This is a genomic window from Micromonospora zhanjiangensis (genome assembly GCF_042650605.1).
GTDB classification, from domain to species: domain Bacteria; phylum Actinomycetota; class Actinomycetes; order Mycobacteriales; family Micromonosporaceae; genus Micromonospora_J; species Micromonospora_J zhanjiangensis.
Genome location: NZ_JBHSBN010000013.1, coordinates 56890 through 172232, shown reverse-complemented (window position 1 = coordinate 172232; position 115343 = coordinate 56890). Strand labels below are relative to the sequence as shown.

At 73.5% G+C, this 115343-nt stretch carries 102 protein-coding genes, 1 pseudogene and 1 CRISPR repeat array (2 of these 104 only partly in view); of the genes and pseudogenes, 29 read left to right on the top strand and 74 right to left on the bottom strand.

The annotated features are described in order from the left end of the window. On the top strand, positions 1-447 hold the 3' portion of the coding sequence (locus ACFOX0_RS19800) for a winged helix-turn-helix domain-containing protein (protein ID WP_377548011.1). The gene continues 21 nt to the left of window position 1, outside the view; only the last 447 of its 468 coding nucleotides appear in the window; the start codon falls outside the window, past its left edge; the stop codon is at positions 445-447. Beyond that, entirely contained in the window at positions 411-1031 is a 621-nt protein-coding gene (locus tag ACFOX0_RS19795; RefSeq protein WP_377548009.1) for a transposase, read from the top strand. The genes ACFOX0_RS19800 and ACFOX0_RS19795 overlap by 37 nt, the downstream gene beginning before the upstream one ends. A 102-nt stretch (positions 1032-1133) precedes the next feature. Here the strand turns inward: ACFOX0_RS19795 and cas2 are convergent, their stop codons facing one another. From cas2 to ACFOX0_RS19755, 8 genes are all read right to left on the bottom strand, one after another. Further along, a complete protein-coding gene (gene cas2, locus ACFOX0_RS19790) occupies positions 1134-1424 on the bottom strand; it encodes a CRISPR-associated endonuclease Cas2 (RefSeq protein WP_377548007.1) in 291 nt (96 codons plus the stop codon). 1 nt (position 1425) lies between these two features. After that, the gene (cas1c, locus tag ACFOX0_RS19785; protein ID WP_377548005.1) at positions 1426-2454 is read right to left on the bottom strand and encodes a type I-C CRISPR-associated endonuclease Cas1c; all 1029 of its coding nucleotides are present in this window, start codon (positions 2452-2454) and stop codon (positions 1426-1428) included. Further along, complete coding sequence (cas4, locus tag ACFOX0_RS19780; protein ID WP_377548003.1) at positions 2447-3088, bottom strand: CRISPR-associated protein Cas4; 642 nt, start codon at positions 3086-3088, stop codon at positions 2447-2449. The genes cas1c and cas4 overlap by 8 nt, the downstream gene beginning before the upstream one ends. After that, positions 3085-3948 carry a type I-C CRISPR-associated protein Cas7/Csd2 gene (gene cas7c / locus ACFOX0_RS19775; RefSeq protein WP_377548001.1) on the bottom strand — a complete coding sequence of 288 codons (864 nt, stop codon included), beginning with the start codon at positions 3946-3948 and terminating at the stop codon, positions 3085-3087. Before cas7c ends, cas4 begins: the two co-directional genes overlap by 4 nt. Further along, entirely contained in the window at positions 3945-5765 is a 1821-nt protein-coding gene (gene cas8c / locus ACFOX0_RS19770) for a type I-C CRISPR-associated protein Cas8c/Csd1 (RefSeq protein WP_377547999.1), read from the bottom strand. Before cas8c ends, cas7c begins: the two co-directional genes overlap by 4 nt. Beyond that, positions 5765-6463, bottom strand: a complete 699-nt coding sequence (gene cas5c, locus ACFOX0_RS19765) for a type I-C CRISPR-associated protein Cas5c (protein WP_377547997.1) — start codon at positions 6461-6463, stop codon at positions 5765-5767. The genes cas8c and cas5c overlap by 1 nt, the downstream gene beginning before the upstream one ends. Continuing rightward, entirely contained in the window at positions 6460-8730 is a 2271-nt protein-coding gene (gene cas3, locus ACFOX0_RS19760) for a CRISPR-associated helicase Cas3' (RefSeq protein WP_377547995.1), read from the bottom strand. The genes cas5c and cas3 overlap by 4 nt, the downstream gene beginning before the upstream one ends. Positions 8731-8915: 185 nt before the next feature. Next, a CRISPR array of direct repeats spans positions 8916-11462; the repeat unit is 37 nt; unit sequence GTTGCGATCCTCGCCCGGTCCGGGGACCGGGCGCAGC. Positions 11463-11662: 200 nt separating this feature from the next. Then, on the bottom strand, positions 11663-11881 hold the full coding sequence (locus ACFOX0_RS19755) for a winged helix-turn-helix domain-containing protein (RefSeq protein WP_377547993.1): 219 nt from the start codon (positions 11879-11881) through the stop codon (positions 11663-11665). A gap of 368 nt (positions 11882-12249) precedes the next feature. Between ACFOX0_RS19755 and ACFOX0_RS19750 the strand changes: the two genes are divergently transcribed. The 4 genes from ACFOX0_RS19750 to ACFOX0_RS19735 are packed head-to-tail and all read left to right on the top strand — an operon-like array spanning position 12250 to position 14618. Next, positions 12250-12456 carry a hypothetical protein gene (locus ACFOX0_RS19750; protein WP_377547991.1) on the top strand — a complete coding sequence of 69 codons (207 nt, stop codon included), beginning with the start codon at positions 12250-12252 and terminating at the stop codon, positions 12454-12456. Continuing rightward, positions 12453-13313 (top strand): hypothetical protein, encoded by an 861-nt coding sequence (locus ACFOX0_RS19745; RefSeq protein WP_377547989.1) that lies wholly within the window; start codon positions 12453-12455, stop codon positions 13311-13313. Before ACFOX0_RS19750 ends, ACFOX0_RS19745 begins: the two co-directional genes overlap by 4 nt. Then, positions 13310-13837 (top strand): hypothetical protein, encoded by a 528-nt coding sequence (locus ACFOX0_RS19740; RefSeq protein ID WP_377547986.1) that lies wholly within the window; start codon positions 13310-13312, stop codon positions 13835-13837. Before ACFOX0_RS19745 ends, ACFOX0_RS19740 begins: the two co-directional genes overlap by 4 nt. A 10-nt stretch (positions 13838-13847) precedes the next feature. After that, a complete protein-coding gene (locus ACFOX0_RS19735; protein WP_377547983.1) occupies positions 13848-14618 on the top strand; it encodes an aminoglycoside phosphotransferase family protein in 771 nt (256 codons plus the stop codon). A 156-nt stretch (positions 14619-14774) separates the two neighbouring features. Here the strand turns inward: ACFOX0_RS19735 and ACFOX0_RS19730 are convergent, their stop codons facing one another. Further along, complete coding sequence (locus ACFOX0_RS19730; protein ID WP_377547981.1) at positions 14775-15443, bottom strand: hypothetical protein; 669 nt, start codon at positions 15441-15443, stop codon at positions 14775-14777. 157 nt (positions 15444-15600) lie between these two features. Here ACFOX0_RS19730 and ACFOX0_RS19725 point away from each other — a divergent pair, with 157 nt between their 5' ends. After that, positions 15601-16815 carry a low temperature requirement protein A gene (locus ACFOX0_RS19725; protein WP_377547978.1) on the top strand — a complete coding sequence of 405 codons (1215 nt, stop codon included), beginning with the start codon at positions 15601-15603 and terminating at the stop codon, positions 16813-16815. A gap of 53 nt (positions 16816-16868) precedes the next feature. Here the strand turns inward: ACFOX0_RS19725 and ACFOX0_RS19720 are convergent, their stop codons facing one another. The 3 genes from ACFOX0_RS19720 to ACFOX0_RS19710 all read right to left on the bottom strand — a co-directional run bounded on the left by ACFOX0_RS19720 (position 16869) and on the right by ACFOX0_RS19710 (position 21297). Next, complete coding sequence (locus tag ACFOX0_RS19720; RefSeq protein WP_377547975.1) at positions 16869-17765, bottom strand: hypothetical protein; 897 nt, start codon at positions 17763-17765, stop codon at positions 16869-16871. A gap of 4 nt (positions 17766-17769) precedes the next feature. Beyond that, the gene (locus ACFOX0_RS19715; RefSeq protein WP_377547973.1) at positions 17770-20352 is read right to left on the bottom strand and encodes an FtsK/SpoIIIE domain-containing protein; all 2583 of its coding nucleotides are present in this window, start codon (positions 20350-20352) and stop codon (positions 17770-17772) included. A 192-nt stretch (positions 20353-20544) separates the two neighbouring features. Next, positions 20545-21297, bottom strand: coding sequence for an AraC family transcriptional regulator (locus ACFOX0_RS19710; RefSeq protein ID WP_377548065.1), 753 nt, complete (start codon positions 21295-21297; stop codon positions 20545-20547). Positions 21298-21422: 125 nt separating this feature from the next. Here ACFOX0_RS19710 and ACFOX0_RS19705 point away from each other — a divergent pair, with 125 nt between their 5' ends. After that, entirely contained in the window at positions 21423-21923 is a 501-nt protein-coding gene (locus ACFOX0_RS19705) for a VOC family protein (RefSeq protein ID WP_377547970.1), read from the top strand. A gap of 543 nt (positions 21924-22466) precedes the next feature. Here ACFOX0_RS19705 and ACFOX0_RS19700 read toward each other — a convergent pair. Then, positions 22467-23339 carry an LLM class F420-dependent oxidoreductase gene (locus ACFOX0_RS19700; protein WP_377547968.1) on the bottom strand — a complete coding sequence of 291 codons (873 nt, stop codon included), beginning with the start codon at positions 23337-23339 and terminating at the stop codon, positions 22467-22469. A 129-nt stretch (positions 23340-23468) separates the two neighbouring features. Here ACFOX0_RS19700 and ACFOX0_RS19695 point away from each other — a divergent pair, with 129 nt between their 5' ends. Then, the gene (locus ACFOX0_RS19695) at positions 23469-23996 is read left to right on the top strand and encodes a DUF3592 domain-containing protein (protein ID WP_377547965.1); all 528 of its coding nucleotides are present in this window, start codon (positions 23469-23471) and stop codon (positions 23994-23996) included. A 402-nt stretch (positions 23997-24398) separates the two neighbouring features. Beyond that, positions 24399-25472, top strand: coding sequence for a nitronate monooxygenase (locus ACFOX0_RS19690; protein WP_377547963.1), 1074 nt, complete (start codon positions 24399-24401; stop codon positions 25470-25472). A 58-nt stretch (positions 25473-25530) separates the two neighbouring features. On the opposite strand, the gene ACFOX0_RS19685 is transcribed toward ACFOX0_RS19690, so the two are convergent. Next, positions 25531-27036, bottom strand: a complete 1506-nt coding sequence (locus ACFOX0_RS19685; protein WP_377547960.1) for a glutamate synthase subunit beta — start codon at positions 27034-27036, stop codon at positions 25531-25533. Next, entirely contained in the window at positions 27029-31960 is a 4932-nt protein-coding gene (locus tag ACFOX0_RS19680; protein WP_377547958.1) for a glutamate synthase-related protein, read from the bottom strand. Before ACFOX0_RS19680 ends, ACFOX0_RS19685 begins: the two co-directional genes overlap by 8 nt. Before the next feature lie 149 nt (positions 31961-32109). Here ACFOX0_RS19680 and ACFOX0_RS19675 point away from each other — a divergent pair, with 149 nt between their 5' ends. Then, positions 32110-32955 carry a GNAT family N-acetyltransferase gene (locus ACFOX0_RS19675; RefSeq protein WP_377547956.1) on the top strand — a complete coding sequence of 282 codons (846 nt, stop codon included), beginning with the start codon at positions 32110-32112 and terminating at the stop codon, positions 32953-32955. A gap of 138 nt (positions 32956-33093) precedes the next feature. Here ACFOX0_RS19675 and ACFOX0_RS19670 read toward each other — a convergent pair whose 3' ends face one another. The 6 genes from ACFOX0_RS19670 to trpC form a co-directional block, all read right to left on the bottom strand. After that, positions 33094-36282 carry an AfsR/SARP family transcriptional regulator gene (locus ACFOX0_RS19670; RefSeq protein WP_377548064.1) on the bottom strand — a complete coding sequence of 1063 codons (3189 nt, stop codon included), beginning with the start codon at positions 36280-36282 and terminating at the stop codon, positions 33094-33096. Positions 36283-36502: 220 nt separating this feature from the next. Then, complete coding sequence (locus ACFOX0_RS19665; protein WP_377547954.1) at positions 36503-37702, bottom strand: FAD-dependent monooxygenase; 1200 nt, start codon at positions 37700-37702, stop codon at positions 36503-36505. Between the two features lie 17 nt (positions 37703-37719). After that, positions 37720-38907 carry a prolipoprotein diacylglyceryl transferase gene (gene lgt / locus ACFOX0_RS19660; RefSeq protein ID WP_377547951.1) on the bottom strand — a complete coding sequence of 396 codons (1188 nt, stop codon included), beginning with the start codon at positions 38905-38907 and terminating at the stop codon, positions 37720-37722. 246 nt (positions 38908-39153) lie between these two features. Beyond that, positions 39154-39954: a tryptophan synthase subunit alpha gene (trpA, locus tag ACFOX0_RS19655; protein ID WP_377547949.1), complete on the bottom strand. Its 801-nt coding sequence runs from the start codon at positions 39952-39954 to the stop codon at positions 39154-39156. After that, positions 39951-41195 carry a tryptophan synthase subunit beta gene (gene trpB / locus ACFOX0_RS19650; RefSeq protein ID WP_377547946.1) on the bottom strand — a complete coding sequence of 415 codons (1245 nt, stop codon included), beginning with the start codon at positions 41193-41195 and terminating at the stop codon, positions 39951-39953. The genes trpA and trpB overlap by 4 nt, the downstream gene beginning before the upstream one ends. Positions 41196-41240: 45 nt before the next feature. After that, positions 41241-42104, bottom strand: coding sequence for an indole-3-glycerol phosphate synthase TrpC (gene trpC, locus ACFOX0_RS19645; protein WP_377547943.1), 864 nt, complete (start codon positions 42102-42104; stop codon positions 41241-41243). Between the two features lie 426 nt (positions 42105-42530). On the opposite strand from trpC, the gene ACFOX0_RS19640 reads away from it, so the two are divergent. Beyond that, positions 42531-42713 (top strand): hypothetical protein, encoded by a 183-nt coding sequence (locus ACFOX0_RS19640; RefSeq protein ID WP_377547940.1) that lies wholly within the window; start codon positions 42531-42533, stop codon positions 42711-42713. Between the two features lie 116 nt (positions 42714-42829). On the opposite strand, the gene ACFOX0_RS19635 is transcribed toward ACFOX0_RS19640, so the two are convergent. The 5 genes from ACFOX0_RS19635 to ACFOX0_RS19615 form a co-directional block, all read right to left on the bottom strand. Further along, on the bottom strand, positions 42830-43450 hold the full coding sequence (locus ACFOX0_RS19635) for a Trp biosynthesis-associated membrane protein (RefSeq protein ID WP_377548062.1): 621 nt from the start codon (positions 43448-43450) through the stop codon (positions 42830-42832). Positions 43451-43530: 80 nt separating this feature from the next. Next, the gene (locus ACFOX0_RS19630) at positions 43531-45081 is read right to left on the bottom strand and encodes an anthranilate synthase component I (RefSeq protein ID WP_377547937.1); all 1551 of its coding nucleotides are present in this window, start codon (positions 45079-45081) and stop codon (positions 43531-43533) included. Next, positions 45078-45524 (bottom strand): phosphoribosyl-AMP cyclohydrolase, encoded by a 447-nt coding sequence (hisI, locus tag ACFOX0_RS19625; RefSeq protein WP_377547935.1) that lies wholly within the window; start codon positions 45522-45524, stop codon positions 45078-45080. The genes ACFOX0_RS19630 and hisI overlap by 4 nt, the downstream gene beginning before the upstream one ends. Before the next feature lie 49 nt (positions 45525-45573). Continuing rightward, entirely contained in the window at positions 45574-46425 is an 852-nt protein-coding gene (locus tag ACFOX0_RS19620; RefSeq protein ID WP_377547933.1) for a nucleotidyltransferase domain-containing protein, read from the bottom strand. 63 nt (positions 46426-46488) lie between these two features. After that, positions 46489-46920 carry a MerR family transcriptional regulator gene (locus tag ACFOX0_RS19615; RefSeq protein ID WP_377547931.1) on the bottom strand — a complete coding sequence of 144 codons (432 nt, stop codon included), beginning with the start codon at positions 46918-46920 and terminating at the stop codon, positions 46489-46491. 111 nt (positions 46921-47031) lie between these two features. Between ACFOX0_RS19615 and ACFOX0_RS19610 the strand changes: the two genes are divergently transcribed. The 3 genes from ACFOX0_RS19610 to ACFOX0_RS19600 are packed head-to-tail and all read left to right on the top strand — an operon-like array spanning position 47032 to position 49202. After that, entirely contained in the window at positions 47032-47766 is a 735-nt protein-coding gene (locus ACFOX0_RS19610; RefSeq protein WP_377547929.1) for an ABC transporter ATP-binding protein, read from the top strand. Next, entirely contained in the window at positions 47763-48518 is a 756-nt protein-coding gene (locus tag ACFOX0_RS19605) for an ABC transporter permease (RefSeq protein WP_377547926.1), read from the top strand. The genes ACFOX0_RS19610 and ACFOX0_RS19605 overlap by 4 nt, the downstream gene beginning before the upstream one ends. Before the next feature lie 21 nt (positions 48519-48539). Further along, positions 48540-49202: a TetR/AcrR family transcriptional regulator gene (locus ACFOX0_RS19600; RefSeq protein ID WP_377547924.1), complete on the top strand. Its 663-nt coding sequence runs from the start codon at positions 48540-48542 to the stop codon at positions 49200-49202. Between the two features lie 178 nt (positions 49203-49380). On the opposite strand, the gene ACFOX0_RS19595 is transcribed toward ACFOX0_RS19600, so the two are convergent. The 3 genes from ACFOX0_RS19595 to ACFOX0_RS19585 form a co-directional block, all read right to left on the bottom strand. Beyond that, positions 49381-49962 carry an NAD(P)H-dependent oxidoreductase gene (locus ACFOX0_RS19595; RefSeq protein WP_377548060.1) on the bottom strand — a complete coding sequence of 194 codons (582 nt, stop codon included), beginning with the start codon at positions 49960-49962 and terminating at the stop codon, positions 49381-49383. A gap of 52 nt (positions 49963-50014) precedes the next feature. Next, positions 50015-51793: an ABC transporter ATP-binding protein gene (locus tag ACFOX0_RS19590; protein WP_377548058.1), complete on the bottom strand. Its 1779-nt coding sequence runs from the start codon at positions 51791-51793 to the stop codon at positions 50015-50017. Positions 51794-51905: 112 nt separating this feature from the next. Beyond that, the gene (locus ACFOX0_RS19585; RefSeq protein ID WP_377547922.1) at positions 51906-53783 is read right to left on the bottom strand and encodes an ABC transporter ATP-binding protein; all 1878 of its coding nucleotides are present in this window, start codon (positions 53781-53783) and stop codon (positions 51906-51908) included. Positions 53784-53974: 191 nt separating this feature from the next. Here ACFOX0_RS19585 and ACFOX0_RS19580 point away from each other — a divergent pair, with 191 nt between their 5' ends. Together ACFOX0_RS19580 and ACFOX0_RS19575 are read left to right on the top strand one after the other, a co-directional pair. Next, a complete protein-coding gene (locus tag ACFOX0_RS19580) occupies positions 53975-54604 on the top strand; it encodes a TIGR03085 family metal-binding protein (protein WP_377547919.1) in 630 nt (209 codons plus the stop codon). 200 nt (positions 54605-54804) lie between these two features. After that, the gene (locus ACFOX0_RS19575; protein WP_377547917.1) at positions 54805-55755 is read left to right on the top strand and encodes a terpene synthase family protein; all 951 of its coding nucleotides are present in this window, start codon (positions 54805-54807) and stop codon (positions 55753-55755) included. A 6-nt stretch (positions 55756-55761) separates the two neighbouring features. On the opposite strand, the gene ACFOX0_RS19570 is transcribed toward ACFOX0_RS19575, so the two are convergent. Continuing rightward, positions 55762-56235, bottom strand: a complete 474-nt coding sequence (locus ACFOX0_RS19570) for a septum formation initiator (RefSeq protein ID WP_377547915.1) — start codon at positions 56233-56235, stop codon at positions 55762-55764. Positions 56236-56337: 102 nt separating this feature from the next. On the opposite strand from ACFOX0_RS19570, the gene ACFOX0_RS19565 reads away from it, so the two are divergent. From ACFOX0_RS19565 to ACFOX0_RS19555, 3 genes are all read left to right on the top strand, one after another. Further along, on the top strand, positions 56338-57021 hold the full coding sequence (locus tag ACFOX0_RS19565) for a response regulator transcription factor (protein ID WP_377547912.1): 684 nt from the start codon (positions 56338-56340) through the stop codon (positions 57019-57021). Further along, complete coding sequence (locus ACFOX0_RS19560) at positions 57018-58307, top strand: sensor histidine kinase (protein ID WP_377547910.1); 1290 nt, start codon at positions 57018-57020, stop codon at positions 58305-58307. The genes ACFOX0_RS19565 and ACFOX0_RS19560 overlap by 4 nt, the downstream gene beginning before the upstream one ends. A 70-nt stretch (positions 58308-58377) precedes the next feature. Beyond that, positions 58378-58851, top strand: coding sequence for a PepSY domain-containing protein (locus tag ACFOX0_RS19555; protein WP_377547908.1), 474 nt, complete (start codon positions 58378-58380; stop codon positions 58849-58851). A gap of 103 nt (positions 58852-58954) precedes the next feature. Here ACFOX0_RS19555 and ACFOX0_RS19550 read toward each other — a convergent pair. Further along, positions 58955-60175: pseudogene (locus ACFOX0_RS19550) on the bottom strand (S8 family peptidase); the annotation flags it as partial. A gap of 238 nt (positions 60176-60413) precedes the next feature. On the opposite strand from ACFOX0_RS19550, the gene ACFOX0_RS19545 reads away from it, so the two are divergent. Together ACFOX0_RS19545 and ACFOX0_RS19540 are read left to right on the top strand one after the other, a co-directional pair. After that, positions 60414-62240: an AMP-dependent synthetase/ligase gene (locus ACFOX0_RS19545; RefSeq protein WP_377547906.1), complete on the top strand. Its 1827-nt coding sequence runs from the start codon at positions 60414-60416 to the stop codon at positions 62238-62240. 265 nt (positions 62241-62505) lie between these two features. Beyond that, complete coding sequence (locus ACFOX0_RS19540; protein WP_377547903.1) at positions 62506-63375, top strand: ATP-binding protein; 870 nt, start codon at positions 62506-62508, stop codon at positions 63373-63375. A gap of 46 nt (positions 63376-63421) precedes the next feature. Here ACFOX0_RS19540 and yczR read toward each other — a convergent pair whose 3' ends face one another. Then, positions 63422-64876, bottom strand: a complete 1455-nt coding sequence (gene yczR, locus ACFOX0_RS19535; RefSeq protein ID WP_377547900.1) for a MocR-like transcription factor YczR — start codon at positions 64874-64876, stop codon at positions 63422-63424. A gap of 59 nt (positions 64877-64935) precedes the next feature. Between yczR and yczE the strand changes: the two genes are divergently transcribed. Together yczE and ACFOX0_RS19525 are read left to right on the top strand one after the other, a co-directional pair. Then, positions 64936-65589 (top strand): membrane protein YczE, encoded by a 654-nt coding sequence (gene yczE / locus ACFOX0_RS19530; RefSeq protein ID WP_377547898.1) that lies wholly within the window; start codon positions 64936-64938, stop codon positions 65587-65589. A gap of 127 nt (positions 65590-65716) precedes the next feature. Beyond that, positions 65717-66178, top strand: coding sequence for a hypothetical protein (locus tag ACFOX0_RS19525; RefSeq protein ID WP_377547896.1), 462 nt, complete (start codon positions 65717-65719; stop codon positions 66176-66178). A gap of 44 nt (positions 66179-66222) precedes the next feature. On the opposite strand, the gene hisF is transcribed toward ACFOX0_RS19525, so the two are convergent. The 11 genes from hisF to hisD form a co-directional block, all read right to left on the bottom strand. Then, positions 66223-66990 (bottom strand): imidazole glycerol phosphate synthase subunit HisF, encoded by a 768-nt coding sequence (gene hisF, locus ACFOX0_RS19520; RefSeq protein ID WP_377547894.1) that lies wholly within the window; start codon positions 66988-66990, stop codon positions 66223-66225. An 82-nt stretch (positions 66991-67072) separates the two neighbouring features. Then, complete coding sequence (locus ACFOX0_RS19515; RefSeq protein WP_377547892.1) at positions 67073-68074, bottom strand: NADP-dependent oxidoreductase; 1002 nt, start codon at positions 68072-68074, stop codon at positions 67073-67075. Positions 68075-68155: 81 nt separating this feature from the next. Next, positions 68156-68581, bottom strand: a complete 426-nt coding sequence (locus ACFOX0_RS19510; RefSeq protein ID WP_377548055.1) for an organic hydroperoxide resistance protein — start codon at positions 68579-68581, stop codon at positions 68156-68158. A 5-nt stretch (positions 68582-68586) separates the two neighbouring features. Then, entirely contained in the window at positions 68587-69057 is a 471-nt protein-coding gene (locus tag ACFOX0_RS19505) for a MarR family winged helix-turn-helix transcriptional regulator (protein WP_377547889.1), read from the bottom strand. A 67-nt stretch (positions 69058-69124) separates the two neighbouring features. Then, a complete protein-coding gene (priA, locus tag ACFOX0_RS19500) occupies positions 69125-69850 on the bottom strand; it encodes a bifunctional 1-(5-phosphoribosyl)-5-((5-phosphoribosylamino)methylideneamino)imidazole-4-carboxamide isomerase/phosphoribosylanthranilate isomerase PriA (RefSeq protein ID WP_377547887.1) in 726 nt (241 codons plus the stop codon). Positions 69851-69953: 103 nt separating this feature from the next. Beyond that, the gene (locus ACFOX0_RS19495) at positions 69954-70277 is read right to left on the bottom strand and encodes a hypothetical protein (RefSeq protein ID WP_377548053.1); all 324 of its coding nucleotides are present in this window, start codon (positions 70275-70277) and stop codon (positions 69954-69956) included. Positions 70278-70383: 106 nt separating this feature from the next. Then, complete coding sequence (hisH, locus tag ACFOX0_RS19490; RefSeq protein ID WP_377547885.1) at positions 70384-71040, bottom strand: imidazole glycerol phosphate synthase subunit HisH; 657 nt, start codon at positions 71038-71040, stop codon at positions 70384-70386. After that, on the bottom strand, positions 71040-71210 hold the full coding sequence (locus ACFOX0_RS19485) for a hypothetical protein (protein WP_377547882.1): 171 nt from the start codon (positions 71208-71210) through the stop codon (positions 71040-71042). The genes hisH and ACFOX0_RS19485 overlap by 1 nt, the downstream gene beginning before the upstream one ends. Continuing rightward, on the bottom strand, positions 71210-71824 hold the full coding sequence (hisB, locus tag ACFOX0_RS19480) for an imidazoleglycerol-phosphate dehydratase HisB (RefSeq protein ID WP_449288862.1): 615 nt from the start codon (positions 71822-71824) through the stop codon (positions 71210-71212). Before hisB ends, ACFOX0_RS19485 begins: the two co-directional genes overlap by 1 nt. Before the next feature lie 101 nt (positions 71825-71925). Beyond that, positions 71926-72996 carry a histidinol-phosphate transaminase gene (locus ACFOX0_RS19475; protein WP_377548049.1) on the bottom strand — a complete coding sequence of 357 codons (1071 nt, stop codon included), beginning with the start codon at positions 72994-72996 and terminating at the stop codon, positions 71926-71928. A 110-nt stretch (positions 72997-73106) separates the two neighbouring features. Further along, positions 73107-74468: a histidinol dehydrogenase gene (gene hisD, locus ACFOX0_RS19470; protein ID WP_377547880.1), complete on the bottom strand. Its 1362-nt coding sequence runs from the start codon at positions 74466-74468 to the stop codon at positions 73107-73109. 101 nt (positions 74469-74569) lie between these two features. Between hisD and ACFOX0_RS19465 the strand changes: the two genes are divergently transcribed. Next, positions 74570-75328, top strand: a complete 759-nt coding sequence (locus ACFOX0_RS19465; protein ID WP_377547877.1) for an LON peptidase substrate-binding domain-containing protein — start codon at positions 74570-74572, stop codon at positions 75326-75328. A gap of 16 nt (positions 75329-75344) precedes the next feature. Here the strand turns inward: ACFOX0_RS19465 and ACFOX0_RS19460 are convergent, their stop codons facing one another. Further along, entirely contained in the window at positions 75345-76175 is an 831-nt protein-coding gene (locus tag ACFOX0_RS19460) for a DUF2567 domain-containing protein (protein WP_377547874.1), read from the bottom strand. 171 nt (positions 76176-76346) lie between these two features. Here ACFOX0_RS19460 and ACFOX0_RS19455 point away from each other — a divergent pair, with 171 nt between their 5' ends. Then, positions 76347-78116, top strand: a complete 1770-nt coding sequence (locus tag ACFOX0_RS19455; protein ID WP_377547872.1) for a hypothetical protein — start codon at positions 76347-76349, stop codon at positions 78114-78116. On the opposite strand, the gene ACFOX0_RS19450 is transcribed toward ACFOX0_RS19455, so the two are convergent. From ACFOX0_RS19450 to mraZ, 24 genes are all read right to left on the bottom strand, one after another. Further along, the gene (locus ACFOX0_RS19450; RefSeq protein ID WP_377547870.1) at positions 78094-79845 is read right to left on the bottom strand and encodes an ATPase; all 1752 of its coding nucleotides are present in this window, start codon (positions 79843-79845) and stop codon (positions 78094-78096) included. The two genes, ACFOX0_RS19455 and ACFOX0_RS19450, sit on opposite strands and share 23 nt — an antisense overlap. 132 nt (positions 79846-79977) lie before the next feature. Then, positions 79978-81114 (bottom strand): hypothetical protein, encoded by a 1137-nt coding sequence (locus tag ACFOX0_RS19445; RefSeq protein WP_377547867.1) that lies wholly within the window; start codon positions 81112-81114, stop codon positions 79978-79980. Positions 81115-81160: 46 nt separating this feature from the next. Beyond that, positions 81161-82120 (bottom strand): RluA family pseudouridine synthase, encoded by a 960-nt coding sequence (locus ACFOX0_RS19440; RefSeq protein ID WP_377547865.1) that lies wholly within the window; start codon positions 82118-82120, stop codon positions 81161-81163. Continuing rightward, positions 82117-82794 (bottom strand): signal peptidase II, encoded by a 678-nt coding sequence (lspA, locus tag ACFOX0_RS19435; protein WP_377547862.1) that lies wholly within the window; start codon positions 82792-82794, stop codon positions 82117-82119. Before lspA ends, ACFOX0_RS19440 begins: the two co-directional genes overlap by 4 nt. Before the next feature lie 17 nt (positions 82795-82811). Then, positions 82812-83231, bottom strand: coding sequence for a TraR/DksA family transcriptional regulator (locus ACFOX0_RS19430; protein ID WP_377547860.1), 420 nt, complete (start codon positions 83229-83231; stop codon positions 82812-82814). Positions 83232-83606: 375 nt separating this feature from the next. Beyond that, entirely contained in the window at positions 83607-85106 is a 1500-nt protein-coding gene (locus ACFOX0_RS19425) for a potassium/proton antiporter (RefSeq protein WP_377547858.1), read from the bottom strand. A gap of 22 nt (positions 85107-85128) precedes the next feature. Beyond that, entirely contained in the window at positions 85129-85410 is a 282-nt protein-coding gene (locus ACFOX0_RS19420; RefSeq protein ID WP_377548047.1) for a DUF167 domain-containing protein, read from the bottom strand. Between the two features lie 149 nt (positions 85411-85559). After that, the gene (locus ACFOX0_RS19415; protein WP_377547855.1) at positions 85560-86198 is read right to left on the bottom strand and encodes a hypothetical protein; all 639 of its coding nucleotides are present in this window, start codon (positions 86196-86198) and stop codon (positions 85560-85562) included. A 60-nt stretch (positions 86199-86258) separates the two neighbouring features. Then, positions 86259-87062 carry a DivIVA domain-containing protein gene (locus ACFOX0_RS19410; RefSeq protein ID WP_377547852.1) on the bottom strand — a complete coding sequence of 268 codons (804 nt, stop codon included), beginning with the start codon at positions 87060-87062 and terminating at the stop codon, positions 86259-86261. A gap of 52 nt (positions 87063-87114) precedes the next feature. Beyond that, positions 87115-87414, bottom strand: coding sequence for a YggT family protein (locus tag ACFOX0_RS19405; protein WP_377547850.1), 300 nt, complete (start codon positions 87412-87414; stop codon positions 87115-87117). A 24-nt stretch (positions 87415-87438) separates the two neighbouring features. Continuing rightward, positions 87439-88158: a cell division protein SepF gene (locus ACFOX0_RS19400; RefSeq protein ID WP_377547848.1), complete on the bottom strand. Its 720-nt coding sequence runs from the start codon at positions 88156-88158 to the stop codon at positions 87439-87441. Between the two features lie 188 nt (positions 88159-88346). Beyond that, positions 88347-89090, bottom strand: coding sequence for a YggS family pyridoxal phosphate-dependent enzyme (locus ACFOX0_RS19395; RefSeq protein ID WP_377547846.1), 744 nt, complete (start codon positions 89088-89090; stop codon positions 88347-88349). 8 nt (positions 89091-89098) lie between these two features. After that, a complete protein-coding gene (ftsZ, locus tag ACFOX0_RS19390; protein WP_377547844.1) occupies positions 89099-90214 on the bottom strand; it encodes a cell division protein FtsZ in 1116 nt (371 codons plus the stop codon). Between the two features lie 234 nt (positions 90215-90448). Next, positions 90449-91408: a cell division protein FtsQ/DivIB gene (locus ACFOX0_RS19385; protein ID WP_377547842.1), complete on the bottom strand. Its 960-nt coding sequence runs from the start codon at positions 91406-91408 to the stop codon at positions 90449-90451. Then, complete coding sequence (gene murC / locus ACFOX0_RS19380) at positions 91405-92940, bottom strand: UDP-N-acetylmuramate--L-alanine ligase (RefSeq protein ID WP_377547840.1); 1536 nt, start codon at positions 92938-92940, stop codon at positions 91405-91407. Before murC ends, ACFOX0_RS19385 begins: the two co-directional genes overlap by 4 nt. A 31-nt stretch (positions 92941-92971) precedes the next feature. After that, positions 92972-94078: an undecaprenyldiphospho-muramoylpentapeptide beta-N-acetylglucosaminyltransferase gene (gene murG / locus ACFOX0_RS19375; RefSeq protein ID WP_377547838.1), complete on the bottom strand. Its 1107-nt coding sequence runs from the start codon at positions 94076-94078 to the stop codon at positions 92972-92974. Then, positions 94078-95514 (bottom strand): FtsW/RodA/SpoVE family cell cycle protein, encoded by a 1437-nt coding sequence (locus ACFOX0_RS19370; RefSeq protein ID WP_377548045.1) that lies wholly within the window; start codon positions 95512-95514, stop codon positions 94078-94080. The genes murG and ACFOX0_RS19370 overlap by 1 nt, the downstream gene beginning before the upstream one ends. 237 nt (positions 95515-95751) lie before the next feature. Continuing rightward, the gene (mraY, locus tag ACFOX0_RS19365) at positions 95752-96855 is read right to left on the bottom strand and encodes a phospho-N-acetylmuramoyl-pentapeptide-transferase (RefSeq protein ID WP_377547836.1); all 1104 of its coding nucleotides are present in this window, start codon (positions 96853-96855) and stop codon (positions 95752-95754) included. Further along, positions 96852-98294 carry a UDP-N-acetylmuramoyl-tripeptide--D-alanyl-D-alanine ligase gene (locus tag ACFOX0_RS19360; RefSeq protein ID WP_377547834.1) on the bottom strand — a complete coding sequence of 481 codons (1443 nt, stop codon included), beginning with the start codon at positions 98292-98294 and terminating at the stop codon, positions 96852-96854. Before ACFOX0_RS19360 ends, mraY begins: the two co-directional genes overlap by 4 nt. Next, positions 98291-99820 carry a UDP-N-acetylmuramoyl-L-alanyl-D-glutamate--2,6-diaminopimelate ligase gene (locus tag ACFOX0_RS19355; RefSeq protein ID WP_449288861.1) on the bottom strand — a complete coding sequence of 510 codons (1530 nt, stop codon included), beginning with the start codon at positions 99818-99820 and terminating at the stop codon, positions 98291-98293. The genes ACFOX0_RS19360 and ACFOX0_RS19355 overlap by 4 nt, the downstream gene beginning before the upstream one ends. Before the next feature lie 119 nt (positions 99821-99939). Continuing rightward, positions 99940-102174, bottom strand: coding sequence for a peptidoglycan D,D-transpeptidase FtsI family protein (locus tag ACFOX0_RS19350; RefSeq protein ID WP_377547832.1), 2235 nt, complete (start codon positions 102172-102174; stop codon positions 99940-99942). Between the two features lie 3 nt (positions 102175-102177). Continuing rightward, complete coding sequence (locus ACFOX0_RS19345) at positions 102178-102921, bottom strand: hypothetical protein (RefSeq protein ID WP_377547831.1); 744 nt, start codon at positions 102919-102921, stop codon at positions 102178-102180. Further along, positions 102918-104054 (bottom strand): 16S rRNA (cytosine(1402)-N(4))-methyltransferase RsmH, encoded by a 1137-nt coding sequence (gene rsmH, locus ACFOX0_RS19340; RefSeq protein ID WP_377547829.1) that lies wholly within the window; start codon positions 104052-104054, stop codon positions 102918-102920. Before rsmH ends, ACFOX0_RS19345 begins: the two co-directional genes overlap by 4 nt. Positions 104055-104254: 200 nt before the next feature. Then, complete coding sequence (mraZ, locus tag ACFOX0_RS19335) at positions 104255-104686, bottom strand: division/cell wall cluster transcriptional repressor MraZ (protein WP_377547827.1); 432 nt, start codon at positions 104684-104686, stop codon at positions 104255-104257. A gap of 494 nt (positions 104687-105180) precedes the next feature. On the opposite strand from mraZ, the gene ACFOX0_RS19330 reads away from it, so the two are divergent. The 3 genes from ACFOX0_RS19330 (at position 105181) to ACFOX0_RS19320 (ending at position 108153) form a co-directional block, all read left to right on the top strand. After that, the gene (locus ACFOX0_RS19330; protein WP_377548040.1) at positions 105181-106428 is read left to right on the top strand and encodes a MurT ligase domain-containing protein; all 1248 of its coding nucleotides are present in this window, start codon (positions 105181-105183) and stop codon (positions 106426-106428) included. A 205-nt stretch (positions 106429-106633) separates the two neighbouring features. Beyond that, a complete protein-coding gene (locus tag ACFOX0_RS19325) occupies positions 106634-107332 on the top strand; it encodes a type 1 glutamine amidotransferase (RefSeq protein WP_377548038.1) in 699 nt (232 codons plus the stop codon). 146 nt (positions 107333-107478) lie between these two features. Next, positions 107479-108153, top strand: coding sequence for a TVP38/TMEM64 family protein (locus ACFOX0_RS19320; RefSeq protein WP_377548036.1), 675 nt, complete (start codon positions 107479-107481; stop codon positions 108151-108153). Here the strand turns inward: ACFOX0_RS19320 and ACFOX0_RS19315 are convergent. The 6 genes from ACFOX0_RS19315 to leuS all read right to left on the bottom strand — a co-directional run. After that, entirely contained in the window at positions 108148-108684 is a 537-nt protein-coding gene (locus ACFOX0_RS19315) for an orotate phosphoribosyltransferase (RefSeq protein ID WP_377547825.1), read from the bottom strand. The genes ACFOX0_RS19320 and ACFOX0_RS19315 overlap by 6 nt on opposite strands. A 14-nt stretch (positions 108685-108698) precedes the next feature. Then, on the bottom strand, positions 108699-109244 hold the full coding sequence (locus ACFOX0_RS19310; protein WP_377547822.1) for a GNAT family N-acetyltransferase: 546 nt from the start codon (positions 109242-109244) through the stop codon (positions 108699-108701). Positions 109245-109374: 130 nt separating this feature from the next. Further along, positions 109375-110511, bottom strand: coding sequence for a winged helix DNA-binding domain-containing protein (locus tag ACFOX0_RS19305; protein ID WP_377548033.1), 1137 nt, complete (start codon positions 110509-110511; stop codon positions 109375-109377). A gap of 147 nt (positions 110512-110658) precedes the next feature. After that, positions 110659-111186 carry a VOC family protein gene (locus ACFOX0_RS19300; RefSeq protein WP_377547820.1) on the bottom strand — a complete coding sequence of 176 codons (528 nt, stop codon included), beginning with the start codon at positions 111184-111186 and terminating at the stop codon, positions 110659-110661. Between the two features lie 30 nt (positions 111187-111216). Next, complete coding sequence (locus ACFOX0_RS19295) at positions 111217-111933, bottom strand: helix-turn-helix domain-containing protein (protein ID WP_377547818.1); 717 nt, start codon at positions 111931-111933, stop codon at positions 111217-111219. A gap of 590 nt (positions 111934-112523) precedes the next feature. Then, on the bottom strand, positions 112524-115343 hold the 3' portion of the coding sequence (gene leuS, locus ACFOX0_RS19290; protein ID WP_377547816.1) for a leucine--tRNA ligase. 90 nt of this gene lie beyond the right edge of the window; the window shows 2820 of its 2910 coding nt (coding positions 91-2910); the start codon falls outside the window, past its right edge; its stop codon occupies positions 112524-112526.

The following is a 115343-nucleotide window of genomic DNA, read 5'->3' as shown; positions in this document are numbered from 1 at the left end:
AAGCGTGAGGCGGTACGACGGCAGGCGGCCGGGTGGTTCGCCGAGGATGTGTCGGTGCCGGAGATCGCGCGCAGGCTGCGGGTGTCGCAGACTGCGGTGTACGGGTGGCGCAAGCGGTGGCGGGCCGGTGGTGAGCAGGCCCTGGCGTCGAAGGGGCCGGGTGGGTCTCGGTGCCGGCTGGATGAGGGCCGTTTGCGGCGGCTGGCTGACGCCTTGGAGCAGGGGCCGGCGGCGCACGGCTTCGGTAATGATCAGCGGTGGACCCTGGCCCGGGTGTCAGACTTGATCGCTCGGATGTTCCGCACCCGGTACACGCTGCGCGGTACGGCGAACATCATGTACCGGTTGGGCTGGTCGGTGCAGGTACCGAGGCATCGGGCGGTCGAGCGGGACGAGGCCGCGATTGTCACGTGGCGGCGGGAGACGTGGCCGGCGGGAAAACGGTAGCGGCGCAGCGGCAGGCGTGGCTGGTCTTCGAGGACGAGGCCGGTCAGACGCTGCGCCCACCGAAGGTACGCACCTGGGGCCGACGCGGACACACCCCTGTGGTTCCGGTTTCCGGTAAGGGATCCGGCCGGGTGTCGATCGCCGGTCTGACCTGCTACCGGCCCGGACAGCGCCCCCGTCTGATCTACCGCACGATCGTGCACCGCAACCGCAAGAACGAGCGGCGCAGCTTCAGCGAACGCGACTACATCGCCCTGCTCGACGCCGCCCACCAGCAACTCGGCGGACCGATCGTGCTGATCTGGGACAACCTGAACACCCACATCAGCGCCGCGATGCGCACCATGATCGACGCCCGGGACTGGCTGACCGTGATCCGGCTACCGGCCTACGCACCCGACCTGAACCCGACCGAAGCGGTGTGGTCACACCTCAAACGCAGCATCGGCAACCTCGCCGTCACCGGCGTCGACCACCTCCTCGCGATCATCAAGAACCGCCTCAAGAGCATCCAGTACCGCACCGACCTACTCGACGGCTTCCTCGCTCACACCGGACTGACCCTCGAACCCGACACAACCTGACCATTCAAGATCTGTAGCTGCTGGCGCCCGAGCTAAAATATTCCGATTAGCGACCATTTCGAGGTTAGGAACCTGCGGCGTTTTCCGGGTCACCGGGGGTTCCTAGATCACGAACGGGCCACGTGGGTCGACCTGCCGCGGCTTACCCAGATGCTCGACGTCATCGAGCGACGTGGCCGGGAGGCGGTAGATCCGTACACTGTCGATGGCCGGCTGGATGGTCGCCTGCAGAGCCGCCACGAGCCGTACCTTACCCGCCTCGGTGCAGACGATCTCGAAGACGGACTTCTGTACGCGGTGGCCGTGGGCTTCGCAGATCTTGGCGACCTTCCGCAGACGCTGTTGCCCCTCGGGCGTCGTGGTGTCCACGTCGTAGGTGACGAGCAGGTCCATCTCAGTTGACCGTCCACGGCTGGTACGCGGGCAGGTCGCCGCGCAGGTGCCGAGCCAACAGTCTGGCCTGGGCGAGTGGCAGCAGAGCGCCGGCGATCTCCCGGCCGAGTTGGACGTGCGGCCACTCCCGCTGCCGACTTTGCTGCCAGGCGTTGAGTACGGTCCTGCGTCCAGCCTCGGTGAGCCGGTAGGCGTCGTTGGGCATCTTCTCGAAGTCGTCGAGGCTCAGTTCCCGCCGGTTGAGCAGGGTGAAGGCGAGCCGGTCGGCCAGCAGCGGACGAAACTCCTCCATCAGATCGAGGGCGAGAGCCGGCTTGCCGGGGCGTACGCCGTGCAGGAACCCGATGTACGGATCGAGTCCGACCTGTTCGAGCGCGCCGTGCACGGCGACTCGCAGCATCCCGTACAAGAAGGAGAGCAGGCAGTTGACGGGGTCGGTGGGTGGCCGTTTGCTCCGTCCGGATGCGCCCCACTGTTTGCTGTTCGTCACGAGGTAGGGCACTGCGGCGAAGTAGTCGCGGGCGGCGATCCCCTCGACGCCGAGCACTTCGTCGATGCGGGTGGCGGCGGCGAGCAGGGTAAGGCGTTGGGCTTCGAGTTCCGCTGTTGCCCGTAGGGCGGTCTGCCGATGGCCTGAGGTGTCCCGCGCGGTGCGCAGCAGCACTTGTCGCGCGTTGTGGATCTTCCCGGCGATCATGGCGATAGCCAGTCGGAGGCGGTGCTCGCCCGACTCGGCTGCGCGGTGCTGGGCTTGGCGCAGCACGGGGTTACCGGAGGTGGGTCCGGCAACTCGGGCGCGGAACCGGCCCATGTTGGTGAGCCAGCTAACCGATCGGCCATCGTCGGCGCAACGCAGCAGCAGGTCGTCGGTGATGGTGGTGCCGCCGAAGAGCACCAGGTGGTCGATGCGCACCAGCGGCAGGATCCGACGCCCGACCTGTTCGGGGTGGTAGACCCGTACGGTGTCACCGTCGAGGTGCAGGCTGGTGCCGGGGGTCTGGACGAACAGTGTGTTGAGTAATTCAGTCACGCCATGTCCCCAGCGGTCGAGGGCTGAACAAATCCGGCACGCGCGCGTCTCCGTGGGTGACCTCGGGCAGGCAGTCGTCTCGGAGCGAGCACTTGCGGCAGCGGGAGTCGTTACGCGCCAGGGGCAACGTCCGCGTTTCCAGGATTCGTCGTACGGCCCGGGTCGCGGCCACGACCCGGGCGAGCAGGCCCGCGTCGATGGCGACCGGGTGTCGACGGCGCTCAGCGACGGAGTAGATGTAGCCGTCTGCTACGTCGAAGCCGGCTTCGATGAGACAGAGAGCTTGTCCCCCGAGTTGCAGCTGTGCCGGCCCGTCCGGCTGGTACCGGCCAACCTTGTATTCGACCGGTGTCGCTGTGTTCCCGCTGAACTCGACGACGTCGCAGATGCCGCGTAGGCCGTACTCGTGGCTCCAGACCGGTAGTGACCGGACGACCGTGACGCCGGCGCGGCGACGGATGCCGGGCAGGTCGACGGCGGCATGGCTCAGGTCCCCGCGTACGGTGTCGCCGCTCTCGGCCCAGATGCCTTCGACGTGGATCAGCGCGGTTTGCCGGTGGCAGTAGGCGTAGTGCTCCAGGGCGGACAGCGGAACCTCAATGCCTCCGCTGTCCGCCTGACCGTCGTCGGTCACGGCCAGAGGTCGACCAGCTTCGTCAGCTCGACCCCGTCAGGCAGCCCTTCGGTGTTCAGCTCCCGCCGATAGTCGGTATGGGCGCGGGCGGCCTTGTCGCCGTTGGCGCGCTCAAGCCGTACCCGTTGGGTCAGGCTGGCGGCCGGCGCGACGCCGAGCGCATCGGCGTGGCTGAAGATGTAGAGGCCGCACAGCTTCATCTCGCCGCGGGTCGCGGACCGGTCGTGGTCGAACATGACCGAGATGGCCTGCCAGAGCGCGGCGAGGTCGTCGCTGGTCACGCCGGTCTTGGCCGCGCGCGGTGCGGAGTAAAAGAGGTGGGCCTTGTAGAGGCCGTACGGGACGGTCCACTTGGAACCCATCTCGGTGCTCTCGCCCTTGTCGATGTCCTCCTGCCGAGTCTGGGTGACCCGGGTGATGGCGTGATCGGTGGGCAGGATCGGGTCGATGCTGCGGGCGAAGGTCAGCTGCACCGGCCCGCGAACCTGGCCGGCGCCGCCGCCCTTGCCGGTGCTGAGTACCGCGCCGAACATGCGGATGTCGAAGTAGTGCTCGCAGAGCCACCGCTGCGCGTCGTCAGCCTTGCCGGGGTTAGCCGTCAAGCCCGCCTCGATGCGGGTGTTGAGGGCGTGTCCGGCCTCGACGAAGATGCCGTAACGCGAGTCGTCGCCGCGCATCAATGAAACCGTGTCGCGGATCTTGCGCTTGATCGCGACATCGGTGACGAGTCCCTGGCCGGTCTCGTCGTCGGTACGCGGCTGGTTGCCGGCGTCCGGGTCGCCGTTCGGGTTACCGTCCGCGACATCGAAGACCAGCACGACGTCGTGCCGGCGGGCCGGGTCGAGGTGGGCGGCGGTCATACGGCTGCTCCTTCGGTTTCGGGTGCCACCTCGTCGAGGGTGGGCGGCAGGTCGGTGCTCTTCTTCGCGGCGGCTGCGGCGGTCCGCTCGGCCTGCATCGCGGCGCGCTGCTGGTGGTAGCCGAGAATGAAGTTGGCTTTCTCGGCGAGGACGGCTCCGCTGGGGATCTGCGGCAGTTGCGCGTACAGGTCGTCGAGCCGGCGCTGGTAGGCGTTGGCCCAGGTCGGCCGCTTCAGCGGGCCGCGCAGCCGGCGCAGCCAAGCCACCGCGGTACGTTCGCCGGCCACCAGCACGGCTTGCGGGTTGGTGATGGCCCGGCCGAAGTACTTCTCGGCGAAGGTGGTGTTCAGGGGCTGCTTGGCCGCGTGGGACACAGTCCGCTGCAACTCGTCGAGCACGGCGAAGATCCGGCCGGACAGATAGGCAGGGGTGGGATTGTCGAGGTTCAAGGTGGGCGTCAGCCTCTCTCGCTCAGCTTTCGTCAGGGACGGGTGACGGCGTAGGGCGAGGCGGATGAGCCCGACCCGGGCCGGATCCAGACGTCCGTCCTGGCGGATGCGGTTGATGACGTGGGTGAGCAGCTTCGGTGGAAGCGGCTGGCGCAGCAGGGCCGAGCGCAACAGCGCGTTGTAGATTCCGGCCGGCCGGTCCTCACCGGAGGAGCCGAACTGCGCCCACGAGCCCGCACCACCGCCTCTGCCCCGCTGCCAGCGACCGGCGGCGCGAGCGAGTTGGACAAGCCGGATCCTGGTCACCTCGCCGGTCCACTGGTCGACGATCTCGTGGTCGTCGAACCACTGCCGGATGTTCTCCTTGATCCGTGGGACCGGGAGTTCCACCCAGTCGCGCACCATCACCCGGGCGACGTTGCCGCCCACGGTCACCGAGCAGTAGGTCGAGTTCTCGTCGAGGTCGCCTCGCTCACCCGTGGCGGGCCCGGCAAGCAGGTCCTGAATGTCGGTTTCGTTTGGCTGGTCGAGCGGTCCCATCGGGTCGAAGATCGACCCGCCCACCACCCACCAGGCCAGCCGCGCGTTCTGCCCGGACAGGGTGGTGCTGTGCCGCTCGCTGGACAACAGGGTGGTGAACGCGGACATGAACTTCAGGCCGCAGTCGAGGCAGATCGGCGTGTTGCCGAGAAACTTCTGCAGCTCGTATCCGTGGACCGAGGCGTTGATGCTGACCAATGACGCGCCCTGGGTGGCGCCCGGCAACCACCGCTGCGGTACCTGCAAAGGAATCGTCTTCAGCAGCGGCTTGTCCTGGCCGCACACCAGGCAGAGCCCCGACTGCCCCGACCCTTTTCGTCCCCCGGCCACGGTCGCCCAGTACCTGATCGCGGACTCTGCCGCGCACGCGAGCTCCCCGTCAACCCGGAACGCGACCAGGTCGCTTCGCTTCCAGCCTTCGGGTGGTTCGAAGGTCTGATCGTGGCCGTCCCGGTAGAAGGCGTCGACGGCCGCCGCAGGGCCGTCCGGTTCGGCGGCGGCCCAGTCCTTGGTCAGCTCGCGGAAGGCGGCGCGCTGCTTCGCGACCCGGTCCGGCTTCGCCGCCTCGTCCACCCAGCCGAAGACGTATTCGACGGTGTCGACCGCCAGCGCCGGGGCAACCCCCACGGTACGGGTGACCGCCGGGACCGCTCGGGGCACTCCGAACTTCCGCCCGGGTTCTTTCGGCTGGGCGGTGTCCGTGAGGGCACCTGCCGGGGACCCGTCTCCCGTGATGTCGAGCAGCCAGCGGACCGGCTTGCGGGCGTAGAACGGAGGGTCGACGTCGTCGCTGCTGTCGGCGTACTGCACCAGGCGTTGCAGCAACATCAGGCGACTCCACCGTCCGGCAATTCCAGCTCAATTCCGCTTTCGGGCACCGACAGCACGCCTTCGACGATCCGGGCGGCGAACCAGTTCATCCGAGGACGGCCCGTCGTGTCCCGTCGGATCGAGTGCAACATGATTCCGATGTCCTGGTCGAGGTTGCGTTGGCGTGGCGTCTCATCCGGCCAGCGAAACTCTGCCGTGAATTCGCGGGTGCCCAGGTAGGGTTGCTGGAAGCATGCCCCCCGACGAACCCGCCGACGCAACTGGTCCCGATAGGCGGCGACCGGCTTGTCGGCGTGCGCCGCGGTTTCGATGTGGGCGTGGATGCGGTAACCGACGTCGCGGAGGCAGACGGCGTTGCGTTGGTCCCGGTTCGCCACCGTGTTCACCCGACGGGTCCCCCGGATCGCCTCCGCGAGCGGCGCCACGTCGGAGGTTTCGTTCCGGCGGATGGTGAACTGCTTGATCGGGTTGAGCACTTCGATGGCGACGATCCGATATTGGATCTCGGGTTTCCAGAAGATCGCCTCCAGGACCCCCACCGCCGCGGACGGGGGCATCACCGGGTAGCTGACCCGTTCGACCTTCAACTCCGGTCGGGAGAACAACGCCGTTTCACCATGGACCTGCACGACTACGGGCAGGTCCCCGTCCTTGCTGCGTGGTAACTGGATCCCGTCCACCACGTCGGTTGTCACAGAACGAAACCCTCCACATCGGGATCGATGGCGATGCCGGTATGCGCGTCGTAGTCACCGAGCCATTCGACCAGGGACCCGACCTTTACCTCCGCGCCGCCGAGGATCGGCCTCATCAGGGCTCTGACGCCCGGACGCCGGAGCACACTGGGGTGCAGGTTGGTGGTGTAGGGCTGCAGTCGCCGGAGGACTCGAAGATCAGGCACTGGCGCGTTCCGGGTGTCGGAGATCAGCGCCTCGACGCTTGCGCGCTCCGCCACGTTTTCGGCGCCCTGCGGCGTGACCACCGAAATGCCTTCGTCGCTGATTAGCCGGAACGCTTGCTTTCGGTCTCGCGCCAAGCCCGTCGAACTGATCAGCGGCCCCTCCGCCACCGTCTGGAACTCCCACCGCTGCCGGGACTGTTGGATGCGCTGGCCCAGGTGTTCGCGGTCCGCCAGGTTGAGCGTCTGGTAGACCGTCCGGTAGTACGACTGCAGCGCTTCGACGTTGTCCGGATCTGCCTTGTCTGGGCCGAAGAACCGCGCGGCGTCGCCGACCAACGTCTTGTACGCCGGAGGCTGTCCACCGTCGGCGGGCGCGAACACGACCACCCGTCCCGGCTGGGGCAGCTTGCCGTCCCGATTGGCCCGCCCGGCAGCCTGGAGCAGCGAATCCGCCGGCGCCACCGCCCGGAACACCACAGGGAAGTCGACGTCCACGCCGGCTTCGATGAGCTGGGTGGACACCAGCAGCACCGGCCGCCCGGACAGAAGCCGTCTGCGTACCTCGGCCAGGGTCCGCTGCCGGTGCACGGGACACATCCGCGTCGACAGATGCCAGGCCACCCCTTCGGGTACGACATCACGCCAGGCATCGAACACGGCCTGAGCATCGGCGGTGGTGTTGACCACCACCATCGCGCTGTTCTCGTCGACGGCCCGTTCGGCAATCTGCGCGAGGGTCGGTGCCGGTTCGAGCAACCACTCGTACCTGACCCGCCGCAACTGGTCGACCAAACCGGCGCTGTCGGTGACCAGGTCCACCGGTTCGAGTTCCGCGAACTCCTTCAGCGCGCCGAAGGCTGGCTGGGTCGCCGACGACAACACCACCGTCGTACCGAAATGCCGCACCAGCAGGCGCAGTCCATCGAGGATCGGGGCCAACATGTTGTGCGGCAGAGCCTGCACCTCGTCCAGCACGATCACCGCACCCGCGAGGCGGTGCACCCGGCGCATGGCCGCAGGCTTGCGAGCGAAGAGCGACTCGAACAACCGCACGAAAGTGGTGACCACGAACGGCGCGTCCCAGTTCTCAGCCGCCAACCTGCCCCAGCGACCCGCCGCACCGTCGTCGAAGTTGGCTTGGCTGTGGTGCTCCAGAACGGTCGGATCGCCACTGTCCTCATCGAGCAACTGTCGATAGACGGCAGCGTTCTGCTCGGTGATCGTGAGGAACGGCACCGCGACGATCACGCGACGATGCCCGTGCAACTGTGCATGCCGCAACGCGAACCCGGCCCCGGCCAGTGTCTTGCCCGAACCCGTAGGAGCTGGCAGTCGGAACACCCCCGGCGGCTGTTCCGCCGCAGCGATGCACTCGGCGTATACGCGCTCGCGGATCGCATCCACGAGTGCGGCGGCCCGAAGCCCGAGGGCCTCAGACCGGCGCTGCTCGAAGATCTTGTAGATGCGGTCGAAATCGGCGTCGTCGCGAATTCGCGGTGCGCCCAGGTCGCGGAAGTGTGCCTCCGTGTCCAACCAGTCAGCGTCGACCAGTGCGCTGTAGCACAAGCGCAACGCCATCTCGCCCACCAGCGGATCACTCCGCCAGTGCTCCGGAACGGCATCTCGGAGATCAGCAGGCAGGTCCGGCAGCAGGTCGGCGAGCGCGGCTTCCGCCGAGGCGATGTTGCCCGGCGATTTGGCAATGCGCTTCTTCAACACGTTGCCGAAGGTCGGTCCGTCGATCAAGCCCCCGTGGTGCCCGTAGATCCCGAGCGCGAAGCCGGCGAGTCCGTGCTCGAAGGCGATCCGGCTACCCAACGCCTTGTGGTCGATCCCGACCGGTCCGCCGGCCTGCGCAGCGGTCTTCAACCCTTCCTGCCAGGCGCAGGATGCCTTCCCGACGTCGTGAAGCGCGCCCAACCAGTACGCCAGCTCACCACCGCCAAAGGGGGCAGCGAACCGCCGAGCCAACTCCGCGGTCCCCCGCAGATGGTCCTCAAGCGCGTGCCATTGGCCGCCATCACTCGGGCTGTGCGCCCAAAGCGACCCGTCGTCCGACACGAGGCGTCCTAACTTGATCACAGGAAGTAGATGGACTATCCAGCCAGGGACAGGAGGAAATTTCAAGCCCAGCGACCCGAACTGTCGGATAGCCGCCAGGAAATCGGTGAGTTGACCATGAGCACCCGATCGGCAGGCCAGGCGCAGCCACGACCAACGACAGCAGCGCGCCCAAGTCGGCGGTGTTTGCGATCCTCGCCTGGTCCGAGGACCGGGCGCAGCTCATCCGCTCCGACACCCCCGCGACGATGAGTCCGGCGTTGCGATCCTCACCCGGTCCGAAGACCGGGCGCAGCCGGCGTCCCGAGGGTCCCAGTAGTTGATCACCACCATGTTGCGATCCTCACCCGGTCCGAGGACCGGGCGCAGCCATGGGCAGTCCGGCATCGCATGATCCGCACTGCTGGATGTTGCGATCCTCGCCCGGTCCGGGGACCGGGCGCAGCCTCCGGTACACCACGGACGGCACCATAGCCGGACCGGCGTTGCGATCCTCGCCCGGTCCGGGAACCGGGCGCAGCCGCGCGCCACCACGTCCACATAGGCATCCGCGACCTTGTTGCGATCCTCGCCCGGTCCGGGACCCGGGCGCAGCGCGCCGCCTGTCTGTGGGTGGCCAGTCACGGCACCGTTGCGATCCTCGCCCGGTCCGGGGACCGGGCGCAGCCCGCCCCACGCCCGCCGCATGTCGTCGTGGGAGTAGTTGCGATCCTCGCCCGGTCCGGGGACCGGGCGCAGCGAGGGTGGAGATCACGCTCCGGACCGGGTTCGCGACGTTGCGATCCTCGCCCGGTCCGGAGACCGGGCGCAGCGCCAGCTCGTACCCGAAGTGGCTGAACGACGCCAGCGTTGCGATCCTCGCCCGGTCCGGAGACCGGGCACAGCGTCGTCGCCGGCGCCTTCCTGCTGTTGACGGGACGGTTGCGATCCTCGCCCGGTCCGGAGACCGGGCGCAGCAGTTGGCCGAGCAGGTGCACATGACGCGGCTGGCGATGTTGCGATCCTCGCCCGGTCCGGAGACCGGGCGCAGCGCGACACCTACGGTCCAGACCATTTCATCGGGCCGGTGTTGCGATCCTCGCCCGGTCCGGAGACCGGGCGCAGCATTGCGGACTCTGCTCAGTCGGCCCGTGGTGTCGGTTGTTGCGATCCTCGCCCGGTCCGGAGACCGGGCGCAGCCAGAGGCGCCGATGGCGGAGAGGTCCGGGGTTTGCATGTTGCGATCCTCGCCCGGTCCGGAGACCGGGCGCAGCAAGCCGATCCCGCCGAAAAGTGTGGGGGATCCGGTGGTTGCGATCCTCGCCCGGTCCGGAGACCGGGCGCAGCAAGGAACAGCGCGACCTTATCCGACAGGCAGTCGTCGCGTTGCGATCCTCGCCCGGTCCGGAGACCGGGCGCAGCGCTCGCCCGGGCAACGCAGGCACGGGTGCGTGCACGAGGTTGCGATCCTCGCCCGGTCCGGAGACCGGGCGCAGCTGAGGCGTGGCGGGCGTGGCAGCTCGAATCGTGCGTGGTTGCGATCCTCGCCCGGTCCGGAGACCGGGCGCAGCCTGGGCGGCGCGGCGGGACAGCCCGTACGGCGTCGCTGGTTGCGATCCTCGCCCGGTCCGGAGACCGGGCGCAGCGCCGCGGCGGTCGACGCCCAGGGCGACGCGGACCGGTTGCGATCCTCGCCCGGTCCGGAGACCGGGCGCAGCCGTTCGACTGTTCCGGCCTGATGCAATGGGCGTTTGGGTTGCGATCCTCGCCCGGTCCGGAGACCGGGCGCAGCACCGGCTGGCTGGAGGCCGACCAGGTCGACGCGCTGGTTGCGATCCTCGCCCGGTCCGGAGACCGGGCGCAGCGGCCCGCACCACCCACAGCAGCCGATCGGAGCCCGATGGTTGCGATCCTCGCCCGGTCCGGAGACCGGGCGCAGCGCTCGGCCAACCGCAAGCTGGTGTCGCCCTTGCCGTCGTTGCGATCCTCGCCCGGTCCGGAGACCGGGCGCAGCTGGTGGGAGGCGGGGCGCTTCGCGCTGTCCGGGGTCAGTTGCGATCCTCGCCCGGTCCGGAGACCGGGCGCAGCGACCGGACGACGCTGACGATCCGCTGACCAGCCGATGGGTTGCGATCCTCGCCCGGTCCGGAGACCGGGCGCAGCAGATAGGACAGATCCTTGGTGTCCAACCCGAGGGCTTGGTTGCGATCCTCGCCCGGTCCGGAGACCGGGCGCAGCGACCGCGATGGGCCGGTGACCAGGTGACCACGAACGCTTGCGATCCTCGCCCGGTCCGGAGACCGGGCGCAGCCACCGGCGAGTACGGCCGCCCGCAGCCGATCGGCCCACTTGCGATCCTCGCCCGGTCCGGAGACCGGGCGCAGCGTGGGATCGGCACCGGAGAGGACGACGACATGAGCGCGCTTGCGATCCTCGCCCGGTCCGGAGACCGGGCGCAGCGCACTGAGCAGTGGAGGGCGCGATGCCCGCTCTGCCCTTGCGATCCTCGCCCGGTCCGGAGACCGGGCGCAGCAACGGCACCATCGCCTGCAAACGCTCCAGCGACATGCTTGCGATCCTCGCCCGGTCCGGAGACCGGGCGCAGCGACGTCATCGCCCCCGACGACCGCCCCCGGGTCTGGCCTTGCGATCCTCGCCCGGTCCGGAGACCGGGCGCAGCCACGACCACGGAGCCGTCCGGGGCCGAATACATCGCCTTGCGATCCTCGCCCGGTCCGGAGACCGGGCGCAGCGGCGCACGAACAGCAGAAATAGCCAAATGTTGATATCACCCGGTCGAGTAGAGTCAGCTTGTGTCCCAGATTGTCCCGCTTCTTTGCCTCGGAACCTAAGGGGCAAGTGCAACCCACTTAAGGTTCCTAGATCAACTAGGGAGCCTTCGACGCGAGCGGGGGCTACCAGCCCGCAACACCCAAACAACTCAATGATCCAACTACCGCTCCGCTACATACACGCCAACGCCGGGTACGCCGACCACGAGCCCCTCGGCCTTCAAGGTCAGCATCGCGTTACGCACCACGATCGCCGAGACGCCGTGGATCTGACATAGCTGCGACGTGGACGGCAGCTTATCGCCGGGCGACAGCTCCCCGGAGTCGATCTGGCTGCGGATATGGGCCGCAAGTTCGGCCCACTTCGGGCTTGGTGGCATGGCGGTACTCCCTGGTCAGCACCGCCATTTGATCACTTCTCGGCCTAGTATCGCAAGCGATACCTTGACTGCGATAGCTTGTTATCGTAGGCTCCGATCGATCGACTCCCTGGTCAGCAACCTGGAGGCGATCAGCACCGCACAGAGCCCGGCTGACCGGTCTCCCCCTGGTCAGCCGGGTGTGCCGGCCCGCCCGCACGCGAGCCGGCACCCCGTCCCACCGTCCGATGCCCAATCCCATGATCGCGGAGAGTTCTGCCGGTCAGAGCGAGCAAAACTCTCCGCGATCAAGCAAACCCAGGCCCGACCAGCCAGAGCGCAACGCGCTGGCGAACCCAGCCCACCAACCAACAGGAGGTGACAACCCGGTGAGCCCCACTCCCCTCGCCGACGACCCGGACCAGCCCGACTCCGACCAACCCGACCCCACCCCCTCCCAGCAGGACCTCGACGACGCGGACTTCGTCCTCTTCGCCCACCCACCCAAGGCAATCGCCAAGCTCGTCTGCGCCTGCGGCGACGACTACCCCTGCGACGAGGTCCGCTTCGCCCAACTCGTCAAGGAGGGCCTGTGACGGCGCTGGACCGCACCGCCATGGCCGACTACGCCGACCGCCGACACGCCGAGGCCCGCCAAACCCTCGACACCCACGTCACGTCCGCGTACACGGGCCTCTGCCTGGCCTGCGGCCGGCCCGGTCCGTGCGAGGCCCGCCAGGCTGCCGAGCGCACCGCCGCCCACTACACCCGACGAGACCTGCCGCTACAACGCCCCGCCACGCCGGCCGCGCAGGCAACCACCGCGGCCACCGGCGCGATGGACGAGCTGCGCGACGCCGCCCTGGCCGCCACCGCCGCCGCCGACCGGGCGGCCGCCCACCTCGACGGCGTCCACCATCTCAACCGCCGCCTCGCCCACTGGCAGCAGGCGATCACCGACGCCTGGCAGGCCCTCGGCCTCGTCCACGCCGGCCTCGCCGCCGCCCGCCGGCTGCCCGGCACGCCGGGTGGTGGCGCCGCCGACGTTCTCGCCGGCCTGCGGGCCGCCCGCGCCGACGCGGACCGGGCCGCCGCGATGGCCGCCGCCGTGCGGCTGCGCCTGATGGTGGCCGAGGACCAGCTCCGCCGTACCGGAAGACCTGCTGGCGTGGTCGCGGCCCGGCGGTGGGCGGCGGCGATCGCCCGGCTCGACCTGGTCGCCGCGCGGCTGGCCGTCGGTGGGGTGGCCCTCGACGGGTACGCGGCGGTGCTCGCCGGGGTCGGCCCGGCGCCCGGTCCGCCGCCGCGCCGGCCGTCGGTGGCCGGCGGCCGGGCCGACCTCGCCGCGGGGGCGGCCGTCGCGGGCCGGCTGGTCGCCCGGGTGCGCCGCCGCGACCATCCCAGCGTCTGGACCCGGGTACGACACGAGCTGCGCAAGGAGACACGACGATGAACGACCCGAAGGCCGCCCTGCGGGACCTGCTCGACGGGCGGGTACGCGGCTACGACCGGCGGCTGCGGCACTTCTCCGAGCGGGACTGGCGGCGCTACGGCGACCTGCTGTCCGGGGCGCTCCTGCTGGCGGTGCGGCGACGGTTCCGGGCGGGTCAGGACCGGGCGCCGGTCATCCGGTTCGTGGCGACGGTCCGGGAGCGGTACGACCACACCGGCCATGATCTGGATCCGGTGGTGGCCGAGCGGTTGGTCTGGGCGGCGCTGGGCGAGGGCGAGCCGGTGCCGGTGGTGGGGCCGGCGGTGGCGGCGCAGACGCTGCTGGTGCTGGGCCTGTTGGAGGACGAGGGCATGCCCCGCGCCGACCTGGACGACTTCCTCGCCGCCGCCGACACCCTGACCCACCCCACCACCACCGAGCCCTCCCCCACGCCGCCGCCCATCGACCCGATGGATCCCACCGCCCCGGCGGGACCCGCCAGCCTCCGACCGGGTGCGCCCCACTCGACCGGTTCGGCGCGGTAGCTTGCCTGGCGTGCCGGATGACGAGGTGTTGCAGGACGAGCCGCACCGGGAGATCGTCCGGGTGGGCGACAGCGTCCGTCGGCCGGTGCAGCCGTGGTCCGCGACCGTCCACGCCCTGCTGCGGCATCTCGAGGCGGTCGGCTTCCCGTACGCGCCGCGGGTGCTGGGCATCGACGGCGAGGGTCGGGAGGTCCTCACTTACCTCGACGGTGAGTCCGGCCCGGCCGGCTGGGCGAAGGTCGTCGACGACGACGGTCTGGTGGCCATGGCCCGCCTGTTGCGCGACTACCACGAGGCGGTCGCCGGGTTCCGGCCCTCCGCCGGGGCGTTCTGGGCGGGCCGCACCGAGCCGCCCGGTGCGGGCGAGGTGGTCTGCCACGGTGACTTCGGGCCGTGGAACCTGGTCTGGCGAGGCACCCGGCCGGTCGGCATCCTGGACTGGGACTACGCCTGGCCCGCCCGGCCGGTCCACGACGTGGCCTACGCGCTGGAGTACGTCGCGCCGTTCCGGGCCGACGACGAGTGCGTGCGGTGGTTGCGGTATCCGGCCCCGCCGGACCGGCGCCGCCGCCTGGAGCGCTTCGCCGAGGCGTACGGGTTGACGTCGACCGCCGGCCTGGTCGACGAGGTCATCGACCAGCAGCAACTGGTGCTGGAACGGACCCGGCAACTCGCCGCCGAGGGATGCGAACCCCAGGTCTCCTGGCAGGCGAGCGGTGCCCTGGACCGGATCGCGGAGCGGGTCCGCTGGAGCCGCGCCCACCGGCACCTCTTCAGCTAGCGAGGCTTGCCGCACGACGGTGACCGGCACACATGATCGCGGAGAGTTTGGCCGGTCAGAGCGAGCAGAACTCTCCGCGATCGTAAAAGGCGCACCCGACGGCCGCCGTGACGGGCCGGGCGGGCGGCCCGCAAAGGGTCGTCGCCGGGAATACGCCTACGGCGCGACGAACGGTGCCACGCGGGGCGGCTCGGGTGGCGGGCCGGTGAGCACGGCGACGAGGTACGCGGCCAGGGCCGTGGCGGACACCCGGACCTTGTCCGAGCTGCTGGGGCTGGCCTGGTACATGATGGTGATGTTGGCCGCCCCGGTCAGCACACCGAGGTTGACGGCGTATCCCTTGTTCTCGGTGCTGTAGCGGCGGACCACGATGAACGCGTCGTCGCCGACGTCGGGCAGCCGGCGGACGTTGTTGCCGTAGAACTCCAGGTCGTTCTTGAAGTGTCGCACCGCGGTCTCGACCGCCTGCTCCCGACCGTACGTGCTCCGCTGGCGCTCGATGCGCACCCGCAGGCCCCCGTCGCGGCGGTCCTTGGCGCGGTCCGAGTCGGTCCAGATCTCGCATTCGAGTTCCTGCGGGAATTTCTCGTTGTTCTTCTCCTCCGAGGTCTTCACCCGGGCGGCCGGCACGAGTTGGTCGCGCAGCGCGTCGGGCAGGACGGCGCAGGCCTCCTCGGGCAGCGCCGGCAGGGTGAGCGGGTCGGGGGTGGGCGACGCGCTCGCGGTCGGTGCCGCAGGACGCTGCTTCCCCGGCGGCAGCCCGCAGCCGCCCAGCAGAACGGTCACCAGGCCGGCCCCGATCAGGGCGGCGGTACGCCGTGACATCCGAAAACCTCCCCGTGGTCACCCGCCAGCCTAGAAGGTCGCCCTGCCCGGTTCGCGGCGGCGGGTGGGCACCGGGAATCGTCCGGTCTGGCTCTGGGTGGCGGGTTCGCGTGGTACGACTGGCTACGGGTGCCGACCGACGGGGGCGGGTGGACGGATGCCGGTGGACAAGTCGGTCGGCATGCTGCGCCGCCCCGAGCATCCGCAGCAGGCCACGTTCCTGGAACTCTTCTTCGACCTGGTCTTCATCTTCACGCTCAACACCGTGGTCACGTTGCTCGTCCAGGACCTCCACCGTCCCGAGATCGCCGACCGGCGGGTCGTGCTGAACAACATCGGCGAGACGCTGCTGTCGTTCCTGCCGTTGGTCTGGATCTGGGTGATGACCGCCTGGACCACCAGCCGGTTCAACCCGTTGTGCCCGCCGGTGCAGGCGGTCGTGGTGTTCACCATGGTCGGTGCGTTGATCATGTCGGCCACCATGCCCAGCGCGTTCGGCCAGGACAGTCTGATCTTCGCCTCCGTGTACGTGCTGATCCAGTGGGGGCGGTCGGCGTTCTTCACCGTGGTCATGCGCGGGCACGTGCTGGGTCAGGTGCACCTGCGGGAGTTGATCTGGTTCTCCGTGTCGGCGGTGCCGTGGATCGCCGGCGGGTTGATCAACGGACCGCCCCGGGACATGTTGTGGCTGTCGGCGATCGCGATCGACTACGCGGTGTCGCTGCTGGGGTGGCCGGTGCCCGGGGTGGGCCGGTCCCGGACCACGGCCTGGGCGACGGCGACCGAGCACCTGGCCGAGCGGTACCGGCAGTTCCTGATCATCACCCTGGGCGAGTCGATCCTGGTCATCGGCCGGGCATACGCCCGACCGGCGCTGTTCAACCCGTCCCGGACGGCGGCGGTGGGAATCTCGTTCGCCATCACCGTGCTGCTCTGGCGGATCTACTTCTACCGGGCCGGGCAGATCCTGGCCCAGGCGATCACCTGGTCGGCCGACCGGGTCCGGCTCGGCCGGGTGGCCGGTTGGGCGAACCTGGCCATGGTGTTCGGGGTGCTGCTCACCTCGACCGGCTACGAGTTGGTGATCAAGGACCCGCTGGGGGAGGTCCGGCCCGGATGGTTGCTGGTCGTCTTCGGCGGTCCGGCGCTGTACCTGGCCGGCCGGGCCGCCTTCGAGCACATCGTCTTCGGCCGAATCTCCCCGCCGCGGCTCATCGGGATCGCGGTGCTGGGGGTGGTCGGCGCGTTCATGATCGGCCTGCCGCCGGTGGTGGTGCTCCTCGCCTCGGCGCTGGTGCTCTGCGGGATCGCCGTGGCGGACGCGGTCCGGGCGCACGGCAAGCCGTTGGAGGAGCCGTCCCCACCGCACTGACGCCGATCAGGTCGGGCGCGGGCGGCCAATCCGGCGGGCCGGTCGGGGACGGGTCAGGAGGAGACGAGGGTGCGGGTGACGGTGGCCCAGCCGCAGTAGACCAGCGGCATCATGGCGAAGCAGATGGCGAACCCGATCCGCGCGTACGCCTCCGCCCTCCCGAGCACGATCTTGGGTTTGCCCCAGGTGGCGAGCACGAAGTAGGCGGCGAAGAACGCCATCGCCGGCAGCCCCGCGCAGACCCAGGCGAACAGGGTGAAGGTGCCGCCCGGGGTGTCGTCGGTGGCCAGCAGCGGGACGATCTGGATCAGCCCGGCCACCGCCGAGAAGGCCAGGTAGACGGTGACGGCGCGAGCCAGCGGCGACAGCTTCGGCAGCAGTTGCGGCTGCTGGGCGACCGTCTCGGCCTCGGTGGCGGCCTCGTCCGCCTCGTCGGCCCGCTGCCGGGCCAGGTCCAGCTCGCGTACCGGGTCGGGGGCCGCCGGTGGCGCGCCGGGTTCGCCGGCCCGGGGCCCCGGCACCGCCGGCAACATCCGGGTGTCCGGGCCGCCGTGGTCCGTCCGTCCCGGGTACGCCCCGGAGCCCGACCCGGCCGACGCCGGGAGTGCGCCCTGCGCGGATCCGGGCAGCGCCGGGCCGGGCGGCGCGGGCGCCAGGGGTGGGGCGGAGACAGCTGGAGCGGCGGAGACGGGTGGTGGGGCGGCGGGGGCGGGTGGGGTCGGCCAGGCGACGCCGGTCTGGTGCGGGGTGGGCGGGGGCGGCTGGTGGCCGGTGGCCTGGGCGAGTTGGGCCAGCCGCTGCTGCTGGCCGGCGAGTCGCTGGTCGAGTTGGTCCAGCGCGGCGGTCAGCGCGGTGCGCTGCTGGGTGGTCCGGGCGGCGTGGTCCTCGCCGGCCCGCTGCTGTTCGTGCAGCCGGCGGACCAGTGCCGCGTAGTCGGCGTACGACGCCATCGCCTCAGAGCCCCTCGTCGAATTCGCGGCCGGGCAGCACGTACGGGACGATCAGCCGGGTGCGGTGATCGTGCCGGTCCACCAGCAGCGCCCGGTTGGCCCGGGGCGTGTAGGCGAGGTCGTGCACGCCGAGGTGCAGGCCGAGTTCGCCGCCGGGGACGTTCAGCGCGATGAGGCAGGCGACGTCGTCGCGGTTCTGGGTGCCGCCGAGGTCGTCGGAGAGCCGGCGCAGGCCGCGCCACCAGCCGAGCAGATGTACGCCGTAGCCGGGGCCCTGGCGCAGCAGGGTGCGCAGGTCGTCCAGGCCGGAGCGGAAGGTGGCCGGGTCACTCAGGCCGAGCGTGGCGCCGGCCGCGTCGACCCCGAACACCACCAGGTAGGTGCGGCCGGTCGGCGGTGTGTCGGTGGGTGGGGTGGCGAGGTCGCCGATGTGTCGGCGCAGGGCCGGCGCGTCGAGGTGGTCGACCGGGTGACCGGCGGCGCGCAGCGCGGTGACGGTGGCGTCGGCGACGTCGTCGGCGGTGGCCACCAGCGGCGCGATCAGGAACCGGGCGGTGCCGGGTGCGTGCTGGGCGGCGAGGCTGAGGGTGGCGGCGTGCAGCACGTCGGCGCCGGTGGCGGCGGTGCCGACCACGGCCAGGTGCCGGCCCGGGGTGGCGTCCAGTGGGAAGTAGGCGGTGGACAGGTCCACGTCGACGACCCGGCCGACCAGGGCGAGCGGGCGCCGTCCGCCGGGCGTCAACGACCGGTACGTGGGGTCGTCGGCGAGGTGCGTCGACTCGTACCCCTTGAAGACCGCGGGTGGGTGCGAGCCGGGACCGCGTCGTTGCCAGAGTTCGTGGCGCAGCGCCGCGACCCGGTCGCCGTCGGCGTGCGCGTCGGGGAAGCGGACGACGGTGTTGGCGCCGGCGATGCCGGCGGCGGGGTTGACGATGGCCGAGCCGACCGGCAGGGCGCCGGCCGCGTCGTTGAGTTTGTCCAGTACGCCGGAGCCGCCGGGTAGGGCGACGCGCAGCGGGAACTGGCCGAAGATGGAGTCGGCGCGGCCGTAGAGGGCCTCGATGCCGGACATGCTCTGGCTGGCCAGCACCAGGTGGATGCCGTAGGAGCGGCCCTTGCGGGCGAGTTCCTCCAGCAGGTCGGCGGCCTCGCGGGCGAGCCGGTCGTTGCCGGCGAACAGCACGTGGAACTCGTCGACGACGGCGACGACCCGGGGCAGCGGGGTGTCGTGGCCGGCGCGGCGCAGGTCGGCGAGCTTGGTGACGCCGTGTCGTTTGAGGACGGTGGCCCGGCGGTTGAGTTCGCGGCGCAGTTCGCGCAGCACGGCGACGCCGTACTCGCGGTCGGACTCGATGCCGACGGCGCGGGCGTGCGGGATCCAGGACGGGTCGTGACCGGACGGGGTGAACTCGGTGAAGCTGACGCCCTCCTTGAAGTCCAGCAGGTAGAGCGCCAGCTCGGCCGGGTCGTAGCGGGTGGCCAGGCCGTAGAGGACGTCGAGCAGGAAGACGGTCTTGCCGGCGCCGGTGCGGCCGCCGACCAGCCAGTGCGGGGTGGCGTCGTCGAAGGCGAGGGTGGCGGGTTCGCGGCCGGTCCGGCCGACGACGGTACGCAGGCCGTCCACCGAGGACTCGGTCCAGAGTTGGTCGGGCAGCAGGTCGGCGAAGGTGAGGGCGCCGGCCCGGCGGGCGGTCTCGCCGAGGGCGTTGGCGAGCTGGACGATGACGTCGTCGGGTGGGTCGCCGTCGAGGCGTACCGGGGCGGGCAGGCCGGTGCCGTCGGCGCTGTAGCGTTCGCCGGCCGGTTCGCCGATGTGGGCGTACCCGCCGTCGAAGCGGACCGGCGTGGTGGCGCCGAGGGCGGGCGGTCGTACGCCGGGCCCGGGCGGCGGGTAGCCGGCCAGGACGACGCAGACCCGGGCGGTGGGACCGGCGTGGGTGAGGGCGGCGAGCCGGGCCAGGTCGCGGCCGGTGGGGGCGGACGCGGCGACCAGCACCAGCAGTTCCCGGCCGGCGGTGGTGCGGTCGTCCTGGGCGGCGCGGACGTGCTCCTCGGCCTCGTCGAGCAGGGCGGCGACGGCGTCGTCGGAGGTGGCCGGTTCGGCCAGCACGCCGGCGGCGACCAGCGGCCGCAGCGGCAGGAAGGTGCCGCCCAGGGCGGCGGTGTCGGCGGTGAGCACCCGGACGGTGCCGGCCGGCGCGGCGGCCAGCAGGCGGACCACGAGGCGGCGCAGCAGGGCGGCGACCCGCAGGTCCCGGGCGTCGGACTCGAACGCCAGGTGCGCTCCCCCGCCGATCGGGGCGAGCGCGGGGAAGAAGCCGTCCACAGTGCTCGCGATGCCCAGCCGGACGGCCGTGCGGCCGGTCAGCGGTTCGGTGCCGAACGGGGCGTTCTCGCCGCCGAGCCAGCCGCTGGTGAGCTGGTCGCCGAGGCGGCGCAGGTCGGCGACGGTGTCGGCGGTGCCGGCGGGCTCGCCGGGTGCCGGGGTGGCCGGGCCGTCGAGCAGGCGGCGGGCGGTGGCGACGTGGTGCAGGGCGGCCCGGTGGGCCGCGACCGCCCGACCGAAGCTGGCTGCGAGCCTGCCCACCGCACCCCCACCCGCCTCGGCTTCGCGTAGTCAGGGGAACACTAACCGACGCGCACCACCGCGGAAAGCCGGCCCGGTCCGGTGCGGGTGTCGCCGGCCGCCGCGACGGTCCGGTGTGGCGTCGCGGGCCCGGGGCGGTCGGCGTCGCGGGCCCGGGGCGGTCGGCGTCGCGGGCCCGGGGCGGGTGTGGGCTCAGCCGGGGTCGGTGTCGTCCCGGTGCACCTGGCGCCGGTAGCCGCTGGGGGTGTAGCCGAGGACCGAGCGGAACTCGTTCGCCAGGTGGGAGTGGTCGGTGTAGCCGAGTTCGGCGGCGAGCGCGGCCAGGTTCGTCGCGGGTTCGGCGCGCAGGCGTTCGGCCGCCTCCTGGAGGCGCCGGCGGCGGATCATCGTCGAGGGTGGCAGCCCGACGTGCCGGCCGGCGAGTCGTTGCAGGGTGCGGACCGACACGTGCAGGCGCTCGGCCGCGTCCTCGACGGTCAGCACGGTGGGGTCGGTGCCGACGAGGTCGGCCATGACGTTGGCCAGCAGGGCCTCCTCGGTCGGGGCGGGGACCGTGGCGGTCAGCCAGTCGGTGAACGCCTCGACGGCGCGGTGGCGGTGCGCGTCGGTGCGCTCCCCCGGCGCGGTCATCGCCGCCGACACCGCGGCGTGCAGGTCGGGCTCGGGTACCGAACGGTAGGAGTCACGCAGGGTGGCGGGTTCGTCGGTGAACGCCCGCACCGCCGCCGGCCGCAGCAGCGCGCCGACGGCCCAGCCGGTCCCGCGCAGGTCCCGGTACGAGGCGCGGGTGGTGGGCCCGGCGAACCCGACGGTGTCCGACTCGACGACCAGGTTGCAGCCGGGGAAGGAGATCGTGTGCTGGCGGGAGGCGCGGCCCGGGGCGATCCGCCACTCCGGGATCCAGAACCAGTGCACCAGCGCGGCGACCCGGTCGGGCGCCGGGATCCGGTGGAACGTCGGCAGCCGCGCCGGGTACAGGATTCCCCGCTGGGCCAGGCTCACGGGCCACACGCTACGTGATGGCGCGTTTTTCCAAGCCGGCGCCGGTGAACGTCCGTACGGTTTCCGTCATGAGTACTTCGATCAAGGCCGCGACCGGCCAGTACACCACCGACGGCATCCCGCACGGTGCCACCAGCCTGACCCCGTTCCTGGCGATTCCCGACGCGCGGGGCGCGATCGACTTCTACCGGGACGTGTTCGGTGCCCGGGTGGTCGACGTGACGGAGATGGGTGGGGTGATCGCGCACGCCGTGCTCGACTTCGGCACGGGGTTGCTGCAGTTGGGCGAGCCGATGCCCGACTACGGCCTGGTCGCCGCGCCGGAGGGGGACAACGACTGCTACTCCATCGGGTTGTACTGCTCGGACGCGGACGCCGTGGTCGCCCGGGCCGAGGCCGCCGGCGCCACCGTCCGGGAGCCGCTGACCACCTTCGTGTCCGGTGACCGGTTCGCCAGCGTCCGGGACCCGTTCGGGGTGCGTTGGTCGATCATGACGCGGGTCGAGGACCTGTCCGAGGAGGAGAGCGCCCGCCGGGTCGCCGAATGGGCGGCGAAGCAGCAGTCCTGACCGACGGTTCGGCGTCGACGTCGGATGGTTCGTGAACGATGGGTGTCGTTCCGACAGCACCGGACGCGCACGAACCGGCCTCGGGCCCGGACCAGCTGGTCCGGGCCCGGGCGACGGTCAGCGCAGGAAGCGCCTCGGCCAGTCCGGGTCGCCGTGGGTCCGGAAGCGGGCGTCGCGTACGTCGAAGTTCATCTCCCACCTCCACGGCACCAAGAACCGTGACGGAAATAGTCCGCCACTGTGTCCGACTGAGCTATTCACCCCGGTGGGTGGGACGGCATTCGGACCCGTGGCCCGCGGATCCGAAGTGACCGTCTTTTTTCACACCGGGAAGTGCTGAGAAAGACGATAGTGGAATTCATCCCGGCGGGAAACCGAGTAATTGCCGGCAGAATCCGGCCCGTGACCGATGGATGAGAGGTTCCCTTTTCCCGCGCAGAGAAAAGGGTCAGGAACAAGCGTAGCCGGACGGTCATCCGCTCGAAAGCGGATTACCGTCCGGCCGTCGGGTCCTCATGGGCCGGTCACGGCCCACGTTGTTGGTCAGCCGCCGAGATCGGCGAGGCGGGGCAGGATCCGGTCGGCGAGGCCGTGGGTGAACTCGACCGGGTGCCGGTCGGGCATGGTCTGCACCTCGGTCACGCCGAGGTCGGCGTAGCCGGCCACGTCGGTCAGGAACGCGTCCGGGTCGACCAGCGGCGGGCGCATCATCAGGACGGTCTTCTCGATCCGGTCGTAGGGGCGGCCCTCGGTGTCGCAGTGCCGGCGCAGCACGTCGAGCTTGTGCGCGACATCGGCCGGGCTGGTGCCGAACAGGTTGCAGGCGTCGGCGTACCGGGCCACCAGGCGCAGCGTCTTCTGCTCCCCGCCGCCGCCGATCATGACGGGCGGGTGCGGCCGGGTCAGCGGCTGCGGCGAGTTGAGCGTCTCGGCGAGCTGGTAGTGCTTGCCGTCGAAGGTGCCGTTGTCGTCGCTCCACATCTGACGGCAGATCCGCAGCGTCTCCTCCAGCCGCTCGAACCGTTCGGCCACCGGCACCACGGGGACGCCGAGGCCGCGCTGCTCCCGCTCGTACCAGGAGGCGCCGATGCCGAGGCGGGCCCGGCCGCCGGACAGCACGTCCAGCGTGGTGACAATCTTGGCGAGCAGCCCCGGGTGGCGGTACATGACGCCGGTGACCAGCAGGCCGAGGGTCATCCGTTCGGTCTTCGCGGCGAGGTAGCCGAGGGTGGTGTAGCCCTCCAGCATCGGCTCCTCGGCCGGTGCCTGGGCCTCCATCTGGAAGTAGTGGTCCATCACCGTGAACGCGGAGACGCCGGCCTGCTCGGCGAGCGTGGCAGTCTCGGCTAGGGTCGGCGCGATGGCCGCCGGGTCGGCCGGCGTCGAGTAGGTCCAGTAGTGCAGTCCGAGCTTCATCTGGCACACCTCCGAGAGGCAGCCTAGTCCGGTTCGTCCGCACCGGCCGGGATACCGGACGCGGCCCGGCGGTCAGCCCCGCCCCGCCGGGGTCCGCGGCGGCTTGTGTCGGTACGCCACGATGCTCGTGTGATCACGCCGCTCCGCTCGCCGGTCTGGGTGACCCTCGGTTGTGTGGCGCTGGTGGTGGCCGGGGGCGCCCTGTTGTGGCTGCCGTTCCACACCCAGTCCGCGCTGGACGACTGGGGCACCGAACTGCGGGCCACCGGCATGCCGGCCCGCGCGGTCGTCTATGACCGGGTGACGAAGCGAAAGACCACCATGCATCTTCGGTACGAGCTGGCCGGCCGGACGTACGAGCAGGAGGTCGGCTGTGTCCAGGTCTGTCTTTCGGCTGGAGACGAGGTGTCCATCTGGGCCAATCCGGCCGATCCGGGTGACTTCGTGACCGACTTCGAGCAGCTCAGCGGGCACCGGGGGCGGGTACAGGGTGGGCTGGGTGCGGTCGGCTTCGTGATCCTGATCTTCGCCGTACCGCTGCTGCTGTCCCGCGTCCCGTTCGGCCGCTGGTTTCCGCGTCGATCCCCCGCCGCCCCGGTGCCGCGCACCGGCCCGTACCGGATCCGGTCCAAGTACAAGCGGAGCGGGCCGCGCTGAGCACCGGGGCCCTCGGCGTCCGGTGGAACGCCGAGGGCCGCTCGGCGCTGAAGACCAGGTTGACCGCGAAGCCCCAGCCGAGGCCGATCAGGCCGGTGCCCTCGTAGTCGCTGAGGTAGCTGATCAGCGCCAGCCCGCCCAGAAGACGATCATGTTGGACGAGAAGAAGGCCAGGAACGGAATCACGTCGCCACCGGCTTCGGCACGTTGCCGTTCTGCGCCATGTCGTAGCCGAGCCGGGAGGTGATTGGTGCGTCCTTTCGCCGGCGGTCAGCGCCCACCCGGGGCGGTCGGGTGGGCGTCGGGGCGCAGGTGGTCCGCGTCACGCTCCTGCGATCGCCTGCGCTGCTACCGCGCCGGCCCCGAACTCAATCGCCCGACCTCGCGGGGCAGACTGGGCGGATGTCAGGGAACGTCCTCACCGGGTTGGGCCTCCGGACGCCCGTCGTCGCGGCGCCGATGGCCGGCGGCCCGAGCACGCCCGAGTTGGTCACGGCGGTCACCGAGGCCGGTGGGCTCGGATTTCTCGCCGCCGGCTACCGCTCGGCCGCGGACCTGGCCGGTGAGCTGGCCCGGGTCCGGTCACTCACCGGTGGCGCGTTCGGTGTCAACGTCTTCGTGCCCGGGCCCGACCGGGGGACGGTGGACGACATCGCCGGGTACGCCCACGTCCTGACCCCGCTGGCGACCCGGCTGGGCGTCGCCCTCGGCACGCCGCACCCGGACGACGACGACTATCCGGCCAAGCTCGATCTGCTGGCGTCGGACCCGGTGCCCCTGGTCAGTTTCACCTTCGGCTGCCCCTCGGCGGCGGACGTCCGTCGGCTGCGGGACCGCGGCACGGTGGTGGCGCTGACCGTCACGACGGTCGCCGAGGCCACGGCCGGTCAGGCCGCCGGCGTGGACCTCCTGGTGGTGCAGGGCGACGCGGCGGGCGGGCACCGGGCCAGCTTCGTCGACGATCCCGCCGCCGCACCGGGTGCCGGCGCCCAGCCGCTGGCCGAGCTGTTGTCCCGGATCCGGGCCGCGGGCCCGCTGCCGTTGATCGGCACGGGCGGCCTGATGGACGGCTCGGACGTGGCGTCGGTGCTGGCCGTCGGTGCGATCGGCGCCCAACTGGGCACCGCCTTCCTGGACTGCCCGGAATCGGGCACGAACGCCACCCACCGCCGGGCGTTGCGGGACGACCGGTACGCCGCGACGGCGTTCACCCGGGCCTTCACCGGGCGCACCGCCCGGGGGCTGGTGAACGAGTTCATGGTCGGGTACGCCGCGGCGGCCCCCGCCGGCTACCCGTCCGTGCACCAGCTCACCCGGCCGCTGCGCGCCGCCGCCGCCCGGCACGGCGACGCCGACGCGCTGCACCTGTGGGCCGGGACCGGCTGGCGCCGGCTGCGCCCGATGGCCGCCGGCGACCTGGTCCGGCTGATCGAGGCCGAACGCACGGCCGGCCCGCGTGGCGCCGTGGCGAGCTGACCACCCGCGGCGCCGCGGTGGCCGGCCACGGGACGGTGGCCGGCCCCGGCCGGAACGGTCAGAGCAGGGCGCCGAGCGGTTGGGTGGCCGGTGCGACGGGTGCCGGCAGGTCACCGGTGCCGCTGAGGTACCGGTGCGCGGCCGCGGCGGCGGCCCGGCCCTCGGCGATGGCCCAGACCACCAGGGACGCGCCGCGGTGCATGTCGCCGGCCACGAAGACCCCGTCGGCGGCCTGCCAGTCGGCGTCGGTGTCCACCGCGCCCCGGGCGTTGCGGGCCACGCCGAACTGCTCCAGCAGCGGCTGCCGCTCGGTGCCCTCGAACCCGATCGCCAGCAGCACCAGGTCGGCCGGCAGTTCCCGTTCGGTGCCCGGAACCACCGTCATGATCCGCTCGCCGTTCCGCTTCTCGACCGTGACCTCGGCGATCCGGACCGCCCGGACCGCGCCGGTGCCGTCGTCGACGAACTCCTGGACGGCGACCGCGAACACCCGCTCGCCGCCCTCCTCGTGGGCCGGGTAGCTGCGCAGGATCCACGGCCAGGTGGGCCACGGGTCCCGGGCCGCGTCCCGGGCCGACGGTGGCTGCGGGTAGAGGTCCAGCTGGTGCACGCCGGCCGCGCCCTGCCGGTGCGCCACGCCCAGGCAGTCGGCCGCGGTGTCCCCGCCGCCGATGATGACCACGTGCTTGCCCGCCGCGTCCACCGCGGCGGCCGGTTCCCGGCCGGCGACCACCCGGTTCGCCGCGACCAGGTGCTCCATCGCCTGGTGCACGCCGCGCAGGCCACGCCCGGGAGTGGCCGGCGTGTCCCGGCCGGCGAGCGCGCCGCAGGCCAGCACCACCGCGTCGTACGCCGAGCGGAGCTGGTCGGCGGTGACGTCCACACCGACGGCCACCCCGGTACGGAACTCGACCCCCTCGGCGGCGAGCTGGGCCAGCCGCCGGTCGATGTGTTCCTTCTCCAGCTTGAAGTCCGGGATGCCGTAGCGCAGCAGGCCGCCGATCGCGTCGTCGCGTTCGTACACGGTGACCGCGTGCCCGGCGCGGACCAGTTGCTGGGCGGCGGCCAGGCCGGCCGGGCCGGATCCGACCACCGCGACCCGGCGCCCGGTGGACACCGGCCGGGCCTGCGGGGTGACCAGGTCGGCGTCGAAGGCCCGGTTGATGATCTCGACCTCGACCTGCTTGATGGTCACCGCTCCCGGCCCGTCGGCGGTGGGGGTGCCGGCCCGCCCGGGTACGCCGAGCACGCAGGCGGCCTCGCAGGGCGCCGGACAGAGCCGGCCGGTGAACTCCGGGAAGTTGTTGGTGGCGTGCAGCGACCCGATCGCGGACGCCCAGTCGCCGGTGCGGACCAGGTCGTTCCAGTCCGGGATCCGGTTGCCCAGCGGGCACCCGTCGTGGCAGAACGGGATGCCGCAGTCCATGCAGCGGCCGGCCTGCTCGCGGATCAGCTCGTCCGACGCGGTCGGGTAGACCTCCCGCCAGTCGCTGATCCGCACCGGCACCGGGCGGCGGGCCGGCAACCGCCGGTCGGCGCGCAGGAAACCGCTCGGGTCAGGCACGGGACACCTCCGGGTTGTCGTGGGTCGCGTCGGCGGCGGCGGAGTCGGCGGTGCCCGCGCCGACGGCGGTGGGTGGGGTGCCGACCGGGGCGCCGACCGCGCCGCCGGGATCGGTACGCGGGGCGGACAGCGCCGACATCACGGCCTCGTCGACGTCCAGGCCGGCCGCCTCGGCCTCCCGCATGATCTGCCGGACCCGCTTGTAGTCGCGGGGCACCACGGCGGTGAACTCCTCCACCGCCTCGGGCCAGCGCTTGAGCAGCTCCTCGGCGATGGCCGAGTCGGTCTCGGCGAAGTGCCGCTGGACCAGGTTGTGCAGGGTGCCCCGCTCGTCGTCGCTGGGCGGGGCCAGGTCGACCAGTTCGGTGTTGACCCGCCGCGGGTCCAGCCGCCAGACGTACGCGGTGCCGCCGGACATGCCGGCGGCGAAGTTGCGGCCGGTCGGGCCGAGCACCACCACCGTGCCGCCGGTCATGTACTCGCAGCCGTGGTCGCCGACGCCTTCGACGACAGCCACCGCGCCGGAGTTGCGGACCGCGAACCGTTCGCCGACCCGGCCGCGCAGCAGCAGTTCGCCGGCGGTGGCGCCGTACAGGATGGTGTTGCCCGCGATGATCTGGTCCTCGGCCCGGGAGCCGACGGCCGGCCGGCCCGCCTCCGGTCCGTCGACCGGCCGGGCCACGAACGGCGCGGTCGGGTCGGGGCGGACCACGAGCCGGCCGCCGGACAGGCCCTTGCCGACGTAGTCGTTGGCGTCGCCGAACAGCCGCAGCGTGACGCCGGGCGGCAGGAACGCGCCGAAGGACTGGCCGGCGGTGCCGGTCAGGGTGAACTCGATCGTGTCGGCCGGCAGGCCGGCACCGCCGAACCGGCGGGTCACCTCGCCGCCGAGCATCGCACCGACGCTGCGGTGCTCGTTGCGCACCGCGACCCGGGCCCGCACCGGCGTGACCGACGCCGTCGCCCGTGCCTGCTGGCCGGGCGCCGACGTCCACGAGACCGGCTCGCCCAGGGCCGGGGCGGCCAGGGCCAGCAGTTCGTTGTCCAGGGCCCGCTCCAGGCCGTGGTCCTGGGCCCGTACGCCGCGTCGGGCGGCGCCGGAGGGCACGATCGGCGCGGCGAGCACCGGGGTCAGGTCCAGGCCCTTGCCCTTCCAGTGCTCCACCGCCGGGACGAAGTCGAGCAGTTCGGAGGCGCCGATCGCCTCGTCGAGGGTGCGGAAGCCCAGCTCGGCGAGGTAGCCGCGGACCTCCTCGGCGAGGAAGAGGAAGAAGTTCTCCACGAACTCGGGCCGGCCGGTGTACCGCTCGCGCAGCACCGGGTTCTGGGTGGCGATGCCGACCGGGCAGGTGTCCAGGTGGCAGACCCGCATCATCACGCAGCCGGAGACGATCAGCGGGGCGGTGGCGAAGCCGTACTCCTCGGCGCCGAGCAGCGCCGCGATCAGCACGTCCCGGCCGGTCTTGAGCTGGCCGTCGACCTGCACGGTGACCCGGTCGCGCAGCCCGTTGAGCAGCAGCGTCTGCTGCGCCTCGGCCAGGCCCAGCTCCCACGGGGTGCCGGCGTGCTTGAGCGAGTTGAGCGGGGACGCGCCGGTGCCGCCGTCGTGGCCGGCGATCAGGATGACGTCGGCCTTGAGCTTGGCCACGCCCGCGGCGACGGTGCCGACGCCGACCTCGCTGACCAGCTTGACGTGCACCCGGGCGGTCGGGTTGACGCACTTCAGGTCGTGCACGAGCTGGGCCAGGTCCTCGATGGAGTAGATGTCGTGGTGCGGCGGCGGGGAGATCAGCCCGACGCCGGGGGTGGCGTGCCGGGTCCGGGCGATCCACGGCCAGACCTTGTTGCCGGGCAACTGCCCGCCCTCGCCGGGCTTGGCGCCCTGCGCCATCTTGATCTGCAGGTCGTCGGCGTTGACCAGGTACTCGCTGGTGACGCCGAACCGGCCGCTGGCGATCTGCTTGACCGCCGAGCGGCGCAGCGGGTCGTGCAGCCGGTCGACGTCCTCGCCGCCCTCACCGGTGTTGGACCGGCCACCGAGCCGGTTCATCGCCACCGCCAGGGTCTCGTGCGCCTCGGCCGAGATGGACCCGTACGACATGGCGCCGGTGGCGAACCGCTTGACGATCTCGCTGGCCGGCTCGACCTGGTCCGGCGGCACGGGTTCCCGGACGCCCTCGCGGATCCGGAACAGGCCGCGCAGCGAACCGCCCCGGGCGGCCAGGTCGTCGACGGTGGCGGTGTAGCGGCGGAAGACGTCGTACTGCCGGCTGCGGGTGGCGTGCTGCAGCAGGAAGACCGTCTCCGGGTTGAACAGGTGCAGCTCGCCGTCGCGGCGCCACTGGTACTCGCCGCCCACGGTGAGCCGGCGCGGCGCGGGCCGCCCGTCGGCCGCCGACCCGCCGTCGGTGGCGGGGCGACGGTCGGCGGCGCGGTGGTCGGTGCCGGCCGGTCCGTCGTCGGTCGGTCCGGCGCCCGGCGGCCAGGCCACCGCGTGCCGGGCGGCGATCTCGGCGTGCAGCTCGGTCAGCCCGATCCCGCCGATGGTGGACGGGGTTCCCCGGAAGTAGCGCTCGACCAGCCGGGCGTCCAGGCCGACGGCCTCGAAGACCTGGGCACCGCAGTACGACGAGACGGTGGAGATGCCCATCTTGGACATGATCTTCAGGACGCCCTTGCCGAGCGCCTTGACGTAGTTGCGGATCGCCTGCCGGGGTTCCAGGCCGGGCAGCGCGCCGGTGGCGATCAGGTCCTCCACCGACTCGAAGGCCAGGTACGGGTTGACCGCGGCGGCGCCGTACCCGATCAGCACCGCCGCGTGGTGCACCTCGCGGCAGTCGCCGGACTCGACGATCAGGGCGATCTGGGTGCGGGTCTGCTCCCGGACCAGGTGCTGGTGCACGGCCGCGGTGAGCAGCAGCGACGGGATGGGCACCAGGTCGGCGGTGGAGTCCCGGTCGGAGAGCACCAGGATCCGTACGCCGTCCTCGATGGCCTCGGAGACGTGCCGGCAGATCTCGGTCAGCCGGGCCTTGAGGCCGGCGGCACCGTCGCGCAGCCGATAGAGCCCGGAGACCCGGACCGCCTTGAAGCCGGGCAGGTCGCCGTCCTCGTCGATGGACAGCAGCTTGGCCAGCTCGTCGTTGTCGATGATCGGGTACGGCAGGGCCACCTGCCGGCAGCTCGCCGGGCCCGGGTCGAGCAGGTTGCCCTCCGGCCCGATGGTCTGCTGCAGGCTGGTCACCAGTTCCTCGCGGATGGCGTCCAGCGGCGGGTTGGTCACCTGGGCGAAGAGCTGGTGGAAGTAGTCGTAGAGCAGCCGCGGCTTGGTGGACAGCGGCGAGACCGGGGTGTCGGTGCCCATCGAGCCGAGCGGCTCGGCCCCGGTGCGGGCCATCGGGCCGAGCAGGATCTTCAGCTCCTCCTCGGTGTAGCCGAAGGTCTGCTGCCGGCGCCGGACCGAGTCGTGGGTGTAGACGATGTGCTCGCGTGGCGGCAGGTCGGCCAGGTCGATCAGGCCGGCATGCAGCCAGTCGTCGTACGGGTGCTCGGCGGCGAGTTCGGCCTTGATCTCGTCGTCGGTGACGATCCGGCCGGCCGCGGTGTCGACCAGGAACATCCGGCCCGGCTGCAACCGGCCCTTGGCCACCACGCTGGCCGGGTCGAGGTCCAGCACGCCGGCCTCGCTGCCCAGCACGACGAGCCCGTCGACGGTGCGCCACCAGCGGCCCGGCCGCAGGCCGTTGCGGTCGAGTACGGCGCCGACCAGCGTGCCGTCGGTGAAGGCGACCGAGGCCGGCCCGTCCCAGGGCTCCATCAGGCTGGCGTGGAAGCGGTAAAAGGCCCGCTTCGCGGGCGTCATGTCCGGGTCGTTCTCCCACGCCTCGGGGATCATCATCAGCACCGCGTGCGGCAGGCTGCGACCGGCCAGGTGCAGCAGTTCGAGCACCTCGTCGAAGGTGGCCGAGTCGGAGCCGCCGGGGGTGCAGACCGGGAACAGCCGCTTGATGTTGCCGGGGATGTGGTGGGCGGCTCCGCCGCCCTTGTCGGAACTGTCGCTCGCGAGCGCCGCTTCCCTGGCCTGCATCCAGTTCTTGTTGCCGCGGATGGTGTTGATCTCGCCGTTGTGGGCGATCAACCGGTACGGGTGCGCCAACGGCCAGGACGGGAAGGTGTTGGTGGAGAACCGGGAGTGCACCAGGGCGATGGCGCTGGTCACCCGCGGGTCGGTCAGGTCCGGGTAGAAGGCCGGCAACTGGTCCGGGGTGAGCATGCCCTTGTAGACCATGGTCCGGGCCGACAGCGACGGGAAGTAGGCCGGCACGCCGCGCTGGGCGGTCTCCCGCTCGGCCTGCTTGCGGACGCAGAAGGCGACCCGGTCCAGTTCCAGCCCGGCCAGCGGTTCGCCGGCCGGGCCGGCCGGCGAGCCGGTCAGCCGGTGGGCGGCGAGGAACACCTGCCGGATCCGGGGCCGGGCGGCGTCCGCCGTCTCGCCCAGGCCGTCCGGCCGCACCGGTACGTCCCGCCAGCCGATGATCTCAGCGCCCTCGACCAGCGCGTACTTCTCCACCACCCGGCGGGCGCGCAGTTCCTCGTCCGGGTCGGCGGGCAGGAAGACCAGACCGGTGGCGTACTGCCCGGCCGGGGGGAGGGAGAGATCGACGGCCTCCCGGAGGAAGCCGTCGGGGACCTGGATCATGATCCCGGCGCCGTCGCCGGTGTTCGGTTCGGCCCCTCGGGCGCCGCGATGGTCGAGCCGGCACAGCGCGGACAACCCGCCCGCCACTACCTCGTGCGAGCGCCGGCCGTGCAGGTCGGCGACGAACGCCACACCACAGGCGTCGTGTTCGTACGCCGGGTCGTACAGCCCGGTCCGGTCGCCGGCCGGGCGGTTTTGCGGCGGGAGAGGGTACGAGAAAGCCACCGGGCCTCCTGTCGTCGTTCACGTGCTGTCACGGTCGGGACGACGTCGGCCCTGGGTGGGGATTATTGAGTGTACGTTAGGGGCAACCCCGATCCACCAGTAGTAAATGATCACACCTTCCACGTACTGGGACAGGTACGCTCGCGCGCGTGACTGACGAGCGCGGTGAGCTGTTCGACCGGCTGGAACGCTTCTACGACGCGGTGCCCCGGGATACCGCCCGTGCGGAGGACTTCGGGCCTCTGGTGCTTTTTGTTCGGGAGGACGCTGGTTTCCCGTACTATGCCCGGCCGCGCATCGACGGCCCCGGACCGCCCTCGGCGGCCGACCTCGCCGCCGTCCGCGAGCGGCAGCGCGAGCTGGGCCTGCCCGAGGCGTTCGAGTGGGTGCACGAGCGGGTCCCCGACCTGCTGCCGGTGGCCCGCTCGGCCGGGCTGTCGGTGCTGGAGGCCCCGCTGATGGTGCTGGACCCGGCCGCGCTGCCGGCCGCCGGGGAGCTGCCGGACGTACCGGTGCGGATCCTCGACCCGGCGGCGGAGAGCTTCCCGGCGGACGTGGCAGCGCGCCGCGCGGTGGCCCAGGTCGGCTTCGGCGCGCCGGGCACCGGACGGGGTGATGCCGGACCGGCCGCCCGGGACGCCGCGCTGGTCCGGCCGGCGCCCGCCGACATCGAGGCCGAACGGGCCCGGGCGACCGCCGGCACCCGGCTGTCGGCGCTGGTCGAGTTGCCCGGCGACGGCGCGCTGGCCAGCGGCATGGCGATGCGGGTCGACGACGTCGCGGAACTGGCCGGGGTGGCCACCGTGCCGGCGGCCCGGCGGCGCGGCCTCGGCCTGGCGCTCACCGCCGCGCTGGCCCGGCGCCTGTTGGCCGACGGCGTGGACCTGGTCTTCCTCTCCGCCGGCAGCGAGGACATCGCCCGGGTCTACCTACGGGCCGGCTTCCGCCGGATCGGCACCGCCTGCATCGCCGAACCGGCCGCGGTCCTCGGCTGACTCGGTGACCGCGGCCTCGGTCGCGGTCCTCGGTCGCGGTCCTCGGTCGCGGTCCTCGGTCGCGGTCCTCGGTCGCGGTCCTCGGCCGGCGTCGCCGGAACGCGGCTGGCTTCCCGGCCGGCGTCGCCGGAACGCGGCTCAGCCGGCGACCGGGCGGGTGGGCGCGGGCGGCGCGGCGCCGGTGAGGCTGTCCAGCGGGGCCGACCGGCCCTGCTGGTGCGCGCGCCGGAACGCGTCCCCGCCCAACTCGGCCCGCAGGCCGCTCTCGGTCGCCTCGACCTCGGGCCGCTCGCAGCCCGGCACCGGCGCGCCGATCTCGGCCCGGATCCGCGCCGCCGCGCCGAGCAGCCGGGCGCCCCGGTCGGCGGCGCCGTCCAACCGGGCCAGTTCGGCCAGCGCCTCCAGGACGCTGGCGGTCCGCCACCGGTCGCCGACCTGCCGGTGCGCGGCGAGGCTGGCGGTCAGGTGCGCCGCCGCCCGGTCGGTCCGCCGAGCCCGCAGCTCGACCACGCCGCGCAGGTTGTGCGCCCAGCCGATCCCCTCGGGGAACCGGATCGCGGCGAAGCGTTGCAGGGCCGCGTCGAGCAGCGCCGCGGCCCGGTCCGGGTCGCCCCGGTAGAGCGCCACGGCACCGAGGTTCACCAGCGCCGACGCCTCCGCCTCCAGGTCACCCAGCCGTTCGTACCGGCGCAGGCTGGCCCGCAGCACCGGCTCCGCCCGGCCCAGGTCGCCGGAGAGCCAGCAGGTGCAGCCCCGCAGCAGGGCCGCCTGCGCCGCCCCCCACTCGTCGCCGCACTCGGCGAACAACGCGGCCGCGGCGGCCAGGTGGGCCGCCGAGTCGGCGTACCGGGCCTCCTCCCGGGCCACCGAGCCGAGGGTCAGCTCCACCCGGGCCTCGCCCTGCCGGTCGCCGGCCGCCCGGCACGCCGACCGGGCCACCTCCGCGTGCTCGATCGCGCTCGGGTAGTCGCAGTACAGCATCGCCAGCATGGCGGCGCCGATACCGGCCCGGGCCCGCAGTCCCGGCGGAGCGTCGGGGCGCCGGGCCAGGGCCGCCGCCAGCCAGTCCAGTCCCTCCCGGTACCGCCCCTCCAGCCGGCAGTACGTGGCCAGGGTCGCGGCCAACCGCAGGTCCCCGTACCGGTCGCCCGGACGGTCGGCGAACCAGGCCATGGCGTCCCGCAGGTTGGCCGCCTCGGCCCGCAACCGGCGCAGCCAGCGTTCCTGGTCGGCGCCGCGCAACCGGGCCTCGGACCGTTCGGCGAGGTCCAGGACGTACCGGGCGTGTCGGTCGCGGATGGCCGGCTCGTCGCCGGCGGCGGTCAGCCGGGCCAGCGCGTGCCGGCGGATCGGCACCAACATCCGGTACCGGGTGACGGTGCCGACGCCGGACTCCGGCACCACCAGGGACGCCTCCACCAGGTCGGTCAGGGCCGCCCGGGCGTCGGGGCCGCCCAACGCCTCGGCGGCGTCCCGGGTGAAGCCGGCCGAGAAGACCGCCAACCGGTCGAACAGCGCCCGGGCCGGCCCGTCGAGCTGGGCCACGCTGGACTCCACCGCGGCGGTCAGGGTGCGGTGCCGATCCGGCGCGGTCGGATCGGGACTGCGCAGCAGCCGCAGGTCGGCCCGGGTCCGGCGGACGATCTCCGCGACGCTCAGCAGTGAGGTACGGGCGGCGGCCAGCTCGATCGCCAGCGGCAGCCCGTCCAATTCGGCGCAGAGCCGAGCCACGTCGTCGGCGCTGTCCTCCGGCACCGGCCGGCCGGCCCGGCCCCGGGCCCGCTCCAAAAACAACCGGGTGGCCGGGTGCGCCGACAGGCCGGCGATGGTGTGTCCGGTCCCCGGCGTCGGCGAGGCCAACGGCGGGACCGGCACGGCCGTCTCGGCGGGTGACCGGAGCGCGACCCGGCTGGTCGCCAGGATCCGCAGCTGCGGGCACCCGGCCAGCAGCCGACGGACCAGGTCCCGGCAGCCGGGCAGCAGGTGTTCGCAGTTGTCCAGGACCAGCATCGCCGGGGCGGGACCGAACGCCTCGGCCGGGTCGGCCCGGGTGTCCGGCGCCGCCCCGACCGGGTCGGGGCGGCTGCCGAGCGCAGTGGCGACCGCCTCGGCCACCCCGGCCGGCCGGTCCACGGCGCTGAGGTCGACGAACCAGGCCGCCGGGGCGTACCGGTGCGCGACGGCCACGGCCAGCCTGGTCTTCCCCGCCCCGCCCGGTCCGGTCAGGGTGACCAGCCGGCGGGTGCCCAGGGCCCGCAGCACCGCCGCAAGCAGGTCGTCCCGGCCGAGCAGCGCGGTCATCGGCACCGGCAGGGCGGGCCGCCGGGCCGGCCGCTCGGGGGCCCGGGCCGGCCGCGGCGACGGGACGGTGACCGGCCAGCGGTCGGCCAGGTCGCCCCGGCGCGCGTGTTCGGCCAGGACGCGCAGCCGCTCCCCCGGCTCGACCCCGAGCTGGTCGGCGAAGGTGCGCCCGGCGCGGGCGGCCACCTCGCCCGCGGCGCGCCGACCGGCGGCCAGGAACGCCGCGGCGAGCAGCAGTTCCCACAACCGGGCCCGGAGCGGATGCCGGGCCACCGCCGCCTCCAGATCGGCCACCGCGACGCCCGCCGTCCGGACCGCGGCCTGCCCGGCCAGCACCACGTCCCGGTCCGCCGTCGGCCCGCCCGCCACGGAGTACGCGGCGGCGGCCAGCCGCAGCCCGCACTCCCAGCGCTCCTCCACCGCCGCGACCCTCGCCTGCACCAGCCGGCCGACCTCGGCGGCGGCCCAGCCGGCCGGGTCCACCGGACAGCCGGCCATCGGCTCGGCCTCGAACACGGCCCGGACCCCGGGGTCGGCCGCCGGCCTCGCGGCACCGTCGGCGTCCCCGCCGGCCGGCCACCCGGCGGCCGGTGTTCCGGCCGGCCGTTCCGGCTGCCACAGCCGCAGCGCCGCGGTGAACAACCCGGCGGCGCCGCCCGGGTCGCCCGCCGCCGCCCGGGACCGGGCCCGGTGCAGCAGGTGGCCGAACCGGACGGTGTCGATCCGTCGGCCGGCCAGTCGCAGCAGGTAGCCGTCGCGGACCGGGCGCACCGCGTCCGGCAGGCCGCACCGGGCGAAGGCGGCGGTCAGGTCCCCGATCCGCCGGTCCACCGGCCGGGTCGGCCCGGCCAGCGCGGTGGCGGGGACCGGCCGGCCGGGCCGCAGGGCCAACAGACCGAGCAGGACCGGTACGTCGTCCGGCAGGTCGACCGGGCCGGCGGGACCGACCAGCCGCACGGGCCCGAGCAGGCGTACCTCGCAGCGGGTGGGGGCGAGCCGGGCCGCCGCGGTCGGCTGGTCGAGCATGCGCACGTCGGGCCCCTCCCCACTCCCGGGTAGTCTGCGCCCGCGGCCGATGCCGACGGTCCCCCCGTTCGGGCCGGACCGGGCGCCGGACCGGACTATCCGAGCACTCGGACAAACGGGTCTGAGCAGGGAAAACAACAGATCTTCCAGAGACCTGAGTAAACCTCGGATCAGCCCGGGGAATGCGGCGGGCCGGCGTCGCCGCCTCAGCCCGGCAGGCTCAGGCGGGCGGACGCCACTGGGCGGCCGTGCTCGCGGCGCTGCCCAGCAACCGGGGGGTGAGCTTGCCGAGCGCGGCGTCCCGGGCCCGCAGGGCCAGCCGCCCCCGGGTCTGCAGCACGGCCGACATCCGCCGGGTCTGCCGGACCACGGTCGCCGCCCGCGGGATGCGCATTCGGCTGTACGCCTCGACCGCGGCCCGCAGCGGGGCACCCGGGGCCACCTCGCGGACCAGCGACCCGAGGGTGGCGGCGTCCTCGAACGCCAGGCAGGCGCCCTGCCCGAGGTGGTGCGGCATGGCGTGCGCACTGTCGCCGAGCAGCACCACGCCGCCGGTGCCGGACGGGAAGCCGTACGACCGGGGCAGCGGCCGCAGTTCCCGAACCTCCTGCTGGACCAGGTCCTCCGGTTCGGTGGCGGCCAGCAGCTCGCCGATCGGGGCCGGCCAGTTGGCGAACCACCGGCGCAGCAGGGCCAGCTGGGTGGCCGGCGGCTCCGGCCGCTGCGCGCCGGCCGCCGTGGCGATCCAGTAGATGCCGCCCCGGGACGACCCGCCCGCCGAGCCGCGCTCGCCGAGCGACGCGGCGATGAACCGGTAGCCCGCGCCGAGGGTCTCCCCCGCCGCCGGGCGGTCGGCCGGCAGGTGCGGCGCCCGGTACCAGGGGATCACCGCGCGCCAGGAGGCGCAGCCGGAGCTGACCGCCGCGGACTCCGGCGCCAGCCGGGTCCGCAGCACGCTGTCGATGCCGTCGGCGGCCACCACCAGGTCGGCGGCGAAGGTGTACCGCCCGTCGCCCACGACCGGTTGCCCGGTGTCGGGGGTGCGCACCGTGCGCACCTGCACGCCGGTGCGGATGTCGACCCGGTCACCGAGGCCGGCGATTAGCGCGTCGTGCAGGTCCTCCCGGTGCACCACCACCGGCGACCGCTCGGCCGTGCTGGCCCGCGGCTGCACCAGCCAGGCGCCGTCCGGACGCCGGACCCCGGCCGCGGGCAGCGGGGTGCCGATCGCCGCCAGGCCCGCGCCGAGACCGAGCGCGTGCAACGCCCGGATGCCGTTCGGCCAGAGGATCAACGCGGTGCGCTCGGCGCGTACCCGCTCCGCCCGTTCCAGCAGGGTCACCTGCCAGCCGGTACGGGCCAGGGCACCGGCGACGGCCAGGCCGCCGATCCCGGTGCCCACCACCACGGCCGTACGCATCGGTCCGGCTCCCCCGCTCAGCTGTCCCGGTCGGCGGACCGGGGGGCGGGTGCGGCCGCCCGGGCCCGGTCCGCCCGGTCCGGCCCGTCCGCGGCCTCGTCCTCGTCGGCCTCGTCGGGCTCGTCCTCGCCGGACTCGGCGGACACCGGCGCGGCGTCCGCCGCCGGCGCCGGGTCGGCGCCGTCACCGCCGGCCGGCCCGGCCGGCAGCTCGCCGGTCTCCTGGTAGGTCCGGAACTCCGCCTCGGACACCACCCGGTAACCGGTCGGCGCGGCGGCCGCGGTCGGCCGGGAGACGTCGGTACGGGAGATGTCGCCCGCCGGCTCGGCGGGAGCCGGCGGGGTGACCGGTACGACGTACTCGCGCGGACCGCGGACCCGGAGGAAGTAGATCAGCGCGCCGAGGAAGACCAGCACCGAGGTCCACACGTTCAGCCGCAGGCCGAGGATGATGTTCGCCTCGTCGCGGCGCATCATCTCGATCCAGAACCGGCCGGCGGTGTAGGCCATCACGTACAGCGCGAACGCCCGGCCCCGGCCGAACTTGACGCGCCTGTCGACCAGGTAGACCAGGGCCGCCACGCCGAGGTTCCAGACCAGCTCGTACAGGAAGGTCGGGTGGTACAGGGCGGGCTCCAGCACCGGGTTGCCCGCGCCGTCGCGCAGCGCGTGACCGGGGTTGTCGGGATCCATCCGGTGGATCTGCAGACCCCAGGGCAGGGTGGTCGGGCCGCCGTACAACTCGTTGTTGAACCAGTTGCCCAGCCGGCCGATCGCCTGGGCCAGCGGCAGGCCCGGGGCGAGCGCGTCGGCGACCACCGAGAGCGGCAGGCCGAGCTGGCGCACCGCCAGCCAGGCGCCCAGCGCCCCGCCGACGATGGCGCCCCAGATGCCGAGGCCGCCCTCCCAGATCTTGAAGGCGTTCAGCGGGTGGCCGTCCGCGCCGAAGTACGCCTGCGGCGAGGAGATCACGTGGTAGAGCCGGGCACCGATGATCCCGAACGGCACCGCCCAGACGGCGATGTCGAGCGTCGCGCCGGGGGCGACACCGCGGCGCCGCAGCCGCGCCTCGGTCACCACCGCCGCGACGACGATGCCGAGCACGATGCACAGCGCGTACGCGCGGATCGGGACGGGCCCGAGCTGCCACACCGCCGTGCTGGGACTGGGCAGGGCCGCCTGCGGGGCCAACGAGGCGAGGTTCACGGGTGCATACGCTACCGTCGCACCCGGTGTCCGCGGCACCCCGGGGCGGGGTCGATCCGCTCGGTCCGCCCCGCCGGGCAGCCCGTCCGGCCCGCCGGGCCGCCCGGTCCGGCCCGCCGGGCCGCCCGGTCCGGCCCGCCGGGCCGCCCGGTCCGGCCCGCCGGGCGCCGGCTGTGCCCGTGGTCGCCGGCAGCGCGGCGGACCGCGCGGACCTCTTTGTGCCCGTGGTCGTCGGCAGGGCGGTGATCAGCGACGGACCGCGCGCACCCCTTCGGCCAGTTCGGTGCTCAGGGCGCGCAGCGCGGTCAGGCCGGTGGCCCGGTCCGGCGCGTCGAGCAGGCAGCGGATCAGCGCGCTGCCGACGATGACCCCGTCGGCGTACCCGCCGACCTCGGCGGCCTGGCCGCCGGTGCCCACGCCGAGGCCGACGCCGACCGGCAGGTCGGTCACCGCCCGGACCCGGGCGACCAGGTCGGGAGCCAGGTTCGAGGTGTTCTCCCGGGCGCCGGTGACGCCCATGATCGCCGTGGCGTAGACGAAGCCCCGGCAGTGCTCGACGGTCATCGCCAGCCGCCGGTCGGTGGAGGACGGCGAGACCAGGAAGGTGCGGTCCAGCCCGTACGCGTCGGAGGCGGCCAGCCACTCGTCGGCCTCGTCCGGGATCAGGTCCGGGGTGATCAGGCCGGTGCCGCCGGCCGCCGCGAGATCCCGGGCGAACCGGTCGACGCCGTACCGCTCGATCGGGTTCCAGTACGTCATCGTCACCACCGGGGCGCCGGTGCCGGCCACCGCCTCGATGATTCGCAGCGTGTCGGCGACGCGGACGCCACCGGAGAGCGCGATGTCGCTGGCCCGCTGGATGACCGGCCCGTCCATCACCGGGTCGGAGTACGGGATCTCCACCTCGACGACGTCCACCCCGGCGTCCAGCATGGCGGTCATCGCGGCGATGCTGCCCTCGACGGTGGGGAACCCGGCCGGCATGCACCCGAATAGCACGGCCCGTCCCTCGGCCCGGGCCTTCTCGAAGACGGTCGAGATGCTCATGCCCTGTTCTCCCCGTCCAGGATCCCGAACCAGGTGCCCGCGGTGTGCACGTCCTTGTCACCCCGGCCGGACAGGTTGACCACCACGGTCGGGGTGCGGCCCAACCGCTCGGTCAACTCGGGGATCACCCGCAGCGTGCCGGCCAGCGCGTGCGCGCTCTCGATCGCCGGGATGATCCCCTCGGTGCGGCAGAGCAGCTGGAACGCGTCCATCGCCTCGGCGTCGGTGACCGGCCGGTACGACGCCCGGCCGGTGTCGTGCAGCCAGGCGTGCTCGGGACCGACGGCCGGGTAGTCCAGCCCGGCCGAGATCGAGTGCGACTCCAGCGTCTGCCCGTCGTCGTCCTGCAGCACGTAGGTGCGGGCGCCGTGCAGCACCCCGGACGACCCGCCGGTGATGCTGGCCGCGTGCCGGCCGGTGTCCATCCCGTCGCCGCCGGCCTCGAAGCCGTACAGCCGGACGTCCGGGTCGCCGATGAAGGCGTGGAAGATGCCGATCGCGTTGGACCCGCCGCCGACGCAGGCGGTGACCGCGTCCGGCAGTCGGCCGAGCAGGTCCAGCGACTGCTGCCGGGCCTCCACCCCGATGCCGCGGACGAAGTCCCGCACCATGGCCGGGAACGGGTGCGGGCCGGACGCGGTGCCGAGCAGGTAGTGGCTGGTGTCCACCTCGGCGACCCAGGCGCGCAGCGCCTCGTTGACCGCGTCCTTGAGGGTGCGCGAACCGGTGGTGACCGGGATGACGGTGGCGCCGAGCATCCGCATCCGGGCCACGTTCAGCGCCTGCCGCTCGGTGTCCACCTCGCCCATGTAGACCACGCAGTCCAGGTCGAGGTAGGCCGCGGCGGTGGCGCTGGCCACCCCGTGCTGCCCGGCGCCGGTCTCGGCGATGACCCGGGACTTGCCCATCCGCCGGGTCAGCAGCGCCTGACCGAGCACGTTGCGGATCTTGTGGGCGCCGGTGTGGTTCAGGTCCTCGCGCTTGAGCAGCACCTCGGCGCCGACCCGGGCGCTGAGCCGGTGCGCCCGGTAGAGCGGCGACGGGGTGCCCGCGTAGTCGCGCAGCAGGGCGCCGAACTCGGCCTGGAACGCCTCGTCGGCCATCGCGTGCCGGTAGGCCGCGTCCAGCTCGTCGAGGGCGGCCACCAGGGCCTCGGGGACGAACCGCCCGCCGTACCGGCCGAACCGGCCGTCCGGACCGGGCAGCAGGCCGGCGGCGCCGGCCAGCGCGCTCGCGCTCATCTCGCAGGAGTCCTCTCGCTCGCGCCGGCGCTGTGCGGCCGGGTGCTACCGGACCGGCCGGGGGGTGGCCGGGTGGTTGCCCGCGTTGACCAGTTCGGCGACCGCCTCGCGGGGGCTCTTCTTGGTGACCAGGCCCTCGCCCACCAGCACGGCGTCGGCGCCGGCGGAGGCGTACCGGATCAGGTCGTGCGGTCCGCGCACGCCCGACTCGGCGATCTTGACAACGCCGCTGGGCAGACCGGGGGCGATCCGCTCGAAGACGGACCGGTCGACCTCCAGGGTACGCAGGTCACGGGCGTTGACCCCGATCACCCGCGCGCCCGCCTCCAGGGCCCGGTCGGCCTCCTCCTCGTTGTGCACCTCGACCAGCGGGGTCATGCCCAGCGACTCGACCCGCTCCAGCAGGCCGACCAGGGCGTTCTGCTCCAACGCGGCGACGATCAGCAGGACCAGGTCGGCGCCGTGCGCGCGCGCCTCGTGCACCTGGTAGCTGGAGACCACGAAGTCCTTGCGCAGCACCGGGACGTTCACGGCGGCCCGGACCGCGGCCAGGTCGTCCAGCGACCCGCCGAACCAGCGGCCCTCGGTGAGCACGCTGATGCAGCGCGCCCCGCCGGCCGCGTACTCGCCGGCCAGGTCGGCCGGGTCGGCGATCTCGGCCAGCGGCCCCTTGGACGGGGACGACCGTTTCACCTCGGCGATCACGGCGACCCCCGACCGGCGCAGCGCCGCGTACGCGTCGAGGGCCGGCGGCGCCTCGGCGGCCAGCCGGCGGATCTGCTCCAGCGGGATCCGCTCCCGGCGCCGTTCGACGTCCTCCCGGACCCCGACCAGGATCTCGTCGAGGACGTTCCCGGACCTCGCCGGGCCGGCGTTGTCGCCCTCTGCGTGCGAATGCTCAGCGGTCACCAACGGACTCCCCTCTCCGGGTGTCATGGGCCGATGCTAGGTGCCGCGACCGGGGTCACCGGTGCCGGGGGTATGGCGCCGCTCACCTGGAGCCGTCGGGCATAATGGCCGACTTCTGGTGAGGGGGAAGTCACCGACCGCCACGGGAACGCATCGACGATCACCACACAATGACACCATGCCGGGCCATGATCCGCAGCCCGGGGGTCGGGGTCGGCCGACCGGCGGCGGTGACCGCGCGGACATCGCGGGGAAACACCCGCCCGGCACCATCGTCCTCGGGCAGACTCGAAGCGGCGCGGCGCGGCCCGCCTCGGTCTACGGCGTGGGAGCCGGCCGGCGGGGCGGAACGGGCACCGCCCCGCCGGTGGCCGGCCGACCGCGCGGCCCGACCGGGCGGAGCGACTCTCTTCTGCGGGGTGGCACATGCGGACTGGGCAGCCGGACATTTCGACCGGGTTCGGCCATCTGCTGCGGTCGGTGGCGATCGGCCTGGCGCACACGGTGGAGCGGGCGATCGACTCCGGCGGCGCGACCGCCCGGGGCAACGCCTGGGCGGCCGTCTGCGCCGACCGGGACCGGGCCCGACGGCAGGACGAACTGCGCTGACTGGTGGCCGCGCTGTCCCGCTCCGACGCCCACCCGGTCCGCTGAGGGCGGGCCTGATCCGACCCCGGCCGCGCCCGCGGTCACAATCCGCCCGGGTGGTGCGGCGTCGGTGGGCGTCAGTCGGCCGTCGGGTCCTCGCCGCGGTCGAGGGCGTCCCAGGCCTCGACGGTGCGCCGGTTGTCGAGCCGGCGGTCCGCGGCGGGGGCGGACGGGTCCGCGGCGCGGGCGGTCGGGTCCGCGGCGCGGGCGGACGGGTCCGCGGCGCGGGCGGTCGGGTCCGCGAGCGGTGGTCGGGCCGGGTCCGGGGTTCCGGCCCGCTGGTAACGGGCGCCCATGGTGGGCCAGTCCCGGCTCCGGACGGCGGTGAGCGCGCCGCCCAGGGCGAGCAGCACCCCGCCGATCGCGCAGCCCACCGGCCAGAGCGCGGACGCGGAACCCCGGTCCAGGCCGGTCAGGCCGTGACCGCCGCCGACGGTGACGCCCAGGCCGACCAGTGCCAGCAGCACCCCGAGCAGCCGCCGGGGCAGCCCTCGGGTGGCCAGCAGGGCGCCGGCCCCGGCCAGCCCGACCAGGGCCAGCGCCGGCAGCCAGGGCAGCAGAGCCGCGCCGGTTCGGGTCACCCGTACCTCGGGCAGCGGCACCGGACGCGCCGTGACCTCCACCGACCAGGTCCGGCTCGCGGTGGCCAGGGCCAGGCCCGCGCCGACCAGGCAGAGCAGGACCGCGTACGTCAGCACGCGCCGCCCGGACGGCGCCGGGCGGGCGACGGCGGGGTCGGGTCGTCCGGCGTCGTTCCGCTCCGGGGCGGTGGGGCCGGTCACCGGGCCGGCCGCAGGGTCTCGGCGGCGGCGATGGCGGCCAGTACGGCTGCGGCCTTGCTGCGGGTCTCCCGGTCCTCGGCGTCCGGCTGGGAGTCCGCGACGATGCCCGCGCCGGCCTGCACGTACGCCCGGCCGGCCCGGATCAGCGCGGTCCGGATCGCGATCGCCATGTCCATGTCGCCGCCGAAGCCGAAGTAGCCCACCGTGCCGCCGTACAGGCCACGACGGGTCGGCTCCAACTCCTCGATGATCTCCATGGCCCGTACCTTGGGGGCGCCGGAGAGGGTGCCGGCCGGGAAGGTGGCCGCCAGCGCGTCGAACGCGGACCGGTCCGGCGCCAGCGTGCCCACCACGGTCGAGACGATGTGCATGACGTGGCTGTAGCGCTCGATCATGGCGAACTCGGGCACCTCGACCGTGCCCGGTCGACAGACCCGGCCGAGGTCGTTGCGGCCCAGGTCGACAAGCATCACGTGCTCGGCCCGTTCCTTCGGGTCGGCGAGCAGTTCGGCGGCCAGCCGGGCGTCGGCCTGCGGGGTCTCGCCGCGCGGCCGGGTGCCGGCGATCGGGTGCAGCATCGCCCGCCGCTCGCCCCGCTCCCCCGCCGTGACCTTGAGATGCGCCTCCGGCGACGAGCCCACGATGTCGAACCCGTCGAACCGCAGCAGGTACATGTACGGGCTGGGGTTGGTGGTGCGCAGCACCCGGTAGATGTCCAACGGGTCGGCCTCGGTGTCCCGCTCGAACCGCTGGGAGAGCACGATCTGGAAACACTCGCCGGCCCGGATCGCCTCCTTGGCCGTCCCCACCGACGTCTGGTATCCGCCGTCGGGAGTGCGGCAGCGGGCCGTTCCGGGCGGCGGCGCGCCGATGGTGGAGATGGTCGGTGGGATCGGCCGGGACAGCGCGGTGGTCATCGCGTCCAGCCGGCCCACCGCCTGGTGGTACGCGGCGGCCACCAGCCGGTCGTCCCGCTCCGGGTCGCCGGGCGCGGGCAGGATCGCGTTGGCGACCAGGATCGCCGTGCCGTCGAAGTGGTCCAGCACCACCAGGTCGGTGGCGAGCATCATGCCCAGCTCGGGCAGGTCGAGGTCGTCCTCGGTCAGCTCCGGCAGCCGTTCCAGCCGGCGGACGAAGTCGTAGCCGAGGTAGCCGACCAGCCCGCCGGTGAGCGGGGGCAGGCCGTCGACCGGGGCGGCGGCGGAGGCGGCCAGCGTCGCGACCGTCTCGCGCAGCACGCGTACCGGGTCGCCCTCGGTGGGCAGGCCGGTCGGCGGGGTGCCGAGCCAGACCGCCCGGCCGTCCCGCTCGACGAGGGTGGCGCTGCTGCGGACGCCGATGAACGAGTAGCGCGACCAGGCGGTGCCGGCGGAACCCTGCTCGGCGGACTCCAGCAGGAACGTACCCGGTCCGCCGGCCAGCTTGCGGTAGACGCCGACCGGGGTTTCCCCGTCGGCGAGCAGCCGCCGGACCACCGGCACCACCCGCAGGTCGGCCGCCAGGTCCCGGAAGGTGCCCTCGTCCGGGCTGACCGTGCCGGTGGTCACGCGTCCTCCCCTGAACCGCCGGTCGCCGCACCGGGCGTCGGCGTGGTCACCGGCAGTTCGTCGGCGAAGCAGGTCCGGTTGCCGGTGTGACAGGCCGCGCCCACCTGGTCGACCGAGACCAGGAGGGCGTCGCCGTCGCAGTCCAGGGCGACCGAGCGGACGTACTGGTGGTGGCCGGAGGTGGCGCCCTTGACCCAGTACTCGCGGCGGCTGCGCGACCAGTAGGTGGCCCGGCCGGTGGTGAGGGTGCGGTGCAGCGCCTCGTCGTTCATCCAGGCCAGCATCAGCACCTCCCCGGAGTCGTGCTGCCGGACCACGGCCGCGACCAGGCCGTCCGGGGTCCGGCGCAGTCGGGCGGCGATGGCCGGGTCCAGCGCGGACACCGACGCACCGCCGGGCGGTCGTTCGGAGGATGAAAGATCAGGAGCGCGCACAGTGAGCAATTCTCCACCACCCGGCGTCGCCGGCACCCCGCCCGCCCTGTGGCCGGGATCACCCCGCCCAGTCCGACCCGCCGCCGGCCCGCCGCCGGTTGGCCGGGAACCGGTCGCGTCGGCCCAGCTGGTCCACGTAGCGGGCCAGCCGCCCGTCGGCCAGTGCCGCGGCCAGGTCCGCCCCGACCGCCGGGACGAACTGGTCGGCGTACGGCCGGACCAGGGTGAGCGTGCCGGCGACCAGCCGGTGCGCGGCGGCCTGCAGTTGCCCGGCGGAGCGGGGTCGCGCGCCCAGGCACGCCAGCAGGTCGGCCCGGTAGCCGGGCGGGGCGACCGGCAGGCCCAGTGCCGTCTCCAGCGCGCCCCGGCGGGAGGTGACGGTGACCGGCGGGTTGGCCCAGCGCAGCACCGACGGGCAGCGCCGGGCCAGGTCCGCCGCGGCCAGCCGGACCCCGAGTTCGTCCCCGGCGACGAACGCGCCGGTCGCCTTCCCCAGGTCGGCGACCAGGTCCTCGAGTTCCGGTTCCCGGCCGGGCTGGCAGATCAGGTTCCGGTCGACCCGGGACCGCCAGACCGGGTCGGCCCACAGCAGCCGGGCCGGCGCGGCCACCGGCAGGCCGAACGCCCAGGGGGCGGGCTGGTCGAGGCGGGCCAGCCAGGACTCGACGTCGCGGACCGCCACCGAGACGTGCACCAGCCGGTCGCCGGTCTGGGCCAGGTACGCCGGGTTGCGGGCCGGCACCGGGTCGGCCACCAGCAGGTCCAGGTCGACGTCGCTGAACTCGGTCGCGGCGTCCCGGGCGTGGCTGCCGCGCAGCAGCAGGGCGACGGCGGGTGGACCGGGGACGGTGCGCAGCCGGTCCACCCAGTCGTCGAGAAAACCTGGGGCCAGCGTGGTACGGGCGGACACGGCCGTCATCGTGCCGCATGCCCGTTCAGAAGCGCAATGCCCGTTGCCTGCCGGCCTGTCCGGTCAGCCCGGCGTCCGGGCGGGTACGCCGAGCGCCGGTTCGACGGACCCGCCGGCCTCGACCAGCCGGCCGTACATGTCGATTTTATGGTTGAGCGCGGCGAGGTCCTGTTCCAGTTCCGCGATCCGGGTCAGCACCCGGTCCCGGTGCGTCCGGAACAGCGCCAGCCGGCTGCCGATCGTGCCCTCGCCCTGCCGGGCCAGGTCGGCGTACCGGCGCATGTCCCGGATCGGCATGCCGGTCCGACGCAGCCGGGTGAGCAGCACCAGCCAGTCCAGATCCGCCTTGGTGTACCGCCGCCGGCCGGCCGAGTCCCGGCCGACCCGGTCGAGCAGTCCTTCCTGCTCGTACCAGCGCAGCGTGTACGCGGTCAGCCCGACCCGCTCGGCGGCCTCGCTCACCGTCCACGTCATCTCGTCCCGGTGTGTGTCCACGGCTACCAGGCTTCCAGTTCGAGCGCACTCGAAGTCAAGGGGGCTGTTGTGCCCCGGCAAGATTTCAACTAGCGTTGAGTTCATCAGGTGTTGAATTAGTCGGGAGGAGCCATGGAGACCGCGATCGAGGTGCGTGACCTCGTGGTCCGCCGAGGCGGACGCGAGGTGTTGCACCGGTTGAGCTGCCGGGTGCCGGCCGGCCGGGTGACCGGCCTGCTCGGGCCGAGTGGCAGCGGGAAGACCACCCTGATGCGCGCGGTGGTCGGCGTGCAGAAGGTGTCCGGCGGGTCGGTGAGCGTGCTCGGCACACCGGCCGGGTCGCCGGCCCTGCGCCGCCGGATCGGCTACCTGACCCAGGCGCCCAGCGTCTACGCCGACCTGACCGTGCGGGAGAACGCCCGGTACTTCGCCACCCTGCACGGCACACCGGCCGCCGAGGCGGACCGGGTGATCGCCGAGGTGGGCCTGGCCGACGCGGCGAAGCAACTGGTCGGCACGCTCTCCGGCGGCCAGCGCAGCCGGGCCTCGCTGGCCTGCGCGCTGGTCGGCCGCCCCGAGCTGATCGTCCTCGACGAGCCGACCGTCGGCCAGGACCCGGTGCTGCGGGACGAGCTGTGGCGGCGGTTCCACGCGCTGGCCGCCGACGGCGCCACGCTGCTGGTGTCCAGCCACGTGATGGACGAGGCCGCCCGCTGCGACCGGCTCCTGATGATCCGCGACGGCGCGCTGATCGCCGACGACACCCCGGACGCGGTCCGCCGCCGGGCCGGCACCGACGACCTGGACGAGGCGTTCCTGCGCCTCATCCGGGACCAGGAACGCGACGTGGAGAGGGGCGCGTCATGAACCCGCGGATCCTGGGCAGCACCATCGTCCGCATCCTGCGCCAGCTGCGGCACGACCGGCGTACGGTCGCCCTGCTGCTGGTCGTCCCGGCCGTGCTGCTCACGCTGGTCTACTACATGTACGCCGACCAGCCGACCCCGCCCGGCCAGCCGGCCATGTTCGACCGGGTCGCGTTGATCATGTTGGGCATCTTCCCGTTCACCATCATGTTCCTGGTGACCAGCATCGCGATGCTGCGCGAGCGCACCACCGGCACCCTCGAACGGCTGCTCACCACCCCGCTGGGCAAGCTGGACCTGCTGTTCGGCTACGGCATCGCGTTCGGGCTGGCCGCCGCGGTGCAGGCGAGCGTGGCGTCCGCCGTCGCGTACTGGGTGTTCGGGCTGGACACCGCCGGGCCGGCCGGGTTGGTGATCCTGATCGCGGTGGTGAACGCCGTGCTCGGGGTGGCGCTCGGGCTGCTGTGCAGCGCCTTCGCCCGGACCGAGTTCCAGGCCGTACAGTTCATGCCGGTCGTGGTGATCCCACAGATCCTGCTCTGCGGGCTGTTCGTCGCACGCGACCAGATGGCCGGTTGGCTGCACGGGATCAGCAACGCGCTGCCGCTGACGTACGCGGTCGAGGCGCTGCAGGAGGTCGGCGCGCACACCGACGCGACCGGCACGATGTGGCGGGATCTCGGCGTCGTGGCCGGCGCGGTGGTGGTGGCGTTGGTGCTGGCCGCGGCGACGCTGCGGCGCCGGACGAGCTGACCGGCGGGAGAGAGGGGACCTGTGGCACGGCGGAGCGGGCGGCGGCCCGGCAACCCGGACACCCGGGAGGCGATCCTGGCCGCGGCCCGCGACGCGTTCGCGGAGAAGGGTTTCGACGGCGCGTCGATCCGGGCCATCGCCGGCGCGGCCGGGGTGGACCCGGCGCTGGTGCACCACTACTTCGGCACCAAGGACCAGCTCTTCCTGGCCGCGATGAACTCGCCGATCGATCCCGGCGCCATCCTGCCCGGCCTGCTCACCGGCGGTCGTGACGGGTTCGGCGAGCGGCTGGTCCGGACCTTCCTGACCGTGTGGGACTCGCCGGCCGGGGGGACGGCCGTCGCGCTGGTGCGGTCCGGGGTGAGCAGCGACTGGGGCGCCCGGCTGCTGCGCGAGTTCCTGGTCACCCAGATCCTCCGCCGGGCGCTGGCCGGGCTGGACCTCGACCCGGCCGAGGCGCCGCTGCGCGGGTCGCTGGTCGCCTCCCAGATGGCCGGGATGGCGATCATGCGCTACATCATCAAGCTGGAGCCGCTGGCGTCCGCGCCCGCGGAGGTGGTGGTCGCCACGCTGGGCCCGACCATCCAGCGCTACGTCACCGGTGACCTGACCGACGCGGTCCGGCTGCTCGGTGCGACCGGCACGGGACCGGCGACCGACCGCGCCACCGGGCCGACCGACTGATCGGGCCGGCCGCCATCCCGGTCGGCCGACCGGGCGCGGTGGACGTCGTGGCCGGTTCCCCTCGGGTCGGCGGGTTCCTGGCCGTCGGCTCGGCGGACCACCCGGCCCGCGCCCGGGCCAGCGCCGACTCGATGCCGCCCGCAGACCCGCGTCGGGGCGGACGAGCCCGAGTTCGTGGTTACGCTCCGTCGACCACCGTCGGTCCGACCGGCGGGAACGCGGTCGCGGCCAGACGCGCCGCCTCGGCCAACCATTCCCCCCGCACGGATGCGGTGCTGCCGGCCAGCGGCCCGAACAGCCGGCGGTGCACGGCCTCGGGCGGCACACCGCAGAAGTCCAGAACGCACCGGCGCCACACCGCGTCCAACGGGTCGCCGAAGACGACCCGCTCCCGCTCGGGCGGCGTGTCGCCGGTGTTCAGGACCAGGGCACCGCGCAGCCGCAACAGGCCCGTCGGCACGCCCGCGGCGTCGGGCAGCTCGTAGGCCACGCCCGGCACGACGACCCGGTCCAGCCAACCCGCCAGGATCGCGGGTGGCTTGCCCCACCAGTTCGGATGCACCACGGCGAGACCGTCGGCGGCGACCAGGCCGGCGCGGTGCGCCCGGACGAGGTCGTCCGCCCCGCGCACCGGTTCGAAGCCCTCGGCGTCGAGATCGTGCACGGTGACGACGTGACCCGCGGCCTCGGCGGTGGACCGGACCCGGTCCGCGAGGGCGTGGCAGAAGCTGCCGGGTCGGGGGTGGGCGAGTACGACCATGATCCGCACCGGTCGATGGTAGGTCAGCCGGTGCGCACCGCGCGGCCCCGGCCTAGCGGGTCTGCTCCAGCCAGGAGGCGTACAGCAGGCCGTAGATCGACTCCGGGTCGCGGACCAGTTCGTCGTGCGGGCCGCGCTGCACCACCCGACCCCGGTCCACCACGATCACCTCGTCGGCCGCCTGCGCGGTGGACAGCCGGTGCGCGATGGCGACCGTGGTCCGGCCCCGGGTCACCGCGTCCAGGGTGCGCTGCAGGCGTACCTCGGTGGCCGGGTCCACCGCGCTGGTCGCCTCGTCCAACACCAGCAGATCCGGGTCCGCCACGTACGCCCGGGCCAGGGCGACGAGTTGCCGCTCGCCGACGCTGAGCGCCTCGCCGCGCTCGCCGACCGGGGTACGCAGTCCGGCCGGCAGGCCGGCCACCCAGTCGGCCAGGCCGAGCTCGGAGAAGGCCAGTTCGAGGTCGGCGTCGTCGAGGTCCGGACGGGCGAACCGGACGTTGTCCGCCACCGTCGCGTCGAACAGGAAGCCGTCCTGCGGCACCATCACCACCCGGGACCGCAGCGAGTCGAACCGCACCCGGTCCAGCGGTACGCCGGACAGCCGTACCGACCCGGCGGTGGGATCCATCAGCCGGGTGAGCAGCTTCGCGAAGGTGGTCTTTCCGCTGCCGGTCTCGCCGACCACGGCGACCCGGGTCTTGGCCGGGATCTCCAGCGACACGTCGGACAGCACCACCGGACCGTCCGGGTAGGCGAAGCTCACCTCGTCGAAGCGGACGTCGAGCGGGCCGGGCGGCAGGGCCACCCCGTGCTCGGCCGGGTCCGCCACGTCCGGCGCCAGGTCCAGTACGTCGAGCACCCGACGCCAGCCGGCGATGGCGTTCTGCGCCTCGTTGAGCACCTCAGTGGCGATCTGCACCGGCTGGATGAAGAGCGTGACCAGGAACAGGAACGCGGTGAGCTGCCCGATGCTCAGCCCGCCGTCGACGCCGAGCCGGACGCCGAGCAGCACCACGGCGGCCAGCGCCAGGCCGGCCGCCAGTTCACCCACCGAGGAGCCGAAGATGCTGATCCGGATGGCCTTCTGCTGGGCCTCCCGCTGCGCCTCGATGGTCCGGTCCAGCCGGCCCGCGGTCCGACCGGAGATCCCGTACGCCCGGATCACCGGCGCCCCGACGACGCTCTCCCCGATCGCCCCCAGCATGGCGCCCATCCGCTGCCGGACCAGCCCGTACGCCCCGGCGAGCCGACGCTGCAGCAGCCGGATGACCAGCACCGCGGGCAGGAAGGTCACGAACACCACCAGGGTGAGCTGCCACGAGTAGGCCGCCATCACCAGCGTGGTGACCGTCAGCTGGCCGAGGTTGACCAGCAGGATCACGCCGCCCCACTGGAGGAACTGGGTGATCTGGTCGACGTCGCTGGTCACCCGGGACACCAGCGAGCCGCGCCGCTCGGACTGCTGGTGCAGCATCGACAGGTCGTGCACGTGCCGGAACGCCCGGGTCCGCACCCCGGCCAGGGCCGTCTCGCTCACCGTGAACAGCCGGCGCATCATCAGGTAACCGCAGGCCGTGGTGATCACGAGCACGCCGGCGGTGAGCGCCACGATCGCGCCGACCACGCCGAGGTCCGGCCCGTCGGACGCGCGCAGCCCCTGGTCGATCCCGCGCTGCACCGCCACCGGTACGGCCACCCGGCCCACCATCGAGATCAGCGCGAGCACCAGCGTGCCGGCCAGCCCGGTCCGCAACTCCGGGGACAGCGCCAGCCCTCGGCGCAGGGTCTGCCAGGTGCCCTCGGTCCGCTCCGCCGTCGCCGCCGTCAGCGGCTCACCTTCGTTCGCGACTGCGGGGCTCCGCTGCGCTGCACTCCTCGCGCTCACTGGAGCTCACCTTCGTTCGCGACTGCGGGGCTCCGCTGCGCTGCACTCCTCGCGCTCACTGGACCGCCACCTCCGCTTCCTCCTCGTGCCGCCGGTCCCGTTCGGCCTCGGCCTTCTCGTAGGCGGTGACCAGGTCGGCGTAGCCGGGCGTGGTCGCCAGCAGCGTCTGGTGGGTGCCCCGGGCGATCACCCGGCCCTGCTCGACGTAGACCACCTCGTCGGCGAGCGCGATGGTGGCCCGGCGGTAGGCGACCACCAGGATCGACGCGGCGGGGCCGGTCGGGCCGCCGTCCGGCGTGACGGCGTCCGGGCCGCCGTCCCGGCCACCGCGCAGGGCGGCCAGGATGGCCGCCTCGACCCGGGGGTCGACGGCGCTGGTGGCGTCGTCCAGCACCAGCAGCCGGGGCCGGCCGGCGAGCGCCCGGGCCAGGGTGAGCCGTTGCCGCTGGCCGCCGGAGAGCGACGTGCCGCGCTCGCCCACCATGGTGTCCAATCCGTCCGGCAGTGCCTCGACGAAGCCGGCCGCCTCGGCCAGCCGCAGCGCGGCCCAGACGTCCCGGTCGGTGATCCCCGGCCGGTCCAGGGTGATGTTGGCCCGGACGGTGTCGTCGAAGACGAACGGGACCTGGGCCACCAGCGCGATGTTGCCGGCCAGCGAGCCGGCGGTCAGCGACCGCAGGTCGATCCCGTCGAGGGCGATCGTGCCGTGGTCCGGGTCGACCAGCCGGGCGGTGAGCGAGGCGATGGTGGACTTGCCCGACCCGGTCGGGCCGACCAGCGCCACGGTACGACCGGCCGGCACCCGGAACGACACGTCCCGCAGCACCGGTACGGCCTCATCGGCGGCGGAGGGGTAGCCGAAGGTGACCCCGTCGAGGACCAGTTCGGCCGGTCCGCGTCGGTCCGGGTCCAGCGCGGTGTCCCCGTACGGCATCTCGCCGGTGGCGGTCAGCACGTCCTGCAACCGGTCCCAACCGGCCACGCTGCGGGGCAGCTCGGCCAGCACCCAGCCGACCGCCCGGACCGGGAAGGCCAACACGGTGAACAGGAAGGCGACGCTGACCAGTTCGGTGATCGTGATGGCGCCCTCGCGCAACCGGACCGCGCCGACGACCAGGACGGCCAGGGTGCCGATGCTGGGCAGGGTCTCCAGCATCGGGTCGAAGAGGCCGCGCAGCCGGCCGACCGAGATCAACGCGTCCCGCAGTTCGGCGGCCCGCGCCGCGAACCGGGCGGTCTCCTGCGCCTCCCGGCCCATCGTCTTGACCACCAGGGCGCCGTCGAAGCTCTCGTGCGCGATCGCGCTGACCTCGGCCCGCATCCGCTGGGCCCGGGCCTGGCGGGGCGCCATCCGGCGGGAGTAGACCACGTTCAGCGCGAACAGCGCCGGGAAGATGGTCAGGCCGACCAGGGCGAAGACCCAGTCGGTGGCCAGCAGCGAGCCGATCGCGGCGACCAGCATCACCAGGGTGCCGACCGCGAACGGCAGCGGCGCGATCGGGAACCAGGCGGCCTCGACGTCGGAGTTGGCGTTGGACAGCAGGGTGCCGGTGGCGTGCCGGTGGTGCCAGGACAGCGGCAGTTCCAGGTAGCGGCGGGTGACCCGGCGCCGGTAGGCGGCCTGCAGGCGGTACTGCATGTAACCGGCGCCGAGCCGGCGGCCGACGATGCCGACCACCCGCAGCACGCTGACCGCCAGCAGCGCGGCGGCGGCGAGCGCGACCAGTCCGGTGTCGGCCCGGCCGCGGGCGAACGCGGGGACCACCACCTTGCCGACCACGGCACCCACCACGTACGCGTTGGCGATGATCAACAAACCGAACAGCACGCTGCCGGCGACCGCCACGGTGAAGATGCGCGGTTCCTCGCGGATCGCCCGGCCGAGCACGCGGATTCCCCTGCCGAGCACGTCCCGGCTAGTCTTTGTCGCCACACTCTCCCCCGCAGTAAGCCGTACCCGTCAATCTAACCCTTACCCACGACGGTCTGGCCGGGTGTGGCCGTCGGCCGACGTGTCCGCCCTCACAGTCGCCGTCGCCGCGGGCGGGCGCCGGCCACGATCCGGTCCGTCGGGATCGGCCGGCGGACCCGCGGCCCGGATCGGATCGGATCTACCATCTGGACATGCCGCGGTATGCCCAGCTGGAACGCCGGACCCTCGCCGAGTTGCTGCTCGCGGTCGGGCCGGACGCCCCGACCATCAACGAGGGCTGGACCGCGCGGGACCTGGCCGCGCACCTGGTGGTGCGCGAACGCCGACCGGACGCGGCCGCCGGGATCCTGCTGGGGCCGCTGCGCGGGCACGCCGACCGGGTCCAGGCGACGGTGGCGGCCCAGCCCTTCCCCCAACTGGTCGACCAGGTACGGCGGGCACCGTGGTGGAGCCCGGTGAGCAACCCGCTGGTCGACGAACTCACCAACCTGCTGGAGTTCTTCGTCCACCACGAGGACCTGCGGCGGGCCCAGCCGAACTGGCGCCCCCGGACGCTGTCCGCGGAACTGGACGCCGCGCTGTGGAAGCGGCTGCCGATCGTCGCCCGGCTGAACCTGCGCCGCTTCCCGGCCGCCGTCCTGGTCCAGGCCCCAGGGCACGGCGAGGTCTCCACCGGCGCCGGCGGGGACCGGCTCCGGCTGGTCGGCGGGCCCGGTGAACTCGTGATGTTCCTGTTCGGCCGGCAGCGCGTGGCCCGGGTGCAGCTCGACGGTCCGCCGGCGACCGCCGAACGGTTGCGGACCACCCGGTTCGGGGTCTGACGACCCGCCGCTCATCCCGGGCACCCTGAGTCGTGACAGTTGTCACCGCTCGGTTGGCCGTACGCTTCTTCGCATTCCCGCGGGTGTCCCGAGGCTGCCGCGGAGTGCGACGCCGCCCGGAGGAGTTCGGTGTCCACTCCGGCCGGTGTTCCGGCGCGCCGCGACCGTCCTCGCCGGACGACCGTGCGACAGGAGGAGACATGCGGTCCTTCGCCGTTGCGGCACTGCACGGACCACCCTTTCCCAGCAAAGTCAACCGCCACACCACGGAGGTCGGTGACCGGTCCGCCGGCTGGGCGGCCGAACTCGGCCTGGTGTCCACCTCGGACGCCGCCGACCGGCTGGCCCGGGCCAACGCCGGGGAACTCGCCGGGCGGGCCTGCCCGGACGCCGATCCGGGACCGCTCGGCCTGCTCGCCGACCTGATCACCTGGCTGTTCGCCTTCGACGACAGTTGCGACGACGACGGGCTGGGCGCCGACCCCCGCCGGCTGGCGCCGGTGGTGGCCCGGCTGCTGGAGGTGCTCGACCTGTCCGGCGCCGGGACCGTGCCGCCGCCGGTCGCCGGCGGACCGCTCGGCGTCGCGCTGCACGACCTGTGCCGACGGGTACGCCGGCAGAACCACCCGCCGTCGCTGCTGCGCTTCGTCGGTGACCTGCGGGAGTATCTGCTGGCCCTGCTGTGGGAGGCGGCGAACCGGGAACACCACCGGGTCCCGGCGGTCGCCGAGTACATCCGGATGCGCCGGCACACCGGCGCGGTGCACCCGAGCTTCACGCTGACCGACCTCGCACACGGCGCCCTGCCGGGGGCGGAACTGCTCGCCGACCCGGCACTGTCCCGAATGGACCGGCTGGCCGCCGACCTGGTCTGCTGGTGCAACGACGTCTTCTCGTACGACAAGGAACGCCGGCTGGGAGAGGACGGGCACAACCTCGCCGTCACCATCGCGCTGGAGACCGGCCAGGACGAGGAGGCGGCGCTGACCGACGCGGCGAACCGGTTCAACGCCGGCCTCGACACCTACCTCGGCCTGGAGCGGGAACTGCTCACCGACGCGGCGCCGGCGGTGCGGCGGTTCGCCGACGCCCGACGCTGCTGGATCCGCGGCACCTACGACTGGTCGCTCCGGGCGAGCCGCTACTACTGAACCCGGTCAGTCGTGTCGGTCCCAGGTGATGTCGGGCCGGCCGGTCCGGCAGCGGACGTCCACCTCGATCCGGCCACCGTCCCCGGCGAACTCGACCCGGGCGTGGTCGTCCGGTTCGGCGTCCTGCCGCCGTACGCCGAAGCCCTGGGCCGGCGCGACGGTGACCAGCCGGACGGTCGGGCCGACGCACTCGGCGATCACCGTACCGCCGGGGGTGGCCGCCACCGCCCGACGACCGACGGCGGACGGCGTGGGTGCGGCGGTGGCGGTCGGCGTGGTGGGTGCGGTGGCGGTGGGCGTGGGGCCGGTCGGGGTCGCGGCGGCCAGGTCGCGGGCCACCCGGTCGGCGTCCACCACCTCGGCGCCCGGGCCGGCGGTGATGCCGTCGCCGATCACCCGGACCGCGGCCAGGCCGGCGCCGGTGGCCGCCGCGGCGGCCACGAACCACCCGACGACGACGAGCACGGTACGACGGTGCATCCCGTGACTATGCCCGGTGCCCGGTTAAGGCGGGCACCGGGTGATCCTAAGGCCGGGTTAACGTGAGCGGCCGGACCGGCCGGGGGACGGTAGCGTTCCGATGTGCCCCGCCTGCTGCTGATCGAGGACGACCCGGCGATCCGTACCCCGCTGCTGCGGGCCCTGCGCGAACGGGGACACGCGGTCGCCGCCGCGTCCACCGCCATGGCCGGACTGCAGGCGGTGCTGGACGACCGGCCCGACCTGGTGGTGCTCGACCTGGGCCTGCCGGACCGGGACGGCCTGGAACTGCTCCGGATGGTCCGCGCGGTGAGCCACGTCCCGGTCATCGTCGCCACCGCCCGGGACGACGACCGGGACGTGGTGCGCGGCCTGGACGCCGGCGCGGACGACTACGTGGTCAAGCCGTTCACCGCCGCGCAGCTCGACGCGCGGATCCGGGCGGTGCTGCGGCGCGGCCCGGGACGGCCGGAGGCACCGGTGACGCTGGTCGTCGACGAGCTGCGGATCGACCCGGCCGGCCGGCGGGCGACGCTGGCCGGTCGGCCGCTGGAACTCACCCCGCGCGAGTTCGACCTGCTGCACTACCTGGCCTGCCGGCCGGGGCAGGTGGTCACCAAGCGGGAACTGTTGACCGAGGTGTGGCAGGTGCCGTACGGCGGGGCGGACAAGACGGTCGACGTGCACCTGTCCTGGTTGCGCCGCAAGCTCGGCGAGACCGCCCGGGAACCGCGCTACCTGCACACCGTGCGCGGCGTCGGGGTACGCCTGGGCGCCCTGCCGTGAGGCGCCGGCTGACCCTGCTGGTGGCGGCCACCACGTGCCTGGTGCTGCTGGCCTTCCTGGTGCCGCTGGCGGTGCTGCTGCGCGGGGTGGCCCGGGACCGGGCCCTGGTGGCCGCCACCACCGAGGCGCAGGGCGTCGTCGCCGTGGTGGGCACCGCCGACCGGGCCGCCCTGCGGCTGACCGTCGAGCAGGTGACGGCCACCGGCCGGTCGATGACGGTGTACCTGCCGGACGGGACGGTGCTCGGCACGCCCGCGGCGCGTACCCCGGCGGTCGAGCTGGCCGCCCGGGCCGGCCGGAGCCTGACCGTCACCGGTCCGGACGGGAACGAGATCGTGGTGGCGGTGACCGGCCGGCCCGAGGGTACGGCGGTGATCCGGACCGTCGTGTCCCGCGCCGAACTGACCCGCGGAGTGGACCGGTCCTGGCTGGTGCTGGGCACGCTCGGGGTGGCCCTGTTGCTGGTCGGCCTGCTGGTCGCCGACCGGCTGGCCGGCTCGCTGACCGCGCCGATCAGTGAGCTGTCGGCGGTGTCGCACCGGCTGGCCCGGGCCGACCTGACCGCCCGCGCCCGGCCGACCGGACCGCCGGAACTGCGCGAGGTGGCCGGCGCGCTGAACCACCTCGCCGGCCGGATCCAGGAGCTGCTGCAGGACGAACGCGAACAGCTGGCCGACCTGTCGCACCGGCTGCGTACCCCGCTGACCTCGCTGCGGCTGGAGGCCGAGTCGCTGGCCGATCCGGCCGAGGCGGCCCGGGTGGGTGCCGCCGTGGACGGGCTGGAACGCGCGGTCACCGGGCTGATCCGGCAGGCCCGGTGGCGACGGGACCCGGACGCCGACACCGCCTGCGACGCCGCCGCCGTGGTCGGCGAGCGGGTGGCGTTCTGGTCGGTGCTGGCCGAGGACACCGGGCGGGAGGTCGACCTGGACCTGGCCGACGGTCCGTTGCCGGTCCGGGTGCCCGCCGACGAACTGGCGGCCGTGGTGGACGCGCTGCTCGGCAACGTCTTCGCGCACACCCCGGACGGCACCGCCGTCGCGGTCACCCTGCGCGCCGGGCCGGCCGGCGGCGCGGTGCTGGTGGTGGCCGACGAGGGCCCCGGCCTGCCGGCGGAGCGGGTGCGGCGCGGGGCGTCCTCGGCCGGGTCGACCGGGCTCGGGCTGGACATCGCCCGCCGGGCCGCCCGGACCAGCGGCGGGCGGCTCGACCTGGCCGCCGGGGCGGTACGCGGGCTGCGGGTGACCCTGGAACTCGGCCCGCCGCGCACCTTTACCTCTCCTTAGGGTCGGCGCAGCGCGCCGCTATCCGGGATCAAGCGAACCTTGGGGCATCGACGAGCACAGGAGGTTCCCGATGACCCGCAAGACTCTCGTCCTGATCACCGGCGGCGTGATCGCGGCCGCGATCACCGGCACGGCGCTGGGTGCCGGCGCCGCCGAGGTGGACGCCGGGCGGTCCCGGCCGATCGTCCCGGCCACACCGGCTCCGGCCGCCGACCCGGCGGTCCGGCCGGCCGCCCGTTCGACGACCGGCCCCGAGGACAACCCGGCCCGGGTCGGTTCGGACGACCGGTCCGTAGCCGGTTCGCCCGGGCGACCGACCACCGGCGGACCGTCGGCCGCCGCCGGCGCGGCCGGGCGGGACCGGGCGGTGGAGATCGCGCTGGCCCGCACCGGTGGCGGCAGCGTGGTCAAGGTGGAGGCCGAGACCGAGCACGGTCGGGCGGTGTGGAGCGTGCGGATCGCCCGGTCCGGCGGCCGGGACCGGGTGGACGTGGACGCCACGACCGGCCAGGTCGTCCGGTACGAACGGACCGGCGACCGCTGACCGCTTCCAGGTGATTTCCGGCGAGGCGACCGACCGGTGCCGGCAAGGCCCGGGGGCCGGCGGCAGGTGCCGCCGGCCCCCGGGTGCGCAGCGGTCAGTTGACGACGAACAGCAGCCGGTTCGCCGAGCCGCTACCGGGGCTGGTGACCTTGCCGGTGGTGGCGTTGTTGACCAGGTAGTCGCGGACCTGTTGGGGGGTGAAGGACGGGTTGGCGCCCAGCACCAGCGCCGAGGCGCCCGCCACGTGCGGCGAGGCCATCGACGTACCGCTGATGGTGTTGGTCGCGGTGTTGCTGGAGTACCAGGCGGAGGTGATCGACGTGCCCGGGGCGAAGATGTCCAGGCAGGTCCCGTAGTTCGAGTACGACGCGCGGGCATCGGTGCTGGTGGTCGCGCCCACCGTGATCGCCGACGGGGTACGCGCCGGCGACGAGTTGCACGCGTTGGCGTTGGAGTTGCCCGCCGCCAGCGCGTAGGTGACGCCGGAGGAGATCGAGTTGGCCACCGCGTTGTCCAGCGTCGTGCTGGCGCCGCCGCCCAGGCTCATGTTCGCCACGGCCGGCTTGACGGCGTTGGCGGTGACCCAGTTGACGCCCGCGACCACGCCCGAGGTGCTGCCGCTGCCGGAGCAGTCGAGCACCCGGACGCCGACCAGCCGGACCGCCTTGGCCACCCCGTACGAGGTGCCGCCGACCGTGCCGGCGACGTGCGTGCCGTGGCCGTTGCAGTCGTCGGCCGAACCGCCGTCGACCGCGTCGTATCCACTGCTGGCCCTACCGCCGAAGTCGTTGTGGGAGAACCGGATGCCGGTGTCGATGATGTAGGCCCGCACGTTGGCGGCCGTGTTCGGATAGGTGTAGGACCGGTTCAGCGGCAGGTCCCGCTGGTCGATCCGGTCCAGGCCCCAGGACGGGGGGTTCGCCTGGGTGGCGCTGATCGACATCACCTGGTCCTGCTCGACGTAGGCGACCGCCGGGTTGGCCGCCAGCCGGCGGGCCTGGCCGGCGGTCAGCTTCGCCGCGAAGCCGTTCAGCGCGGCGCCGTAGACCCGGGTGACGCTGCCGCCGTAGCGGGCCGTCAGGTCGGTGGCCCGGGCCGGTACGGCGGTGGCCGCCCGCGCCGTACCGGCCCGGGCGCCGACCGCGCCGTCGGTGAGCGCGACGATGTAGCTGCCGGCGATCGCGGCCGGGCTGTCCGCGTACCGGATCTGGCCGGTCGGTTCGGCGGCGACCGCCGGGCCGGTGGTCGCCGCCGCGCCGGTCACCACCGCGGCGAGAACGCCCACCACCAGTCGGGCGTTCCGCCGTACGTCGGGAAGTGTCATTTTCCGCTCCTCCCTGATCCCGCACCCGCGTGCGTAATCGAAGGAAGTCTATTGAGAGTTGCCGGGCGCCTCCAGATCCCTGCCGGCTCATACCACCGGCGGTGACCGGCCGGTCCACCTGGCATCCGACCCGGGCACGGGCGGGACTGGCCGTTCCCGGTCGACAGGCACTACTCTTCGGTAACCGCAGATCTACGTGACGTCTGTCACGTCTTCACCCCCGGAGGCGGCTCCAGCGATGGCTCTCGATATTCCCTACCGCTCTATCCCGGACATGTTCCTCAAACGCGTGGCGGCCACTCCCGACCGCGACGCCTTCGCCCACCCCGCCCCGGACGACTCCGGCCCGGTCTGGCTGACCTGGGCAGGGTTCGCCGAGCGGGCCAAGGCGGTCGCCGCGGGACTGCATGAACTCGGCGTCGGGCACGAGGACCCGGTGGCCATCCTGGCCAACACCCGGGTCGAGTGGATCATCGCGGACCTGGGGGTGATGTGCGCCGGCGGGGCCACCACCACCGTCTACCCCACCACCGAGCCGCGGGACGCGGTCTTCATCGTCGCCGACTCCGGGTCCAAGGTGCTGATCGCCGAGAACGCCGAGCAGGCGGCGAAGATCGCCGGGGCGGATCTGCCGGCCCTGACCCACGTGGTGCTCCTCGACGGTACGGCCGACCCGGCGGCCAGCCCGCCGCAGCTCACCCTCGCCGAGTTGGAGGACCGCGGCGCCCGGAAGCTGGCCGGCGAGCCGGACCTGATCGAGCGGATCGTCGCGGAGATCGAGCCGGAACACCTGGCCACCCTGATCTACACCTCCGGCACCACCGGCCGGCCGAAGGGCGTGGAGCTGCTGCACGCCGGCTGGTGCTGGGAGGGTGTCGCGCAGACCGAGGGCGACCTGCTGCGCCCCGACGACCTGCAGTACCTCTGGCTACCGCTGTCCCACTCGTTCGGCAAGACGCTGATCTGCGGCGTGATCCACTCCGGCCTGCCGACCTACGTCGACGGCCGGATCGACAGGCTGGTCGACCTGCTCGGCGTGATCCGGCCGACGGTGATGTGCGGCGCGCCGCGGATCTTCGAGAAGGTCTACAACCGCGCGGTGACCACCGCGCAGGCCGAGGGCGGGGCCAAGGCGAAGATCTTCGCCTGGGCGGTCCGCACCGGCCGGGAGAAGGTGGCCCTGGAACAGGCCGGTCGGCCGGTGCCCGCCGGCCTGCGGATGCGGTACCGGGTGGCCGAGAAGCTGGTGTTCAGCAAGCTGCAGGCCCGGCTCGGCGGCCGGATGCGGGTGATGGTGTCCGGCGCCGCGGCGTTGAGCAAGGAGATCAGCGGCTTCTTCGCCGCCGCCAACCTGCCGATCTGCGAGGGCTACGGGTTGACCGAGACCAGCGCCGGCAACTTCGTCAACCGACCGGGCGCCGTCCGGATCGGCACCGTCGGGGAGCGGCTCGGCGACCTGGAGTGCCGGATCGATTCCGACGGCGAGATCCTGGTCCGCGGCCGGCCGGTGATGCGGGGCTACCACAACCTGCCCGAGGAGACCGCCGCCGCGTTCACCGAGGACGGCTTCCTGCGGACCGGGGACATCGGCGAACTCGACGCCGACGGCTACCTGCGGATCACCGACCGGAAGAAGGACCTGGTCAAGACCTCCGGCGGCAAGTTCATCGCGCCGTCACACGTCGAGGGGCTGTTCAAGGCGCTGTGCCCGTACACGTCGCAGGCGGTGGTGATCGGCCAGTCCCGCAACTACTGCACCATGCTGGTCACCCTGGACCCGGACGCGATCAGGGCGTGGGCGGCGGGCGGCGAGCTGGCCGACCGGTCGTACGCCGAGATCGTCACCTCGCCGCAGGCGCGGGAGATGGTCGAGGGGTACGTCGCGAAGCTCAACGGGCAGCTCAACCGCTGGGAGACGATCAAGAAGGTGACCATCCTGCCGCGGGACCTGACCATCGAGGACGGCGAGATGACCCCGTCCCTGAAGATCAAACGCCGGAGTGTCGAGACCAACTTCGCCACCGAGATCGAGGGCATGTACTCCGGCACGCTGGCCGAGATCTGAGGGTTGCGACGGGCCGGCCGGGCGGGTGGGGACACACCCGCGCCGGCCGGTCCCGCCGCAGATCGGGCACGACGGCGCCCGACCGGACGGTGACCGCTCCGCTACGACCTGGCCAGGGCGGACGCCGCCGCAATCGGATAAGCGCCGGGGTGCTTCAACCCGTTACGGCTTGGGTAATGGCTGACCACAGCGGGAGAAACCAGCCGTAGGTCCGGGGCGAGCGGCGAGGGGGCGAAGGGTGATGGTGGCCAGGGTGATTGCCCACGTGGAGACAGGGGCACTGGTCATCGGCATGACCGGGCGGTGGACCGTCACCCAGGCGCACCTGCTGCGCCGGGCGTTCGCCCGGTGCGCGGCCCAGCACCCGCCGTACGTGATCGTCGACTGTGCCCGGACCCCACCGTCGGGTGTGCTGCCGGCCCTGCTGCCGGCGCTGGTGGTGTACCGCGGCGCCCGCCGGCCGGACACCGGGGTGCTGGTCGTCGCGCCGACGTCGGTCCTGGAAACCCTGCTGCGACGGGTCCCGGTGACCCGGCTCCGGCACTACCCCCGGCTGGCGGACGCGCTGCGCGACCTGAAGCCGCACCACGTGCCGGACAACGTGCGCCGGGTGCACACCCGGCTGGCCCCCACCCCGGAGGCGGCGGCCGCGGCCCGCCGGCTGCTGCGCGAGAGCTGCCGGACGTGGGGCATCGAGGACGCCCTGGACGACGGCCAGTTGGTCATCTCCGAACTCGTCGCGAACGCCGTGGAACACGCCCGGACCGATCTCGACGTCACCATCTCGCACCATCGGCGGAAGCTGCGGATCGCGGTGGCCGACCGGTCCCCCGCCGCCCCGGATCTGGCGCGGCGGCTGTCGGCCGCCCGGCTGGACCGTGGCGCGCTCTCCGTCCGCGGCCGCGGGCTGGCCCTGGTGGCCCGCTCGGCGAGCGGCTACGGCGTGATCGACGGTCACGGCGGCAAGCTGGTCTGGGCGACGGTGACCATCCCCGGCGAGCGCCGCGGGCGCCTGCCCGACCTGAAGGTCATCCGTCAGCTGCGGCCGTCGGCCTGGCTGCGTCGGGTCCGGGTGGCCCGCCGACCGGCCCCGGCCCGCCGTCCCGGACCTGTCTACCGGCCCCGCCCGGCGTGACCCGGCCCGGGGACGGTTTTTCGGCGTCCGCCGACCGGGACGACGGTCAGGCGATCACCGCGGGCTCCCGCCAGTGCGGGCGTCGGGCGTCCAGGTCGTAGCGGACCGAGGCGATCCGCCGTACCGCGTCGACCAGGTCCGCGGCGGGCAGCGCGAAGGGCAGCCGCAGGAACCGTTCGAGGGTGCCGTCCAGGCCGAACCGGGGTCCCGGCGCCAGCCGTACGCCGACCTCCTCGGCGGCCCGGGCCAGTGCGCTGGAGACCGGCCCGTCCAGTTCGGCCCAGAGCGTCAACCCGCCCCGGGGCACGGTGACCCGCCACTCCGGCAACGCCTCGGCCAGCGCCGCGAGCAGGGCGTCCCGTTGCCCGGCCAACTGCCGTCGGCGGGCGGTCACGATCCGGTCCGCGTCGGCGAGCAGCCGTACGGCGACGAGTTGGTCGAGCACCGGGCTGGACATGTCGACCCCGACCCGGACGGCGGCCAGCCGCTGCACCTGCGGCGCGGAGGCACGCACCCAGCCGATCCGCAGCCCGCCCCAGTAGGGCTTGCTCATCCCGCCGATCGAGACGACCCGGGAGTGCCGGTCGAAGGCGCCCACCGGCGGCGGCACCGGGGTGCCGTCCAGCGGCAGGTCAACGAAGGACTCGTCGACGACCAGGTCGGTGTCGGCGGCGTGCGCCGCGGCCACCACCCGCTCCCGCAGAGCGACCGGCATCAGGTGGCCGGTCGGGTTCTGGAACTCCGGGATCAGGTAGGCCACCCGGGGCCGGGTCTGGCGCAGGCTGCCGAGCAGCAGGTCGGTATCCCAGCCCGGCCCGTCGGTGGCCAGGCCGTGGGTGGTGATCCGGGCCCGTCGGGCGGCGAGCGCCGCCAGCGCGTTCGGGTACGTGGGCGACTCGACAAGCGCGTGGCCGCCCGGCGGCAGAGCCAGCCGGAGCACCAGGTCGAGTGCCTGCTGCGTACCGCTGGTGACCATGATCTGTTCGGCGCTGGTCGGCAGACCGCGCGCGGTGTAGCCGGCGGCGATGGCGTCCCGCAGCTCGATGATGCCGGTGGGGTGGTAGCCGGCGCCGCCCAGGTACCGGGTCAGGTCGGCGGCGGCGGCCTGGGCCGCGGGTGCCAGCTCGGCCGGCGCGGCCAGCGCGGCGCAGCCCAGGTCGATCATGTCGAGGTCGTCGATCGGGGTCCACAGCCCGGAACTGGCGACCCGGTGTCCGCCGGGCAGCCTGGTCCAGCTGCCGGCGCCGCGCCGGCTGTTCAGGTGACCGGAGTCACGCAGCTCCCGGTAGGCGGCGGCGATGGTGGTCCGGCTCACCTTGAGCGACTCGGCCAGGTCCCGCTCGGCCGGCAGCCGGACGCCCAGGGGCAACCGCCCGTCGGCGAGCAGGCCCCGTACCGCGCCGGCGAGGGCGAGGTAGTCGGGGCTGCGCCGACGGCCGGGCAGGGCGTGCCACTGCCCGAGCAGCCGAGCCAGTTGCGGACCGCGTACCAGGCCACTCATGGCCATCACCCCCGAATTGGCTCTTCCCGGAAGAAGGATTGGCCTTCAGGCTGGCATGCGTGACAGTGATTGGCAACCTCCGTGACCGCCTTCCGAGGCGCCTGCTCCAGCTCTACCTCGGCCTGATGCTCTACGGCGTCAGCATGGCCCTCATGATCGAGTCCCGGCTCGGGCTGGACCCCTGGGACGTCTTCCACCAGGGTCTGGCGAACCTGACCGGGCTGTCCTTCGGCACCGTGACCATCGCGGTGGGCGCGCTGGTGCTGCTGCTGTGGATCCCGCTGCGGCAACGCCCCGGGATCGGCACGGTGAGCAACGTCGTGGTCATCGGGCTGGCGGTGGACGCGTCGCTGGCCCTGCTGCCGACCGCCCGGCCGCTGGCCACCCAGATCGGCTTCCTGGTCGCCGGGATCGTGCTCAACGGGGTGGCCACCGGCCTCTACCTCGGCGCCCGACTCGGGCCCGGCCCCCGGGACGGGCTGATGACCGGCTTCGTGGCGCTGCGCCCGAACCGGTCGATCCGGCTGGTCCGGACGGTGATCGAGGTCACCGTGCTCGCCGTGGGCTGGCTGCTCGGCGGCCGGGTCGGCCTGGGCACCGTGCTCTACGCGGTGAGCATCGGCCCGCTGGCCCAGCTGTTCGTCCCGCTGTTCACCGTGGCGCCACGACCCGCCCCGCGAACGGAACCGGCACCCGCCGGCCGCCCACGGTAACCGTCCCCAGTGGACAGATGCGGACCGCGACCGACCGACCCCGGCGGGGCGTCGGGCGGCAACGGCCCGGTAACTACCGGGCTCCGGTGGTTCCCCTCGACGCGACGGACACGGCATCATTTCCCGCATGGGGGATGACGGATGGCGATGGGCGGACGCTTGGATCTTCGTATCACTGATCATCGCCGCCGGCGCCGGCCGGCACCGGCGGGCGGCCTCGACCCGACGACCGGAAGGCGTCCGGCTCGCTGACGTGCTGTCCACCGCCAACCACTTGAACGAGGGCATTCCCGGTCGGGAGGAGATCGAGGCGGCGGTGCGCCGGCTCGCCGGAGCCGGGCTGATCAGCGTCACCGACGGGTGGTTCCAGGTCACCCCGGCCGGCGCGCACCTGTGGCGCACCCGGCCGCACGGCGGGTTCGGCACCGCGGTCGACACGGTGCACGGCGTCCTCACCCGGCGGCACACGCCCGGCTGCGCGGAGTGGACGCTGGGCGAGGAGGAGCACGCCACCGCCGTACGGGAAAACGTCGCCCGGGGCACCATCCAGGCCCGCCGCCGGCCCACCGGCGACCAGGACCCGGCCTGACCGGACGCCGGGGGCTCCCCGGCCTGACCCGGGACGCCGAGGGCTCAGCGGACCGGATGCCCGGCGCCGCGCAGGGCGTCCTTGACCTCGCCGACGGTCAGCTCGCCGAAGTGGAACACGCTCGCCGCGAGCACCGCGTCGGCCCCGGCCGCCACGGCCGGCGGGAAGTCGCGGGCCGCGCCGGCCCCGCCGCTGGCCACCACCGGTACGTCCGCCACGGCCCGGACCGCCGTGATCAGCTTCAGGTCGAATCCGCTCTTGGTGCCGTCGGCGTCCATCGAGTTGAGCAGCAGTTCGCCGGCGCCCAGCTCGGCGGCGCGGCGGGCCCAGTCGACGGCGTCGAGGCCGGTCCCCCGCCGACCGCCGTGGGTGGTCACCTCGAACCCGCTCGCCGTGGTGCCCGGCGCGGCCCGGCGGACGTCCAGCGAGAGCACCAGCACCTGCCGGCCGAACCGGTCGGCGATCTCGGCGATGAGCTCCGGCCGGGCGATCGCCGCGGTGTTCACCCCGACCTTGTCGGCGCCGGCGCGCAGCAGCGTGTCGACGTCGGCCACCTGCCGGATCCCGCCGCCCACGGTGAGCGGGATGAACACCGACTCGGCGGTACGGCGCACCACGTCCAGCATGGTGCCCCGGTTGTCCGAGGACGCCGTCACGTCGAGGAAGGTCAGCTCGTCGGCGCCCGCCTCGTCGTACGCCGCGGCCAGCTCCACCGGGTCACCGGCGTCCCGCAGGTCGAGGAAGTTGACCCCCTTGACCACCCGACCGGCGTCCACGTCGAGACAGGGGATCACCCGTACCGCCACCGTCATGCGGTGAGCCTATCGGGCGGTCGGACGCGCCGGCGGGTCGTACCCGGGTGGGGCCGACCCGCCGACGCGGGGTGACGGGTGGTCAGATCCGGACCAGCATCTTGCCGAGGTTCTCGCCGCGCAGCAGGCCGAGGAACGCCCCGGGGGCGTTCTCCAGGCCGTCGACGACGGTCTCGTCGGACTGGATCTCGCCCGAACGCAGCCAGCCGGACATGTCGGCGACGAACTGGTCCCGGATGCCGGCGTGGTCGCCGACCAGGAAGCCGCGCAGGGTGAGCCGCTTGCCGATGAGCAGCGCCAGGTTGCGCGGCGCGGCCGGCGGTTCGGTGCTGTTGTACTGGGCGATCATGCCGCAGATCGCGGCCCGGCCGTGCGGTCGCATGGACGAGATCGCCGCCTCCAGGTGGTCACCGCCGACGTTGTCGAAGTAGACGTCGATGCCGTCCGGGGCGGCCTCCTTCAGCGCCTCGCCGACCGGGCGGTCCTTGTAGTTGAACGCGGCGTCGAAGCCCAGCGCCCGCAACCGGTCCACCTTGGCCGCCGAGCCGGCGCTGCCGATCACCCGGCCGGCACCCTTGAGCTTGGCGATCTGACCGGCCAGGCTGCCGACCGCGCCGGCCGCCGCGGAGACGAAGACCGTCTCACCCGGCTTCATCCCGGCCACGTCGACCAGTCCCGCGTAGGCGGTCTGGCCGGTCAGGCCGAGCGCGCCGAGGTAGGCCGTCGCCGGCGCCTGCGCCGGGTCGACGACCCGGGCCGCCGTGGCGTCCAGCACCGCGTAGTCTCGCCAGCCCAGGCCGTGCAGCACCAGGTCGCCCGGCTTGACGCCGTCCGCCTCGCTGGCCACCACCTCACCCACCGCGCCGCCGTCCAGCGGCGCGTCGAGCCGGAACGGCGCCACGTACGACTTGACGTCGTTCATCCGGCCCCGCATGTACGGGTCGACCGACATCACCGTGTTGCGGACCAGGATCTGACCCGGTCCCGGGGTCGGCACCGGCACCTCGACCAGGCGGAAGTTGTCCGGCGTGGGCCAGCCGTCGGGCCGGCTGGCCAGGTGGATCTCGCGTGCTGTCGTCGTCATCGTGTCGTCCAATCGTTGTTCCGGGCCGGCGCCGGCCCGAGTCGTCCGGTCGCGCCGGATGTGCCGGTCGGGTCGGTCGGTTCAGGCCGTCCGGTCCACCCGGAGCGCGACGTCGATGTTGCCGCGGGTCGCGTTCGAGTACGGGCAGACCTGGTGCGCCTGGGCCGTCAGCTCCTCGGCCACCGACCGCTCGACGCCGGGCAGCCCCACCACGAGCGCCACCGTGAGGCCGAAGCCGCCGTCCCCGTTCAGACCGATGCCCACCTCGGCGGTCACCGTCGAACCGGTCACGTCGGCCTTGGCCCGGCGGGCGACCAGGCGCAGCGCCGAGTGGAAACAGGCCGCGTACCCGGCGGCGAAGAGCTGCTCGGGGTTGGTCGCGCCACCGGCGCCGCCCATTTCCTTGGGCACCGCGACGTCCAGGTCGAACGTCCCGTCGGAGGTACGGACGTGGCCGTCCCGGCCGTCGCCGGTGGCCGACGCGGACGCGGTGTAGAGCACCTGCATGGTGGTCACTTCCCCTTTCGTAGCTGGTGGCCCGGATCGCGCTGCTGGTGGATCGCCCCGGTGATCCGGGTGAGGGTGTCGCGCAGGGCGACCAGTTCGTCGAGGGTGAGCCCGGTCGCCGCGGCGACCCGCCGGGGCACGGACTCGACCCGGTCGCGCAGCGCCCGACCCGCCGCGGTGAGCCCGACCTCGACGCTGCGTTCGTCGCGGGCGGACCGCTGCCGGGTCACCAGACCCGCCGCCTCCAGGCGCTTGAGCAGCGGCGACAGGGTGCCGGAGTCCAGCTCCAGCTCCGCGCCGAGCGACTTGACGGTGACCGTGCTGTCGGGCCGCTCCCAGAGCACGAGGAGGACCAGATACTGCGGGTAGGTCAGGCCCAGCTCGTCGAGGATCGGCCGGTAGACGTCGGTGACCGCGCGGGAGGCCGCGTAGAGCGCGAAACACGCCTGTCGGCGCAGCGCGAGGTCGTCGTCCATGCCCGAACCGTAGCTCGCAATTCAATTGCGCACAACTTAAGTGCCCCGGACCACGGACCGGGCCCGGTCAGCGCTCGGCCAGCACCTCCAGCGCCTGGGCCACGGTGAACGCGCCGGCGTAGAGGGCCTTGCCGGCGATGACCCCCTCCACACCGATCGGCTCCAGAGCGGCCAGCGCCCGCAGGTCGTCCAGCGTCGACACGCCGCCGGAGGCGATCACCGGCGCGTCGGTACGGGCACAGACCTCGCGCAGCAGGTCCAGGTTCGGCCCGCGCATGGTGCCGTCCTTGGTGATGTCGGTGACCACGTACCGCTGGGCGCCGGCCTTGTCCAGCCGGGCCAGCACCTCGAACAGGTCACCGCCGTCCCGGGTCCAGCCCCGCGCCGACAGGGTCCGGCCGCGTACGTCCAGCCCGATGGCGACCCGGTCGCCGTACTCGCCGACGATCCGGTCGCACCAGGCAGGATCCTCCAGCGCCGCGGTGCCGATGTTCACCCGGGCCGCGCCGGTGCCCAGCGCCGCGGACAGCGACTCGTCGTCCCGGATGCCGCCGGACAGTTCCACCGCCACGTCGAGCCGGCGCACCACGTCGGCGAGCAGGTGGGCGTTCGAGCCGCGGCCGAAGGCGGCGTCCAGGTCGACCAGGTGGATCCAGGTCGCGCCGTCCCGCTGCCAGGCGAGCGCCGCCTCCAGCGGGTCGCCGTAACTGGTCTCGCTGCCGGCGGCGCCCTGGACCAGGCGTACCGCCCGGCCGTCGGCGACGTCCACGGCGGGAAGCAGGGTGAGGCTCAACTCGGGTCTCCTGTCTCGGATGGTCCCGCCGGAGCGGGTGGTCGGGCGGGGTCTGCTGTCGGTTGGTCGGGCGGCTGCCGGTCAGCGGGCGGTCGGGGGCCGGTCAGGTGCGGCGGCCCAGGACGAGCACGACGACCGCCGGGAGGGCCAGGACCAGCAGCACGACCAGCACGATCCGCAGCGCCAGCTCGTCGACCAGCAACCAGATCGCCGCCAGCGCCACCAACGCCCCGGCGAGGATTCCGGCGCGCTCGCCCCGGCTGCGCCGGCCGATCCGACCGGTACGCCGGTCCGGCAACTGCGGGACGAGCCGGCTCAGCACCGCCCGGCGCCGCGCCCGACGGGCCGACTTGCGCGCCCGGGCCGCCCGCTGCCGCTCGGCCTCGGCCTGCCGGGCCGCCCGCAACCGCGCCCGCTCCTTGCTCACCGCAGCGTCCCCGACCGCCATCGCCAGTCAGTCTTGGACAGGTTCTGTTCGGCTCGAACAGAACCTGTCCAAGACTGACAACTCGGCATCGGTGTCGAGCGGCCGCTCACAGGTGGGCCAGCCAGTTGCGCAGCAGCAGGGCGCCGGTGTCCGCCGACTTCTCCGGGTGGAACTGGGCGGCCGACAGCGGCCCCCGCTCGACGGCCGCCACGAACGACGTCTCGTGGGTGGCGGTGGTCACCAGCGCGCCCGCGGCGACGAGCCCGGCCGGCTCGGTGGCGGCGTACGAGTGCACGAAGTAGAACCGGCCGTCGGCGGGCAGGCCGGCGAGCAGCCGGGAGGCGGGCGGCACGTCGACCGTGTTCCAGCCCATGTGCGGCAGCCGCCGGGCGGCGAGCCGGGTCACCCCGCCGGGGAGCAGGCCGAGGCCCTTGCTGACCACGCCGTGCTCCTCGCCGTACTCGAAGAGGACCTGCATCCCGACGCAGATGCCCAGCACCGGGCGACCCGCGGCGACCCGGTCGGCGATCACCGGCCCGGCCCGCAGCGCGTCGATGCCGGCCATGCAGGCGGCGTACGCGCCGACGCCGGGCACCACCAGGCCGTCGGCCGCGGCGGCGGCGGTCAGGTCGGCGGTGACGGTGACCTCGGCGCCGGCCCGCGCGAGCGCCCGTTCGGCGGAGCGCAGGTTGCCGGACCCGTAGTCGAGCACCACGACCCGGGGCCGGACACCGGCGGTCGCCCGGGCGGAATCGGTGGTCATCAGCCGTCCTGCGGCATCAGCCAGAGCACCCCACCGGCGGCGGCCAGCAGGGTGAGGACGGCCAGCAGCCCGGTCAGCACCTTCGGGGCGCCCTGCCGCAGCGTCGACCACACCCCACCGGCGAGCACCCCGGCCAGCGCGAACAGCGCCACCGGCAGCACCGCGGACATCACAGGGCTCCCTTCGTGCTGGGGATCACGCCGACCGCGCGGGGGTCGATCGCCACCGCCTCGCGCAACGCCCGGGAGACCGCCTTGAACTGCGCCTCCACCACGTGGTGCGCGTCCGGGTGACCGCCCGGCCGGGCCGCCCGCAGCACCTCCACGTGCAGGGTGAGCCGGGCCGCCTGGCCGAACGACTCCCAGATGTGCCGGGTCATGCTGGTGGGATACACCGGCCCGACGTACGGCGCCAGCGCCGGTTCGTCGTGCACCACGTACGGCCGGCCGGAGACGTCCACGGCGGCCCGGACCAGCACCTCGTCCATCGGGATGGTGGCCGAGCCGTACCGCCGGATGCCGGCCTTGTCGCCGAGCGCCTCGGTGAACGCGGCGCCCAGCGCGATCGCGGTGTCCTCGATGGTGTGGTGCGCGTCGATCTCCAGGTCGCCGACGGTCTCGACGGTCAGGTCGAACCCGCCGTGCCGGGCGATCTGGTTCAGCATGTGGTCGAAGAAGCCGACCCCGGTGCTGATGTCGGCGTTGCCGCTGCCGTCGAGGTCCAGCTCGACCAGCACCTTGGTCTCGGTGGTGGTCCGCTCGACCCGGGCCGTGCGGTGGCCCACGTCCGGGGCGGTCAACCGGTCCGCGGCCCGCTGTGGCCGGCCCGGGGCGGCCGGTCGGCCGGGCGTCACGCGGATCGCCCGCGAACCGTCGTTTCTCGCGCTCACATCGACTCCATCGCTGCCAGGAATGCGTCCGTCTCGGCCGCCGTGCCCGCGGTGACCCGCAGCCAGCCGGGCAGGCCGACGTCGCGGACCAGCACGCCGCGCTCCAGCAGGGTCCGCCAGGTCGCCTGTTGATCGCCGGCCACCTCGAACAGTACGAAATTGGCGTCGCTGTCGGCCACCCGACGGCCGGAGCGACGCAGTTCCCGGACGATCCGGTCGCGTTGTTCCTTGATCGCCTCGACGGTGCCGAGCAGGGCGTCCCGGTGGGCCAGGGCGGCCCGGGCGGCGGCCTGGGTGAGGGACGACAGGTGGTAGGGCAGCCGGACCAGCTGCACCGCGTCCACCACCGCCGGGTCCGCCGCGAGGTAGCCCAGCCGGCCACCGGCGAAGCCGAACGCCTTGCTCATCGTCCGGGTCACCACCAGCCGCGGGTGGCGGGGCAGCAGCGTCAGGGCGCTGGCCGTCCCGGGCCGGGCGAACTCGGCGTACGCCTCGTCGACCACCACCATGCCGGGCGCGGCGGCCAGCACCGCCGCCACCACGTCCGGGTCCAGGGCGGTGCCGGTCGGGTTGTTCGGCGAGCAGAGGAAGACCACGTCCGGCCGGTGCTCGCGGACCTGGGCGACCGCGTCCGCGGCGGTCAGGCCGAAGTCCGCGCCACGCGTGGCCGGCACCCAGCCGGTGCCGGTGCCGAGCGCCAGCAGCGGGTGCATGGAGTACGCCGGGGTGAAGCCCAGCGCGGTGCGGCCCGGCCCACCGAACGCCTGGAGCAGTTGCTGCTGCACCTCGTTGGAGCCGTTCGCCGCCCAGACGTGCGCGGTGGTCAGCTCGTGGCCGAGGTACTCGGCGAGGTCGGCGCGGAGCGCCAGGGCGTCCCGGTCCGGGTACCGGTTGAGGTCGCGCAACTCGGCACCGACCGCCTTGGCGATGGCGGCCACCACCGACTCGGGCACCGGGTACGAGTTCTCGTTGGTGTTCAGCCGCACCGGCACGTCGAGCTGCGGCGCGCCGTACGGGCTGCGCCCGCGCAGGTCGTCACGGAGCGGCAGGTCGTCCAGCCCGGTCATGCCGAGCAGACCGGGCATGCCCTCACGGCCCTCGCTGCGCTCGGTGCGTTCGGTCATGCCGAACCGACCGGGCATGCCCGCACGGCCCTCGCTGCGCTCGGTGCGTTCGGTCATGCCGAGCCCACCGGGAACCGGGCCCGGACCGCCTGGCCGTGCGCCGGCAGGTCCTCGACCGTGGCGAGGGTGACCACGTGCGGGGCGACCTCGCGCAGCGCCGCCTCGTCGTACTCGACCAGGTGGATGCCGCGCAGGAACGACTGGACCGACAACCCGGACGAGTGCCGCGCGCAGCCCCCGGTGGGCAGGACGTGGTTGGACCCGGCGCAGTAGTCGCCCAGTGACACCGGCGCGTACGGCCCGACGAAGATCGCGCCCGCGTTGCGTACCCGCAGTGCCCAGTCGCGGGCGTCCCGGGTCTGGATCTCCAGGTGCTCGGCGGCGTACGCGTCGACCACCAGCAACCCGGCGGCCAGGTCGTCGACCAGGACCGCGCCGCTCTGCTCGCCGGTCAGGGCGGTGCGTACCCGTTCGGTGTGCTTGGTGGCGGCGACCTGGCGGGAGAGCTCCCGCTCGACCGCGTCGAGCAGCTCCGTCGACGGCGTGACCAGCACGCTGGCCGCCAGCGGGTCGTGCTCGGCCTGGCTGATCAGGTCGGCGGCGACGTGCGCCGGGTCGGCGGTGTCGTCGGCCAGGATGGCGATCTCGGTGGGGCCGGCCTCGGCGTCGATGCCGACCACGCCCCGCAGCAGCCGCTTGGCCGCGGTGACCCAGATGTTGCCCGGCCCGGTGATCATGTCCACCGGCGCGCACCGGTCGGCGCCGACACCGTCCGGGCCGGCGGCGTCGACGGGTCGGTCGGCGTCGGCGCTGGTGGTCGAGCCGTACGCCAGCATCGCGATCGCCTGGGCGCCGCCGACGGCGTAGACCTCGTCGACACCGAGCAGGCCGCAGGCGGCCAGCACCCGCCGGTCGGGCAACCCGTCGTTGTCCCGCTGCGGCGGGCTCGCCACCACCAACGACCGGACCCCGGCCACCTGGGCGGGGACCACGTTCATCACCACGGTGGACGGGTACATGGCCAGGCCGCCCGGCACGTACAGGCCGACCCGGTCCACCGGGAGCCAGCGCTCGGTGACCGTGCCGCCCGGCACCACCTGGGTGGTGTGGTCGACCCGCCGCTGGTCGGCGTGCACCCGCCGGGCCCGTGTGATCGACTCGGTCAGCGCGGCCCGGACGTCCGGGTCGAGGGTGCGCAGCGCGTCGGCGATCGCCTCGGCCGGCACCCGCAGCCGGTCGACCCGGACGCCGTCGAACCGCTCGGTGGCCTCGCGGATCGCCGGGAAGCCATGCTCGCGTACCGCCTCGACGAGCGGGCGGATCCGTTCCACCGCCACCGAGACGTCGAGTTGGGCACGGGGCAGCAGGCCACGCGGGTCACGCGCGCCGCCGCGCAGGTCGATCCGGTTCAACACGGTGGCAAGTCTAGGCGGCGGCGGGTGGACCGGAGGCGGGTCGTCCAGCGGTCGGGACGGTGAGTCGGGCCACCCTGGCGCCGGGAAGATAGGCTCGACCAGTGGATCCGCGGCTACCGATCTTTCCCCTCGGGACGGTGCTCTTCCCCGGCCTGGTGCTGCCGCTGCACATCTTCGAGGAGCGATACCGGGAACTGGTCCGGCACCTGGTCGGCCTGCCGACGGGCACGCCCCGCGAGTTCGGGGTGGTGGCGATCCGGTCCGGCGCCGAGCCGCAGCCCGCGGCCGGGGCCGCCGCGACGGTCGCCGACCGGTCGCCGGTCGCCCTGCACGACGTCGGCTGCACCGCCGAACTGCGGAAGGTGACCGAGCTGCCGGACGGCCGGTTCGACATCGTCACCGTGGGCCGTCGCCGGTTCCAGCTCACCGAGGTGGACGAGGAGTCGACGCCGTACCTGACCGCCGCGGTGCGCTGGCTGCCCGAGCCAACCGGCCAGGAGGAGCTCGCCGACCGGCTCGCCCCGCGCGTCCTGGCGGTGTTCCGGCAGTACCTGGGCCTGATCCGTCAGGAGCCCCAGGATGGCCTGGTCCGCCAGGAGCCCCGGGAGAGCCCGATCCGTCAGGAGCCCCAGGAGAACAGCGAGCAGTTGCCGGACGACCCGACCGTGCTGTCCCACCTGGTCGCCGCGACCGCCGCGCTCACCCTGGCCGACCGGCAACGGCTGCTGGCCGTGCCGGACACCGCCGGTCGGCTGGCAGCCGAACTGCGGCTGCTGAACCGGGAGATCGCGTTGCTGCGGCAGGTCCGGGCGGTGCCGATGCCGCTGAGCGAGCTGGCCCATCCGGCCAGCCCCAACTGACCGCGCCCGAGGCGCCTCAGCCGGCCGGCGGGGACGACGGGCTCGTCGGCGGGTGCGGCGGACCGCCCGCCGGGTTCGGTGCGGGGGCCGCCGGAGCCGGCGGGGTGATCGAGGCGGGCGGAACGGGCGGGAGCCAGTCGGGATCGGTCGGCTCCGGCTCCGGCTCCGGCTCCGGCTCCGGACGCAACGACGCCCACCGCGACCAGCCGGCCAACAGGGTGTACGTCACCACCGCGCCGAAGGCCGGCATCAGCAGGTCGCCCCGGATCACCGGCAGCACGTCGTACAGCCAGACGAAACCACCGGCCCGCAGGTCGGGTGGCTTGACGAAGACCTGCCCGACGGCGGCGGTCGCCTTCAGGTGCTCGTACTCGCCGAGCCCGATCCGGCGGCCCAGTTGCCAGGCCACCACGGCGGCGCCGAGCCCACCGAGGGCCGACGCCAGCATGCCCACCGGCCCACGGTGGCGGCGCAACAGCAGCCACAGCGCGATCGCCGCGAGGATGCCGAAACCGAGGCCGAGCAGGGTGAACCAGCCGTCCGAGGCGACGAAACCCTCGGGCTCCGGGCTGGTCGGGAAGATGCCGCGCTCGGTCTTGACCACCTCCACCCCGGGGGCGGCCAGCGACCAGACCAGGCCGAGCAGCGCGCCCAGGGCGATCAGCGCGGCGGTCGCGGCGGCACCGACGGCGAGCGTACGACCCGGCCGGCGCGGTCGCCCCGGCCCGGCCGGCGCCACCGGGTGTTCCCCGACCGGCGACACCGGCCGTTCCGTGGCCGACGGGCCCGGGTGGGGGTGCTCGGCGGGGACGCGCGTCGCGTCGGGTTCGGGGTCTACCGTGCTCACCCGATGATCCTGTCAGGTCCGCCGGGGATCGTGTGGGGCGGATCCACCGACCGCCCGGAACCCCGGCGGTGACCGGGCCGGCTCGCCGACGACCCCCGCCTACCGCACGGGGAGTCACCGTGCCGTTACGTTGAGCGGGACTGCTGGCGACCCACGGTGGAGGCGCAGAGCATGACCGCGACCCGGTTCCTGTCCCGGCGCCGCCCGGCGGGCCGACGGCCCACCCCGCCGGTCCCGGGTCGGCCGCCGGCCTCGGACGGACCGGCGACCACGGCCCGGCGGCCGGCCGGCCGGGTCGGCCGGTACGCCGCCGAGGTGGCGGTCAGCGTCGGCTGCGCGCTGCTGTTCACGCTGTGGGCCCGGAACATCGACGTCGACCCGTTGGACCGCCGGGGTCAGGTCGCCGGCCTGGCCGCCCTGCAGTTCCGGTTCGCCGCGCTGGCCGCCGTGCTGGTGGTCGCGTTGCTGCTGGCGCACCGGTACGCCGGTCCGGCCGGCCGGGCACACGCCGTGGCGCTGGGCTGCGCCGCGGTGGCCGGCCTGACCACCGGGCTGGTGGCCGGCGGGATCGACGTCGCACTGCGGGACACCCCGTGGAGCCTGTGGGCCGGCGGTGGGGACTACGACTGGATCCGCTCCTGGATCGAAATGATGCGCCGGGGCGAGAGCGTGCCGGCCCACTACCCGCCGGTCATCCTCTACCTGATCTGGGGCTGGTCCCGACTGGGCGGCGAACCGCTGGCATACGCGCTCAAGGAGATCCAGGTGGTCGGCACCGCCCTGTTCGGGCCGGCCGCGTACCTGGCCTGGCGGGGCACCATGCGGCCGGTGTGGGCGCTGGGCGTCGGGGTGGTCGCCATGCTGCCATTCATCGAACCGGTCAAGCCGTACCCGCAGATCACCCTGGTGATGCTGGTGCCGGTCCTGGTCTGGTTCCTGCACCTCGTACGGCGCGGTGCCGGCCGGCGCACCGGCCGGGCGGTCGCCCTCGGCGCCGCCTTCGGCGCCGGCCTGGGTCTGCTCTTCCTGCTCTACTCCGGCTGGTTCGTCTGGTGCGCGCCCGGCGCGCTGCTGGCGTTCGCGCTGCTCGCGCCGTGGCGGACCGGTACCCGTCCGACGGTGGCCACCGCGGTCGCCGCGCTGGCCGCGTTCCTCGTGGTGAGCTGGGTGCACCTGCGCGGGCTGCTCGCGTCGACCGGTGGCACCTCGGACGCCTACTTCTACTTCGACACCAGCACCGAGCCGGCCTACATCGCGATGTGGCGCAACGACCGGCCGGCGGACGTCGGGACGGTCTGGCCGCCGCTGGGCGAACTCGGCGGGGTCGGCCTGTTCACCATCGGGCTCGTGATCGGACTCGGCGTCGCGCTCTGGCTGGGCTGGCGCCGGACCGCCGTGGTCACCCTGGGCCTGTGCGCGGCGAGCGCCTGGTTCCTGCGGATGTGGCTGGCCAGCGAACAGTGGGCCACCCAGACCGTACGGCTCTACCCGCGGACCACCATGGTGCTGCTCTACTGCCTGCTGCTGCTCACCGGGTTCGCCCTGCGCTACGCGGTCACCGCCGTCCGGGAGCGGCTGGCGGCGGCGCCCGCGACGCGGCGGCCGGTTCCAATGGCCCTGCTGCTGGTGCCGTTGCTGCTGGTGCTGGCGTCGGCCGGGTCGGCCACCGCGGACCGTTACATGCCGGTCAGCCGACGGGACCACACCGGGTACTTCGCCTGGATCGCGCAGACCAAACGGCTGATCGGCGGTGGTTGTTCGAAGTACGGCCGGCTGCACGGCTGCGGCTCGCCGAACCCGCCCGCGGTGCCGGATCATTCGGCGGGTCGCCCCGCCGTTCCGATGCGACCCGCCGCGACCGGGTCACCGGCCGCTCCCACGCCGACGCCGACGCTGACGCCGAGCCCGAAGCCGACGGTCAGCGCGCGAACGGCTCGATGATCATCGACGCGGCCCGGTACCAGGCGTCCTTGGTGGCCGGCTGCAACTGCCCGTACTCGATCGACGAGCCAGTCTCCAGCGCCGGGTCGTAGGGCACCACGGCCACCGCCCGGGTCCGCGTCGCGAAGTGCCGTTCCAGGTCACCGAGCAGCGGCGAGCGACCCGGCGTCGGGCAGGACAACAGGGTCACCGCGTTGTCGGCGAGGTCGCTCAGCCCGGTCTCGTGCAGCACGTCGAGCATCCAGTCGGCGGTGAAGGCGGCGTCCTCGCGCGGCACGGTGGTGACCACCAGCTGGTCGGCCGCCCGCAGCACGGTCTGCCAGTTGGCGCTCTCCACGTTGTTGCCGGTGTCGACGCAGATCACCTGGTGGGTGCGGCGCAGCAGATCGAGCACCCGCCGGACGGTGTGCTGGTCGAGCCGGTTGGCGAAGCTCGGCGTCTCCTCGCCGGCGAGCACGTCGTACGAGCCGTCGGCGGCGTGCCGGAGAAAGTCGTCCAACCGCGCGGTCAGCTCCGCGCCCTGGCTCGCCTCGATCATCACCAGGTCGGCGATCAGGTGCCGGATGGTCCGGGCGTGCCGGGCGCTGCCGGCCCGCAGGCCCAACGTGCCGCGCAACTCGTTGTCGTCCCAGGCGACCACGCCCTGGCCCCGCACGCTGCCGATGGTGGCCGCGGCGAGCACCGTGGCGGTGGTCTTGTGCACCCCGCCCTTGGGGTTGGCGAAGGCGACCACCCGTGGCCCGCCGATCTCCCGGCGCAGGACACCGATGGCCCGTTCGGTCTCGCTCTCGGCCCGCCCGCGCCGCCAGGACCCGGGCCGGGAGAAGCCGGCCTCGGGGGTGGGCCGGGCGCTGGTGACCCGCCCGACGGTGGCCCTGCCGGCGACCGAGGGGTCGGCGCCGGGCCGACCGACCGGATCCGGGCCGGGCCGACCGACCGGGTCGATGCCGGGCCGACCGACCGGGTCGATGCCGGGCCGGGCGATCGGATCGGCGCCGGGCCGACCGACCGGGTCGATGCCGGGCCGGGCGATCGGATCGGCGCCGGGCCGGGCGATCGGTGCGGACGGCGGGGCGAGCGGTCGCGCCACCACCGGCGGTGGCGGCACCGGCGGGGCGAGCGGGACCGACGGTGGCACCACCGGTGGCGGGACGGGCGGAGCGGGCGGCGGGGCGGCGTACCCCTGCGGTCCCAGCCCTCGGTAGCGGGACTCCCCCGCGGGGTTCGTGGGGCCGGGGTAGCCGGACTCCGGCGGGACGTAGCCGGGATCGAGGGCCGCGTACCGGGACTCCCCGGATCGCGGGTAGTCGCTCTCCAGGGCCGCGTAGCGGGATTCGGCCGGGTCCGGCTGGCCGCCGTCCGGCGCGAAGCGGTACTCGGCGGGATACCCGCCCCGCCCGGCCGGCGGTGGCGCGGGCCGGTCACCGCCGCGCCGCTGCTCCGGAACCTGGCGGCCGCCGCCGAACGGGTCCGGCCCGTACGGCCGGCGCAGGTCTGCCAGGTAGTCCTCGTCGTCGGGCGCCCCGAAGGCCCCCCGACCCGTCCCGTTGCCACCCGACCGTCGGCCGGCGGGCTCGCCGGCGTCCGGCGGCACGCCGTCGTCGGCCCGGCGGCCGCCCGGATCGGCCTGCTCACCGTTGCGGCCGCCGAGCCGTGCCCGGTCCAGCAACGCGCGCCAGCGCGGTGCTGGTTCCGCAGGCCGGCTCCAGCCGGTCTCGGTGCCGTCCACGGCTCGTCCTCCCAGCGACTTCGGTTATGCCTCACAGGCTACGAAGGAAACCCTATTCGGGCCACACCCGACTGGGCACGCCACGGTCGCCAGCCGATTTCACCGTCGTCGATGAGCGGAGAAACCCGCAGGTCACGACCCCGTCGATGGCGGTCCGGAGGACGGCGGCGGCGGAGAATCGGTGCCGAACCGGGGTGAGGAGTCACCGGCCGGCGTGGTCGCCCCGGCACTGTCGGTCGGTTCCGGGCTGCTGGTGCCGGGACTCGACCCGCGGGGCGTCGGGTCACCGGGCGTCGGGTCACCGGGCGAAACCGGTACGGATCCGCTGCCGGACGGTTCGCCGGTCCCGGGTACCGGGTACGACCCGGTGCCCGGATACGGCCAGGTGCCCGGGTACGGTCCGGTACCCGGCGGGACCAGCGGGGCCGCTCCGCCGTCGGACGCGGACGGCAGGCCGGTGTCGGCCGGCGGCCGGACGACGTCCTGCTGCTCCGGCAGCGGCGGGGTGAACACCGCCCGGTCCAGCCGGCTCACCTCGGGCGCCGGGTCGACCACCCGGACCTCGGGGCGGGCCGCCATCCGGCTCAGCACGGCCGGGTCCGCCCGCACCACCGCCGCGTACACGCAGGAACAGCGCGACCGGTACGCGGTCGCCTCCTGCTCCGCCACCCGCGCCCCGCTGGTGTAGTAGGCGCGCATCCGGCGTTCGTGCTCGCCGTCACCGGTGACCGCCGCGCTGCGCCGCTGGTAGTCCCGCGCCTCCCGGTCCTTCCGGTCGGCCAACTCGGCCATCCCGGCGAGGACGTCGTCCGGCACGGTCAGCGCCGGAATGCGCACGATCTGGGTCTGTACGTCGGGCAGCCGGACCCGACTGAACACCTCGGACACCGCCACCCCGCCCAGCGCCGGGGTCAACCGCTCCGGCGCCAGGTACGCGGCCATCGTGACCAGCGCGTACGTCTCGGTCTCCGGTCCGGTCGGCGGGGCGGCGAGCAGCGCCCGCAACCGCTCCCGACTGGACGCGACGTAGCCGGGGATGGACTGACCGTCGGACACCCCGACCCGGGTCACGTCGCCGACCGACGGGTCGCCGACCGGCCGCCGGTCCGCCGCCCACACCGCGGTCACCAGCACCGCGACCGAGGACAGCAGCGCGGTGCCGGTCAGCACCTGCAGCCGGATCCGCCCCTGCCCGAGGCGGATCATGCCCCGGGCCAACGGGGGCAGTAGTCGTCGATCCAGCTGTCGCAGCAACTCGCCGGCGCGCACGGGATGAACTCCCCCTATCGGGCGGACGGTGGTGGTAGCCGGTCGCTCAGTCGCGCAGGGCGGTGAGCGCGTGCTCCAAGTCGTCAGGGTAGTCGCTGACGAACCGGACCTCTTCCGCCGTACGGGGGTGTACGAAACCGAGTGATCGGGCATGTAGCCACTGCCGGGACAGCCCGAGCCGGGCCGCGAGGGTGGGATCGGCGCCGTAGGTGAGATCGCCCACGCACGGGTGCCGCAGGGTGGAGAAGTGCACCCGGATCTGATGGGTGCGCCCGGTCTCCAGCCGTACGTCGACCAGGCTGGCCGAGGGGAACGCCTCGATCGTGTCGTAGTGCGTGACGCTGGGCTTGCCGTCCGAGACGACGGCCCACCGCCAGTCGTGGTTGGGGTGCCGGTCGATCGGCGCGTCGATGGTGCCGCGCAGCGGGTCGAGGTGCCCCTGGACGACGGCGTGGTACCGCTTCTCCACGGTGCGCTCCTTGAAGGCGCGCTTGAGGACGCTGTAGGCCTGCTCGCTCTTGGCCACCACCATGACGCCGGTGGTGCCCACGTCGAGGCGGTGCACGACCCCCTGCCGCTCGGCGGCGCCGCTGGTGGCGATGGTGTGTCCGATCGCGGCCAGGCCACCCACCACGGTCGGGCCGGTCCAGCCCGGGCTCGGGTGCGCGGCCACCCCGACCGGCTTGTCGACCACCACGATGTCGTCGTCGGCGAAGACCACCCGCAGCCCGGGCACCGCCTGCGGGACCACGGCCACGGCGGTGGCCGGGGCGGGCAGGGTCACCTCCAGCCAGGCCCCCGCGTGCACCTTGTCGGATTTCGGTCTCGGCACCCCGTCGACCAGGGCGTCGCCGGCCTCGACGAGGGCGGCCGCGACCGTGCGGGAGAGCCCGAACAGGCGGGAAACCGCCTGGTCGAGCCGCATCCCGTCCAGCCCGTCGGGCACCGGCAACGAGCGCTGGTCACCGGCCGGGCGGGCGGGCCCGGCACCGTACGTGGCGGTCATGCCCGGTCCCGCCGGTCGGGGCGCGCGTCGGTGGCCTCGGCGAACCCGGCCGGCCCGGCGTCCCGGCCGGAGCCGCCGTCCCGGCCCGAGCCGGCGGCCTCCGTCGGTGCGGCCGAGCGATGGTCGAGCCGGGTGCCGTCGCGCTGCCGGCCGGTCAGCTCCAGCAGGATCGCCAGCGTCACCCCGCAGACCAGCGAGCTGTCGGCGAGGTTGAACACCGGAAACCGTTCGCCGTACGGGCCGAACACGCTGACCATGTCGACCACGTGCCCGAGGAGCACCCCCGGCGCGCGGAAGAGCCGGTCGGTGAGATTGCCGAGCGCGCCGCCCAGCACCAGGCCGAGCGACAGCGCCCAGGGCACCGACCGGAGCTTGCCGGCCATCCAGACGATCCAGCCGACCACCACCACGGTGATCAGCGGGAAGACCCAGGTGTAGTCGGAACCGATGCTCCAGGCCGCCCCGCTGTTGCGGGTCAGGCTGAGGTAGACCGCGCCGCCGAGCAACCGCACCGGCTCGCCCTCGGTGAGGTTGCTGAGACTGAGTTGCTTGGTGCCGAGGTCGGCGAGCAGCACCAGCACTGCCGTCATGGCGAGGATGATGACCGCTTTGCGCCGGTTGGCACCGGTGCCCGGCTGCGCGGTGTCGGAACTGGCGGGTGGTGCTCCGGTCATCGGCTCCCCATCGACGGTCAGCGTCTCTCCTCCAGCTGCTTGCACGTCACGCACAGGGTGGCCGACGGGAAGGCGGCGAGCCGCTCCACCGGGATCGGGTTGCCGCACCGCTCGCACCAGCCGTAACCGCCCTCGTCGAGGCGTTCCAGCGCCCGCTCCACCTGGTTGATCCGTTCAAGGATGCTGTTGGCGAGGGAGATCTCCTGCTCGCGCTCGAACGTCTTGGTGCCGGTGTCGGCCTGGTCGTCCCCGGCCGAGTCGGTCAGCCGGTCGCGCTGCAACTCGGTGATCTCGCTCAGCGTCTGATCGTACTCGCCGCGCAGTTCCTCCCGGCGGGCCGCCAGGGCGGCCCGGATCTTCTCGGTCTCCGCTGCGGTACGGGTGGCCCGCGCCCCGGGCTTGCGGCCGGCGGTCTTGGTGTCTGCTGACTTCGCCATCGTCGCTCCCTTGCCCGCGGGTCCCCGCGGTGGTCGGCGGTGCCTGAACGGGATCCCCGGTACGTCGGCGGTGGACCGTGGATCCCGCAACACTGCGGCCGGGCCGGCGGGTCCGCTCGACGAGCGGGACCGGTTCCGTCCGCCGGTCGGCCGGACGGGCCGGTCGACCAGGTCTCGTGGTGGCCGCCCGGCCCGCGGAACCCGTCCGTCGGACCGTGGCGTCCCCCGGTTGTGAAAGGTGCACGGCGGGGACGCCGTGCACTCCGGAGGTTGGCAAGAATACGGAACGTACAGACGTCCGACAACATGCCGCACCGCTCTGTCATGTTTCAGGCCGAAATATCTCCTAAAGCGGGCAAAGCGCACGCTAGCAGATCATTCGGCATCACCGCCGCCGTACTCCCCGAACCAGCGGGCCAACCGACCCCGCCGGCTGACCGCCCGCAGCCGGCGTTCGGCGGCGTCCCGGACCTCGACGGTGGCGACGATCAACAGACTGTCGCCCCGCTTCAACCGGGTGTCCGGCGCCGGCACGAAGCCCGTACCGTCCCGGAGCACCAGGGTCACCGACGCGCCGACCGGCAGCCGCAGTTCGTCCACGTGCACGCCGGCCAGCCGGGAACCGGGCGGGATCTCCAACTGCAACAGGTCGGCGCCCATCCGCTCCAGCGGTGCCGTCTCCACCCGCACCTCGGTCGCCTCGGCGGGCGCCGTCACGGCCAGCCGGCGGGCGACCGGCCGGAGCGTACCGGTCTGCACCAGGGTGAAGATCACCACCAGGACGAAGACGGCGTCGAACAGCCGGTTCGCGCCCGGCAGGTGCACCGACAGCGGGATGGTGGCCAACACGATCGGCACCGCCCCCCGCAGCCCGGCCCAGGACAGGAACGCCTGCTCGCGCAGGGGCAACCGGAACGGTGTCGCCGACACCAGCACCGACAGCGGCCGGGCCAGGAAGACCAGGGCCAGACCGGCGACGATGGCCGGCAGCAACGCCTCGCCGAGCCGGGCCGGCGTGGCCAGCAGGCCGAGCATCACGAACAGGCCGATCTGGGCCACCCAGGCCAGCCCGTCGGCGAACCCCAGGATCGCCTGCCGGTGCGGCAGCCGGGCGTTGCCCAGCACCACCCCGGCGACGTAGACGGCCAGAAAACCGGACGCGTGCAGCGACGCGCCGGCGGCGTAGGCCAGCACGGTGAGGCCGACCGCCGCGATCGGGTAGAGACCCGACGAGGGCAGGGCGGCCCGCCGCAGGGTCCACCGGCCGGCCATCCCGACCACGAAGCCGGTCGCCGCGCCGGCCACCAGCTCGTAGCCGACCAGCAACACCTCCTGCCACCACGGGTGCCCGCCGGCCGGGGTGGACAGCAGCACCACCAGCAGCACCACCGGGGCGTCGTTCATGCCGGACTCGGCCTCCAGCGTGGCGACCAGCCGGGGTGGCAGCCGCAACCGGCGCAGCGTGGCGAAGACGGCCGCCGCGTCGGTCGACGAGAGGACCGCGCCGTAGAGCAGGGCCAGTTGCCACCCCAGGCCGAGCATCAGGTGCACCGCCACTCCGACCACGGCGATACTGACCAGCACGCCGACGGTGGAGAGCGTGGCGGACAGGCCGAGCACCGGACGCAGCGTGCTCCACCGGGCGCTCAGGCCACCCTCGGCGATGATCACGATCAGCGCGCAGAAGCCCAGCGACCGGGTCAGGTCGACGTTGTGGAAGTCGATGCCCAGACCGGCCTCGCCGAGGGCCATCCCGAGGGCCAGGTAGACCAGCAGGCTGGGCACGCCGAGCCGGGTGGACAACCGGACCGCCGCCACGGCCACCAGCAGCACGACGGCGCCCACCAGCAGCGCGGTGTCGAGCCCGGCGGTCATCCCCGGCCCGCCCGGACGCCCCTCACCGCACCGTGCCCTCCCGCAACCGGTCCAGCCGGCCGGCGAGATCGGCCGGTGGATCGTCGAGCCGGAAGACCTTGTCCCGGCTCGCGGCGCCCAGCCGGAGGGTGACCGTGGCCGGACGTACCCCCAGGGCGGCGGCCAGGGCCCGGCGGGCCGCCTCGGTGGCCCGGCCGTCCACCGGCGGGGCGTTGACCGCGATCAGCAGGGCCGGCCCGTGCGGTCCCGGCACGCAGCCACCGACCCGCTCCCGGGCCGCGCCCGGCCGGACCCGGACGGCCACGGTCGGCGCCGCGGCGGCCTGCGCCGACGGGGTACGGGCACCGGACGTCGGCGTGGCCGTCGGCCCGGCGGGCGGCACGGTTGCCCGGCCGGCGGGGGAAGTGCCGCTCTTCCGACCGCGGACGCGACCAGTCGCCACCGGACCGGTGCTCAGGCTCGACGGACGTCGGCCAGCAGGGCGCTGTCCGGCCGGCAACGGGCGCACGGGGTGAAACCCAGCTCGACGGCCTCGCGTACGGGCAGCGACTCGCCGTCTCGGTCGGCCAGGTGACCGCAGTCCGGCAGGTGGTAGCGCGGCCGGCCGTCGACCACCACGACGGTGGCGGCCAGTCGGGCGACCAGGGCGGCGTCGGCCGGCGGGACGGGTTGCACGGCCGGTTCGTCCGGCGGCACCTCGTCGGGGTGCACGGTGGTCGGTGGCGGCTCGGCCGGGCGGTGGGCGGTGGCCGGACGCGATCCCCGCTCGGGCTGGCCCGGTACCATGCCGTCCGGCTCGGGGAAGCCGCCCGGCTCGGCGAACGGGGTCGAGGCACCGTCCGACCAGGGGCCGGTGGGCGCCTCGGCGGCGGACCGGCGCGGACGGGTCCGGTCGTCGGCGCGTGCCGTCGGATCGTGCCCGTCGAGGTCGATCCGGCCGGCCGCGGCCTGCCGGGCGCCCACCACGAGCGCCACCGCGGCCAGCAGGCTGGCCGCGATGGAACTGATCAGCAGCGCGCTCGAACCGTTGGCCAGGCCGAGCACGAGGAGTGTGACGGCGACGAGGATGAGCAGCAGACTAGCGACTATCACGGCTCACCCCCGCCGCATCGTGCACAGTTGTGAAAGTGGAAGGTCCGACGCCGCTACGGATCAACGGCCGGATTCGAGCGCCCCGGACCGGCTTCCGCCGTACGAACCGGCGAGCCCTGCCGTGGCCAGTCCCGCGGAGGTGCCACCGGACCGATTGCCGTCGGTCCGCGTCATCTCCACCTCGAGACCCTGTCCACGGCCGTCGAGGTCCCGCAGCTGGCTCTCCAGGTACGCCTTGAGCCGGGTGCGGTACTCGCGCTCGAACTGCTTGAGCTCCTCGATGTGCTTCTGCAGCGCGGTGCGCTTGGCGTCCAGGCCACCCATCGCCTCCTGGTGCCGCTGCCGGGCGTCCCGCTCGAGGGCGTCGGCCTTGGCCCGCGCCTCGCGGGTGACCTCCTCGGCCTTGGTCCGCGCGTCGGACAGCAGCTGGTCCGCCTCGCGACGGGCGTCCGAGACGTGGTCGTCGGCGGTGCGCTGGGCCATCATCAAAACCCGGAGCGCCTGCTGCTCGCCGTCGCCGCCCACCACCGGGCCGCCCTGCGAGCGCACCTGCTCCAGCTCGGCCTGCATGGCCCGGGCCGCCTGCTCGGCCGCGGCCTTGTCGCGCTGCGCCCGGTCGAGCTGGGTCTTGACGTCGTTGAGCTCCGCGGCCAGCCGGGGGTCGGCACCCGGGCCGGCTGACGCGCCGCCCCGACCGCCGCGCTCCACCTGGGCGCGCAGTTCGTTGTTCTCCTCGATCAGACGGGCGAGCTCGCGCTCGACCTCGTCCAGAAACGCGTCCACTTCCTCTTCGTCGTACCCCCGTTTGCCAATCGGCGGCTTTTTGAAGGCGACGTTGTGGACGTCGGCCGGGGTCAGCGGCATCGAAACTCCTCGGGTCAGTTGCGGCCGCGTAGCGGGCTTGGGCACCGGATGCTCACCCGATGATCAACCGCCTTAACACGAACTCCATCAGCACGAACAGGATAACCAGGAGCACAAGTGAGGCCAGGTCGATGCTCACGGTACCAATTCGCAGTGGAGGGATCACACGCCTCAACGCCTTGAGGGGCGGATCAGTGACGCTCCACACCGTTTCCAGTCCCGCCGACGCTCCGCGACCCGGTTGCCAGCGCCGGCCGTACTGCAGGACGGCGCTGAGGACGAATCGGGCCAAAAGCGTCAGAATAAAGAGGTAGGTGAGCAGATACAGGATTTGGAACACGACGGAGAGCACGGTAGGCGGAACCCCTTGATCGGACTAACTCAGGCTGAAAAACCCACCCTCAGCGATCTTGGCCTTGTCCTCCGCGGTGACCTGGACGTTGGCCGGTGAGAGCAGGAACACCCGGTTGGTCACGCGCTCGATCGTACCGCGCAGCCCGAAGGCGAGCCCGGCCGCGAAGTCGACCAGACGGCGGGCGTCCGCCTCGTCCATCTCGGTGAGGTTGATGATCACCGGTACGCCGTCGCGGAAGTGCTCACCGATGGTGCGCGCCTCGCGGTACGTGGTCGGGTGCAGCGTGGTGATCTGGTACCGCTGCTCCTCCTCGACCGGGACGGTCCGCTCCCGCACCTGCACCTGCGGGGCGAGAGCGAGGTTGTCCCGGGTCTGGTACGACAGGCCGGCGGAACCCTCGGCGCCGCTCTGCCGCGTGATCGACCGCACGCTGGCCCGGTCGGTCCGCTCCGGGCGGTCCATCCGGTCGGTGTCGCCGCGGTCCGGGTCCAGGCGCGCGGCGGTACGGTCCGACAGCCGGCCCCGGTCGCCGGCCCGCGCCCGGGGCACCGACGGCGGCTCGTCCGCATCGTCGTCCTCGTCGGCGAACTCCTCCGCGTACCGGCCCTGCCGGTACCGCGACTCGCGGTACCCGCTCTTGTCGTAACCGCGCTTGTCGTAGCCGCCGTCGTCGTCGTAGCCCCGCTCGTCGTCCTCCTCGACGAGGCCGAGCCAGACGCCCGCCTTGCGCAGTGCACCCATCGCCGCGCCCCTCCGTCTGCCGTGCGGCACGCGCCCCGGTGCCGTCGCTGTCCACGCGCGTGGACACCGCGTGCCCACCAGCCTGAGTCCGAACCCCCGGCACGTCGAACCGCCCGCCGCGCCCGAATCCCCTGCCCCACCGGACCCGGTCTCAAACAACACTGATGTAATTTGGTGTCGCCGTCAGGCTACCGCAGCGCAGGACGCATTCCGAGCAACGCGCTGCCGATCCGGACATGTGTCGCGCCGTGCCGGACGGCCGCTTCGAGATCGCCGCTCATCCCGGCCGACAGGACGGTCGCGGCCGGGTGTTCCGCGCGGACCGCGGCGGCGATCTCGGCCAACCGGGCGAACGCCCGGTCCGGCGGCCAGTCCGGCGGGGCCACCGCCATCAGGCCGGCCAGGCGCAGCGACCCGGCACCGGCGACCGCGGCGGTGACCGCGGCGAGTCCGTGCTCCGGGTCCGCCGCGCCGGCCAGCGCCCCGCCCCGGCCCGCCGCGCCGTCCAGGCTCACCTGCACCAACGCCTGCACCGTACGGCCGCGCCGGTCGGCCGCCTCGGCCAGCGCCACCGCCAGCCGCGCGCTGTCCACCGAGTGCACCACGTCCGCGTAACCGACCACGGAACGGCACTTGTTGCGCTGCAGCCGGCCGACGAAGTGCCACCGCAGGTCCAGGCCCGCGGCGGCGAGTTCCGCGGCCTTGGCGGCGGCCTCCTGGTCGCGGTTCTCCCCCACGTCGGTGACGCCCAGGTCGGCCAGCAGCGCCACGTCACCGGCCGGGTAGGTCTTGGTCACCGCGATCAACGTCACCTCGCCGGGGTCCCGGCCGGCGGCGACGCAGGCCGCGGCGATCCGGTCCCGGACCCCGGAGAGGTTGGCGTCGAGTTGTGCCCGGCGGGCGCTGACCGCCGGGTCGGATCCGTCGATCATGAACCCGCTCAGGATCCGTTCTTCAGGAAGTCGGGCACGTCCACGTCGTCGAAGAGCACCCGCCGGGCCGGCTGGCTGGGGGTCGGCTGCGGCGCCGGGGGCGCCGAGGTCGGCCCGGCGGACGGCACGTGGGCCGATCCGGCCAGCCGGGACGGCTCGGCCGGCTTGTAGGACGGCGTACCACCGTCGAAGCCGGCGGCGATCACCGTCACCCGGACCTCGTCGCCCAGCGCGTCGTCGATGACGGCCCCGAAGATGATGTTGGCCTCCGGGTGGGCCGCGTCGGTGACCAGCTGGGCCGCGTCGTTGATCTCGAACAGGCCGAGGTCCGACCCGCCCGCGATGGAGAGCAGCACGCCACGCGCGCCGTCCATGCTCTGCTCCAGCAGCGGGCTGGAGATGGCCGCCTCGGCCGCCTCCACCGCCCGGTTGTCGCCGCGGGCACTGCCGATGCCCATCAGCGCGCTGCCGGCGCCGCTCATCACGCTCTTGACGTCGGCGAAGTCGAGGTTGATCAGACCCGGCGTGGTGATCAGGTCGGTGATGCCCTGCACACCGGAGAGCAGCACCTGGTCGGCCTGGCGGAACGCGTCCATCATGCTGATGCCCCGGTCGCCCAGGGCGAGCAGCCGGTCGTTCGGGATGACGATGAGGGTGTCGCACTGGTTGCGCAACTCCTCGATGCCGGCCTCGGCCTGCACCTGCCGGCGCTTGCCCTCGAACGAGAACGGTCGGGTGACCACGCCGATGGTCAGCGCGCCGAGCTTGCGGGCGATGTTGGCCACCACCGGGGCGCCGCCGGTGCCCGTGCCACCACCCTCGCCGCAGGTGACGAAGACCATGTCGGCGCCCTTGAGCACCTCCTCGATCTCGTCCCGGTGGTCCTCGGCGGCGTTCTTGCCGACGTCCGGGTTGGCCCCGGCGCCCAGCCCCCGGGTCAGTTCCCGGCCGACGTCGAGCTTGACGTCGGCGTCACTCATCAGCAACGCCTGCGCGTCGGTGTTGATCGCGATGAACTCGACGCCCTTGAGTCCAACCTCGATCATCCGGTTGACGGCGTTGACGCCGCCACCACCGATGCCGACGACCTTGATGACCGCCAGGTAGTTGTGCGGAGGTGTCATCGGGGTCCTTTCCCTTCGAGTCGGCGGACAGACCGTCGAACGGCCGGGCCAGACCGCGGTCGGCATCCAATCGGTATGAGCAGAGCGGAGGGGGTAAACCCTCACCCTCTACTAGAGGCTTACAGTTATGTCAACTATCCCCTCCGGGAAACGTATGCGTAGCCACGCCAGGAGCCAAGGACCTGCCCCGCCCGGCGTGTCGCGGACGCGCCGGGCCCGGACGCCCGCGGCGCGTCACTTGATCGTCACGACCTCGGGCGCGCTCACGTCGATCGTGTCGCCGGTACGGGCGAGCAGGGCGGTGGCCACCCGGGCCTTCTTCTCCCCCAGCGACGGGTCGCCCCAGATCACCGTCCGGTTCCCGCGCAACCGCAGGGTGACCTTCGCCGGACCGTCCACCACCAGCTCGGCCAGTTGCTCCCGCAGTTCCGGCGTCAGCGAACCGAGCACCTGCACGCCGGCCCGGGTCGCCGGGTCGTCCCGGCCGGGCGCGGCGATCCGGGCCAGCGGCAACTCGGCCGGCTGCTGCGGCACCGTACGGAACGCCACCCCGGACCGGTCCAGCAGGAGGAACCCGTCGGCGCGCGGCACTGCCGCCACCGGCGTCCGTTCGACCACCTCGACCACCAGCGTCTCCGGCCAGTCCCGGGTCACGGTCGCCCGCTCGACCGCGGGCAGCGCGGCGATCCGCCGACCCACCTCGGCCAGCCCGACCCGGGCCATCGGCAGCCCGTCCGGCACCCCGGCCGCGTCCCGGACCGCCTCCGGGCTCACCACCTCCGCGCCGGTCACCCGGATCTCCCGGACCCCGAACACGCCGGTGCCGTAGACCAGCCACGCGGCCAGGCCGCCGACCACCAGCACCGCGCCGATCGAGGCCCACGGCAGCGCGGCGCGCAGCCGACGCCGCCGGGCCCGGCGCATGAACCGGCGGACCGACGGGGGTACGGCGTCGCTGCCGGCGCGGACCAGCCGCCACCGCCGGGTCGGCAGGGTGCCCGGCTGGGCGGCCGGCCGAGCCGCGGTGCCGCCGGTGTCGGGCGCCTCGGTCCGCCGGCCGGACACCGGTACGCCCGGTCGGCTCTGGCCGGCCTTTCCGGCGCGACCCAGGCCGCCGGGACCGGACCGGCCCTGACCGGCCGGTCGACCCCGGGCGCCCGGACCCGGACGCCCCCGCCGGGGACCCGGGGTCATCCGGCGTCGAGCGTGGCGGTGTCCTGGTGCGCCGGCCCGGTGCCGCTGGCCGGGACCGACCGACCGATCGGTTCCCCGACCGGCCCCCGGTCGTCGGCGCCGGTGCCGTCCGCGTCCCGGCCGGCGAGGGTGGCGAGCAGTTCGTCGCCCAGCAGCGAGATCGGCGGCGCGCCCATGGTGACCACGACGTCGCCGGCCCGGGCCCGCCGGGCCACCTGGGCCGGGACGTCGTCCCAGGCGGGAAGGAACACCTTCCGCTCGTCCGGCAGGTCGACGGCCGCGGTGAGCGCCACCCCGCCCTCGCCGGGCTGGCGCGTCTCACCGGGACCGAAGACCTCCATCACCAGCACCTCGTCGGCGATGGCCAGCGCGGCGGCGAGTTCGGCCTGCAGGTCCCGGGTGCGGTAGAGCCGGTAGGGCTGGAACACCACGATGAGCCGGCCGCCGGCGGCCACCTCGCGCAGCGTCTCCAGCGCCAGCGCCACCGAGGTCGGGTGGTATGCGTACTCGTCGTAGACCTGGACCCCGGCGGCGGAGCCCTTGCGCTCGAACCGGCGCCGGACGCCCGGGAAGGTGGCCAGCGCCTCGGCCGCGGCCTGCAGCGGCAGGCCCAGCTTGACCGTGGTGAGCACCGCCGCGGCACTGTTCAGGCCCAGGTGGCGGCCGGGGGTGGAGACCTGGATCTCGCCCAGCGACACCCCGTCCAGGGTGGCCAGGTAGCGCACCCCGCGCACCGAGGAGGTGATCTCCGACAGCCGCAGGTCGGCGTCCTCGGCCACGCCGTACGTGAAGACCGCCCGGCCCTCCGCCCGCAGCGCCCGGGCCATCCGCCGGGTGCCGTCGTCGTCGGCGCAGGTCACCACGAAGCCGTCCGGGTCGGTGAGCCGGGCGAACTCGGCGAACGCCGCCTCCAGCCCGGCCAGGTCGCCGTAGTTGTTCAGGTGGTCCGCCTCGATGTTCGTGATGATCGACACGTACGGGCGGTAGAGCAGGAAGGTCCGGTCGCTCTCGTCCGCCTCGGCGACGAAGTACTCGCCGCTGCCGTGGTGGCCGTTCGAGCCGGCCTCGGAGATCTCGCCACCGATCACGAAGGACGGATCCTGACCGGCCTGCTGCAGCACCAGCGTCAGCATCGAGGTGGTGGTGGTCTTGCCGTGCGTACCGGCGACCGCGATGGTGCGCCGGTTGGTCATCACCGCGCCGAGCGCCTCGGACCGGTGCAGCACCCGCAGTCCGCGCCGACGGGCCTCCACCAGCTCCACATGGTCGGCCGGGATCGCCGAGGAGTAGACGACGGTGTCCACGCCGTCCAGGTTGGCGGCCTCGTGACTCATGTGGATCGTCGCGCCGAGCGCCCGGAGCCCGACCAGCGTCGGCCACTGCCGCAGTTCGCTGCCGGTGACCGGGATGCCCCGGGTGAGCAGCAACCGGGCCAGCCCGCTCATGCCGACCCCGCCGATCCCGATCAGATGGACCGTGCCGAGGTCCTCGGCGGCGACCACGCCGGCCGGGGTGAGCTCCGCGATGTTCATGACGTGGGCCTTCCGTCGCCGGTGTGCTGGTTCATCGGGTGACCGCCTCGTAGACGAAGTCGAGCAGCGCCTCGTCGCCGTCGCGCCGCCCGTACGCCGCGGCGGCGGCGCCCATCGCGGCCAACCGCCGCGGGTCCCGGATCAGCGGGATGATCTGCTGCTCGACCCAGCCGGGGGTCATCTCGGCGTCGTCGACCAGCAGGCCGCCGCCCGCCTCCACCACCGGCACCGCGTTGCGCTTCTGCTCCTGGTTGCCGTGCGGGTACGGGACGTACACCGCCGGCAGGCCGACCGCGGCCACCTCGGCGCAGGTCAGCGCGCCGCCTCGGCAGAGCATCAGGTCGGCGGCGGTGTAGCCGAGTTCCATCTCGGACAGGTAGGGCAGCGTCACGTACGGCACCGGGAGGTCGCTGGGCACCGAGACCGGCTCGTTGCGCGCCCCGATGACGTGCAGCACCTGCACGCCGGCCCGGGCGAGTTCCTTGGCCGCGCCGGCCACCGCCAGGTTGATCGAGCGGGCGCCCTGCGAACCGCCGGAGATGAACAGCGTCGGCAGGTCGGGCCGCAGTCCGAAGTGCGCCCGTACGGCGGCCCGGTTGGCGGTCCGGTCCAGTTGGCTGATGGCCCGCCGCAGCGGTACGCCGACCACCCGGGCCTCGCGCATCGACTCGGACTGCACGATCTGGTGCGGGAAGCCGGCCGCGATGTGCTTGGTGAACTTCATGCCGAGCCGGTTGGCCACCCCCGGCGGCACGTTGACCTCGTGGATCACGATCGGCATCTCCCGCCGCCAGGCCGCCAGGTAGGCCGGCGTGGAGACGTACCCGCCGAAGCCCAGCACCACGTCGGCGCGTACCTCGTCGATGACCTTGCCCGCGGCGCGGGCGGCCTTCCACATCCGGTCCGGGGTGCGCATCAGGTTCATGTTGACCGACCGGGGCAGCTGATACGCCGGAATCAGCCGCAGGTCGTAGCCGTGCGGCGGGATCAGCTCGTTCTCCAGGCCCTTCGGGGTGCCGAGGGCGGTGATCCGCACGCCGGGATCGTGCCGGCGTAGGCAGTCGGCGAAGGCGAGCAGGGGGTAGATGTGCCCCCCGGTGCCGCCTCCCGCGAGTACCACCGACCGCAGCGGACCCATCAGCGTCTCCTCTCGCTCGCCGTACCGGCGCGCACTCGGGTCACCCGACCGTCGTTCGGTCGGGTCCTCGCGTCGCCCCGCCGCCCGGACCGGGCCTCGGTGTCCCGTTCGGCCGACGCGGGCTTGGCGCTCCGGTCGTCGGCCGCGGGAAGCGGAGGCAACGGGGCCCACACTAGTCGGACCCACCGGGCCGGCGGACGGGCGTTCAGGGCTCGGGCCGCATCGGGTTCCGAACGGGCGAGCGAGGCGAGCATGCCGACGGCGGCGAGGGTCACCAGCAGGGCGCTGCCGCCGTCGGAGATGAACGGCAGTGGCAGGCCGGTGATCGGCAACAGGCCGACCACCCCGCCGATGTTGATCACAGCCTGGCTGACCAGCCAGGTGGTCACCGCGGCGGCGGCGAGCCGGCGGAACGGACCGTCCACCCGGCGGGCGATCCGCAGCCCGGTGTACGCCAGCACGGCGAACAGCACCAGCACCACCGTGCAGCCGACCACGCCCAACTCCTCGGCGAGCACGGCGAAGATGAAGTCGTTGTGCGCCGCCGGCAGCCAGTCCCACTTGAAGGTGCTCTTGCCCAGGCCGACGCCGAACCAGCCGCCGTGGTCGATCGCGTTGCGGGCCTGGTAGAGCTGGTAGCAGTCGTCGAGCTTGCACTTCTCCGGCGGGGTGATGAAGGTGGTCAGCCGCAGCAGCCGGTAGTTCTCCTCCCCCTTGGTGCCCGAGCCGGCGCCGATCGAGGCGGCGGCGATCAACAGGCCGACGCCGACCAACCCGATCGCCGACAGGGTGGCGAAGATCCGCATCCGGACGCCGGCCGCCCAGAACAGCCCGACCACGATGGCCAGCAGGCACAGCATGGTGCCCAGGTCGTTGTAGCCGACCAGCAGGAACAGCAGCCCGACGGCGGGGAAGATCGGCATGGCCAGCTCCCGCCACCAGCCCAGCCGGGCGCCCTTGCGGGCCACCACGTCGGCGCCCCACAGCACCAGGCCGAACTTGGCCAGCTCGGACGGCTGCACCTGGAGCGGGCCGACGTACAGCCAGTTGAGGTGGGCTCCCAGCGGGCCCAGCCGGGCCTTCTCGAGGTCGTTGAGCCAGGCCCAGACCAGCACCAGGTCCAGCACCAGCAGCAGGGCCAGGGCGCCCACCAGCACCGGGCCGCCGACCGCCCGGAAGGTCCGGATCGGCAACCGCTGGCAGACCCAGAACGCCACCAGCCCGACGAACGCGAAGACGGCCTGCTTGCTCAGCATGGCGAAGGCGCTGCCGTTCTCGGCGTACGCCTTCACGCTGGTCGCCGAGAACACCATGGTCAGGCCGATCACCAGCAACAGCCCGGAGCTGGCGATCAGCAGGTAGTAGGAGGCCAGCGGGCGGGCCAGCAGGCCGCGCAGCGCGGCCAGTCCCGCGGCGGCGTCCAGCCCGCTGCGCATCCCGCCGCCCGGCGCCGCGGTGGGCGCGCCGGTCCCGCCGGTACGTCCGGCGAACGCCGCCGCGCCCGCCGTACGCCCGGCGGTTGTCCCTTTTCGTGCCTGGTCCTCCCCCATCCGCCCATCATCACCGGTCGGCACCGTCGACCGGCGCAGGTCACCGGCCGGCGTGTCGGCCGGGCGTGTCGCGGTGCCGGGTGCCGGCCGGGGCTCAGCCGTGAGCGGCCAGGAACCCCGGCCTCAGCCGTGGGCCGCCAGGAACTCGCCGTAGAACAGGCCCAGCGCGATCGCCACCCCGATGCCCGCGATGATCCAGAACCGGACCACGATGTTGACCTCGCTCCACCCGGCCAACTCGAAGTGGTGCTGCAGCGGCGACATCCGGAACACCCGTTTGCCGGTGGTCTTGAACGAGATGATCTGGATCACCACGGACATCGTGATGATCACGAACAGTCCGCCCAGGATGAGCAGGAGCAGCATGGTCCGGCTGGCCATCGCCAGGCCGCCGATCAGACCGCCCAGGCCGAGCGCGCCGGTGTCGCCCATGAAGATGCGGGCGGGCGAGGTGTTCCACCACAGGAAGCCGACGCAGGCCCCGGCCGCCGCCCCGGCGATCAGGGCGATCTCCAACGGGTCACGGACCGCGTAGCAGTAGCTGTTGCTCTTGATGTAGGCGGTGTCACCGCACCAGTGCCGGTACTGCCAGAAGGCGATCAGCGCGTACGAGCCCAGCACCATCACCGAGGCGCCGGTGGCCAGCCCGTCCAGGCCGTCGGTGAGGTTCACGCCGTTGCTGGCGGCCATCACCACGCCGACGAAGATGATCACCGAGACCACCTTGCCGACGTTGAGGAAGTCGATGTCCCGGATGAAGGAGATGGTGGTGCTGCCGACGGTCTCGCCGTTGGTGCTGGGGAAGTAGAGCGCGATGACGCCGAAGGTCGTGCCGATCAGCAACTGGCCGAACAACTTGCCCTTGGCGCTGAGCCCGCCGCTGTTGCGCTTGCGGACCTTGAGGTAGTCGTCCAGGAAGCCGACCGCACCGCAGAAGACGAACAGGCCGAGCAGCACCAGCGCGGTGACGGTGGGCTTGACCTGGGCGATCTGCGCCTCGGGCAGGGTGGTCAGGGCGAGGTGACCGGCGACGTAGGCGATGACCGTGGCGACGATGAACACCACGCCGCCCATCGTGGGCGTGCCCTTCTTGCTCTGGTGGCTGGCGGGCCCCAGGCTGCGGATCGGTTGGCCGGCCTTGAGCGCGCGGAAGACTTTGATGCCGATGGGGGTGCAGAACAGCGAGACGATAAACGCCACCGCCGCCGCGACGATCACCGCTCTCACGCGGAGGCCTCCCCACCGGGCCCGGTCGCCTCGGCGCGCAACGCGTCGGCCACCTCCCAGGTGCGGTAGCGCGAGCCCTTCACCAGTACGACGTCACCCGGGCGCGCCTGCCGGCGTACCTCCTCGACGGCCGCCGCCTGATCGGTTACCAGCACCGACTCTCCTCCCCAGTTCGCCACCGCCGACGCGCCCTCGTGGATCGGCGCGGCGGACTCGCCCACCACCACCAGGTGGTCGACACCCAACTCCGCCGCTAGCCGACCGACCTCGACGTGTCCGGCCCGCTCGTGGTCGCCGAGTTCGGCCATGTAGCCGAGCACCGCGACCGTCCGGCGACCCCGTCCCATCCCGGCCAGCGCGCGCAGCGCGGCCGCCGTCGACGCCGGGTTGGCATTGTACGAATCGTCGATCACAGTCGTGCCGTCGGCGCGGTCGAACACGTCCATCCGGCGGGTGGACACCATCCCCAGCTCGCCCAGGGCCACCGCCAGGTCCGCCGCCGGCAGGCCGATCTCCCGGGCCACCGCGGCGGCGAGCAGCGAGTTGCCGACCTGGTGCCGGCCGGTCAGCCCGAGCCGGACCGGCGCCCGCAGCGGCCCGCCGTCCGGTCCGCCGTCGGCCAGCACCAGCGTGTACGACGCCCGGCCGCGCTCGTCCAGCGTCACGTCCTCGGCCCGCACCTGCGCGTCGGCGGCCTCGCCGGCCAGCACCACCCGGGCCGACGTCCGCTCGGCCATCGCCCGTACCCGCGGGTCGTCGGCGTTGAGCACCGCCACCCCGTCGGCGGGCAGCGCCTCGACCAGTTCGCCCTTGGCCACCGCGATCGCGTCGACCGAGCCGAACTCGCCGATGTGCGCGACCCCGACGTTGATCACCACGCCGATCCGGGGCGGCACCACCTCGCACAGGTAGCGGACGTGGCCCACGCCGCGGGCGGACTTCTCCAGCACCAGGAACCGGGTCTCCCGGTCGACCCGCAAGGCCGTGTACGGGTGCCCCAGCTCGTTGTTGAACGTCCCCGGCGTCGCCGCCGTCGGGCCGATCCGGGCGGCCAACTGGGCGATCAGGTCCTTGGTGGTGGTCTTGCCGGACGAACCGGTCACCCCGACCACGGTCAGTCCGGGCAGCCGGTCGACCACCGCCCGGGCCAGCCGCGCCATCGCGGCCAACGCGTCGTCGACCAGCACCATCGGCAGCGGCTCCCCGTCCGGGCCGGTCACCTCCCGGCTGCCCAGGACGGCCACCGCGCCCGCGGCGACCGCGCCCGCCGCGTAGTCGTGCCCGTCCACCTTCTCGCCCGGGAAGGCGACGAAGAGCCCTCCGGGGGCCACCTTGCGGGAGTCGAACTCGACCGACCCGGTCACCTCGGTCGCCGGGTCGGCGGCCACCAGCCGGCCCCGGACCGCGGCCGCCACCTCGGCCAGCGTCAGCGCGATCACCGCTGACCGACCAGGGTGCCGAAGCGGGCGGCGAGGGCGGCGGCCAACTCGACCCGGTCGTCGAACGGTTCGGTCCGGCCGGCGACCTCCTGGCCGCGTTCGTGGCCCTTGCCGAGGAGCGCGATCACGTCGCCCGGCTCGGCCAGCCGTACCGCCTCGTCGATCGCGGCCCGGCGGCCGGGCACCTCGATCACGGTGGCCGAAGTCCCGGCCTGTTCGGCGCCGGCCCGCACGGCGGCCCGGATCGCGCCCGGGTCCTCGGTGCGCGGGTTGTCGTCGGTGATCAGCACCAGGTCCGCGCCGCGCGCCGCGGCCGCGCCCATCACCGGCCGCTTGCCCTGGTCCCGGTCCCCGCCGGCACCGATCACGCAGATCACCCGGCCGCTGCCGGCGGTCAGCTCGCGCAGCGCGGCGAGCGCGGCGACGATGGCGTCCGGCTTGTGCGCGTAGTCCACCACGCCGCGGACCGGGCCGGGCGCGTCGATCAGCTGGAGCCGGCCCGGCACCCCGGCGCAGTCGACCACCCCGGCGGCCGCGGTGACCGGGTCGACCCCGACCGCGACCAGGGCGGCGATCGCCAGCAGGGCGTTGGCCACGTTGTGCCGGCCGGGCAGGGCGACCCCGGCCGGCAGCCGCAGGCCGTCCGGTCCGTGCACGGTGAAGGCCTGGGTGTAGCCCGCGCCGGTGACGTCGGTGGCCCGCCAGGTGGCCGCCGGGTCGCCGGTCGCCGAGTAGCTCACCGTGGCCGGCTTGAACAGCGGGCGCAGCGCCTGCTCGTCGAGGTTGAGCACCTCGACCGCGCACCGGCCGTCGAACAGTTGCGCCTTGGCCGCGAAGTAGTCGGCCACGTCGGCGTGGAAGTCCAGGTGGTCCTGGCCGAAGTTGGTGTAGCCGCCGACGGCGAACCGCACCCCGCCGACCCGGCCCATGGCCAGGGCGTGGCTGGACACCTCCATCACCACGGCGGTGACCCCGCGCTCGGCCGCGGCGGCGAGCATGGCGTGCAGGTCGGTGGCCTCGGGGGTGGTGCGCACGCTGTCCAGCACCAGGTCGCCGAGCCGGGTCTCGACCGTGCCGATCAGTCCGGTCACGTGGCCGGCGGCCCGCAGGCCCGACTCGACCAGGTAGGCGGTGGAGGTCTTGCCGGCCGTACCGGTGATGCCGATGACGGTGAGCCCGGCGGTCGGGTCGCCGTAGACGGCGGCGGCGACGCTGCCGAGCACCGCGCGCGGGTCCGGCACCACCAGGGCCGGGAGGCCGGCCGCCGCGGCGGCCGGGGCGCCGGCCGGGTCGGTGAGTACGGCGACCGCGCCGGCCGCGGCGGCGGCCGGGACGAACTCGGCGCCGTGCCGACGGGAGCCGGGCAGCGCGGCGTACAGGTCGCCGGGTTGGACGTCGTTGCTCGCGTGGGTGGCCCCGGAGACCGTCCGGCCGACGGCGTCCGCCGGCGGTTCGACGCCGAGCAGGGCGGCGAGATCGTCGAGCCGGATCTGGCTCACGGTGCGGGGTCGTGGATTGCCGGACACGGCGTCAGACCCTACCCGGTCCGGACGCCCGGACCGCACAGCCCGGCCGAACCCGTCGCCAACTGGTGTTCCGCGGCCGACCGGGGCGCTGCGGGGCGGCGCCGAGCCACCGCGCACCGTCACGGGAAGGCGACGAAGTTCGGCTTGGCCGTTCCGCTCGGCGGAATCCGGTAGTGCCGCAGCGCGAACGACATGATCTGACTGAACGCCGGCGCCGAGACGTCGCCGCCCTCGCCGTTCGGCGTGTACGCGAAGACCGCCACCACGTAGCGCGGGTTCTCCGCCGGCGCCATGCCGACGAACGAGGCGACCTCGCCGGACACGTAGTGCCCGTTGACCAGGCGGGCGCCGGTGCCGGTCTTGCCGGCCACCCGGTAGCCGGGGATGGCCGCCCGCAGGCCGGTGGCGTCCTTCATGGTGGTCACCGCCTCCAGCATGGTCCGCAGCGCGGCGGCGTTGGCCGGATCGAGCACCTGCCGGGTGACCGGCGCGGGCGCCGGCTTGCGGGTGCCGTCCGGCGCGATCGTCTCCTTGATCAGATGCGGCTGGATCCAGGTGCCGTTGTTGGCGATCGCGGCGTACGCCGCCGCCATCTGGATCGGGGTGGCGTCCACGCTGTGCCCGATCGGCACCGATCCGTAGCTCGACTCGCTCCAGTCCTTCGGCGCCAGCAGCCGACCGGTCGCCTCCCCCGGGACGCCCTCGTTCGTGGCCTGGCCGAGCCCGAACTTGCGCTGGTACTCGTAGAGCTTCTCCTTGCCGAGCTTGTCGGCGATCGCGATGGCGCCGACGTTGGACGAGTAGGCGAGCATCCCGGGCAGGCTCATCCGCCGGCCCCGGGCGTCGATGTGGTCGGTGAACGGGTAGCCGCCCTTGTTGACCACGGACGCCACCGGCAGCGTGCTGTCCGGCTCGATCACGCCCTCCTGCAGCGCCGCGCCGAACGTGATCGCCTTGTGGATCGAGCCGGGGTCGACCACGAAGCTGGTGGCCGCGTCCTCCCGGTCGGTCGGCTTGCTGCCCTGCCAGTCGGCCGCGTTGTAGGTCGGCTGGCTGGCCTGGGCCAGCACCTCACCGGTGCGGACGTCCATCACCACCGCCGCGCCGATGCTGCCGTGCGTCTGCTTGAGCTGTTCGCTGAGCGCCTTCTGGGTGAAGAACTGCAGGTCACGGTCGATGGTGAGGGCCAGCGAGCTGCCCGGCTGGGCCGGCGTGGTGATCCGGCTGTAGCCGCCGGGGATCTCGGCGTCCAGGTCGCCCTGGCCGACCTCGACGACCTTGCGGCCGGTGACGCCGCGCAGCACGTTGTCGTAGCGCGCCTCGAGACCCTCCAGGCCGGTCATCTCCCGGTTGGTGAAGCCGATCAGGTTGGCCGCCAGGTCCCCGTTGGGCACCTCACGCCGCTCGTCCCGGCCGGCGCTGATGCCGGCCCGGTTGAGGGCCATGATCTTCTTCGCGGCGTCGATGTCGACGCCGCGGGCCAGGTACTCGAACCGCGAGTCGCGGCCGTCGAAGGTCTTCTGCCGGGCCATCCGCTTGACCAGTTCGGAGCGCGCCACGCCGAGCAGCGGGCTGAGCGCCGCCGCGGTCCCCTCCGGGTCCTCGATGAGCTCCGGGTCGGCCGCGATGTACCGGGCCTCGACGCTGTGCGCCAGCAACGCGCCGGACCGGTCGAGGATGGAACCGCGCGGCGCGCGGATGTCGGTGGGCCGCAGCCGGTCGGCCAGCCCGGCGTCGGCGAGCGCCGGCGACTGGGCCACCTGCAACTCCACCAGCCGGATGCCGATGCTGGCGAACATCACCAGGGCGAGCAGGGTGCCCAGCCGCAGCCGGCGTACCGGATCGGCCAGCTTGGGCGGGCGGGCCTTGCGGGGCGGCCGTCGGCCGGCCGGGCGGCGGGCCGCGCCGGTGTTCCGACGGCGCGGGGCGGCCGGTTTCGCGGTGCCGGCGCCGCCGGGGGTCCGGGCCACCACCGTCCGCCCGGTGCCGGCGGCCCGAACGCCGCCGCGCGGGGCGTCACCGGCGGTGCCGCGCTGGTGCGGCCGGCCGCCGTCGAGCACCTGCAACGCGGGCCGGAACGGGTCGCCGGACCGGGTGGCCCGCGGGGCACGCCGGGAGCCGGCGCCCACCCCGCCGGACCGCCGGGTGGCGGCCGACTCGGCGGCCTCCCGCACGGTACGCCCGCGCGGGGTGTAGGCGCGGGCGTCGGAGATCCCGCCGATCTCGGACCCGGGATCGGCGGGATCGGTCCGGTCGGTGCCCCGCCCGCCGGTGTCCCCGCCGTCCCCCGCCCGGGAAGCACCGCGCCGGGACGACTGGGCGTCCCGGCGCGGTTCGTCCGACCGCGGCGCCACCGGTCAGCCTCCCGTGCCCTGCTGGCCGGCGCCCGCACCCTGCTGGCCGGCTCCGGTGCCCTGCTGGTTGGTCCCCGCGTCCTGCTGGCTGGTGACGGCCGGATCGCCGCCGGCCGGCTGCGGCACGCCGATGGTCCGCCCGTCGGGCAGGATGAAGGCCGGCGAGGTCGACTCGACCAGGCCCAGCTTGCGGGCGTTCGCGGTGAGGTTGCCCGGCGCCTCGGAGTCGGCGATCTTCTTGTTCAGTTGTTCCTGCTGCACGTCCAGCGCGGCCTGCTGCTTCTGCAGCCGGTCCAGGCGCAGCGCGTTCTCGTTGACCTTGGTGTTGACCAGCAGGATGCCCAGCAGCCCACCGACCACCACGACCAGGACCACGGCCACGAACGGCGCCCGGGGCACCGCCACCGGCGGCGGCGGCGCCACCTTCAGCCGGGGCGCGGCGTCCCGACCCGACCGGGTCGACCGGCCCGGCTTCGACTCCGCCTCGTGGCTGCTGTCCCACACCCGCACCGTCTCGCGCTCGACGAGGTCGTCCGCCTCCCGCGGCCGCAGCGCCGAGCTGCCCTGGACGGGGAACTCGCGGGCCCCCCGGGCAGGAGTGGAGAATTCGCGGGCGAGCCGGCCCGCGCCGCCCGCCGTACGCGTGGTGCGCTCCGCCGCGGTCCGGCCCCCCGACCGCGGTGTGCGCTGCCCCGCGTCGCGCCGATCGCCGGGGTACTCCCGGCGGTCGCGCTTGTTGACGTTCATGATCCCTCCCCCTCTGCTTCCGTCCTCGTCAGTCCACCCGGGCCGCGTGGCCCGCTGTCGGGATCCACTGTGGACCCCGGCCGCAACGCGGGCCCGGAGGTGTGCATCGCCTTCACCGCACGGCGGGGCCGTTCGCGGGCGGCCCGCCCCGTGCGTTCCGTACCGGTGTCGTCGTCCGGGTCGATCCGGGTCGCCGCTCGCAGCCTCACCGAGGCGGCGCGCGGGTTCGCGGCGACCTCGGCCTCGCTCGGCGGTTCGGCGCCGCGGTTGAGCAACCGCAGCGTCGGACCGGTGCCGGGCAACTCGACCGGGAGGTCGACCGGACCCTTGCTGCGGGCCCGCTCGGCGAACGCCTGCTTGGTGATCCGGTCCTCCAACGAGTGGTAGGACAGCACCACCACGCGGCCGCCCACGGCGAGTGCGTCGAGGGCGGCCGGCAGCGCCGTCTCCAGCGCCGCCAGCTCTCTGTTTACCTCGATCCGTAAAGCCTGAAACGTTCTCTTTGCCGGATGCCCGCCGGTTCGTCGGGCCGGGGCCGGAATGGACTCCCGGACCAGCTCGGCGAGCCGAGCCGACGAGGTGATCCGGGCGCGCTCCCGCTCCCGGAGGATCGCCGAGGCGATCCGGCCGGCGAACTTCTCCTCGCCGTAGACCCGCAGCACCCGGGCCAACTCGCCGTGCGAGTAGCCGTTGACCACGTCCTCGGCCGTCACGCCCCGGGTCTGGTCCATCCGCATGTCCAGCGGCGCGTCCTGGGCGTAGGCGAACCCGCGGTCGGGCGCGTCGAGTTGGAGCGACGAGACGCCGAGGTCGAACAGCACCCCGTCGACCGTGGACTCACCCAGCTCGGCCAGCACGTCCGGCAGTTCGTCGTAGACCGCGTGGACCAGATGGATCCGGTCGGCGAAGCGGGCCAGCCGGGACCGGGCGTGGGCCAGCGCCTCCGGGTCCCGGTCCAGTCCGATCAGGACCGTCCCCGGGTACGCGGCGAGCACCGCCTCGGCGTGCCCGGCCAGGCCGAGCGTGGCGTCGACGTGCACCGTCCGGCCGGGCCGGGCCAGCGCGGGGGCGAGCAGCTCGAGACACCGCTCGAGCAACACCGGCACGTGCGTGCCGCGCGGCTGCTCCCCCATGTCGACCCCCACTTGCTGTGCCGTCTTCCTGAATATGTGCGTCCCGTGGTCCGTCCCGCGTGTCGTACCGCCAGATCCCCATCCGCTCGCCCACCGCCGGCCGGTCCGGCCGACCCGCGGATCGTGCGCCTGGCGCCGGGGAAGAGGCGCCAGGAGCGGAGCGGGTGGAGATCTCGCAATACGTCAGGCGACGACCCGCCCTACAGGCCGCCCGGCAACACCCCCTGCTCGATGTCGGCGAAGTCCTCTTCGCTTTCCGCGAGGTAGGTGTCCCAGGCCTGCTTGTCCCAGATCTCCACCCGGCTGCTCGCCCCGATCACCACCAGCTCGCGGTTGAGGCCGCCGTACTGCCGCAGGTGCACCGGGATGGTCACCCGGCCCTGTCGGTCGGGGACCTCGTCGTGCGCGCTGGCGAAGAACACCCGGCTGTAGGCTCGGGCGGCCTTGTGCGTCATCGGCGTCTGGCGCAACTGGTCGGCGATCCGCTGGAACTCGAGGGTCGGGAAGACGTAGAGACAGCGCTCCTGCCCTTTGGTGATCACGACACCCCCCGCCAGCTCGTCCCGGAACTTCGCCGGAAGGATCAACCGCCCCTTGTCGTCGAGGCGTGGGGTGTGGGTGCCGAGGAACACCGGCCCAACCCCCTCGCCCTTGAGCGGCGTTCGCGCGCCGCCGACCCGCCGGGCCGGTGGACCCTCCCGGCCCCACCATCGCGCCCCACTCTACTCCACTTCCCTCCACCCGCAACCGAAATCGCCGGTTGACAGCGCCCTTCGGTTACTCAAACGCGCACGTCAGAGGGGGTGGAGGGAGGTGGAGGGCCGGCGTCGTCCCGCACTCCGGTCCGGTTTCCGACACCAAAAATCGCGCGGCGATGCGCCCCTTTTCTCCCCGTACGAGCGTGATCCAGGTCATACGAATGACGCTTCGCAGCGGCAGAACCGGCAGAGGTGGAGGGAAATGGAGAACCGGGTCTGCCGGTGGAGGGAGCCTCCCTCCACCGGGCCGGCGCGGGCGATCCGGTGGCGGGAATCGGGCCGTCGGGCGGGCAGGTCCGGTCACTTGTGCGATGGTCGACGGGTGTCCGGTGTCCGGTAATCTCGCCAGCGTGACGGACGGGAAGAGCATGCCCTTGCGGGCCAAGGTCGCCAGCTCGGTGTCGCGGACCGCCGCGGCGTTGTCCCGGGCGGCCGGCCGCGGCGACGGTTCGGTGATCGGCGGCTGGATCGGCCTCAAGATCGACCCTGAACTGCTGGCCCACCTGGCCGCGGGCCGCGCCATCGCCCTGGTCTCCGGGACCAACGGCAAGACCACCACCACCCGGCTCACCGCGGCCGCCGTCGGGGTGCTCGGGCCGGTGGCGACCAACTCGTTCGGCGCCAACATGCCGACCGGACACACCTCCGCGCTGGCCAAGGCCGGCAGCACGCCGTACGCGGTGCTGGAGGTCGACGAGCACTATCTGCCACAGGTGCTGGAGGCCACCGAGCCGCACGTGGTGGCCCTGCTGAACCTCTCCCGCGACCAGCTCGACCGGGCCAAGGAAGTGGCCATGATGGCCCAGCTGTGGCGGGCCGCGCTGGTCCGGCACCCGGCCATCCGGATCGTGGCCAACGCCGACGACCCGATGGTGGTCTGGGCGGTCACCCCGCCCTCGGCCGAGCCCCGGCGGGCCGACGCTCCCCCGGTGACCTGGTTCAGCGCCGGTCAGCGCTGGCACGACGACTCGTGGGTCTGCCCGGAGTGCGGCGGTTCGATCGAACGGGTGGACGACCAGTGGTGGTGCACCGGTTGCCCGCTGCGCCGACCCGAACCGCACTGGGTGGTCGAGGACGAGGGCGTGCTGGACCCGACCGGTGCCTGGCACAAGGTCGTCCTGCAGCTTCCCGGCCGGGTGAACATCGGCAACGCGGCCACCGCCCTGGCCGTGGCCGCGACCTTCGGGGTACGCCCCACCGACGCGGTCTCCCGGCTCGGCGGGGTCGCCTCGGTGGCCGGCCGGTACGCCCAGGTCAGCAAGGACGGCCGGAACATCCGGCTGCTGCTGGCCAAGAACCCGGCCAGCTGGCTGGAGGCGTTCGACATGGCCGACGACGCACCCACCCTGCTGTCGATCAACGCCCGCGACCCCGACGGGCTGGACACCTCCTGGCTGTTCGACGTCGACTTCGCCCCGTTGCGTGGCCGCCAGGTGCTGATCACCGGCGACCGCGCCTACGACCTCGCCGTCCGGCTGGAGGTCAACGAGGTGCCGTTCCAGCACGTCCGGACGTTCGCCGAGGCCGTCGCCGGGGTGCCGCCGGGTCGGCTGGAGGTCATCGCGAACTACACGGCGTTCCAGGACATCCGAGCGGAGTTGAACCGTGTCCTCTGAGCACAACTGGTCCCCGCCGACGACGCCCGCGTGGACGCCGCCCGCGGGGAACCAGCCGGCGACGCCCGCCTGGTCGCCGTCGACGGGACCCGCGGGGTACCAGTCGGCGGGGCCGGCGTACCAGTCGGCGGGGCCGGCGTGGACCCAGCCGGCGCCGACCGCGGCGCCGCAGCCGGCGGGCGTTGCGTCGGAGAGCCGGCTCCGGATCGTCTGGATCTACCCCGACCTGCTGTCCACCTACGGCGACCGGGGCAACCTGCTGATCCTGGCCCGGCGGGCGGCCGCCCGGGGAATCCCGGTGGAGACCATCGAGGTGCGCTCCGACCAGCCGCTGCCCACCACCGCCGACATCTACCTGATCGGCGGGGGTGAGGACGGACCGCAGGCGCTCGGCGCGCAGCGGCTGCTCGCCGACGGCGGGCTGCGGCGCGCGGTCGCGCAGGGCTCGGTGGTGTTCGGGGTGTGCGCCGGCTACCAGTTGCTCGGCGGGTCGTTCTTCGCCAAGGACGCCAAGTGCGCCGGTCTGGACCTGCTCGACCTGCACTCCGACCGCGGACCGTCGCGGGCCGTCGGCGAGCTGGCCGGCACCATCGACCCGCGGCTCGGGCTGCCGCCGCTGAGCGGGTTCGAGAACCACGGCGGGCGTACCCACCTGGGCCCGGAGGTCTCCCCGCTGGCCAAGGTCACCACCGGGATCGGCAACGACGGCAACAGCGAGGGCGCCTGGCGCGGCAAGCTGCTCGGGACGTACTCGCACGGGCCGGCGCTGGCCCGCAACCCGGCCCTGGCCGACCTGCTGCTGCGCTGGGCCGCCGGGGTCAACGCGCTGCCCCCGCTGGACGACACCTGGTCCGACCGGCTACGCGCCGAACGGGCCGCCGCGGCGGTCGCGGCCCGACAGTGACCTTCCGCGCGCGACCGGGCGCCCGGCCCGTCGGCCCACCCGGCCGACGACCGGTCACCCGGCTCGGCGCGCTGCTGCGCCAGCGGTCGGCCGGGCGCGCCACGGTGCCACCGGGTCAGCGGCCGGCCGGCCGCTTCGGCGCACTACTGCGCCAGCGGTCGGTCGTCCGGTTCGGGGCGTTGCTCGCGGTGCTCGGGCTGTTCGGGCTGGCGTTGCTGCTGGCGCCGACGCCGGATCTGCACGAGATGCCCCGGCTGGTCGACCGGCTCGGCCCGTTCGCCCCGGTCGCCGCCGTGCTGGTCTGCGCGGTGCTGCTGGTGGCCCTGGTGCCACGTACCCTGATCACGGTCGCCTGGGGCGCGCTGTTCGGTCCGGTGCAGGGCGCCGGGTACACGCTGCTGGCCGCCCTGCTGGCCGCCGCCGTGGGCTTCGCCATCGGCCGCGGGCTCGGCCGGGACTTCGTGGCCGAACGGGTACGCGGACGGTTGGCCCGCCTGGACGGCTGGTTCGCCCGGCAGAGCGTGCTCGGGGTGATCACCGTACGACTGCTCCCGGTGGGCGGGTTCGGCCTGGTCAGCTACGGCTACGGCACCACCGGCGCGCGCTGGACGCCGTTCCTGCTGGGCAGCGTGCTGGCGACGGCGCCGTCGGCGATCGGGTACGCGGCGATCGGCGCCGCCGTGGTCGCACCGGACCGGATCAACTGGCTCGCCGTCGCCCCCGCCGGCCTGGGCCTGATCGCCACCGCCGTCCTGGCCACCCGCTGGCTCCGCACCGAACGCCACCTCCGCGCCGCCCGCCGGACCGCGGACGTTTCATGATCCGGTAACGTTCGGCCGGTCCAGATCGGCGCGGGTCAACAGAGCCCGCAGAGCGATACCCTCGGCCGACAGCGCCTCCGTCCCGCCCTCCTGACGGTCGATCACGCACAGCGCCGCGTCGACGCGCGCACCGAGTTCCCGCAGTTGTCGCGTCGAGATCACGATCTGCCCACCGGAGGTCACCACGTCCTCCACCACGAGCACCTGCCGGCCGATCACGTCGGCACCCTCGGCCAGCCGGGCCGTGCCGTACGGCTTCGCCGCCTTGCGGACGAACGCGCAGGGCAGCCCGGTGTGCCGGCCCAGGGCGGTCACCACCGCGATGCCGCCCATCTCCAGTCCCGCCAGCACCTCCGTGTCGGCCGGCACCAACGCGGCCATCCGCGCGGCCAGGGCGTCCAGCAGCACCGGATCGGCCTCGAACTGATACTTGTCGAAGTACTCGTCGGCGACGCGTCCGGACCGCAACACGAAGCGCCCGGTCAGCCGGGACGCGGCGTCGACGCGACCGGCCAGCTCAGCAGGATTCACGAGGCGTCATCCTGTCATCCGCCGAGGTTCCCGGTGACCAGGACGTCGAAGGTGGGAGCGTGCTCCCAGTCGGGGCGAAGCTTGGCGACCTTCCGGTAACCCCACGAGCGGTACGCGGCCTGGGCGACGGTGTTGTCGGGACGGGCCAGCAGGGTCGCCCGCTCCTCCGAGCGGCTGCCGAGCAGCTCACCATGGAGCGCCCTGGCGACACCCCGACCCTGCCAGTCGGGGTGCACCAGAAGCTCGCTGAGCGCGAAGGTACGGTGCCCGTCCTCCCGGGTGAACCCGTCGGGGACCGGCCCCTGGATGCCGTCCCACCAACGCGTCGTCGGCGGCAACGGAAACCCGTAGACGTAGCCGACCAGCACGTCGCCCACCTCGGCGGTGACCAGCGTCCAACCGGGCACCCGCAGGTGCCCCTGCAGCTGGCGCCGATAACGATCCTCGGTGTGGAACGGGCTGCCGTCCGCGTGCGCCGCGAGGTAGCCGGCGACCAACTGGTCCACGACGGCAGCTGCCTGGTCGGCGCCGTAGTGACGCAAGCCGAACGCACCGCTCACCGGCTTACCACCCGGTCGTACGCGTCAACGAACTCGCCGGTCGCCGCAGTCGCCCGATCGGGGCGAGCCAGGTACGCGGTCGCTGTGCACCATGTCGAGTCGGTAGCGCACACACTTGATCTCAGTGGGCTCAGTCGGTCAGCGAGCGCTGGTACGGCGGCAGCGCACCTGGAGCAAGACGTACTCCATCGAGCCAGTTGTGAACGCGTTCGGCCTCATCTGCGATCGCTTGCGCGGCAGCTGCGCCCACGTCCTCGAGGAGCCCGGTCACGATCTCCCCGTCGCGTCGCTGGGCCCAACCGCCGACGACGCGTCCGGCCCACCACACCGTTGGGCCGGCGTTGCCTGCGCTGTCGACCAGCCGGCCGGCGTGCCCGCCGAGGTACCAGTCGCGGTCCCGCCAGCCCATTGTGGTGGCGTCGAGAGTGGGCAGCAGGGCGGCCGCGGGCTCGGGAACCGGTGTGGGGTCAAGGTCGTCGGCCAGCACGTAGCCAACCGCGCCGTCGAGGCCGACCTCGGCATGCGGCACCGCGGCGAGGGCGGCGCGGACGTCGCGTGCAGGCCATCCGGTCCACCAGCGCAGGTCGGCCTCCGTGCCGGGACCGAACGCCCGCAGCCAGTGGTCGACGACCGCCGCGCGGGCGCTTGCCGGGTCCAGGTGGTCGAGCGGGCCGCCGAGCCAGTTCACGGTGGTCGCCCAGTGGAACTGCGGACTCAGCCACGAACCGCGGGGCCGCGTCCGCACCAGCAGCCCGCACATCGCCAGCAGCGGCAGCACCAGGGTGCCGGCGCGCACCGAGCGCTCCCATCGCGTGCCCGCCCCGGTGCGCACCTGGGTCGCCAACGTGGGCACGTCGTCGATCAGTTCGCCGGTGGTCGCCTCGCCGCGGCTGTTCAGTGCTGCCAGCACCGCCGCCTCGGCTTCGGCCAGCCATCGCTCCGGCTCCGACGAGACGCTGCTGGCCGACAGGAGCCCGGCCACCGACCGCCGTTCCCGGGCGGCGATCGTGTGGGTGGTGGAGGCGTGGATGACGGGCAGGAGCTCGCGTGGTGCGGCGAACAGCGTGCGCCGCCAGCCCACCCAGCGCACCAGAGTCCGGTCCTCGACGAGCGCCCGCTCGATGTCCCGCGGAGACACCCCGTCGGTGCGCGCCCGCACGGAGAGGAAAACCGTCGGGGCGTCGGTCGCGTGCAGCGCGATCAGCCTCGCGGCGGCCGCGACCGGATCGCGGGTGCGCGTCGAAGCGGCAAGTCCGTGCCGGGTCATCAACCGGGCCCGCCGTTCGGCCACGTCCAGATGGGCCACCGGGTTTCCCTCCTTGTGTCGTCGTGACCGATGCGGAGACCGTGCCGGGGACGACTCGCCCGACACTGCTACGCGCTCCGTCGGTGTCCCATGGCAGCGGCCTTGGGATCACTCCCGCAGCGTGGGCAGGGTCTCGAGCAGTGTCCGGTGGATGTACTCGAGCCCTGGTGTCGTCTGTGACCACCCGGCGTCTTGGCCGCCGGCGTCGGTCGCCCATGAGGCCGAGCCGTCGTCCTCCCAGTCGACCGCGTCGGCGTGCTGGTAAACCCACCACAGGTTCTTCCATGGGTCGACGAAGCGGGAGAACGACGTGCCGTAGAAATCTGTGGGCTCGGTGACGACCTTGGCGCCGAGTCGTCGGGCGGTCGCCAAGGTAGCAGGGACTTCGTCGACGTAGACCTGCAGCAGGCTGGGCAGGAATGGCCACCCGGGCTTGCGCTCGCCGAACATCACGGTCGTGTTGCCGATGCGCAGCTCCGCGTGCAGCAACAGGCCGTCGACGTCCACGGTGCGGGCCAGCTGGTTCTCGGTTCCACCGAACACCTCGGCCAGGAAGGCGATCAGCCCATCGGCGTTCTTGGTGATGACGAACGGGTTGACGGTGGCGAAGCCCTCGGGGGTCGCGGGCATGGTCATGGAGTCACCTCTCGTTGAAGTGCTGCCAGTTCACACCCCGGTCCCGAGATGGTCTTGAACGATTGCGCCTCGCTGTGCGGCACGGCGGACGTGAGCGGCGATGATGCGGGCCGGAGTCTCGTTCCGGATCCGTCGCAGGGACCGGGTCAGATGCGGCTGGTCGGCGAAGCCGGCCACAGCGGCTGCTTCGGCCGCGGGCATCCCGCTCTGCAGGAGCACGTAGGCGTGTCGGGCCCGTCGCAGCTGCTTGACCTGACTGGGGCTCAGGCCGGTGACCTCCCGGAACTTCCGCTGCCAGGTGCGCCGCGCGAGTCCGCTGTAGTCGCCACCCAGCGCACGACGCACGTCCTCATCCGCCACCAAGACGCCGACGGCGAGGAGGTCATCAACGAACTCCTCGAGCTCGCCCCACCGTGGCACCGGGGCACGATGGCTGCCGAGGAGCAGGCAGCCGTCGGTCACCGGCAGCCGGTCGGTCCCTCCCAAGACGGTCGACTTCGCAACGCCCTGCACGAAGACGTGCGCCCGGAGCTCGAGTCCCCAGTAGTCCTCTCCCTGCACGCTTGCGGTCGTACGTGCCTGCACGGTGGGGCCGTCCAGCTCGGCCGAGAAGGTGCCGTCCGTGTGCCGGATGAACGAAAGATCCCAGAACTCACTGGCCTCGAGCAGATACCGGCCCGGTTCCTCGACGTGCGCGCGCCAGATCGTCCGAATCGCTGGATGGCGCGACGCATGCTCCTCCCACACAGGTGGCGACCCTAACGGCCGAGCTGTGCCGGGTGTCACGCTGGGGAGCAGGCCGGACGGTGCGGGCCTCAGGACCCGGAGCCGCCCCGCCGCGGCAGCCCCGTGCGGTTCTGGTGCGGTCATCTAGTCAGCCGGTTCCCGGTCGGCAGCCAAAAGCATGCGAAGTCCGCTCATCGACAATCAGTATGCGCTGAGCGACTCCACCAGCGGTGACGGAGGGTTGGTTGGCCGCTGCGTAGAGAGCCGCGAGCAGCCACCCCGGAAGAGAGCCGCCAGGTGGATCCTCATAACGGGCTGTAGCGGTTCCAGCTTCCGCCTGCCGCGGCGTGGTGCCGGTGGGTGGTGTGGTGGTGGAAGCCGAGGGCCTGGGCGACGACCGGTGCCGGGGCTTGGAGCACGAGTCGACGTCGCGCGGAAGTCGCCGCACGGCGTCCCGGCAAGCCGCCATGGCCCAGGTGTTGACGGCACGGCGGGCCGCGTCGGACCGCGCCCACCGAGGGGTTGGCGGCAGGGTGACCCGCGTCGGGATCAAGCCTGACCGCCCAGAGCGGGTCGCCCTGCCGCCAACCCCACCCCGCGACCAGCGCAAGTCAGACGACCACGCTCACCATCCGCCCCGCCACCACGATCACCTTGCGCGGCTCGCGGCCGCCCAGCTGGTCGGCGACGGCTTCCAGCGCCGCGGCGCGCACGTCCTGCTCGCCCGCACCCGCCGGCACCTCGATCCGCCCCCGGACCTTGCCGTTGACCTGCACCGGGTAGGTGACCGTCTCGGCCACCAGCAGGGCCGGGTCGGCGACCGGGAAGTCGGCGTACGCCAGGGAGTCGGCGTGGCCCAGGCGCTGCCACAGCTCCTCGGCCATGTGCGGGGCGAACGGCGCCAGCATCAGCACCAGCGGCTCGGCCACCTCGCGCGGGGTGGCCGGCAGCCGGGTCAGCGCGTTGGTCAGCTCGATCAGCTTGGCGATCGCGGTGTTGAACCGGATGCCCTCCATGTCGGTGCGCACCCCGTCGACGACCTTGTGCAACAGCCGCCGGGTCGGCTCGTCGGCAGGAGTGTCCACCACCCGCGTCGCGCCGGTGTGCTCGTCGACGACGGCCCGCCAGACCCGTTGCAAGAACCGGAACGACCCGACCACGGCCCGGGTCTCCCAGGGGCGGGACACCTCCAGCGGACCCATTGACATCTCGTACACCCGGAAGGTGTCCGCGCCGTACGCCTCGCACATCTCGTCCGGGGTCACGACGTTGCGCAGCGACTTGCCCATCTTGCCGTACTCGCGCTTGACGGCCTGGTCGCCGTGGAAGTAGCCGCCGTCCCGCTCGACCACCTGCGCGGCGTCGACGTAGCTGCCCCGGGCGTCGGTGTAGGCGTACGCCTGGATCATGCCCTGGTTGAACAGCTTGCGGAACGGCTCGACCGACGACACGTGGCCCAGGTCGTACAGCACCTTGTGCCAGAACCGGGCGTACAGCAGGTGCAGCACGGCGTGCTCGGCGCCGCCGACGTACAGGTCGGTGCCCCCGGGGTCGCTGTCGGCGCGCGGACCCATCCAGTACGCCTCGTTCGCCGGGTCGACGAACCGGTCGCTGTCAGTCGGATCCAGGTAGCGCAGCTCGTACCAGCAGGAGCCGGCCCACTGCGGCATCACGTTGGTCTCCCGAATGTAGCGCTTGGGCCCGTCGCCCAGGTCCAGCTCGACCTCGACCCAGTCCTTGCGCCGGGACAGCGGGGTCTCCGGCTGCGAGTCCGCGTCGGTCGGCTCGAAGGTGCGCGGCGAGAAGTCGTCCACCTCGGGCAGCTCCACCGGCAGCATCGACTCGGGCAGCGCGATCGGCGTGCCGTGCTCGTCGTAGACGATCGGGAACGGCTCGCCCCAGTAGCGCTGCCGGCTGAACAGCCAGTCCCGCAGCCGGTAGGTGACCGCGCCGGTGCCGCGCCCGTTGGCCTCCAGCCACTCGATCATCCGGGCCTTGGCCTCGGTGACGGCCAGGCCGTCCAGGTCCAGGCCGCGGTCCGGCGCCGAACTGTTGACCGCCGGCCCGTCCCCGGTGTACGCCTTGCCGTCGAAGTCGGCCGGTGGTTGCACGGTACGGACGATCGGCAGGTCGAAGACCTCGGCGAAGTCCCAGTCCCGTTCGTCCTGGCCGGGCACCGCCATGATCGCGCCGGTGCCGTAGCCGGCCAGCACGTAGTCGGCGACGAAGACCGGGATCCGCGCGCCGGTGGCCGGGTTGACCGCGTACGCCCCGACGAAGACGCCGGTCTTCTCCCGGCCCTCGGCCTGCCGCTCCAGGTCGGTCCGGGCGGCCGCCTGCTTGCGGTACGCGTCGACGGCCTCCCCGGGGGTGGCGTGCCCGCCGGTCCAGGCCGGCCGGGTGCCGTCCGGCCAGCCGGCCGGGACGATCCGGTCGACCAGCTCGTGCTCGGGCGCCAGCACCATGTAGGTGGCCCCGAACAGGGTGTCCGGCCGGGTGGTGAACACCCGGATCGCGGCGACCTCGCCCGCGTCTGCGGCCACCGGTCCGGAGCCGGCCGGGGCGGTGCCCACCGGTGCGGTGTCGTCGGCGGCCACCGGGAAGTCGATGTGCGCGCCGGTGGACCGGCCGATCCAGTTGCGCTGCATCAGCTTGATCGGCTCCGGCCAGTCCAGCTTGTCCAGGTCGTCCAGCAGCCGGTCGCCGTATGCGGTGATCCGCATCATCCACTGCTTCAGGTTGCGCTTGTAGACCGGGAAGTTGCCCCGGTCGGAGCGGCCGTCGGCGGTGACCTCCTCGTTGGCCAGCACGGTGCCCAGGCCGGGGCACCAGTTCACCGGCGCCTGCGAGACGTACGCCAGCCGGCGGTCGTCGACGATCCGACGACGCTCGACATCGGACAGTTCGCCCCACGGCCGGCCGTCGGGGGTGGGTCGGGTGCCGGCGGCGAACTCGGCGACCAGTTCGTCGACCGGTCGGGCCCGGCGGGCGTCCGCGTCGTACCAGGAGTTGAAGACCTGCAGGAAGATCCACTGGGTCCAGCGGTAGAACTCCGGGTCGATGGTGGCCACCGACCGCCGGGCGTCGTACCCCATGCCCAGCCGGCGCAGCTGGGTCCGGTAGCGCTCGATGTTCTGCTCGGTGGTGGTCCGCGGGTGCGTGCCGGTCTGCACCGCGTACTGCTCGGCCGGCAGGCCGAACGCGTCGAAGCCCATCGCGTGCAGCACGTTGCGCCCGGCCATCCGCTGGTAGCGGGCGTACGAGTCGGTGCCGATGTAGCCCAGCGGGTGCCCGACGTGCAGGCCGGCGCCGGACGGGTACGGGAACATGTCCAGGACGTACAGCTTCTCGGCGCTCGCCCGCGGGTGGTCCGGATCGGCCAGCGGCCCGACCGGGTTGGGGGCGTGGAAGGTGCCCCGCTCGGCCCAGAT

Bases quoted from the DNA above. Each gene is read 5' to 3' on its own strand.
- cas2 (WP_377548007.1), bottom strand. From the start codon at position 1,424: ATGGACCTGCTCGTCACCTACGACGTGGACACCACGACGCCCGAGGGG.
- cas7c (WP_377548001.1), bottom strand. From the start codon at position 3,948: ATGACCGCCGCCCACCTCGACCCGGCCCGCCGGCACGACGTCGTGCTG.
- cas8c (WP_377547999.1), bottom strand. From the start codon at position 5,765: ATGTTGCTGCAACGCCTGGTGCAGTACGCCGACAGCAGCGACGACGTC.
- ACFOX0_RS19755 (WP_377547993.1), bottom strand. From the start codon at position 11,881: ATGCCACCAAGCCCGAAGTGGGCCGAACTTGCGGCCCATATCCGCAGC.
- ACFOX0_RS19740 (WP_377547986.1), top strand. From the start codon at position 13,310: ATGAACGACCCGAAGGCCGCCCTGCGGGACCTGCTCGACGGGCGGGTA.
- ACFOX0_RS19730 (WP_377547981.1), bottom strand. From the start codon at position 15,443: ATGTCACGGCGTACCGCCGCCCTGATCGGGGCCGGCCTGGTGACCGTT.
- ACFOX0_RS19725 (WP_377547978.1), top strand. From the start codon at position 15,601: ATGCCGGTGGACAAGTCGGTCGGCATGCTGCGCCGCCCCGAGCATCCG.
- ACFOX0_RS19720 (WP_377547975.1), bottom strand. From the start codon at position 17,765: ATGGCGTCGTACGCCGACTACGCGGCACTGGTCCGCCGGCTGCACGAA.
- ACFOX0_RS19705 (WP_377547970.1), top strand. From the start codon at position 21,423: ATGAGTACTTCGATCAAGGCCGCGACCGGCCAGTACACCACCGACGGC.
- ACFOX0_RS19700 (WP_377547968.1), bottom strand. From the start codon at position 23,339: ATGAAGCTCGGACTGCACTACTGGACCTACTCGACGCCGGCCGACCCG.
- ACFOX0_RS19690 (WP_377547963.1), top strand. From the start codon at position 24,399: ATGTCAGGGAACGTCCTCACCGGGTTGGGCCTCCGGACGCCCGTCGTC.
- ACFOX0_RS19670 (WP_377548064.1), bottom strand. From the start codon at position 36,282: ATGCTCGACCAGCCGACCGCGGCGGCCCGGCTCGCCCCCACCCGCTGC.
- ACFOX0_RS19665 (WP_377547954.1), bottom strand. From the start codon at position 37,702: ATGCGTACGGCCGTGGTGGTGGGCACCGGGATCGGCGGCCTGGCCGTC.
- trpA (WP_377547949.1), bottom strand. From the start codon at position 39,954: ATGAGCATCTCGACCGTCTTCGAGAAGGCCCGGGCCGAGGGACGGGCC.
- trpB (WP_377547946.1), bottom strand. From the start codon at position 41,195: ATGAGCGCGAGCGCGCTGGCCGGCGCCGCCGGCCTGCTGCCCGGTCCG.
- ACFOX0_RS19640 (WP_377547940.1), top strand. From the start codon at position 42,531: ATGCGGACTGGGCAGCCGGACATTTCGACCGGGTTCGGCCATCTGCTG.
- ACFOX0_RS19610 (WP_377547929.1), top strand. From the start codon at position 47,032: ATGGAGACCGCGATCGAGGTGCGTGACCTCGTGGTCCGCCGAGGCGGA.
- ACFOX0_RS19605 (WP_377547926.1), top strand. From the start codon at position 47,763: ATGAACCCGCGGATCCTGGGCAGCACCATCGTCCGCATCCTGCGCCAG.
- ACFOX0_RS19595 (WP_377548060.1), bottom strand. From the start codon at position 49,962: ATGGTCGTACTCGCCCACCCCCGACCCGGCAGCTTCTGCCACGCCCTC.
- ACFOX0_RS19580 (WP_377547919.1), top strand. From the start codon at position 53,975: ATGCCGCGGTATGCCCAGCTGGAACGCCGGACCCTCGCCGAGTTGCTG.
- ACFOX0_RS19575 (WP_377547917.1), top strand. From the start codon at position 54,805: ATGCGGTCCTTCGCCGTTGCGGCACTGCACGGACCACCCTTTCCCAGC.
- ACFOX0_RS19570 (WP_377547915.1), bottom strand. From the start codon at position 56,235: ATGCACCGTCGTACCGTGCTCGTCGTCGTCGGGTGGTTCGTGGCCGCC.
- ACFOX0_RS19555 (WP_377547908.1), top strand. From the start codon at position 58,378: ATGACCCGCAAGACTCTCGTCCTGATCACCGGCGGCGTGATCGCGGCC.
- ACFOX0_RS19545 (WP_377547906.1), top strand. From the start codon at position 60,414: ATGGCTCTCGATATTCCCTACCGCTCTATCCCGGACATGTTCCTCAAA.
- yczR (WP_377547900.1), bottom strand. From the start codon at position 64,876: ATGAGTGGCCTGGTACGCGGTCCGCAACTGGCTCGGCTGCTCGGGCAG.
- ACFOX0_RS19525 (WP_377547896.1), top strand. From the start codon at position 65,717: ATGGGGGATGACGGATGGCGATGGGCGGACGCTTGGATCTTCGTATCA.
- hisF (WP_377547894.1), bottom strand. From the start codon at position 66,990: ATGACGGTGGCGGTACGGGTGATCCCCTGTCTCGACGTGGACGCCGGT.
- ACFOX0_RS19515 (WP_377547892.1), bottom strand. From the start codon at position 68,074: ATGACGACGACAGCACGCGAGATCCACCTGGCCAGCCGGCCCGACGGC.
- ACFOX0_RS19510 (WP_377548055.1), bottom strand. From the start codon at position 68,581: ATGCAGGTGCTCTACACCGCGTCCGCGTCGGCCACCGGCGACGGCCGG.
- ACFOX0_RS19505 (WP_377547889.1), bottom strand. From the start codon at position 69,057: ATGGACGACGACCTCGCGCTGCGCCGACAGGCGTGTTTCGCGCTCTAC.
- hisH (WP_377547885.1), bottom strand. From the start codon at position 71,040: ATGACCACCGATTCCGCCCGGGCGACCGCCGGTGTCCGGCCCCGGGTC.
- ACFOX0_RS19485 (WP_377547882.1), bottom strand. From the start codon at position 71,210: ATGTCCGCGGTGCTGCCGGTGGCGCTGTTCGCGCTGGCCGGGGTGCTC.
- ACFOX0_RS19475 (WP_377548049.1), bottom strand. From the start codon at position 72,996: ATGACCGGGCTGGACGACCTGCCGCTCCGTGACGACCTGCGCGGGCGC.
- ACFOX0_RS19455 (WP_377547872.1), top strand. From the start codon at position 76,347: ATGACCGCGACCCGGTTCCTGTCCCGGCGCCGCCCGGCGGGCCGACGG.
- ACFOX0_RS19440 (WP_377547865.1), bottom strand. From the start codon at position 82,120: ATGACCGCCACGTACGGTGCCGGGCCCGCCCGCCCGGCCGGTGACCAG.
- lspA (WP_377547862.1), bottom strand. From the start codon at position 82,794: ATGACCGGAGCACCACCCGCCAGTTCCGACACCGCGCAGCCGGGCACC.
- ACFOX0_RS19430 (WP_377547860.1), bottom strand. From the start codon at position 83,231: ATGGCGAAGTCAGCAGACACCAAGACCGCCGGCCGCAAGCCCGGGGCG.
- ACFOX0_RS19425 (WP_377547858.1), bottom strand. From the start codon at position 85,106: ATGACCGCCGGGCTCGACACCGCGCTGCTGGTGGGCGCCGTCGTGCTG.
- ACFOX0_RS19410 (WP_377547852.1), bottom strand. From the start codon at position 87,062: ATGCCGCTGACCCCGGCCGACGTCCACAACGTCGCCTTCAAAAAGCCG.
- ACFOX0_RS19400 (WP_377547848.1), bottom strand. From the start codon at position 88,158: ATGGGTGCACTGCGCAAGGCGGGCGTCTGGCTCGGCCTCGTCGAGGAG.
- ACFOX0_RS19395 (WP_377547846.1), bottom strand. From the start codon at position 89,090: ATGATCGACGGATCCGACCCGGCGGTCAGCGCCCGCCGGGCACAACTC.
- ftsZ (WP_377547844.1), bottom strand. From the start codon at position 90,214: ATGACACCTCCGCACAACTACCTGGCGGTCATCAAGGTCGTCGGCATC.
- ACFOX0_RS19385 (WP_377547842.1), bottom strand. From the start codon at position 91,408: ATGACCCCGGGTCCCCGGCGGGGGCGTCCGGGTCCGGGCGCCCGGGGT.
- murC (WP_377547840.1), bottom strand. From the start codon at position 92,940: ATGAACATCGCGGAGCTCACCCCGGCCGGCGTGGTCGCCGCCGAGGAC.
- murG (WP_377547838.1), bottom strand. From the start codon at position 94,078: ATGGGTCCGCTGCGGTCGGTGGTACTCGCGGGAGGCGGCACCGGGGGG.
- ACFOX0_RS19370 (WP_377548045.1), bottom strand. From the start codon at position 95,514: ATGCGCAGCGGGCTGGACGCCGCCGCGGGACTGGCCGCGCTGCGCGGC.
- ACFOX0_RS19345 (WP_377547831.1), bottom strand. From the start codon at position 102,921: ATGAACGTCAACAAGCGCGACCGCCGGGAGTACCCCGGCGATCGGCGC.
- rsmH (WP_377547829.1), bottom strand. From the start codon at position 104,054: ATGGGGGAGCAGCCGCGCGGCACGCACGTGCCGGTGTTGCTCGAGCGG.
- ACFOX0_RS19330 (WP_377548040.1), top strand. From the start codon at position 105,181: ATGCCCTTGCGGGCCAAGGTCGCCAGCTCGGTGTCGCGGACCGCCGCG.
- ACFOX0_RS19305 (WP_377548033.1), bottom strand. From the start codon at position 110,511: ATGACCCGGCACGGACTTGCCGCTTCGACGCGCACCCGCGATCCGGTC.
- ACFOX0_RS19300 (WP_377547820.1), bottom strand. From the start codon at position 111,186: ATGACCATGCCCGCGACCCCCGAGGGCTTCGCCACCGTCAACCCGTTC.